General features: G+C 40.1%; 88 protein-coding genes and 2 pseudogenes (1 of these 90 running past the window's edge). 49 read left to right on the top strand and 41 right to left on the bottom strand.

Annotation, left to right across the window (positions count from 1 at the left end; all coding sequences use genetic code 11):
• From AACU33_RS18100 to AACU33_RS18060, 9 genes and pseudogenes are all read right to left on the bottom strand, one after another.
• A protein-coding gene (locus AACU33_RS18100) for a DUF4347 domain-containing protein (RefSeq protein ID WP_096589986.1) crosses the window boundary here: on the bottom strand, nt 1-12,317 show its 5' portion. Its footprint begins 2,995 nt before the window's first position; 12,317 of the gene's 15,312 nt are visible here — the first part of the coding sequence; it begins with the start codon at nt 12,315-12,317; the stop codon falls past the left edge of the window.
• Between the two features lie 298 nt (nt 12,318-12,615).
• Entirely contained in the window at nt 12,616-14,895 is a 2,280-nt protein-coding gene (locus tag AACU33_RS18095) for a hybrid sensor histidine kinase/response regulator (RefSeq protein WP_096589985.1), read from the bottom strand.
• A gap of 5 nt (nt 14,896-14,900) precedes the next feature.
• A complete protein-coding gene (locus AACU33_RS18090; RefSeq protein WP_339376508.1) occupies nt 14,901-15,326 on the bottom strand; it encodes a response regulator in 426 nt (141 codons plus the stop codon).
• 17 nt (nt 15,327-15,343) lie between these two features.
• Nucleotides 15,344-18,283, bottom strand: coding sequence for a PAS domain-containing protein (locus AACU33_RS18085; RefSeq protein WP_339376116.1), 2,940 nt, complete (start codon nt 18,281-18,283; stop codon nt 15,344-15,346).
• Between the two features lie 217 nt (nt 18,284-18,500).
• Nucleotides 18,501-23,759, bottom strand: a complete 5,259-nt coding sequence (locus tag AACU33_RS18080; protein ID WP_096589982.1) for a translocation/assembly module TamB domain-containing protein — start codon at nt 23,757-23,759, stop codon at nt 18,501-18,503.
• Between the two features lie 156 nt (nt 23,760-23,915).
• Nucleotides 23,916-25,586: a phosphatidylglycerol lysyltransferase domain-containing protein gene (locus AACU33_RS18075; RefSeq protein WP_096589981.1), complete on the bottom strand. Its 1,671-nt coding sequence runs from the start codon at nt 25,584-25,586 to the stop codon at nt 23,916-23,918.
• A gap of 52 nt (nt 25,587-25,638) precedes the next feature.
• Nucleotides 25,639-26,547 (bottom strand): alpha/beta hydrolase, encoded by a 909-nt coding sequence (locus tag AACU33_RS18070; RefSeq protein WP_339376115.1) that lies wholly within the window; start codon nt 26,545-26,547, stop codon nt 25,639-25,641.
• A 122-nt stretch (nt 26,548-26,669) separates the two neighbouring features.
• Nucleotides 26,670-27,641 (bottom strand): alpha/beta hydrolase, encoded by a 972-nt coding sequence (locus tag AACU33_RS18065; RefSeq protein WP_096589979.1) that lies wholly within the window; start codon nt 27,639-27,641, stop codon nt 26,670-26,672.
• 301 nt (nt 27,642-27,942) lie between these two features.
• A pseudogene (locus AACU33_RS18060) lies at nt 27,943-28,824 on the bottom strand (YifB family Mg chelatase-like AAA ATPase); the annotation flags it as partial.
• A 124-nt stretch (nt 28,825-28,948) separates the two neighbouring features.
• Here AACU33_RS18060 and AACU33_RS18055 point away from each other — a divergent pair.
• The 6 genes from AACU33_RS18055 (at nt 28,949) to AACU33_RS18030 (ending at nt 35,465) form a co-directional block, all read left to right on the top strand.
• A complete protein-coding gene (locus tag AACU33_RS18055; RefSeq protein ID WP_096589978.1) occupies nt 28,949-30,076 on the top strand; it encodes a tyrosine-type recombinase/integrase in 1,128 nt (375 codons plus the stop codon).
• Nucleotides 30,039-31,634: a tyrosine-type recombinase/integrase gene (locus AACU33_RS18050; protein ID WP_096589977.1), complete on the top strand. Its 1,596-nt coding sequence runs from the start codon at nt 30,039-30,041 to the stop codon at nt 31,632-31,634. Before AACU33_RS18055 ends, AACU33_RS18050 begins: the two co-directional genes overlap by 38 nt.
• Nucleotides 31,624-32,544 (top strand): DUF6262 family protein, encoded by a 921-nt coding sequence (locus AACU33_RS18045; protein WP_096589976.1) that lies wholly within the window; start codon nt 31,624-31,626, stop codon nt 32,542-32,544. Before AACU33_RS18050 ends, AACU33_RS18045 begins: the two co-directional genes overlap by 11 nt.
• Nucleotides 32,545-32,911: 367 nt before the next feature.
• Nucleotides 32,912-33,709 (top strand): TIGR04255 family protein, encoded by a 798-nt coding sequence (locus tag AACU33_RS18040; protein ID WP_096589975.1) that lies wholly within the window; start codon nt 32,912-32,914, stop codon nt 33,707-33,709.
• Between the two features lie 71 nt (nt 33,710-33,780).
• Nucleotides 33,781-34,539, top strand: a complete 759-nt coding sequence (locus AACU33_RS18035) for a hypothetical protein (RefSeq protein WP_096589974.1) — start codon at nt 33,781-33,783, stop codon at nt 34,537-34,539.
• 8 nt (nt 34,540-34,547) lie between these two features.
• Complete coding sequence (locus tag AACU33_RS18030; protein ID WP_096589973.1) at nt 34,548-35,465, top strand: hypothetical protein; 918 nt, start codon at nt 34,548-34,550, stop codon at nt 35,463-35,465.
• A 243-nt stretch (nt 35,466-35,708) separates the two neighbouring features.
• Here the strand turns inward: AACU33_RS18030 and AACU33_RS18025 are convergent, their stop codons facing one another.
• Complete coding sequence (locus tag AACU33_RS18025; protein ID WP_339376114.1) at nt 35,709-36,071, bottom strand: hypothetical protein; 363 nt, start codon at nt 36,069-36,071, stop codon at nt 35,709-35,711.
• A gap of 143 nt (nt 36,072-36,214) precedes the next feature.
• Here AACU33_RS18025 and AACU33_RS18020 point away from each other — a divergent pair, with 143 nt between their 5' ends.
• On the top strand, nt 36,215-37,003 hold the full coding sequence (locus AACU33_RS18020; RefSeq protein ID WP_096589972.1) for a DUF559 domain-containing protein: 789 nt from the start codon (nt 36,215-36,217) through the stop codon (nt 37,001-37,003).
• Nucleotides 37,004-37,093: 90 nt separating this feature from the next.
• Here AACU33_RS18020 and AACU33_RS18015 read toward each other — a convergent pair whose 3' ends face one another.
• A complete protein-coding gene (locus tag AACU33_RS18015; RefSeq protein WP_096589971.1) occupies nt 37,094-37,471 on the bottom strand; it encodes a hypothetical protein in 378 nt (125 codons plus the stop codon).
• A gap of 684 nt (nt 37,472-38,155) precedes the next feature.
• On the opposite strand from AACU33_RS18015, the gene AACU33_RS18010 reads away from it, so the two are divergent.
• On the top strand, nt 38,156-38,767 hold the full coding sequence (locus AACU33_RS18010) for a DUF4760 domain-containing protein (protein WP_096589970.1): 612 nt from the start codon (nt 38,156-38,158) through the stop codon (nt 38,765-38,767).
• Nucleotides 38,768-39,086: 319 nt separating this feature from the next.
• On the opposite strand, the pseudogene AACU33_RS18005 reads toward AACU33_RS18010, so the two are convergent.
• A pseudogene (locus tag AACU33_RS18005) lies at nt 39,087-39,743 on the bottom strand (magnesium chelatase domain-containing protein); the annotation flags it as partial.
• Nucleotides 39,744-39,798: 55 nt separating this feature from the next.
• Here AACU33_RS18005 and AACU33_RS18000 point away from each other — a divergent pair.
• From AACU33_RS18000 to AACU33_RS17925, 16 genes are all read left to right on the top strand, one after another.
• Entirely contained in the window at nt 39,799-40,149 is a 351-nt protein-coding gene (locus AACU33_RS18000) for a histidine triad nucleotide-binding protein (protein ID WP_096589969.1), read from the top strand.
• A 261-nt stretch (nt 40,150-40,410) separates the two neighbouring features.
• On the top strand, nt 40,411-40,686 hold the full coding sequence (locus AACU33_RS17995; RefSeq protein ID WP_096589968.1) for a DUF6888 family protein: 276 nt from the start codon (nt 40,411-40,413) through the stop codon (nt 40,684-40,686).
• The gene (locus AACU33_RS17990) at nt 40,676-40,909 is read left to right on the top strand and encodes a DUF6887 family protein (protein ID WP_339376113.1); all 234 of its coding nucleotides are present in this window, start codon (nt 40,676-40,678) and stop codon (nt 40,907-40,909) included. The genes AACU33_RS17995 and AACU33_RS17990 overlap by 11 nt, the downstream gene beginning before the upstream one ends.
• Nucleotides 40,910-41,065: 156 nt before the next feature.
• The gene (locus AACU33_RS17985; RefSeq protein WP_096589967.1) at nt 41,066-44,281 is read left to right on the top strand and encodes an NACHT domain-containing protein; all 3,216 of its coding nucleotides are present in this window, start codon (nt 41,066-41,068) and stop codon (nt 44,279-44,281) included.
• Between the two features lie 45 nt (nt 44,282-44,326).
• Nucleotides 44,327-44,581 (top strand): hypothetical protein, encoded by a 255-nt coding sequence (locus AACU33_RS17980; protein WP_096589966.1) that lies wholly within the window; start codon nt 44,327-44,329, stop codon nt 44,579-44,581.
• A 9-nt stretch (nt 44,582-44,590) separates the two neighbouring features.
• On the top strand, nt 44,591-45,031 hold the full coding sequence (locus tag AACU33_RS17975; RefSeq protein WP_096589965.1) for an HNH endonuclease: 441 nt from the start codon (nt 44,591-44,593) through the stop codon (nt 45,029-45,031).
• A gap of 90 nt (nt 45,032-45,121) precedes the next feature.
• Nucleotides 45,122-45,598 (top strand): hypothetical protein, encoded by a 477-nt coding sequence (locus AACU33_RS17970; RefSeq protein WP_096589964.1) that lies wholly within the window; start codon nt 45,122-45,124, stop codon nt 45,596-45,598.
• A 934-nt stretch (nt 45,599-46,532) separates the two neighbouring features.
• Complete coding sequence (gene cysE / locus AACU33_RS17965; RefSeq protein ID WP_096589962.1) at nt 46,533-47,285, top strand: serine O-acetyltransferase; 753 nt, start codon at nt 46,533-46,535, stop codon at nt 47,283-47,285.
• Between the two features lie 30 nt (nt 47,286-47,315).
• The gene (locus tag AACU33_RS17960) at nt 47,316-47,573 is read left to right on the top strand and encodes an Asr1405/Asl0597 family protein (RefSeq protein ID WP_096589961.1); all 258 of its coding nucleotides are present in this window, start codon (nt 47,316-47,318) and stop codon (nt 47,571-47,573) included.
• A 442-nt stretch (nt 47,574-48,015) separates the two neighbouring features.
• Nucleotides 48,016-48,213 carry a DUF2949 domain-containing protein gene (locus AACU33_RS17955; protein ID WP_086757401.1) on the top strand — a complete coding sequence of 66 codons (198 nt, stop codon included), beginning with the start codon at nt 48,016-48,018 and terminating at the stop codon, nt 48,211-48,213.
• A 291-nt stretch (nt 48,214-48,504) separates the two neighbouring features.
• Nucleotides 48,505-49,638 (top strand): homocitrate synthase, encoded by a 1,134-nt coding sequence (nifV, locus tag AACU33_RS17950; RefSeq protein ID WP_096589960.1) that lies wholly within the window; start codon nt 48,505-48,507, stop codon nt 49,636-49,638.
• Nucleotides 49,625-49,912: a nitrogen fixation protein NifZ gene (locus AACU33_RS17945; protein ID WP_096589959.1), complete on the top strand. Its 288-nt coding sequence runs from the start codon at nt 49,625-49,627 to the stop codon at nt 49,910-49,912. The genes nifV and AACU33_RS17945 overlap by 14 nt, the downstream gene beginning before the upstream one ends.
• Nucleotides 49,887-50,090: a putative nitrogen fixation protein NifT gene (gene nifT, locus AACU33_RS17940; protein WP_096589958.1), complete on the top strand. Its 204-nt coding sequence runs from the start codon at nt 49,887-49,889 to the stop codon at nt 50,088-50,090. The genes AACU33_RS17945 and nifT overlap by 26 nt, the downstream gene beginning before the upstream one ends.
• Nucleotides 50,091-50,412: 322 nt before the next feature.
• A complete protein-coding gene (locus AACU33_RS17935; RefSeq protein WP_096589957.1) occupies nt 50,413-50,949 on the top strand; it encodes a (2Fe-2S) ferredoxin domain-containing protein in 537 nt (178 codons plus the stop codon).
• A 256-nt stretch (nt 50,950-51,205) separates the two neighbouring features.
• Entirely contained in the window at nt 51,206-51,454 is a 249-nt protein-coding gene (locus tag AACU33_RS17930; RefSeq protein WP_096589956.1) for a hypothetical protein, read from the top strand.
• A complete protein-coding gene (locus tag AACU33_RS17925; protein ID WP_339376112.1) occupies nt 51,451-51,648 on the top strand; it encodes a type II toxin-antitoxin system RelE family toxin in 198 nt (65 codons plus the stop codon). The genes AACU33_RS17930 and AACU33_RS17925 overlap by 4 nt, the downstream gene beginning before the upstream one ends.
• Nucleotides 51,649-51,892: 244 nt before the next feature.
• On the opposite strand, the gene AACU33_RS17920 is transcribed toward AACU33_RS17925, so the two are convergent.
• The 3 genes from AACU33_RS17920 to AACU33_RS17910 all read right to left on the bottom strand — a co-directional run bounded on the left by AACU33_RS17920 (nt 51,893) and on the right by AACU33_RS17910 (nt 55,358).
• Entirely contained in the window at nt 51,893-52,990 is a 1,098-nt protein-coding gene (locus tag AACU33_RS17920; RefSeq protein ID WP_096589955.1) for a HEAT repeat domain-containing protein, read from the bottom strand.
• Between the two features lie 115 nt (nt 52,991-53,105).
• Complete coding sequence (locus AACU33_RS17915) at nt 53,106-53,906, bottom strand: Rpn family recombination-promoting nuclease/putative transposase (protein WP_096589954.1); 801 nt, start codon at nt 53,904-53,906, stop codon at nt 53,106-53,108.
• A 45-nt stretch (nt 53,907-53,951) separates the two neighbouring features.
• Nucleotides 53,952-55,358, bottom strand: a complete 1,407-nt coding sequence (locus tag AACU33_RS17910) for a 1-acyl-sn-glycerol-3-phosphate acyltransferase (RefSeq protein ID WP_096589953.1) — start codon at nt 55,356-55,358, stop codon at nt 53,952-53,954.
• A gap of 162 nt (nt 55,359-55,520) precedes the next feature.
• Here AACU33_RS17910 and AACU33_RS17905 point away from each other — a divergent pair, with 162 nt between their 5' ends.
• Together AACU33_RS17905 and AACU33_RS17900 are read left to right on the top strand one after the other, a co-directional pair.
• Nucleotides 55,521-57,323, top strand: a complete 1,803-nt coding sequence (locus AACU33_RS17905; protein WP_096589952.1) for a proline--tRNA ligase — start codon at nt 55,521-55,523, stop codon at nt 57,321-57,323.
• 367 nt (nt 57,324-57,690) lie between these two features.
• Entirely contained in the window at nt 57,691-58,299 is a 609-nt protein-coding gene (locus tag AACU33_RS17900) for a GerMN domain-containing protein (protein ID WP_096589951.1), read from the top strand.
• 87 nt (nt 58,300-58,386) lie between these two features.
• Here AACU33_RS17900 and AACU33_RS17895 read toward each other — a convergent pair whose 3' ends face one another.
• The 3 genes from AACU33_RS17895 to efp form a co-directional block, all read right to left on the bottom strand.
• Nucleotides 58,387-58,734, bottom strand: coding sequence for an ArsR/SmtB family transcription factor (locus AACU33_RS17895; RefSeq protein ID WP_086683299.1), 348 nt, complete (start codon nt 58,732-58,734; stop codon nt 58,387-58,389).
• 61 nt (nt 58,735-58,795) lie between these two features.
• Nucleotides 58,796-59,335 carry an acetyl-CoA carboxylase biotin carboxyl carrier protein gene (accB, locus tag AACU33_RS17890; protein WP_096589950.1) on the bottom strand — a complete coding sequence of 180 codons (540 nt, stop codon included), beginning with the start codon at nt 59,333-59,335 and terminating at the stop codon, nt 58,796-58,798.
• Nucleotides 59,336-59,441: 106 nt separating this feature from the next.
• On the bottom strand, nt 59,442-59,999 hold the full coding sequence (gene efp / locus AACU33_RS17885) for an elongation factor P (RefSeq protein ID WP_096589949.1): 558 nt from the start codon (nt 59,997-59,999) through the stop codon (nt 59,442-59,444).
• Between the two features lie 270 nt (nt 60,000-60,269).
• Here efp and AACU33_RS17880 point away from each other — a divergent pair, with 270 nt between their 5' ends.
• Nucleotides 60,270-61,376, top strand: coding sequence for a peptidylprolyl isomerase (locus AACU33_RS17880; protein ID WP_096595290.1), 1,107 nt, complete (start codon nt 60,270-60,272; stop codon nt 61,374-61,376).
• 71 nt (nt 61,377-61,447) lie between these two features.
• On the opposite strand, the gene AACU33_RS17875 is transcribed toward AACU33_RS17880, so the two are convergent.
• Nucleotides 61,448-62,020, bottom strand: coding sequence for a Uma2 family endonuclease (locus tag AACU33_RS17875; protein ID WP_096589948.1), 573 nt, complete (start codon nt 62,018-62,020; stop codon nt 61,448-61,450).
• A 123-nt stretch (nt 62,021-62,143) separates the two neighbouring features.
• On the opposite strand from AACU33_RS17875, the gene thiL reads away from it, so the two are divergent.
• Nucleotides 62,144-63,148 (top strand): thiamine-phosphate kinase, encoded by a 1,005-nt coding sequence (gene thiL, locus AACU33_RS17870; RefSeq protein ID WP_096589947.1) that lies wholly within the window; start codon nt 62,144-62,146, stop codon nt 63,146-63,148.
• Between the two features lie 76 nt (nt 63,149-63,224).
• Here the strand turns inward: thiL and AACU33_RS17865 are convergent, their stop codons facing one another.
• Nucleotides 63,225-64,238 carry a type I glyceraldehyde-3-phosphate dehydrogenase gene (locus AACU33_RS17865; RefSeq protein WP_096589946.1) on the bottom strand — a complete coding sequence of 338 codons (1,014 nt, stop codon included), beginning with the start codon at nt 64,236-64,238 and terminating at the stop codon, nt 63,225-63,227.
• 127 nt (nt 64,239-64,365) lie between these two features.
• Nucleotides 64,366-64,983, bottom strand: coding sequence for a nicotinate (nicotinamide) nucleotide adenylyltransferase (nadD, locus tag AACU33_RS17860; RefSeq protein ID WP_096589945.1), 618 nt, complete (start codon nt 64,981-64,983; stop codon nt 64,366-64,368).
• Nucleotides 64,984-65,387: 404 nt separating this feature from the next.
• Here nadD and murC point away from each other — a divergent pair, with 404 nt between their 5' ends.
• The 4 genes from murC (at nt 65,388) to AACU33_RS17840 (ending at nt 69,056) form a co-directional block, all read left to right on the top strand.
• Nucleotides 65,388-66,848: a UDP-N-acetylmuramate--L-alanine ligase gene (murC, locus tag AACU33_RS17855; RefSeq protein ID WP_096589944.1), complete on the top strand. Its 1,461-nt coding sequence runs from the start codon at nt 65,388-65,390 to the stop codon at nt 66,846-66,848.
• A 109-nt stretch (nt 66,849-66,957) separates the two neighbouring features.
• On the top strand, nt 66,958-67,956 hold the full coding sequence (gene murB, locus AACU33_RS17850) for a UDP-N-acetylmuramate dehydrogenase (protein WP_096589943.1): 999 nt from the start codon (nt 66,958-66,960) through the stop codon (nt 67,954-67,956).
• A 139-nt stretch (nt 67,957-68,095) separates the two neighbouring features.
• Nucleotides 68,096-68,443: a YbaB/EbfC family nucleoid-associated protein gene (locus AACU33_RS17845; RefSeq protein WP_096589942.1), complete on the top strand. Its 348-nt coding sequence runs from the start codon at nt 68,096-68,098 to the stop codon at nt 68,441-68,443.
• Nucleotides 68,444-68,570: 127 nt separating this feature from the next.
• Nucleotides 68,571-69,056 (top strand): low molecular weight protein-tyrosine-phosphatase, encoded by a 486-nt coding sequence (locus AACU33_RS17840; RefSeq protein WP_096589941.1) that lies wholly within the window; start codon nt 68,571-68,573, stop codon nt 69,054-69,056.
• Nucleotides 69,057-69,117: 61 nt separating this feature from the next.
• Here AACU33_RS17840 and AACU33_RS17835 read toward each other — a convergent pair whose 3' ends face one another.
• On the bottom strand, nt 69,118-69,801 hold the full coding sequence (locus AACU33_RS17835; RefSeq protein WP_096595289.1) for a response regulator: 684 nt from the start codon (nt 69,799-69,801) through the stop codon (nt 69,118-69,120).
• 478 nt (nt 69,802-70,279) lie between these two features.
• On the opposite strand from AACU33_RS17835, the gene smpB reads away from it, so the two are divergent.
• Together smpB and AACU33_RS17825 are read left to right on the top strand one after the other, a co-directional pair.
• Nucleotides 70,280-70,747 (top strand): SsrA-binding protein SmpB, encoded by a 468-nt coding sequence (gene smpB / locus AACU33_RS17830; RefSeq protein ID WP_096589940.1) that lies wholly within the window; start codon nt 70,280-70,282, stop codon nt 70,745-70,747.
• Between the two features lie 243 nt (nt 70,748-70,990).
• Nucleotides 70,991-71,293, top strand: coding sequence for a WGxxGxxG family protein (locus AACU33_RS17825; RefSeq protein WP_096589939.1), 303 nt, complete (start codon nt 70,991-70,993; stop codon nt 71,291-71,293).
• Between the two features lie 61 nt (nt 71,294-71,354).
• Here the strand turns inward: AACU33_RS17825 and AACU33_RS17820 are convergent, their stop codons facing one another.
• Nucleotides 71,355-72,782, bottom strand: coding sequence for an IctB family putative bicarbonate transporter (locus tag AACU33_RS17820; protein WP_096589938.1), 1,428 nt, complete (start codon nt 72,780-72,782; stop codon nt 71,355-71,357).
• Nucleotides 72,783-73,340: 558 nt separating this feature from the next.
• Nucleotides 73,341-74,894 carry a GAF domain-containing sensor histidine kinase gene (locus tag AACU33_RS17815; RefSeq protein ID WP_096589937.1) on the bottom strand — a complete coding sequence of 518 codons (1,554 nt, stop codon included), beginning with the start codon at nt 74,892-74,894 and terminating at the stop codon, nt 73,341-73,343.
• Between the two features lie 1,022 nt (nt 74,895-75,916).
• Between AACU33_RS17815 and AACU33_RS17810 the strand changes: the two genes are divergently transcribed.
• The 7 genes from AACU33_RS17810 (at nt 75,917) to AACU33_RS17780 (ending at nt 83,691) form a co-directional block, all read left to right on the top strand.
• The gene (locus AACU33_RS17810) at nt 75,917-77,083 is read left to right on the top strand and encodes a DegT/DnrJ/EryC1/StrS family aminotransferase (RefSeq protein WP_096589936.1); all 1,167 of its coding nucleotides are present in this window, start codon (nt 75,917-75,919) and stop codon (nt 77,081-77,083) included.
• 58 nt (nt 77,084-77,141) lie between these two features.
• Complete coding sequence (gene crtB / locus AACU33_RS17805) at nt 77,142-78,044, top strand: cyanoexosortase B (protein WP_096589935.1); 903 nt, start codon at nt 77,142-77,144, stop codon at nt 78,042-78,044.
• Between the two features lie 79 nt (nt 78,045-78,123).
• Entirely contained in the window at nt 78,124-78,837 is a 714-nt protein-coding gene (locus AACU33_RS17800) for a cyanoexosortase B system-associated protein (protein WP_096589934.1), read from the top strand.
• Between the two features lie 255 nt (nt 78,838-79,092).
• Nucleotides 79,093-80,427, top strand: coding sequence for a polysaccharide biosynthesis/export family protein (locus AACU33_RS17795; protein WP_096595288.1), 1,335 nt, complete (start codon nt 79,093-79,095; stop codon nt 80,425-80,427).
• Nucleotides 80,428-80,521: 94 nt separating this feature from the next.
• Nucleotides 80,522-82,696, top strand: a complete 2,175-nt coding sequence (locus tag AACU33_RS17790) for a GumC family protein (RefSeq protein ID WP_096589933.1) — start codon at nt 80,522-80,524, stop codon at nt 82,694-82,696.
• A 126-nt stretch (nt 82,697-82,822) separates the two neighbouring features.
• Entirely contained in the window at nt 82,823-83,215 is a 393-nt protein-coding gene (locus AACU33_RS17785) for a hypothetical protein (protein ID WP_339376111.1), read from the top strand.
• A gap of 131 nt (nt 83,216-83,346) precedes the next feature.
• Nucleotides 83,347-83,691, top strand: a complete 345-nt coding sequence (locus AACU33_RS17780; RefSeq protein ID WP_096589931.1) for a hypothetical protein — start codon at nt 83,347-83,349, stop codon at nt 83,689-83,691.
• 108 nt (nt 83,692-83,799) lie between these two features.
• Here the strand turns inward: AACU33_RS17780 and AACU33_RS17775 are convergent, their stop codons facing one another.
• The gene (locus AACU33_RS17775) at nt 83,800-84,621 is read right to left on the bottom strand and encodes an alpha/beta fold hydrolase (protein WP_096589930.1); all 822 of its coding nucleotides are present in this window, start codon (nt 84,619-84,621) and stop codon (nt 83,800-83,802) included.
• 382 nt (nt 84,622-85,003) lie between these two features.
• Between AACU33_RS17775 and AACU33_RS17770 the strand changes: the two genes are divergently transcribed.
• Entirely contained in the window at nt 85,004-86,083 is a 1,080-nt protein-coding gene (locus AACU33_RS17770) for a hypothetical protein (RefSeq protein ID WP_096589929.1), read from the top strand.
• A gap of 190 nt (nt 86,084-86,273) precedes the next feature.
• Here AACU33_RS17770 and AACU33_RS17765 read toward each other — a convergent pair whose 3' ends face one another.
• Complete coding sequence (locus AACU33_RS17765) at nt 86,274-86,852, bottom strand: TetR/AcrR family transcriptional regulator (RefSeq protein ID WP_096589928.1); 579 nt, start codon at nt 86,850-86,852, stop codon at nt 86,274-86,276.
• Nucleotides 86,853-86,903: 51 nt separating this feature from the next.
• Here AACU33_RS17765 and AACU33_RS17760 point away from each other — a divergent pair, with 51 nt between their 5' ends.
• Nucleotides 86,904-87,410 (top strand): hypothetical protein, encoded by a 507-nt coding sequence (locus AACU33_RS17760; protein WP_096589927.1) that lies wholly within the window; start codon nt 86,904-86,906, stop codon nt 87,408-87,410.
• Between the two features lie 60 nt (nt 87,411-87,470).
• Here AACU33_RS17760 and AACU33_RS17755 read toward each other — a convergent pair whose 3' ends face one another.
• A complete protein-coding gene (locus AACU33_RS17755; protein ID WP_096589926.1) occupies nt 87,471-89,171 on the bottom strand; it encodes a sensor histidine kinase in 1,701 nt (566 codons plus the stop codon).
• Between the two features lie 234 nt (nt 89,172-89,405).
• On the opposite strand from AACU33_RS17755, the gene AACU33_RS17750 reads away from it, so the two are divergent.
• A complete protein-coding gene (locus AACU33_RS17750) occupies nt 89,406-90,959 on the top strand; it encodes a YcjF family protein (RefSeq protein ID WP_096589925.1) in 1,554 nt (517 codons plus the stop codon).
• A gap of 310 nt (nt 90,960-91,269) precedes the next feature.
• On the opposite strand, the gene AACU33_RS17745 is transcribed toward AACU33_RS17750, so the two are convergent.
• The 5 genes from AACU33_RS17745 to AACU33_RS17725 form a co-directional block, all read right to left on the bottom strand.
• Nucleotides 91,270-91,596 (bottom strand): SH3 domain-containing protein, encoded by a 327-nt coding sequence (locus tag AACU33_RS17745; protein WP_096589924.1) that lies wholly within the window; start codon nt 91,594-91,596, stop codon nt 91,270-91,272.
• Between the two features lie 185 nt (nt 91,597-91,781).
• On the bottom strand, nt 91,782-92,096 hold the full coding sequence (locus AACU33_RS17740) for an SH3 domain-containing protein (RefSeq protein ID WP_096589923.1): 315 nt from the start codon (nt 92,094-92,096) through the stop codon (nt 91,782-91,784).
• 81 nt (nt 92,097-92,177) lie between these two features.
• Nucleotides 92,178-92,489, bottom strand: a complete 312-nt coding sequence (locus tag AACU33_RS17735) for an SH3 domain-containing protein (protein WP_096589922.1) — start codon at nt 92,487-92,489, stop codon at nt 92,178-92,180.
• Nucleotides 92,490-92,533: 44 nt separating this feature from the next.
• Nucleotides 92,534-93,259 (bottom strand): L,D-transpeptidase, encoded by a 726-nt coding sequence (locus tag AACU33_RS17730; RefSeq protein WP_096589921.1) that lies wholly within the window; start codon nt 93,257-93,259, stop codon nt 92,534-92,536.
• A 394-nt stretch (nt 93,260-93,653) separates the two neighbouring features.
• Nucleotides 93,654-93,812 (bottom strand): hypothetical protein, encoded by a 159-nt coding sequence (locus AACU33_RS17725; protein WP_339376110.1) that lies wholly within the window; start codon nt 93,810-93,812, stop codon nt 93,654-93,656.
• Nucleotides 93,813-94,007: 195 nt separating this feature from the next.
• Between AACU33_RS17725 and AACU33_RS17720 the strand changes: the two genes are divergently transcribed.
• Nucleotides 94,008-95,795, top strand: a complete 1,788-nt coding sequence (locus AACU33_RS17720) for a serine/threonine-protein kinase (RefSeq protein WP_096589920.1) — start codon at nt 94,008-94,010, stop codon at nt 95,793-95,795.
• Between the two features lie 61 nt (nt 95,796-95,856).
• On the opposite strand, the gene AACU33_RS17715 is transcribed toward AACU33_RS17720, so the two are convergent.
• A complete protein-coding gene (locus AACU33_RS17715; RefSeq protein ID WP_096589919.1) occupies nt 95,857-97,986 on the bottom strand; it encodes a serine/threonine-protein kinase in 2,130 nt (709 codons plus the stop codon).
• A gap of 175 nt (nt 97,987-98,161) precedes the next feature.
• Here AACU33_RS17715 and AACU33_RS17710 point away from each other — a divergent pair, with 175 nt between their 5' ends.
• Nucleotides 98,162-98,857, top strand: a complete 696-nt coding sequence (locus AACU33_RS17710; protein WP_096589918.1) for a rhomboid family intramembrane serine protease — start codon at nt 98,162-98,164, stop codon at nt 98,855-98,857.
• Nucleotides 98,858-99,270: 413 nt separating this feature from the next.
• Here AACU33_RS17710 and murD read toward each other — a convergent pair whose 3' ends face one another.
• Both murD and glyS read right to left on the bottom strand, forming a co-directional pair.
• The gene (gene murD, locus AACU33_RS17705; protein WP_096589917.1) at nt 99,271-100,644 is read right to left on the bottom strand and encodes a UDP-N-acetylmuramoyl-L-alanine--D-glutamate ligase; all 1,374 of its coding nucleotides are present in this window, start codon (nt 100,642-100,644) and stop codon (nt 99,271-99,273) included.
• Nucleotides 100,645-100,733: 89 nt separating this feature from the next.
• Entirely contained in the window at nt 100,734-102,884 is a 2,151-nt protein-coding gene (gene glyS, locus AACU33_RS17700; RefSeq protein ID WP_096589916.1) for a glycine--tRNA ligase subunit beta, read from the bottom strand.
• Nucleotides 102,885-103,113: 229 nt separating this feature from the next.
• On the opposite strand from glyS, the gene AACU33_RS17695 reads away from it, so the two are divergent.
• Nucleotides 103,114-103,950, top strand: a complete 837-nt coding sequence (locus AACU33_RS17695; protein WP_096589915.1) for a Uma2 family endonuclease — start codon at nt 103,114-103,116, stop codon at nt 103,948-103,950.
• Here the strand turns inward: AACU33_RS17695 and AACU33_RS17690 are convergent.
• On the bottom strand, nt 103,947-104,846 hold the full coding sequence (locus tag AACU33_RS17690; protein WP_096589914.1) for an alpha/beta fold hydrolase: 900 nt from the start codon (nt 104,844-104,846) through the stop codon (nt 103,947-103,949). The two genes, AACU33_RS17695 and AACU33_RS17690, sit on opposite strands and share 4 nt — an antisense overlap.
• A 47-nt stretch (nt 104,847-104,893) precedes the next feature.
• Nucleotides 104,894-105,391 (bottom strand): HugZ family pyridoxamine 5'-phosphate oxidase, encoded by a 498-nt coding sequence (locus AACU33_RS17685; RefSeq protein ID WP_096589913.1) that lies wholly within the window; start codon nt 105,389-105,391, stop codon nt 104,894-104,896.
• A gap of 113 nt (nt 105,392-105,504) precedes the next feature.
• Here AACU33_RS17685 and AACU33_RS17680 point away from each other — a divergent pair, with 113 nt between their 5' ends.
• A complete protein-coding gene (locus AACU33_RS17680) occupies nt 105,505-106,989 on the top strand; it encodes a CIA30 family protein (RefSeq protein WP_096589912.1) in 1,485 nt (494 codons plus the stop codon).
• A 95-nt stretch (nt 106,990-107,084) separates the two neighbouring features.
• Nucleotides 107,085-107,423, top strand: coding sequence for a hypothetical protein (locus tag AACU33_RS17675; protein ID WP_096589911.1), 339 nt, complete (start codon nt 107,085-107,087; stop codon nt 107,421-107,423).
• 35 nt (nt 107,424-107,458) lie between these two features.
• Here AACU33_RS17675 and AACU33_RS17670 read toward each other — a convergent pair whose 3' ends face one another.
• The 4 genes from AACU33_RS17670 to AACU33_RS17655 form a co-directional block, all read right to left on the bottom strand.
• Nucleotides 107,459-108,511, bottom strand: a complete 1,053-nt coding sequence (locus tag AACU33_RS17670; RefSeq protein ID WP_096589910.1) for a CHAT domain-containing protein — start codon at nt 108,509-108,511, stop codon at nt 107,459-107,461.
• 47 nt (nt 108,512-108,558) lie between these two features.
• The gene (locus AACU33_RS17665) at nt 108,559-111,345 is read right to left on the bottom strand and encodes a GAF domain-containing protein (protein WP_339376109.1); all 2,787 of its coding nucleotides are present in this window, start codon (nt 111,343-111,345) and stop codon (nt 108,559-108,561) included.
• 390 nt (nt 111,346-111,735) lie between these two features.
• Nucleotides 111,736-114,477 (bottom strand): non-ribosomal peptide synthetase, encoded by a 2,742-nt coding sequence (locus AACU33_RS17660; protein ID WP_096589908.1) that lies wholly within the window; start codon nt 114,475-114,477, stop codon nt 111,736-111,738.
• 13 nt (nt 114,478-114,490) lie between these two features.
• A complete protein-coding gene (locus AACU33_RS17655) occupies nt 114,491-115,174 on the bottom strand; it encodes a DUF6875 domain-containing protein (protein ID WP_096589907.1) in 684 nt (227 codons plus the stop codon).
• Nucleotides 115,175-115,343 lie beyond the last annotated feature (169 nt).

Here is a 115,343-nt window from a genome sequence, read left to right as displayed (position 1 = left end):
TTAGTAAGGCTCAGGTTTTCTTTGTTCCAAATTGCCCCACCATTATCTGTGACTTTACCACCTGTCAGTCCAATACTAAATAACTCTACCTGACTCTGTTGATTGGCGTTACCATCATCTATGGTGAAAATTCGATGTTGCTGATTGCCACTGATAATCGTAGCAAACTCACCTTGACCGCTAAGAGTTAGGGATTTATTGATGAGTATTTCCCCTTGCGTTAGCTTAATTACTTGTTTGTTCAAGCTCGAAGCAAAGGCAATGGTATCACCATCTTGAGCTAAACGAATCGCTTCTCGTAAACTAACATCACCAGAGCTAACATCACCATCATCTTCATCAGTTGCATTATCAACTATCCAATTAGCAACTTCTAAAGTGAAAGTATCATCTAACTTATATCCCTGATTATCAGTAGCAGTGACTTTGATATACAGCAAGCCAACATCTTTAGCAGTAGGTGTACCACTAAAAGTTAGCGTTTGAGAATCGAACGTCAGCCAGCTAGGAAAAGGAGAACCATCATCGAGAGTTGCAGTGTAGGTAAAATCAGGATCAGATTCAAAATGGTAATTAAAGGGAGTATTGGGGCGAATTTGTCGATCGATAAAGAAATTATGGTCAATGCGTAAATAGAATTTACTACTTACACTTGCGCCACTTTCATCTGTAGCTGTCACCTGAATTTCTAGTAAATTCAAATCGCGATCGCTTGGTGTTCCCCAGAACACGCCTGCTTCTGAATCAAACTTCAACCAAGTTGGCAAAGGTGTACCATCAGACAGTTCAGCTTTGTAAGTTAGTTTGTCACCTACTTCCCAATCAGCATCATAAAAGGTGTCTCCCGGTAGAGCAAATTCAAACTCTTCATTTTCAATTGCAACTTGCTCTTTGATAGACACACTAAGTATTGGGGCAGTATTGTTGATATTAATATCAAAACGAGCCGGAGAGCCTTGGGTTTGATTTAATATTTCAAAGCTGTCTTGTTTATGACTACCGTTATGGATATAGACTAGCTCGCCGCGACGCAAATCTGCATTACTGATTAAGTCTGGATTAGGATCGCTTAAGCTGCGGGTAATTTTACGAGTTTCACCATCAATAATAAATTCAATTATGCCTTGACTGGGCAGCTGGTTAAAAGCGAAGATGTCCTCATAATTATCACTGGTAATACCAGAAATTTCCCAAATTTCTCCTCGCTCTAAAGAAATTTGTGCCACTGGTGCGATCAACACTTTTTCTATAGGTAGAGATTGAAGACTTAGCGGTTGTATTGATTCTGCGAGTACGGGTGTAGTTAATGTTGTTGTAGTTGGTGTTGCTGCTAAGGCTGCTGGTTGAACTGCTAGTAAGGTGGTCGGTGCTGCTAAGGCTTGAGTTGCATTATTCGCTCCAGGTTGATATTCTTGTGCACCAATATCAACTGTGCCATCATAAACACGTTGTTTACCGCGCTGATCTACAGGTATGGGTTCATTGGTATTGCCATCCCCATCCAGGTCAAAAGTGTCTTTTGGCACATAATTATTATTGCCTTTATTGACAGCCGGACTATAGGGATTATATATGATTGGCACATAAAAGCTGGCACCAAATTTTTCAACTCGAATGTTTTCCAAAGCAGGGTCGCCATATACCCAATTAGATTGGAATATATTTGGGCTGTAATCGATATTGAATCTATAGGGACTGTTAATTAGGTTATTTGTGATTACAGCATTTGCGTCTTCCGGTTTAAAAACTACTGAATTAATGTAGTTACGCAGGTAGAATATCTTATCATCGCTGTTGTTGCGGTTGCTTAAAATGATGTTGTTAGCAATGATAGTTGTATCTCTATCTTTTGGTTGCGTTTTTCCTGTATAGCTAATAAATAGCTGTATATCTTTAGCTCCCCCTTCATTGCCACCATTACCAACAATTGTGCTGTTTTGAATTGAGACACGGTAACTTGCAGAATTTTCCTCATCGGAGTTAATACCAGATATAAAATTAGCAAAATTAGAGGCAATTACACTATTGTTAATAAACAGATCGCGAATATTATTAATGCCACCGCCTATATCCGACGTGTTACCTGTTACTACGCTATTAATTAGATTGAGACTGCCATAATTAAAAATACCTCCTCCTTTACCTGTGGCCTTTCCACCTCGTAATACACTATTAATAATGTTAAGAGTACCTCTATTATAGATTAAACCACCATTATCCGCTTTTCCTTCTGTCAAAAATAGGTTTTTGAGAGTGAGGGTTTGGTAAGATTCAACGGTGAAAATGCGGTTTTGATTGCTGCCTTTAATTTCAACTTGCTGAGTTCCTCCATCAATGGTAACAGGTTGCCTAGTAGGCACGTAAGAAATTTCGCGCGTCAGTTGAATTTGCTGAATGGCATTAGCAAAGGTAATGAGATTAGAATTAATGCCAGAAGTTAAATTTATAGCTTCACGTAGAGTTAAATCTCCAGGCTCAAAGTTACCATTTTCTTCATCACCACTATTATCTACTACGAACCACCGAGTGTATTGTGTTTTTCCGGTTACATTTTCGGTATTGTTTTGGTTTCCCTTCTGGCTTTCTTGCCCGGATATTCCACCAGTTTTTGAATTTTTTTGATAGTTATTTGCACTACTATAGATACGAGCAAAATAACTAAAATCTCCAGATATGACTTTAACTTCTGAACCAAAATTGAGAGTTGCTTTAGTGAGTTGGTTGTTATCAGATATTGCTTCTAAAGTAGCCGATGAATCACCTTTAAGTTTCTTATCTATCCAACTGAAAATTGTGGTGTCTTCTGGTCTTGGCAATCCTTGACGATATGCATAAGCATCAGCCTTACTTCTAACATCTGATTGACGAGTTGTGATTGTCACTGCTTCTGGAGCTTTAAAAATGCTATTACTACCGATATTAGTGTTAGCATTTAAATTGGTTGCGATTTTAGCAGTGGCTCTGGTAGTCGCGGCAAGAGTTTTGCTTTCTGCATCTGCTTTAGCAAAGATGTTTGAAGAACTATCTTGGGCTTTTATGGAAATTTTCTTTCCTTCTACTTGAGCATTACTACTAATATCAGTTTTAGTCAAAGAATCTATAATGATTTCTGCCTGAGATTGGTTGGTAGAAACTCCGCCCGTCAAAATTTCTTGTCGTGATTTAACATTAAAATCACCAATATAATCTGCATCAATAACTATTGCACCAGCAGCAATCAGTCGGTTGTTTAATCCTAAAGAAGTATTTGTTCGATTGTACTCTCTTAGGATTACCTGTGTACCACCATCAGCTGCTACACCTGCTGCACCTCCTAAAGCAATGACAGTATTACTTTCATTACTGTCATTATCTTTGGTGCGGTTATTGCTCGTACTCCGCAGAGAAATATTGCCTGATGTAGAATTCAATTGCACATTGGTTAATGTTTCTACAGTCACATTATTTGTAATATCTACTTTTGCCTCTGCCGAACCTTTGGCTAAAAGTCCACTGCTACCGCCAGTTGCATTAGCATCAACGGGGTTGTAAGACTGAGCCAACAAATCAATATTGCGTCCTGCTTTAAATTGCACATTATCTTTAACTTGAGTCTTTTGAGTCACGTTAATAGTCGTTTTAGCACTTGCCCCAGTCAAAGTTCCCCCTAATGAACCATTCGAGGATGTAGCAGTAGCAGCTACCTTTGCTTGGTTATTAGCGTTGGCTGTACCAAAGTCGCTATTACTTAGATGGTTATTGAAAGATGCGATTTCAATATTACCGACTACGTCAAAAATACTACCTTGCCCGATTGTGACTTCAATTGTGGGTTTCCACTCAACGGTTGCTGTTGATTGACCTCCAGCAACTCCTAAACTGAGATTTGCTCCCCATGCTTCTCCTTGAATGCTGCCATTGGCAAATGCTCTGACTACAGCATCTTTATTTAGATAAATTCTGGCATTATCGCCAATCCAAGCTTTGACAGTGGGAGTTGCAGTAATATTAGTTAATGAACCACTACCATTGGCAACACCTGCGGTTGCTCCAGTCGTATTTCCTTCTAAGGTATTGTTAGCGATCGCTCTAACTACTAAATCTCTAGGACGTTGGTTACTATCGGTACTACTGCCAATTTTGATGCCATTATCTAAATAAGCTTCAGTAGATCCAGTTTCTTTCAGGTCAACTTGAACAATTCCCGCCGCTAAGACTCCTGCTGCACCTCCAATCGCAAAAGATTTAAGCGTAGAGTCACTCGTTGCATAGACATCAACATTGCCAGCTTTAGCAATTTCAACGTTAGAACCGATATAGGCAGTTGTCTTGTTATTAGAAGTAATATCGAGTTTTGCTCCTGCACCTCCTATTGCTCCTGCACCACCAACATAGGCTTCGACAGTGCCCGATTTTACAACACTGTTGGCATTGATAGATAAATTTGAACCCACTGTTAGATTAACTGTTCCGTTAGCATAGGCTTGAGTAGTTGTATTAATAATGTTGTTACAATAAACACCTCCTACGCCAGCAAATAGGCCACCCCCTAAACCACCGACTTTGTTGCTAAAATTGGTGGTCTGTTCAGCCTTGATATCTAAACTAGTTCCTGACTGGATCTTGGCGCTATCAGTAACGTAAGCCTCTACAGTACCATTCACGTCATTTTTGCTAACAGATCCACCTAAGCCAACAGCACCTAGACCAACTCCCACACCAATAGCCTTGGATTCTAAATTAGAAGTTCCTTGAGCAGCAATCTGGACATAAGTACCTGCTTTGAGAGAGCTAGTATTTTCTACAACTGCTTTGGTATTGCGATTAATGTTGTTAGTAGTCAAAGCAGCTCCAGCAGCCCCACCACCCGATACAGCTGCCCCTCCGGCTTTAGCGATAATAGTGGCATTATTTTCATCCCTAACTGTAATATCAGTACCAGCCTCAATCACAGCGTTACCACCAATGCGGACTGTGACGGGATTGCTAATTTCATTAAGAGATACAGAAGCACCAACCGAAGCTACAGTGTCTCCTGCGCCACCAAGAGTTAGGGCTTCAATCTTGGCAATAGATTGAGCAAAAACAATTACAAAGCTTGATTTACTGCTAACTGTTCCGCCGTCAATATATGCTTGTACACCATTACCACTAATTTTGTTGGTGGCTAAAGCTGCCCCTACTGCTCCAGTCCCTGAAAGAGCTACACCACCAGCAATAGCAGATATCTTACTGTTTTCAAGAGCATTAAGTCTCACTTGTTGGGTGGCAGTAACCTTGGCTTGATTGGTAATATAAGCTGCAACAGGTAAGTTAATTTCATTGAGAATAACAGACCCACCAGCTGCAAAAGTTCCGGCTCCTGCTCCCCCTATACCAATCGCGTTAATCTGCCCTGAAGATGTGGCCATTAATTCAACTTGGCTGGATTTTGACTCAACAGTGGCATTGTTAATATATGCCTGTACACCATCGCCACTAATTTTGTTGGTTGCCAAAGCAGCGCCTACTGCACTACCACCTGCTCCAGCTACACCACCAGAAAGAGCAGAAATATTACTATTTTGGGTTGCTGACAGGAGAATATTACTACTTGCAGTTACCTTAGCTTGATTACTAATAAAGGCCGCAACAGGTAAGTTAATTTCATTGAGAACAACAGAACCACCAAGTGCAAAAGTTCCTGCTCCTGAACCACCTACCCCAGCTGCCTTAATTTCTCCTGAAAATGTAGCAGTTAATTCTACTTTGCCTGATGTTGACTCAACAGTTGCTTGATTTATGTATGCCTGAATCCCGTTGCTCTTAATCTTATTAGTTGCAACGGCTGCTCCTACTGCACTATTACCAGCACCTGCTATACCACCAGACTTCACAGAAATATTGCTGTTTTGAGTAGCGATCAAACTAATATCTTTAGATCCAGTAACTTTAGCTTGGTTACTAATAAAGGCAACAACTGGCAGAGCAATTTCATTCAGTACGACAGAACCACCCAGGGCAAAATTACCTGCTCCTGCTCCGCCTATGCCAGTGGTTTCTATCTTGGCTGATGACTGGGCTTTGATGGCGATCGCGTCTTTATTGGATGTTACTGTGGCATTGTCGATGTTTGCTTGTATGCCTCGCGCCCCATCATTGCCAATTAAGTTTTTGACTACAGTTGCCCCAACTGCTGCCTGACTTGAGCCAGCAACCCCTCCACCCAAGGCTTGAATGGTGGATTTATCAGTTGCTTCTAAGGATAGGCTGCCTCCTGTAACAGTAACTTGAGATTGATTGCGAATACTGGCTAAAACTGGGTTATTAATGTTGTTAATAGCAACCGAACCACCTAAAGCAAAGTTATTCGCACCACTACCACCAAGAGCAATAGTTTCTATATTGCCTGTAAATTGGGCAGTGGTACTGCTGGTGTATGTTTTAATAACTGAGTTGTCAATATAAGCCTGAACCCCTTTATTGTTATCACCGATTTCATTAATGGCAACCGCAGCACCAATAGCAGCTGTTTGCGCTCCAGCAATACTACCTGCTAAAGAGTTAATGCTTGATTCGTCTTGAGCAGTTAGAGTCAACGTGATTGCATCAATTGGAGTGGGGTTAGTAGTCGTCGCCAACAGATCTTTAATATGTGCATCTACTCCATTTTTAATGACGTTAATGGAAGCAGAACCTGCTAATCCTGCTTCTTTACCTCCACCTACACCAACAGACTTGCTTTCAATCTTGCTTTTAGCGTTAGCCTTGATACTCAGGTCTTTGACAGTAAGTTGGGTTTGCGAGCCTTCTACTCTGGCAGTTGTAGTGCGATCGCTACTGTTATAAGCTGCTGCTGCGCCCAATCCATTGGCAGAACTCGCCCCAATTGCACCTGCGATAGACTGAATAAAAGCTGTATCAGTAGCATTAATTGTGATTTGGGGTAGACCTTGCGACCCGTTAGCCTTGGAATCTAAAAAGGCCGCATCAGTTTTACCTGTAATCAAATTAACTGCGAGCGTTCCAGCAGCACCCAGCCCTTGGTCTCCTGTGCTAATCCCCAGCGACCCAACATAACCACGAATCTCAGAGTTATTGGTTGCAGTTAGGTTGATGCTAGTTAGTCTTGTTCTTAAATCGGATCGATTAATGGTTGCAGTAACCGAGTTATCAACTTTATTGAAGGAAATCGCTGCCCCAAATCCTGCTTTACCACCTAATCCTAAAGAACCAGCGATCGCAATAACTTTCGACTCATCCTTAGCATTGACATTGATTTGAGAACCCTCAACTGTTCCACGGACGCGATCGATGAACGCAGTCGTTTGATAATTCATAAAGTTGAGGGAAACTGAACCTGCTACCGCTACTCCATTTTGATTAGGTGCGCCTGATCCACCAGCAGTAATGGAAATAATTCTAGCTCGGTTGTTAGCGTTGACCGCCAGTTGTCCTTGGATTGACTCTAATCTGTCTGCATTACCAAGCAGAAAGGAGAATTGAGGTGCGGAGAGATCGATCGCTTTTCCTGCCTTAGCGTCATCAAGAGAAGCAGCTAATTTAATAAATTGCCTTTCATTAGGATCAACAATTACATAATAGGTTTGTCCATCGCTTAAACCACCAATGGAGGAAAAACCTGTTTCATAGTAGACAACTGCATATCCAGTGGAAAACCTATGATTACCCAGGTTGATTGTATCGTTATTAAAATCTACTACTTTTTGAGGATCAAAAGTCTCATTAATAGGAATAATTTTATTATTACTATTCACGTAGGCGCGGGTTGCACCATTGAGTGAGTTACTGGCAAAAGAGCCAGCAATTCCGGCTGAGTTACCTTGTTGAGATGAAGCAAAAGCAACAGAGCCAGCTAGAGAGAAGAAATTGGTATCATTGTTGCTATTAACATCAATTTGTGAGGCAATAATGCTGTCTTGAGCATCATTAGCAGAAAAATCATTAATATAGGCAAAAACGTTATCTGTAATTGTGTGAATTGACACATCTCCAGACACACCTAAACCGAATTTTCCTTGATTGCCTTGGTCGTTACCGATCTTACCGTTGCTGTTAGAAGCTTGAGCCTGACTTGGCACAGATTGTCCTTCTAGAACATCATCACTAACACCAGACGCTTGTTTTTGAATATCACCAGCTTTTTCGGCATCTGTGCTACTCTGATAAACAATACTGGCAGCCAAAGAAATATCAAAATTATCCCCATCATTCTTAGCTTGAACCTTTAAAGCTCCTGCTAAATTCAGTACAGTTTGACCAGGAGTAACAGGTGTAGGGGTGCGATTAAATTTACTACTGTTAAGGATATTAGTTGTTTGCTCATCGGGTACTCCAATCAAAGCAAAGGTGTTGCGATCCATATCTGTAATCGCAACAGAAGCACCGATACCCACATTTTGACCTAGTAATGCCCCACCAACAATGTTCCAATAGTTGGTATCATCCAAAGCATTAACTGTTAGAAATCCTCCTGTAACTTTAGCACCAGAAGCGACTTGCGCCATTGTTACGCTATCGTATAAATTAACGGCAACTGTGCCATTAACAGCAAATGTCTTACCACGACTGCCAGAATAGACAAAGTTTACACTAGTGATTTTTGTAGTGGCATCAACCGTTAAACCACCATAAATTCCTGTATTAATCAATGCTCCACTATCAACTTTGGCAATAGTGATATTATTAAATAAAGAACCGTAAATTGACCCCCCTACACCACCATTATCGTTAGCACCACCCACAGGTTTAAAGGGATTACCTGTTACGTTAACAAATGTACCTGTTGTCAATGCCTTGACATTTACACTTTGGTTATCACTACTGTAGTTGCTGTCTTGGTTAATCTTGGCACCAGAATTAATCAAAGTTTCCGTTGTGTTGTCAAATTTGAAAAAGTTGATAGCGCCAGCGATTCCTAACTTGTCTGATTCAGAACTGGCTTTAGTCCAAGAGTTCCAGGGTTTTTTAGCACCAGGTGCAGAAAAATCAGTGGTTGGGAAAGATTTTGCTTCTACAAAAGCACCCATGTAATCTGGTAAAGCGTAACCTCGTTGTGATGCTTCTTGGAATCGTTGCTCCCGAAGTTTCTTTGAAACTTCATTAGGATAAGTGATATTTAAATTACTAAATTGGTCAAATATCAAGGGATAGTATGTTTTTGATTCAATGCTTATAGCTTGTTGTGCATCAAGTTGGGAATTTCCTTCTATAACAGTCTGAACATTGTTATTGTAAAGGCCTAAACTTATTGCTGTACTAACTGCTGTATCTTTATTTGCACCCTCTTTTTTCTCAATTCCTGAAGCAGCACCTATTGTTGGTACGTCAATTTGTTCTGCTTTAATGTCTATATTTTTTTCAGACTTCAAAATGGCTGTGCTGCCAATTGTCACCTGCACTTTATGGTCAGTACTGCCAACAGCAAAAGATCCTGCTAATGACCAGTCAGAATTGGAATTTGACGATCCTGCTTGTCCAGTGAATACTTTATCTGTAATCTTATTTATTCCTGGAGTTTTTTCTTGTAGAAACTTCTTGATTTTCTCGGAAGAACGCAGCGCAGGAACTAAAGTTTCTTGGAAGTTGATAATTTTATCTAGTAAACCTCCACCACCAATTCCAACTTCTGCTGTATTACTTTCTTCACTATTTAATTTGGCACGAATACCAATACCAGTAGTAACATTTTCCAGTTCTAGCTGATGTCCTTTCCCAAATTGACCAAATTCGATCGCTCTGAGATCGATAGCTTTTCCGGTTTTGGCATCTTCTAGAGTCTTAGCTAATTTAACCAAACTAGGTTGATTAGCATCAACAATAACGTAGTAAGTGTTACCATCTACTAAGTTACCAATGGAACGATTAGTGCTGTATATATCGTTGGGGTCATGATTGCGATAAATGGCGCGATCGCCTGTCCTCCACTGATGAGCCTCACCTAAAGAAATCGTATCTCGATCTACATCAACTGCATTATTTGGAGCAAATACATAGACGTTCTTTCCTGCTCCTTTGGCTTTGGCCGTAATTTGACCATTAACTTCAGCGCGAATATCCGAGTCAGCAACGCCTACACTCAGGGTTAAGCCAAATTGTCCATCTTCATAACTGCCTGTTTCGGCTGCGGTAGCATTATTATTAGTACCTAATGCTGTAATATTTACATTACCATTGGAGGTGATGATAGCGTTTTTGGCAACAATTGTGTTTGAAATTGCTTTTGTTTGAGCAGTAGCAATTGAGATTGCCTTAGTTTGATTATCTATTGGTGCTTGTCCTAGATTACGAGAGACACGAGCTTTAGAACTAGCAATTGTTGTTGCATTTGAGGTAAGTTGAACATTGCCAATAGAAGAAATGTATACTCCTTCACCAACTAAAGTTTTAGCTGTTGCTTCTGACAAAGCTAAAACTATACTGAACTGATTAGTTATTGTTGAGCCATCTTTGATAGTTACAGCAACAGTACTATCTGCTTGAGCAGTACTGGTAATTTTGACTTCCCCTGTACTATAAATACGAGAATAATTACCTAAATCAACAATTGCTGTTGAGTTTTGTGCCTTAATAGCTGCGGGAATATCTGCTAACAAGTCAGCAATCAAACGAACTGCTTTTCCTGCGTTCTTTTCTATAACAGAAACTTGCTCACCGGATAACCCTTTAGCTTGAGCATCAAGGATAATATTGTTACCATCTAAAACTGACTTAGTACCAATAGAAATTTTGGCATCATTGAATGTACCAAAACCACCAAAACCAGCTAAGAGATCAGTAAGATTGCGTTCATCTACCACCAAAAACTTTACATCACCACTTTTGTAGCTCGTATTTGTGGATGATGATGCTATAATTTCAGCATTTTGCTGGATATCAATGGTGACACCTGAAAATGTGATAGAACCAGAATCTCCAGAAGAACCAAATTCCTCAGAAACTTGTCGAGTTGAAATCGTCGCTCCTTCTTGAACGGTGATCTTTTCAGCTTGTATATCTAGATTCCCGCCTTGAGTTAATAGAGTGGTATTAGCATTAAAAATAACCGTATCTGTGCCTACACCTCCATTAATACTAAAGTTGACAGCTTTAGATAATTGCTTGAAACCATTAACGAAAGTGATTTTGTCATCAGCAACAGAGCTAAAAGCATTCAATCCTTGAAACAGTAAAGATTTGCTCTCATCTGTATTAATATCAATCTTAGATATTGAGCTTAGAGCAACTTTCACCGTATTAGCATCAATTCTTGTAATTGCACTATTGTAAGAATTGTTGGTTTCTTTTTGAAAGATAATTTGTGAGTTTTTATCCTGTATATAAAGTTTACCATCAGCACGAATTTCAAGATTTAAATCACTAGATGGATTTAAATTAACTGTATCAACGGCATAATCATAAGACAGGAAAACCTGACCCAAAGAAACAATTGTATTAGCAATACTATTAATATTAATTACATTGGGGATTAAATCTGGTGTTCTATCAGTGAACTTTAAAACTCCTTCCGCTGAGACAGAAACTTCTGCCAATCCCAAAACACTTTGATAATTTTGAATAGCAAAACTTTGGTGTTCAATTGCCCCAGTTTCATACTCTAAAGTCCAATTTCCACCTAATAAATTATTTCCAGTTAAATCTGTCGATGCAGCCACATCTGCACCTGTCAAATCACTCAACTGCTGTACAAATTGTTGCCCTATTTCTCCTTGAGCAATATCACAACCATAGAGCAGAATATCTGCATCAGAAGTTAGAGTAGTTTGCCAATTTTGGAAACTAGAAGCATAATTTGCTAAAGTGTCTGCGTTTAATAGCTGATTTCCAAGGAATATTTCTCCAGCCGCACCGTGAGTAACTAGGTGAATGGCTGAAATATCGTGATACTGAGCTAGGGTTTGATCGATTTGAGTCAGTTCATCATTTCCATTGAGGAAGATTACTTTAGTAGTTTGTGAAGCATTCTCTAACCAACGCTGAGAGTCTGCAATCGACGTATCAACAAATATTAGTTGCTCAATCGGTGCAGTTATTTTATTTTCCGGCTGCTGAGATTGCTCAAAATTTGCTAAATCCCAAGTCGGTTCAGATAACAATAAAGAACCAAACAAGGCTTGTCCAGTTAACGGATCTTGAGTTTGAGTGACAGCAGAATCAGTGTTCTTTGCCTCCGATTCCGAAAACACTGGTGAAATGAACGTATGAGCAGCAGGATTCAAAGACCACAACGTTTCACCTAAGTTATAAGGGTCTGGATTCGTGAAAAAAGCACCAAAATTATGAGAAAAATCAGGAAGTAAAGAGGAATTAATAGGATTAGCCGAACTGTCAATCGCCATTTATTATCCTTAAAAATTTTTATACCTATTTATAGCTAGTAGATTAGCTAGTTAAATTCAAACTTAGTAACTAGTTATAAAAAAAATAACGGTGTTATTACGTAATTTTTGCAATCAGTCAGCAGTTATTTCTATTTACTGTATTGTTTCTGCCACTTTATGAGATTAATTATGTCGGTATAAAATAACACGTATAAATGAAGCGTGTTTAATAGTATTTTTCTTAACTTAAATACTATAAGTAGAGGCGATCGCTATTCTCCCGCAACGCTGAAGATAAAATAGGGTGTTCGGAAAATTAAGACATTACTTTCTGCAAAGTCAGCAATAATTCATTGATAGTGTAGGGTTTAGGCAAAAATGTTGTGACACCACTACTAGCTAAAGCTTCCATCTTCTGACTAGAAATCAAGCCACTGGTGGCAATAATTTTCACATCTGGGTTGATTTTTTTTAAGGTGCGGATTGCGGTGACGCCATCAAGGGAAGGAAGCATCAAATCCATGAGTACGACGCTGACTCGATCCATGTGTTTAGCGTAAACTGCGATCGCTTCAATGCCATCACTAGCAACAATGGTTTTGTAGTTATGAGTTTCTAGAGATGTTCTCGTAATCTCCTGAATGGCAGGCTCATCATCTACAATCAAAATCATTTCCCCGCGTGCAGTCAGCACTTTTGATTCATCTATGCTATGTGTTTCTCTACCTTCTACTGCTGGTAAATATACTTGAAAGCGAGTACCAATATTTACGTCGCTATACACGTTCACAAAACCACTGTGGCTTTTGATAATCCCCAAGACAGTAGACAGTCCTAAACCCGTACCCTGTCCAATTTCTTTTGTGGTGAAGAACGGCTCAAAAATTCTATCCAAATTTTCCTCAGGAATTCCCACTCCCGTATCGCTAACGGTAATTACTATGTATGGCCCGACTTTTGCTTCTAGATTCATGCGGGCATAGTTCTCATCAATAAACAGATTTTTTGCAGAGATCGATAGCGTACCACCATTGGGCATAGCATCACGAGCATTAACGCAGAGGTTCATGAGCACCTGATGAATTTGGGTACTATCACCCGAAACTATCCATAAGTCTTGGGGCACATCAGTAGACACTTGAATTGATTTTGGCAATGTCTCTTTGAGAACCTTAGAAACTTCCACAATCAGATGTCTGATTTGGAGATTGATGCGTTTGCCTTCTACACCTCGTGCAAATGACAATACCTGCTTAACTAAATCAGCACCGCGTTTCGCATTAATTTCCAAAATTTCTAACAAATGTTGAGTTCGCTCATCTGCATTGGGAAATTTTAGCGGTAGCAGTTGTGCGCCTGCCAGAATTGGGGTCAGGATATTGTTGAGATCGTGAGCAATACCACTAGCTAAAGTACCGATACTTTCCAATCGTTGGGCACGAAATAATTGTGCTTCTAGGCGTTTTTTTTCAGTAATATCTGTGTCAACCGTGAGGATGGATTTGGGTTTACCCTGTTCATCACAAACCAAAGTCCAACGGCTAGAAACTAAAACTTCCTTACCTGTTTTGGTGAGTTTAGTAAAATCACCCTCCCACTTACCTGTGCTGATAACGGTTACAAGTGCTGCTGCAACTTGTGGTGGTTCCTCGTCATAAAACAACTCGCTAGCATTTTTAGCTTTAGCTTCTGCTGCTGACCAGCCATAAAGTTTTTCTGCACCTTTATTCCAAAATAGAATTTTGTTTTCCAAATCTCGCACCAGAATGGCATCAGTAGCAATGTCTAGTAATGCTGCTTGTTCGCGAATTGTTGCATCAGCTAACTTGCGTTCTTGAAGCGCGGCTTGCCGTTCGCTAATGTCGATGCAAGCACAAGTGATGCCGATAACTTGTTGTAACTCGTTGCGCAATGGTTCTATAGTCATGTCATAATAGCGAGTTCCTTGGGCGGTAGTTATAGATACTTCATCTCTCGTACCTACTCCAGTAACTAGTACCCCAAGTTTGAGCGCAGTTAGATGGTGTGCGCTTTCTAAAGGAATTAATTCTGAGTCGCGTTTACCCAACATTTCTTCGGCTGTAAACCCGAAAGCGGGATTATAAACCCAGGTATAGCGTAATTCCAGGTCTTGGTTAAAAACAAAAATTGGTGAGTTTTTTAAGGCAACGCGAAACCGTTCTTCGCTCTGTCGCAGTGCGTCTTCTATTCGTTGACGCTCAATAGCATAACGCATAGAGCGTACTAATAAGTCGCCTGTTACTTGTCCCTTGACTAAATAATCCTGCGCACCTTCTTGCATGGCTCTGAGTGCTAAGTTTTCATCATTAATCCCAGTTAGCACAATAATCGGAGTAGATTTTGCTTGATTGTGCGCTCTAATAAAAGTTTCTAATCCCTGACTGTCTGGAAGAGAAAGATCCAAAAGCATAACATCAAAGCTTTCGTGGGCGAGATAGCTAAGTGCTTCGTCGAGCTGTTCCACAGGTTTCAACTCCACCACAGTGGCGGTGACATCCTTTAAAAATTCTTCCAACAACAGGACATCACCGGGGTTATCTTCAACTAACAGGACTTTGATAATTTCACCTGCCATGTCCATTACTCCGGTGGCAGTTTGACGATCGCAAACCAAAAATTTTCTATAGATCTGATAATTTTAACGAATTGATCGAAGTCAACTGGCTTAGTTATATAACAGTTAGCAGCTAAATTATAGGCTTTAAGAATATCTTCTTCGGCTTGGGAAGTTGTCAGAACCACTACAGGAATTCTTTTGAGAGTGTCGTCACTTTTGATTTCTGCTAATACTTCCCGACCATCTTTTTTTGGCAGGTTTAAATCAAGTAGCACAATATCGGGGTGCGGAACTTTAGCATATTTATCTTGTTTTCGCAAGAACGCCATTGCCTCTACCCCATCCTCAACGACATTTAGGTGAACCGCGATTTTGCTATCTTCCAAGGCGATGCGCGTTAGTAAGGCATCGCCAGGATTGTCTTCTACTAACAAAACCTCGATAGGCATAACTCCCGATCGATTGTTCACGATTGCTTACCTGTTTTATCTGGAATCGTAAAGTAGAAAATCGAGCCTTGACCCGGTTTCGACTCCATCCAGATCCTACCGCCGTGGCGTTCTATAATCTTCTTACAAATTGCCAAACCAATACCAGTACCTGGATACTTACTTCGGCTGTGCAATCGTTGAAAAATTACAAAAATGCGTTCAGCATACTGGGATTCTAAACCAATTCCATTATCCTGTACTGAGAACAACCATTCGTTTTCCAATGAGGTGAGATTAGAATTTGTTTTGTCTGATTCTACGGTATTGCGGATGGCTGCGATATGAATTTGGGGCGGTTCCTCCCGACGAAACTTAATGGCGTTACCGATGAGATTTTGCAATACTTGTACCAATTGGGTAGTATCAGCTATTACTTCTGGGAGAGGATCGGCGGTAATGACTGCATGACTTTCGGCGATCGCAATTTCCAAGTTGGCGATCGCTCTGGCTAAGACAGTATTACAATCTACTAATCTAAAGGGTTGTCCTCTGGTACTAACACGGGAATAGTTCAACAAATCTTGGATCAGAGTTTGCATTCGCTGTGCCCCATCAACAGCATAACCGATGAACTCATCAGCACGGGCATCTAGTTGATTTTTATATCGCCTCTCTAGTAGCTGTAAATAACTAATCACCATCCGCAATGGCTCTTGTAAGTCATGGGAAGCTATATAAGCAAACTGTTCTAATTCACCATTGGAACGAGCAAGTTCCTGACTGTGATGAGTTGCTTGTTCTAATAGTTGAGCTTGGGATAGAGCAATACCAATTTGGTTTGCTAGCTGCTGCAACATCTCTAGTTCAAAACGGTTCCACTCGCGGGGACTATGGCATTGATGAGCAATCAATAAGCCCCAAATCCCATCTCTGATGAGTATTGGCACTACCAAGTTAGCTTGAACACTATGTTGCTGAAGAAATTTTCGGTGGCAATCTTGAATGTTAGCCCGTGCAACGTCTGTGATGGCACTGACTCTGCCTTGACGATATTTCTCTACGTAACCTTGCTGAAAGCAGGGGTCAAGAATATTTTGTCCTAGGACTACAGGCCAACTAGGTAACACAGCCTCTTGTACTACTGTTCCCGAACCATCTGGCCAAAGCCGAAAAACCAAAACTCGGTCGGCGTGGAGAAGTGTTTGAATCTCTTTGACTGTAGTTTGCAGGATATCATCTAATTGTAGAGATTCGCGAATTTTCAGAGTGATTTCTGAGAATAGTTGCGATCGCAAATTTTGCCGTTTTAATTCCTCTTCTATCTGTTTGCGATCGTTGATATCGGTATGAGAACCTACCATTCGCACTACATTACCCGTGCTATCCCACAGCGCTTGTCCCCGATCTAAAATCCATTTATAGCTGCCATCTTTGCATTGAACTCGATGCTCGGTTACATAATAAGGTGTTTTCTTGTCAAAGTGATCCCTAATTGCCTCTAAGACCCAATCTAAATCCTCAGGATGAACTCGCTCAGACCATTCATCTATATTATTAGTAATTTCGTGGTCTTGATAACCCAGCATTTCTTTCCAGCGAGGGGAAAAGAAGACTTCGTTAGTTTGAACGTTCCAATCCCATATGCCATCATTATTACCTTGTAAGGCTAACTGCCAACGTTGTTCGCTCTCTTGCAACGCCTGTTCTGCTTGCTTGCGCGCCGTGAGATCGAGGGTGACTCCAATCATCCGGGTGGGATTACCATCCTCATCGTATATCCCTACACCTCGTGCTAATATCCAGTGAATACTACCATCCGGCCAAATGTTGCGGTACTCTACCTCATAATCGCAGTGTTTTGCCAGAGCTTGGCGTACAGACTCTTGCATATCAGCGCGATCGTCAGGATGGATAGATTCGAGTAATGTATCGTAGGTAAACTCAGCCTCTTCTGGCAGACCAAAGTTAGCTTTGCACTGTTTAGATGTAGCTAATTCGCCTGTAGCTATAATCAACTCCCAAGAACCAAGTTTAGCAGCCTCTAATGCTACCTTGAGACGGCGATCGCTTTCCTTTAAAGCAGCTTCTACTTTTTTGCGTTCAGTAATATCTCGCGTAAAACACCGCGTATGGATAAAGTTACCGTCTTGCCAAAACACATTCGAGTTAATTAAAACATGGCGAATCGATCCATTTTTGCAGCGTAACCTTGCCTCATAATTGTCTAAAGTTTCGTTTCTGCTCAACCTTTGCAGAATATCCTCGATGACATCTCGGTCAACATGAAACTCAATAATAGAATGTCCGATATACTCAGAGCGCGTGTAGCCTAAAAGATCGAGTTCTGCCTGATTTGCCCAAGCAATAGTGCCATCTGCCTGTACCCAGTGCATCCCGACAGTAGCATTTTCTACAAAGTCTCGCAGTTCTTGCTGACTGTGTTGCAGTGCTGCTTCTACTCGCTTTTGTTCCTCAGCAAAACGGGATACCTCAGCTAGATTACGTCTTAGCTCTAGTTGATCGATTACCTGACGACCGAGTGCTTGCAGCGCTTCTACTTGTTTGTCATTCAGTTGTCGTGGCACATTATCAATTACGCAGAGAGTTCCTAGCATATCTCCCTGAGGAGTAATTAAAGGTACACCTGCATAAAACCGGGCAAAGGGATAGGAAGTCACTACTGGGTTTTTTGCCAACTGTTCGTCAGCTAATGTATCCGGCACTACTACGACATCTCGCCTGTCTTGACAAAGGTAGGATAAACCTATATTCCTGGGCATTTCCGGTACATCCAAACCTAATCTGGCTTTAAACCACTGTCGATTTTCATCAATGAAATTTACTAGAGCGATCGGAGCGCCACAAATAAATGCAGCTAGCTGGGCAATATCGTCGTAAGCTTTTTCCGGTTGAGTGTCCAGTATTTGATACTGACGGAGGGCTTCAAGTCTCGCTACTTCGCTATTAGAAAGCACAGGATTAATAAATGTTTATTAAAATATATAAATTATACAATTTTTAGTTTAGGCATCGAAAATTTATAATATTTTGTTTATCCAAATTTGGATTTAAATTTAGGGATGATCGAATAGTACCAATTTGAAAAAAGAATGCGACAAATGAATAGGGGCGGGTTCACAAATATACTTACCGATCTACAAAGATATCGATGAACCAGCCCCTACTACCGAATTAAAACCTAGTTTCATACTCAACAGTAGCGCGACCTTCATCTCCGAAATTAGTAGCACCACGCACGCGAACTTCATCATTTAAACGATAAATTACGTTGTAAAGTAAAGGTTCATTACTAGCAAAAACTCGCGATAAAGAGACAGAAAATTTATTAGATATATCGAATACACCTTCTGCTGCTAAACCTAGTACTGAAACATTAGTATTTCTATTAGTTATAAGGGTGGGAAATAGCCGCAATTCGCTCAAGCCGATAGTTTCACCAATTTGACTAATAGTACCTTGCAAGTTAGAAAAAATCGCCGAACCAGCTATGTTAATCAGCCCTAAACCTGTATCACCTTGCTGTAAAGTGTTAATAAATGAGCCTCCTAATAAAGCTATAATTTCTGCTCTACTACGGCGAGGTTCGCTAGTTAGTACAAGATTGCGAGATAATTCGCTGGCCGGCCCTTTTGCTATGGCTTCTATGCGCACAGTGTTTAAAGTGCCATAGTTGATTGCAGAAACATCTTGAACCTCGCTAGATATGCGTGAGGTTCGCCCCAAAGTGCGAGTTGCTTCTGGGACAATTGTTACTAGGCGGACATCTAAAGTTGGGTCAAATCCCCGACTGGGTGTAAATGTTGCGGTTTGGTCGTAACCACGAGCTAAGGTAAATTGAGAAGTAAATAAATTTATTTGACCTCGTCGCAGTTGAACCTGTCCTTGGGGACGAGGTTTAGCTAAAGTTCCGTTGAGAGTGATATCACCTTGGGCGACAAAGCTAAATAGCGGTTGACGCGTCACACGAACATTGTCTGCTAAAGCTAGTTCTAAATTCGCAAATTCTATAGGTATTTTGGCTGTATTGCTGGTTGTGGATGTTGTCGCCGAATTAGTAGCAGTAGCTGATTCTGGTGTTGTGACTGTAATTTCTGGTGAAGTTGATGTACTTTCAGTAGTGGGGGTTGTTCCAGAAGTCTTAGAGGTGGCTTGTCCTAATGATACTTCACCATTATTTAGCTTAATTCTACCGCCAAGTTTGGGAGTAAACGCTGTGCCTGTGATCGCGGCATTACCGCTAACTCCGCCTTGATACAATCCTTGAAGATTCACCCTCAAATTGTCTAAAGCCACGGTGAGGGGATTAGCAGCTGCTTGTTGTTGCGCATTTTGACTGGCAAAAATCGGCAGAATTCCCGCCGCAGTTAATTGGCCGCGACTGTACTGTCCTTGAAGATTATCGACAATTAAGCGATCGCCTGCAAACCGCGCTGTCCCTGTAACATTAGTTAACGGTTCCGAGAGGCTTTGGACAGCGATCGTGGCATTATTAATTGTGGCAGTACCAGTAGTTTCTGGTCGAGCTAATGTCCCCTGCACTTGTACGTTTACTTTTCCTTGTCCATCTACCCACTTAACTTGATTGTTCAATACATTTAATACTGCCAAGCCTTCATTTTGAACGTTAGCTTGAATGTTAATTTGATTACTATTGGGCTGTGCGGAAGCAAACGGCAATCTAGCAGGAACGCTACCACTAATTTGAATTGGTTGTGTACCAGTAACTAAAACATTACTACCAAAATTTAATCGGGCATTATTATAGGTAAAACTAACTTGGGCTGACTGTACAGATTGATTATTTAAGCTGCCATTTACTAAAGCTAAGTCTCCGACAGCTTGAGGATTATTTAAACTGCCGCTGAGGGTAGCATTAGCATCTACATTACCTTGGATATCTACAGGTAATTGAGGGAAGAAAGGTTTAATATCTGCGAGTGCTAAATTTTTAACTTGAGCCTGTCCTGATAATTCCTGTTGGCTCAATTGTCCGTTAAAAGCGATAAGAGAATTATTGAAATTAACTTGCAGTGGTAGCAGTGTTAAATTACCATTTTCATAATTACCGCTAGCTACGATTTGGTTAATATTATAATTGCCCCATACCCAATTATTACCTGTAAAATTAAAGCCAATATTAAAGCCCGATCGCAAACTGCCTGTGACCCCTAACCTACCACTGATAATGCCTTGCAATTCTTCTAAAGTGGGTATACGGCGAGAAGCCTGTTCTTGGTTTTTTTCTTGGGTAACTTGGTTTTGAATTTTGGATATATAAGCTATTTGCCCTAATAAATTGGTATCGGGTAAACTTATAGGCTGAGTTTGTAAAGCTTCAGCACCAGCTAATTTTGGAGGTTGCAAGCCAGTACGTACATCTTGAAAATTGTAAATATTTAGAGTTTGCAGCAAGTTTTGAACTCTAGCTTGGTCAAAGCTAACGTCAAATTGCAATGGTTTATTACCTGTTGTTGGTAAATTTCCACTAAGTGCATAACGAGTTGCACCTTGCAGCAATTCTCCATTAGTTAAACTGAAATTACCATTACCATAACTAATGTTGCCGCGAAACTCATCTGCTTGAATTCTAGCAATTCTTGGTTGAGCTACTGCGACATTGCCAACTAAACTATAATCATTTAAATTAACTGCTAAATTTCCTGATAATTGTCCGTTAATTGTGCCTAAATTGGCGTTAGCAGGAAGGAAACTCTTAGCTATAGATAGAGGAAAATCTTGAACGTTAACTGTTAAAGTATCCCCAACTGTGCTACCTGTAGCGATAGTGTTATCTCGTCTAATATTAAATGCAGTTGGACGATTATTTGCACCTAAAGAAACAGCAATTAAGTCTTGTCTACCAGCAACTTGAAATTGCGTTCCCTGTCTTTGTTGATAGCGGACACTACCAGTTAACACTGGGTCAAATGCTAAACCGTTAACAGCCAAATTTTCTAAGCGAATATTGCCATTAGCAATGGGGGTTGTAGGCGTACCTGCTACTTGTCCGTTAAAGTCTACCCTACCCGCCAAAGCAATATTACCTGGAAGCTTGACTGGCAGACTTTGCAGATTATAATTCTGTGCTTGGACATTCAGGTTTAACCCGGTGATTTGAGGAGTTGGTTCCAATGCCACAGCAATATTACCCGCCGCCCTTAAGCCTGGTGCGGTTGCTTGGACAATTTGTAAACCACTGCCATTCCATTGAAATTGGGCAGTTAGTGGTTGTGTGAGTGCCGCTAAACCTTGAGAAAATCTCACTGTACCAGCCGCTTGAATGTTTTGCGGTTGGAAGGAAGCAGTAGTTCCCGCTACACGCACAGCACCATTTAACCGCCCACGCAAATTTTGTGATAAATTATTGAGTTGAAGTTGGGAAATATTGGCTAAAGCTTGCCAGTTGCCATTATTTAAATTGATATTTCTTAAATTAACGCTTCCCCTAGCCAAACTCAACCTGGCATTTCCAGCAGCTTGAATGTTATTTAAGGCAAAGGAATTTGTATTACCTGAAATCTGGACGTTACTATTAACAATTTGTCCTTGAACGCTTTTGGCAAATTGATTGAGAGGAATACCGGAAGCATTCGCTACAGCTTGCCATAGACCGTTATTTAGGCGGATATTATTCAGGTTAACTCTACCGCCAGCAACATTTAATTTCGCTTGTCCTGAGGCTTGAATGTTAGGTAATTGGAATGATTTTGTAGTTCCTGATAAATTAAATTCACCGTTTAAAGTGCCTTGAAATTGCGGTGGTAAAGCGGGGTTAGGATTTTCTTGAGTGCGCGTAGCTTGGGCTAAACTATTAAGAGGAACGCGAGAAGCATCAACAAAAGCTTGCCAGCGATCGCCTATTAGTTGTCCTCTGGCTGCAACTGTACCGCTTGCTACTTGAAAAGCTGTATTTTGAATTTGGACAATTCCCTTATTAACTGCTAATTCGACTTTACCGGGATAAGTCGCTAGGGGTGCTTGGATTTGCACCAGAGTTTGTAAATTACTCAGAGTTCCCGAAACTTGGGTATTGGCTGAGACTGTACCAATACGAATATTATTTAAATTTGTATTGTAAGTCTGCGCGATCGCATCTCCCGGTAGCTTTGTCGCTTGCAAGTTTATCGCAACTTTCCCCTGCTTACCTAAGCCAATTCGACCCTTACCTGTAACTTGTCCCCCTAAGGTTGGGGTTGCTTGAATTTGAGAAATGATAATTTCTTGAGGCGTTCCGCGAAACTGAGTGCTAATTTGCTCAAAGCTAACGCGGTCAATTGTGGCAGGTTTAATTGTACTCACTGCACCTGTAAGCACTGGCTGTCTAATTGCACCTTGCAACTTGATATTTGCAGTGAAGTCTCCAGCAGTTGCGATCGGTAGTTTAACGTTAAAGCTTTGTAAAAGGTTTTGAGTGCTAACAGATTTCACATCAGCTGTGAAATTATAACCTGTTTGCGTATTTACAGAGCCGTTAATTTGCACGGGAATGTTACCCAAGCTGGTAGTAAAACCTTCCAGCGCCACCTGTTCGCCTTGGAATTGTAATTTACCTGTAGTGTTAGTGATTTTTGTAGGAAAATTATTAACTTGGGCTACTACTTGATTAACGCCTACTGTGCCAAAAACAGTTGTTTTCGGCTGATTTTGTTGGAACTTAACAGTTAAATCGCTATCTACAGTTCCAGCTTGCACGCTAACTGGTGTCTGTACCAATTGCGTCAGATTAGCTGCGAGTAAATTGGCGGTACGAACTTTGAGGGTTGTTTGTAATGTTTTCGTCAGCGTCTCGCCCGCAATCTGTAAATTTCCGCCAGTCAGACCTTGAGCGCTACCATCAAAATTAATGCGTTGATTTTGCTCTAAAAAACGGGCAATACCATTAAGTTGATTAAACCCAACTGTTATTTTCGGTTTCCCTTGGGGAATATATGGGGCTAAGACTAAACCACCATTTTGCAACCGCAGCGACTCTAGTTGAGTTTGAATAAAACCTTTACGTTCTTGAGAAGCAGTATTGAGTCTAGTCGAAACCCAGCGCCCTTGTCGATCCTGTTCGATATAAACAGCAGGCTGAATTAAGGTGACATTTAGCTTTAATGTTCGGTTAAAAACTAATTGCCAGGGATCGAATCCTACGTCTACGGCTTGTGCTACTAATCTATCGGGATCTGCGGTAGTTGGGGGAATTGATGTTGTCCCGAAACGCAAACTATTTGGTGAAAAACTTTGAACTGCGCCTAAATTTACAGGTCTTCCTAGCAAATCTAACAGATTGCTTTCAATTAACGGTACTAACCTTTGATGAATAAAAATATTTGCCCACCAAATACCCCCCAAAATCCCAGCGATTAAAATCACTCCTAAAGCAATGCTGGTACGAGTTAATAACAGCAGCCATAAACGCCGATTAGAATCTGGAGAGCGTGTCATCTCTCATCCTCTGGTAATAAGCCTCGCAAATAAATGCGCCTATGTATAGGGTCTACTTTATTAGACTGCCTTAAAATGCTGATTCTAAAATCATCTCTGCGATAGATTGCATTTTTTCTCCACCTTACTGAGGATATAGGATGCCCTGAAGAAAATTTATGCTCCGGGTTTGAAATAATCAAGCAGGCGATCGCCAGAATCAGCGCGAATTAATGCTACAACTACATCAGGTAAAGCTGTCAAACTAGGGTAAACCAAATAACGTGGTTCCCAACGAGGGCGAAACTTTTCTTTATAGGCGTGTAAGCCTTTGAAGTTGTAGAAGCGATTTAAATGTTCGTAAAGATACCCTAATATTCTCTCCAAACGGCGCGATTCTGGGGTTTCGCCAACTCCCGCCAGCGCAGAAAGGGCAAAATTAAAGCTATCGTAGTTTTTCTCTTTAAAGTACTGAAGCATGGAAGCAAATAAAAAATCCATTGTCCCATTTTCCATGATTGGACGATGCCGCATCATGTCGAGAGTTACTTCATTCAATTGATACTCTGGCACAATATTGGCAAAAGCCCGAATTTTTCTTTCCGGATCGTAAACGACAGCAATTACACACTCTCGCAGATAAGCTTCGTCAAACCAACCCAGAGAAAAATTTTTTTCTGAACCTTGCACCATTCTCAACCATTCATCACTCACAGGTTTCAACTGACGCAACAATTCATCGCTAATTGGGGGCTGGTAAAACTTGACTTCATATCCTAGTTTCGTCAATTTATTGATCGCAGTTCGGAAGTTTTGCCCGGCTTTGCCTTGTAAAGTAAAATTTTTGAGGTCAACGATCGCTTCTTCGCCAATCTTTAGTACCTTAAAACCCAGAGATATATAAATGTCCAGGTCGTCTGGCAAAGTTTGGTAAAAAGCCGGATACCAATCGTTACGCTGACAGAACTGCCCAAAGCCAATAATAACCTCTTTGCGGTCTTCTATCGGCCCAATCGGATCTCCTAAGGCGATCGCACATCGTCCTTTGGGCACATAAGCAATTATACTCCGACCAGAAGGACTAAAATAATAACTTTTATCATTTAACAAAGTATAAGCTGCTAAAGAAGACTTCCCATACTTTTCGACAATTTCCTTCGCTTTTTGTCGTTCCTTTGGGGTAGCTGGATTGCGTAAAAAAACTGGTTGCAACAGCATGACAAATGCATAGGTAAAAGTACAAGCAGCAATTACATAAATCGAATCAGCAAAAAAGTTTCCAAATCTAGTTTTTGGTTGCAGTCCAGCATTATCTTCTGTAAAGAACATTGCTAAAGTTTGAACTAAAGCTTCACCCCAATCAAAATTCACTGAAAATTTGCCATCTAATAAGTAGAAACCAATTGTTCCATAAGCCAAGGTAAACAGCAAAGCACCAATTAATATCCGCACTCCCTGCGCAATTGAAGGACGGTCTGACTGTGCTGTAAACAAATGACGCATCCAAATTAGTTGCAATAATAAGACACCTGAAAGTATACTTTCTTCATAGTCCCAACCTTTCAGTAAGTGACTAATAATCGAAATTAGTAATAAACCAACTGTTAATAACCAAGCAACTCTTTTTCGCCGCAATAAATTAGTTGCTAATGCTAATAAAGCGAACCCAGCTAAAGCCGCAAATATATGACCGCTAGCACGAATTTCAAAAGGTAAAAACTGCTTTAGCCAGTGATTGCGTTCGGGTAGAGTTGGAGTTACTGCTGAGATTAAATTCACCACTCCCACGAAAGCCGTCATCAAAGCTACACTTTTAAGTCCAATCTGAGTTTTTAATTTAGAATTCATCTGTTATTAACGATCGGTATTTAGTTACAAAATCTTATTAATGCTATTTAATTTAAATTTTTAATTTTGAATTACTAAACTGTTTTCCTACATAGGAAAGTGAATCTTTGAGGTGTTTATGAAAGTAGTTCCAACCCACATCAGCACCAGATAAACCATGCCCACCAGGAAACGCATAAAATACATGAGCAACACCTAATTTATTTAAGGTTTCATTAAAAGCTTTAGTAGAAGCAAGTAAATTAGTATCGTTAATTCCGGCATCAAGATACACGCGCAATCGCTTTCTGTCTTGAATTGATAACTGCTGCACAATCTGTTGGGGACTATTTTGCGGGCCGCTTTTATCGGTAAAGTAACCGCTATGACTAAAGAAAATATTGAAGTTGTTCAGATGGCGTAACCCGATATTCAATGCACCCCATCCTCCAGAAGATACACCTCCTATAGCCCAAAATTGTGGGTTATCCAAGGTGCGGTAGTGGGACCTGACTACGTTGACTAATTCCGAACCTATCCAAGTACCTACTTTACCATTAGGGCCATCAAAATAATCGGGATCGTACAAAGGGCTAGAACCTCGATTATCGTTGCCATCTGGTGTAATTAAAATTGATGGTGGCAATTGTTTACTTTGATAAAGTTCGTGCAATATATTCAATAGTGCATATTTGTCAACATAAGCACGAGCATCATCATGGCCTCCGTGCAATAAAAATATCACCGGATAACGCTTTTGAAGATTTTTATTATAGCCAGGCGGTAAAATTACCCCATAGTTACGGACTTTTCCCATTGCTTGAGAGTTAAAACTTTCTAACTGAAAATTTAGTCCTGTATTGGCTTCCTCTTGGGGTCGATCTAATTGCGGCGCACCTAAAATAAACACGTAGTAGTAACCAGCAGCAGTTAAGACAGCGATCGCTCCTGCCAAACTAATTACAACTTTAGAAATTTTCATCTTTATTTTAGATATTTATTAACAACATCTTACCATCTTTCACTATAATTAATAATTCTTCAATAATCAATATATAGAGTTGTAGGGTGGGCAATGCCCACCTTACGAAGATAATAAATATGTTAATTATTTAGGGAATTTTTAGCACGATCCAAGCTTAAATTATCGGCAGAGTGTGCTATTTGACCTATGCGAAATTGTTCGCCTACAAAAGTTAAAGAATCTGCTAGATGTTCGCGCCAGTATTCCCAAGTGTGGCTGCCAGGAAATTGATGAAATATATTATATATTTTCAGTTGATTGAGTACTTGAGTAAACCGTTTAGCTTCATCTAGTTCTTCTGTATCTGATGCACCCGAATCTAAATAAATCTTCAACCTTTTTTTAGCTTGGGGAGAAATATTTTTAATATAAATTATCGGGCTATTTTGCGGGCCGCTTTTATCTTTAAAGTAACCGCTATGACTAAATAAAATTGAGAAGCGAGGTAAGTTATGCAATCCGACATTGATTGCACCCCAACCACCCGATGATAGTCCACCCATAGCCCAAAAATCAGGATTGGGTAGTGTCCGATAGCGGCTTTTGACTACTGTTACCAGTTCATCACCAACGGCGGTAGATACGTTACCTTGAGGCCCATCGATATATTGAGGGTCCCAATAAGGACTAGTGCCGCGTTTGTCGTTACCATCAGGAGTAATGATAATACTAGGTGGTAACTTGTTAGTAGCATAAAGCTTTTCTAGAGTCTTTAGAGCCTGTCCTTTTTTGAGATCGAACCACGAATTAGGATCGCCGTGTCCGCCGTGAAGCAGAAAAATTACCGGATAGCGTTGTTGAGTATTTTGCTCGTAGCCAGGAGGTAAAGAAACGCCATAAGTGCGATTTCCTCCCATGACTCTGCTATTGTAGGTTTCTAATTTGTAAGTGAGTGGTTTAGCTAATTCATTAGCATTTGGCTGTGGCGGTAAAATTGAAATCCTTGGCTGTAATTGTTGGGGTGATTGTGCTGCTACATCTTGGGAGTAACGACAGCTAATCAGGCTAAGTAGAGAAACTAGTAGTAAAATTTGAGATGGTTTATACTTCATTTAATTATCAGTTATTAATCTACATTTTTATTACTCAATAGAGTAACTAATTTAGGGACAAATAAAAATGCATAGCTAAAGCAATTTACTTTAGCTATGATTTTAGTAGTTAACCGAAGGGACTTTATATAAAGACCTTATAGTAAAGATGTGGAGATTTTGTGTCAATTTAATGGAAATATTGCGACTACATTCATTTATATAATCGCAACATCAATGGGTAATTTTTTTAATGTAAATTAATAACCTTGAGTTAGTTCAAGATGCGATCGCGCTACCATCTTTTCGAGTTTATAGGACTCTACTGCATTCTATCGATGGTTCGATACTGGATAGCTTCGGCTACGTGATTGGCTTGTATTTTATCTTCTGCCGCTAAATCTGCAATTGTCCGTGCTACTTTGAGAATGCGATCGCTTGCCCTGGCCGATAAGCCTAATTTTTTAATTGCCGCTTCTAACAAATTACGGCTAGCATCATCTAGTTGGCACCATTTCTGAAGATGACGACTCTGCATTTGCGCATTGCAACGCAAGTTTGGTTCTTCTTGAAAGCGGGTAATGGCGCGATCGCGCGCTTCTTGCACTCGTTTGGCTACGCATATAGATGTTTCTCCTGTAGGTTGTTGAGTAATTTCTTCTGGTTTCAAGCGATTGACTGCAACTTGCAAATCAATTCGATCCATCAACGGCCCGGAAAGCTTCGCCCAATAAGTCTCGCGTTGTCTTGGCGAACAGCTACACTGTTGAATGGTGTCGCCATAGTAACCGCAAGGACAGGGATTAGTACTGGCTACTAAGGTAAATTGTGCTGGAAACATAATCGACTGTTTCGTGCGGGAAATGGTTACATAGCCATCTTCTAAAGGTTGACGGAGAAATTCCAAGACATCCCGTTTAAACTCCGTCAATTCATCCAAAAACAAAATACCTCTATGAGATAAAGAGATTTCCCCAGGACGGGGAAAGCTACCACCACCGACTAAAGAAGGGCCAGAAGCCGAATGGTGCGGACTGCGAAAAGGGCGATCGCGTACTAAAGAACCGCGATTTTTTAATAAACCTGCAACCGAGTGAATCCGAGTTACTTCTAAAGCTTCTGTAAAACTCAGTGGTGGCAGAATTCCCGGTAAGCGTCGTGCTAGCATGGTTTTTCCACTTCCCGGCGGCCCAACAAAAATTAATTATCTGTAGCTCTTAAAAACAATTCTACAAAGTAAACAACAACAATATTGACACATAAACCACCACGTTGTAGATTAATTATATAATGCTATTCTACAAAGTAGCAAACGTCCACAAAGTACCATGAAAGTTCAAAGGGTACGTATCCCTAATAGTGACCAAATTACTTGGACAGTATTAGGTACTGACTATTTGCCAATTACCCCAATTGAGCAGTTTTTAAGATACTTAGAAAGCATTGAGCGATCGCCAAACACAATTAGGTCTTATGCTCACCATCTAAAGCTTTACTGGGAATACCTCGAAGCCTATAACCTAGATTGGACAGAAATGGGTGTCATTGAGCTTGCTGATTTTATGTCATGGCTCAGAAATCCTAATCCTCACGGAATTTTATCAATTCAAGAACAAGAGGCAAAGCGTGCAGAATCAACTGTAAATTTGATTCTGGTTTCGGTTTGTATGCTTTACGATTTTCATGAAAAAACAGGTAAAGTACCCCACATTCCGCTTTATCGTTCACAGGTAATGCCTGGGCGCAAATACAAAAGCTTTTTGTACCATATTACTAAAGGTAAACCAGTAAGAACTCGTTTACTCAAGCTGAAAGAACCAAAACTTCAACCTAAAACACTTTCCCCTGAGCAAGTGGAGGAATTAATTAATTCTTGCAATCGACTGAGAGATAAATTTTTACTTTGTCTGTTGTATGAAAGTGGTATGCGAATTGGGCAAGCGCTAGGGCTAAGACATGAAGACATTCAATCTTGGGATAATCTTATCAAAGTTATCCCCAGAGATGATAATGCTAATGGCGCTCGTGCCAAAGGTAAGTCTCCCTATAATGTTGATGTCACAAAAGAACTGATGGGACTTTATAGCCAATATTTACAAGATGAATTCATGGAAATACTTGGTAATGATCTTAGTGACTATGTTTTTGTAAATCTTTGGGATGGAGAGATTGGTTCTGCAATGACATACAACAATGTCATGGATCTGTTCAATCGCCTTAAAAGGAAAACTGGGATTGCTGCACATCCGCATATGCTTAGACATTCGCACGCTACAGAGCTAGTTCGTGAGGGTGTAGGCATGGCATATGTGCAAAAGAGATTAAATCATGCCAATATTCAAACCACAATTGATATTTACGTTCATGTCAGCAATGAAGACATGAAAAAAGAATATAACCAATATTTGAAAAATAGATATGACACAGAATCAGCAAGCAATTCAGGGACAGAATAAGGTTTATCAATTTATCAATTGTCCAAGATGTAAAAGTACAGATTTTAGTAAAAACGGTCAAAACCCATCCGGTACTCAAATATATAAATGTAAGCAGTGTAATAAATCTTTCACTCCAGATACGCCAAATTTAATTCAAAAACATCATGAAATAAATATTGATCCTAAATCTGAGTATTCCAAAGATATTTGGGATTGTCGTGCATTAGGGATTGAAGGTGGTGTAGGAAAATCTAGTTATAAACTAAATTTTCTTCCTATAAAACAGAACTGGATAAAAGAAACAGCCAAAACTTATTTAAAAGTTTGCTTGAGTTCCATCACATTTGCTTCTGTACAAGAAAGACTTGGTTCAATCAGAAAATTATCAAAGTTCTTGTCAGAAAACTATCCAGATATCACTCCAGAAGAGATAGACCGCAATATTATCACTGAGTACACAATATATCTGGCAAGTCAAAAATTAGCATCAAGTACTCGGTATAAGTGTATTAGCGATGCAAAGCTGTTTTTTGACGCTGCTTATCAATATCAATGGCTAGATGTCCGAAGGTATTTGGTTCGTCCTGAAGATTTTCCTAAGAAAGAAAAAAGACTTCCTCGCTACATTCCAGAAGAGGTAATGCAGCAACTTAATCAATACTTAGATGACTTGGCAGAGCCAATCATGAGAATGGTATTAGTATTGCAAGAGTGCGGGATGCGAATTTCAGAACTGGTCAATCTCAGATTTGATTGCTTATTACAGGATAAAGCTGGAGATTGGTTTTTAAAATACTACCAATTCAAGATGAAAAAGGAAATTACTATACCTATCTCAAGAGAGGTTGTAAGAGTTATTCAAGAGCAACAGAGGTACATTCGTCAGCATTTTACTCAGGAAGAATTTAATTATCTGTTTTGTGCAAATATAGGGGCAGTTAGACCTAATTTTGTTCCGTCCCCTCATGTAATGCTACGTAAAACATTACCTAATCATCTTAATCGTTTAGCTAAAAGAAGAAATATCTACGACAACTCTGGTAATCTATGGCATTTTCAAACTCATCAGTTCCGTCATACAGTTGGAACACGGATGATAAATAATGGCGTTCCTCAGCACATTGTTCAGAGATATTTAGGTCATGAAAGTCCTAATATGACGGCAGTTTATGCCCATATTCATGACCAGACAATGAAAGAAGAAATTGCAAAGTTTCAAGGCAAGGTTGTGAATATTGCGGGGCAAGTTGTCGAACCCAATGATTTACAGGCAGATATAGTTGATTTGCAGTGGTTTAAGCGCAATATTCAAGCTCAGGCATTGCCCAATGGATCTTGTGCCTTGCCTACCATTTCTCAAGGATGCCCTCACGCCAATGCTTGTTTAACCTGCACTCACTTTCGCACTACTGCTGAGTATTTATCAGAGCATAAACAACAACTAGAGCAGACCAACAAAATTCTTCAAAAAGCTGAGACTAATGGATGGGTGCGCCAAGTAGAGATGAACCAGAAGGTGAAATCCAATCTAGAAAAAATCATTGCAGGATTGGAGGTAGACTCAAATGACAATTGAGCGTAATGTTGAGGGACTGCGTGGTAATGCTCAAAGGAAGCGCCAAGAGGCATTTGACAAAGTAGAGCAGGGAATTCGGCAACTACTGAAGGAAAAGCAAGTTATTAACTTTAACACAGTTGCCAAAGCTTCGGGGGTTAGCAAAGCGTGGCTTTATAAAGAGCCAGAAATTAAGGCTCGAATAGAGCATCTTAGGGAGAACCATTCAAAAGCAGAGAAAGTGCCACCCAAACAAAGAACTTCAGATGCTTCCAAAGATGCGATCATCAAAACCCTCAAAGAAAGAATCAAAAAGATTGAGGCGGAGAATAGAGGATTGCGCGAACAGCTTGAGGCAGTTTACGGTCGAATCCTTCAAGCTTCTCAAATAGAGCATCGACTGGAAAGACTAGAGGCAGAAAACGCAAGGTTAAAAAAAGAATTAGAAATATGTCAAGAACAGTCGCCTAAGGATTCAGTAACTCAAAAGTCTGACCATCTACCACTTTCAACACAAAAATTTCAAGGGGAGATTAGTGACAGAGTTAGAAACGAGTTAAGCGATCTGAATATTAGACTTACTAGTACCCTTGCTTACAAGATACGCAGTTCCACTGAAGAGATTGTGCTAACTGCAATTGAAGCATTAAAAGAGCAGATGCAACATCAAATCATTAAAAATCCCGGTGGTTGGTTATCTAGTGCAATTAATGATGCATGGCAGCCTAATCAGTCTATAGGCGAAAGCAATCCAGCCGAACTGTTTGCTCAATGGTATGACTTGGCACGAGAACAAGGAATCGTGATCGGAAGTCGAAAGGATGATGATGGCGTTATCTGGGTGCAAGAAAATACTGGTCAGTGGGTTTTGTTTGAGGAGTTTTCTTCAAGATGGACACTTCAGTATTTGCGCTCAAGAATTAAAAATTGACAGTTATTAAATTCAATTATAAATTCTTTTTAGAATTTATGTTGGCGAAAAGCAGTGCAGCTTATTACTACTTCTATGAGAAGTTAGATAGTACCGTAATTACCGTAGTTTTAAGTACATATAAAGATCGGATATCATTGACTAGCATATATAGTGGATATCTTGTGGACAAACTAAAAATTTCACTTATAATTAAGCGATTAGTAAACCCGCCGTAAGGAATATACCTATATATATCACAAGAAATATCTTAGTGATTTCCTTCTAAATGAAACAATTTAAAAAATAAAATATTATATCTTTATGCTTTTAACGTACAAATAAATAATATAATATTTAAGTGTAATATTTTATGTAAGATTGGACGATGAGTAAAACAGATGAACTACTTAGATTGGAGAATGCACCTCTAGTATACGTCCTTGCACAGGTCGTATTTAACCCTATTCTTCTAATGGAAGACTTCATTCCAACAATTCAGGAAAAGCTAAGACGCAAGGGTTATATCAAATATAAATATGCTCCTACCCAGGAAATAGTTCTTGGCAAAGATGTACAAGTCTCTGTTTTAAACAGATGGATATTTTCTAATAAGAATGAGCAAGAGTCCGTAGTAATTTCTCAAAATTTTATTGTTCTTGAAACTAGTAATTATGATGTATTTGATACATTTATAAAAACATTTCAAGATATTATTATTATTTTTGAAGACATTACAAAACCTGAGTTTATTGAAAGAATCGGGTTAAGATACGTAGACTTAATTAGAAAGAAAAAAGAGGAGACATTTTCTGATTACTTACAACCAGGGCTTCTTGGTGTATCAGCAGAACAATTTGGTTCTAGCAACAGTGTTTCCAGACTTGAACAAATTGCCAAAACGCCAGTAGGAGAAATAGCTATACGCCTCTCTCTGTCTAATAATGGCTCTTATCTACCACCAGATCTGCTTAATAGTAGTGTTATACACTCAATAAATATAGAATTAGGAGAAACCGTGGCAATTCTTGATATAGATCATTTTTCTATTCAACCAAGAGATTTTATTATAGATAGACTAATGGAGTCGATGCAAGAACTGCACCAATATATAAAAAAAGCGTTTATAGCATCTGTCACGAACTATGCTTTAAAGATTTGGAATGTAGAAGAGATTGCTACATAACTAAAGAATACTTAGACTAATCAAGGAAATTATTAATTTTCAATTACGCTAGGACTTACGCTTTACCTAATATGACAGTAGCTGAAGATAGGAATATTAACAATATATCAACAACAAATGCTTCGGTTTTTTATTTGGTTAATCAATTTCAAGCCAGTACCTCTGCCGTAGAATTATTGCTAAATAACACGAAAAACAGAGGTAATCCGAATGAAGTGATAGCCATACTAGATTACATGAAACACAATTTTATTGGTACAGGAGGCTATTTATCAATAAATAGTATTTGCTCTTCAGCAATAACTATAAATGCCTCATGGGTTTTTAATATTGAACATCAAAATAAAAAACCAACAAGTAAATTCGTAGAAACTAAAAATGAATCTATCTATGACATAGGAGAACTTCTATCTGTTATTCGCTCATCTCTGTCATTAAATATGAAAGAGATGTCCCAAGTTATTCAAGTAGAAAGACAAACTGTTTATTCATGGCTGGGAGGTACTTCTGAGCCTAATTCTTCTAATAGAAAGCGTATAAACCAGATATTTCAGATAGCACAACGTTGGAAGACATTATCTTCTAAACCTATAGGCGGACTTGTACGTCAATCATATAAGGATGGAAAAAATCTTGTCACTATGCTTTCTGAAGAGAATATAAGCAGAGAAGATGTGTTTGCGTTTCTTGAAGAAATTTCAAAAACAGCCTTGTTAGAAAGCTCTAATAAAACAAGTATTCGTGAATTAGCATCTATAAAAGGCTTAAAAATTCAGGAAAGCACTGAAACAATTGATTGGTTAACAGGTAAGCGCATTGATTTAGAATAACAAGTTCAATGAACCCTTTACTAGAAAAAATTTCACAGTTAAACCCATTCTCAAAAATTATATTTGGAGCTAAAAGCAAAAAAGAACAGATATCTAATTCTGTTATCACAGATGCTTCATCTATTTCTGGTCTAGGATGGCGACAAGGCTGTGTTTTACCAATAGAAATGGTAAGAAATTTGGGAAAAATTTTTGAAAAAGAATTTGATATATACCCGAATGATTCAGATTTAATATTTTCAGTTAGCCACGATTGCGATATAACCAATAGCTCGTTTGAAGCAGAGCCTAAAGTTGAGTTAATGCTTGCTCGTGCCATTTCTGGAGAAAACAAAGATGATTCTTTATTCTGGGGGAGAAATCCACGTAAATTTCAATTTATAAACTCATCAAACCAATTGTACGAAATTTCTATCCATGACAGGACTCGCATAGATCGTAAACACTTATTAGATATTTATCCTGACCAGGAAAGAATGTTGCCTGGAGATGTAATTAAACAAATATGCTTGTGGCTTTCAAAAAGATACTTTAGGGCAGCATTTCCAGATGAATTTAATTTGAGGATTAAAAAAATCCAAAATTCTATACGAGATAAAATTAAGAAAAAAAGCCAAAATATAACTGCTGTGTATATTCAGGTGAGTGATAATGAGTTGCCATCTGACCAAAAATATCAAATAATAATTACAGCTACCATGCACAGCACAACATATGAAAATACTGATTTACGTGAAGAAGCTCAAAAGACGATAGATTATTTAGCTAGCAGATTGGATAGTTGTGCAGGAATAGAAGTTTTAGATAGTTTAGTTGTATCTGAAGCAGGAATTTCAATTGATGATTTACGTATTCTTAAAAGATGGGATTATGATTATTTGAGTTTTGGTGCAGACACACCCGACGAAATATCACCTTTTTTATAATTTTATAATATTGAAAAAGCAGCTTAAAACCGATTTAATAATAACTGAATATTTTGTAATTAAACATAAAAAACTAATTAGATTGCTTATTCTAATTAGTCTTTGATATTGTTAATAGCTTCTTTATTATAATTCTTGTTTCACAAAACAATTATATGTTTAGATGAGGCTCCTATATACTATATCTGTCAAGCAACAGATATTCTTATCGATATTTACTAAAGCAATGACCTGCTACTATTATCAACCTTCCTCAACTTCTAACTGATAGATCCGCAGACACGGATGCTCTGCCATCAGTCGCCAGTAACAATGCTCTGGAGCTACCGAAAGTTTTTCACCACATTGATACAAAAATACTGGCTCATCTTTTAACAACCCCGTTTTTGCTACTTCTACCCAATCTTGCCCTGAATCCCAGATTAGATGAGATTGTCCAAAGTATTCGGCATTTAGCAAACTAGCAAACAGCCACTCTACAATTTGCTGAATCTGCATCGGATCTACATTGCAATCTGTCTGACCATAACTCTCAATCTTTGGCTGCCTAGATTTTGGCTTTAGAAAGCCTAACAGCAAAGATTGAATTTTAAGGAGTTGCTTCATTTATCTCAAACCTACTATAGGGGCTAACTATTTATTGGCAGTCATCCCATAGCTATCTCCTTTGAGCTATATAGCGAGTGTTGCTTTAAAGGAAATTCAGGGAATTATACAAATATAAACCAGTAAATAAAAAAATATAGATAATGGTTTTCCAAGGGGTAGAGCGTAAAGTCAAGGGTGGTTCTATTGTTTCCGTAGGCGGGAAACTCCCCTATTATTTAGAAGTTCAGACGAGCAAGTTGTTAGATTTGCTTGTTGCGCTCTCTCGCCAAAATAACGGTCAAGACAAAGCTTTGAGAGACAAAATTAATAGATATTTATACTCAAAAACTGCACCTGGATTTTACTTAGAGTTTAATGAATACTTGCATCTTGCTTATGCAGATCAGCGCAATGGGCATGATACTCAACATTGGTGGCGATTATTTTTTGACAGCCACTACAAGCAGAAAGTAGAAGAGATAACAAGGGGAACGTCTTTAGCTGTGCCTGGGAAAGATGTGCCACATTCTTCTGGAGATGCTGAATCAGGACATGAATATGTTGGTACTCATTCTCATCCACAATGGGAATGGGGTGGAATGTACTTTCGCTCAAAAGCTGAAATTAAGGTTGCAGAGGAATTAGATAGGCACGAGGTATTATTCTTTGCTAATTCTCGTGGGCGGATTGGTCGGCAAGGTTCTCCTGTATCTGACGCAAGTGGTTGGCTGACTGGTCGAGTTGAAACGGATTTCTTAGTGTTTTATAAACGTAAGTGCATGATACTGGAAGTAGATGGTCAGCACCATCAAGAATCTCTGCAAATCACTAGGGATTATGTAAGAGATAGGGTATTTCTGCGAGAAGGTATAGCTACAGTCAGGTTTGCTGCTAAAGAATGTTTTGAGCAGACAGCAAATGTTATAGTTGAGTTCTTAAATATGTTTTAAATAACATTTAATTACAACTAATTTTAGCTGAAGCTTAATCACTTCCATTATCAGTAGTTTTAACAGTTTCAATAATTACTGATAAAATTCTCATTCCCAAAATAAGCAACTTGCTCCATATTGATTTTTCAATTGAGTTTTTAGCTTGTCATGCCCACCATAATAATTTGCATGAGCAACTGTTGCTCTAACATACAAACATTCACTATTTTTATATTTTATAATAACTAATACTCCAACTGGAGTATCTAAATGCTCTGCTCTTTCAATAGTTCTTGTATCGGTTGAATTGGTTGCAGATGGGCTAGACTCATCTGTAGTTTTAGAGTCTGGTTTGGCAAATTTAACCTGTAACCAATCTTGCATATTTTGCCACCATACTGGTCGTGGCTCACGACTATCTATATACGCTGCTGCAACAGTAATAGCTAACAAAGTCAAAATAAAAACATTCTTAAATGCTGGCAAGGTTTTCTCCTCTCAAAATCTCGTGTAGATATACCTAAGAAATGGCTTGTAACCCTTAGTTATTAGTATTCCCAAAAAAGAAAATACAATATACACAGGAAGAGATGAGTTATTCTATCCAGGGAGGTAATCAATTACTGCTATCAATCCCTTAGAATAAAGTTTCCAAAATCTAGAAGATATTATCGAAGTTAAGCCTGCTTAAGTGATAGAATTTGGCTTAAATTTGGGTAAGGTGAATGCGAGCATTGTCACAGGATGAAGTGAGACAAGTGTTAAATATTAAATTTTGATACAAATTTTCAAGTCGTACAAAATCTAACCATTAGCTGATGTTATTAGATTATAGATTTATGAGGATAATAACATGAGGTAGTGAATTGTAGTATATGTAACATAAAGCGATTTTTAAATTATGTTACAATAAATTTACAAACTAAGTCTATCGAAACAAAGATGGGAGCAAAAAATTTCCTATCTTGACTGTTTGTTGTTGTATTTTTTTAAAGGAGTAGAAAATGCTAACATTCGCTGGTGATCCCGGTTTCTAAGTCTAGATTAGTTTAGTATTTATGAACCTGACTAAAACCAAGAAAAAAGTTGATTAAGCAACCAACTTGGATAGTCAGGTTTGTTTATTTTGAGTTAAGATGATTTTTTACTTTAAAATCTAATAAAAAATAAATGGCAAACCGAAAAAAGAAACCTGGCGAAATTTTAGGATTTGATCTGATTGTTTCCATAACGGTTGGTAGTGCAGCACTGTTTTTCTCTGCATTGACTATAATTTTATTCATTTTTAATAAAAATATTGACAGAGAAATTCTTAAGTTTATTGTTACTACAGTTGGGGTTAGTGGAGGTATTACTAGTGCCTTTTATGTAGGTGAAAGTTTTCGAGAAAATATTAAATACAAAAAAGAAGATAGGGCAATGATGTACATTTCGGCTTGGACTAGTCCTCAATTTGCCGAGATTAGAAAATCGCTTCGTAAAGTGAGAGATTTAATTAAAACAATACCTGAAGATAATCAATCAGGAGTGATTAATCAAGAGTTACAGAAAGACCCCGACTTGGGAGAAGATATAGTTACTATTCTTAATTTTCTAGAAGAAATAGCAGTTTGTGTAAAAAACGATTTAATTGATGAAGCTATTATATACGACTATTTTCAGATTATTGTTAAAAGAGTGTGCAGAGTTTTTAAAATATGGGTTGAAGAGCAACGTCTTCAAAGAGGAAATAAGTTATATATCTGTTTATTTGAATTAAATGATAGATGGGAACCTAAATAATATTGTGAGCGATACAATTATGCTTTTAGTATAAACAAGAGCTTATTAAAAATTTTATTACTTTAGAGTGAAAAATTTTATGCATCTCAAGAAAGACAATGAAATATACTTCCACAAACTTTCACAAAAAAGAATTCTCATTTATTTTTTCTAAAAATCTGTATTCTATAACATTCAGCAACTAGCTTGATTGCAAACATATAGTTAAGAAATCTTTAATCAACTCTCTATTTGCACAACTACAGCTTTGTTGATATATAAACAATGTAAAAGTATCTCAATGAGTAGACTTTAAGAGTTTAGCTATAGATAAAGTGGTATTGTGTCCGCCAGCCGCCGCAATTTCCAAAGCACGACGGGCATGAGCTTGTCCTTTAACATCCTTTAAATCTATACTGCGAGAATGGATAGAAGTACCATGATTAGCCTGTACAGTTTCATGTAGTTGCACTGGTTTGTGGCGTAAGGGATTATTTAATAAATCAACCACCTCAGGTAAATTTTTACAGCCGTAAACAGTTAACCCTTCTACCACTGCTGCTTCTTGAGCATTATCAAATGGGACAACCAAACCGGCAATGCCCATGTTTTTAGCTGTAGCAGCAATGGGTAGCACACCCGCCACCGGACGCAGACTCCCATCCAAGGAAACCTCACCCAAGAATAAATAATCGCCTAACAAATCGGCGTTAATTTGCTCAGAAGCCGCCAGAATACCGACGCTGATAGGCAAATCAAAACTAGGGCCTTCCTTGCGTAAATCAGCCGGAGTTAAGTTAATTACAATCTTGCGCATCGGAAAGGCAAAACCAGCGTTCTTTAACGTCGCTTTCACCCGTTCCTTTGATTCCTGAACTGCTGAATCTGGTAGTCCCAAGACAACAATTCCTGGCAAGCCTCCGGATACATCGACCTCCACACCTACTTTTATGGCATCGATGCCGACAATTGATGCACTCCAGACTCTAGCAAGCATTTCTTTTATCAGAGTAAACCTTTAAAATCTCTAGCAGATGAGTAATTAAATTGACATGAGTGAAACCACAGAGACAATTTTCAGCAAAATCATTAGTCGGAAAATTCCCGCCGACATTGTTTATGAGGACGATCTGGCTTTAGCTTTCAACGACATCCAACCCCAAGCCCCAGTTCACATTCTCGTGATTCCCAAAAAGCCGATTCCCAAACTAGCTGATGCGGAATCTCAAGATCATGCGCTGTTAGGACATATGATGTTAACTGCCAAGCGTGTTGCCGAACAAGCTGGACTAGAAAACGGTTATCGGCTGGTAATTAATACTGGCCCCGATGGCGGTCAAACTGTGTATCACTTACATATACATATTTTGGGAGGACGGCAGATGAAATGGCCTCCTGGTTGATTTAATCCTGCGTTGAAATCAATTCCCCGGCTAATAGTTTCGGTCTACTGAAGTAGACTCAACAAAGACTTAAGTCCACTCAAGTGGACTTAGACTATTAGCCGTCAGCACAATAAAATACCCCGACTTACTACAGCATATTTGCATTACGAGAAAGCGATAACTTCGTTAAACTTTGATAACGCGCAAAGAATCCAGCAAGATAGTAATCGTCAGGATAAATATTCCTGTGTTGTTGGTCAATATCTTAATTAATTATGTGTGCGATCGCAGCAATTATTCTGGGGTAAACCGAGATTGTTAAGCACTGTAAGGCTTAATATTATTTACGTCACAATTGAGGAAAAGACAATCAACTCAACAAACGAACAAGCCTTAGCTTGTGTGCGTGTCTGCCAGATGCTGTCTAATGGTTATCGCAACATCCAACTATTCCGTTTTAATGAACTCAAAGGATATATATTCATTTTGGCAGGCGATAATATCCAAATTATGGTATTTCCAAGTGGAGACTGGAGGTTTATCGATGAAACCTAATTTTGCCCAAATGTCCACAAAAGAACTTAGAGCTTATGTGCTTGCGCATCGGGAAGATTTAGAAGCTTTGGATATGTTAGTAAGTCGGCGTACTCCTGACTCAGAAGCAATTATCTATCCGTCAATGTTTACAGGAGATGGTCAACCAATAGAAGAGAATATTCGCATAACTCAGGAAGCGATCGCTCAAAGAATCCAGCAAGAGAATAATCATCAAGATTAACTGATTACCTGTGCGCTCGTTGTTACTAGTTGATGTGTAACTTGAACCGTAGATGAATACAGATAAAGGTTATTTCTGTAATTAATCTGAAGTTTGGAATCATCACTCCAGCTAGTGTATATACTCGTAATCAAAATATAAACAGATACGAGTATTATGATAGACTGGTTGGCTATTTGGGGTGTGACTCAGGCTACCGCATTTATTTTTAAGCCTATTTTGGAAGATTTAGCGAAGGATGCTGCTAAAGATTGGGCTAAGGATTTATTAAAAGGTATTCCTAAAAAGATTGTAGACAAACTCAAAAAAGAAGATATTGAAATTGCTGCTGGCAAGGCGTTAAAAGAATTTTTGCAACTGATGCAACAGCAGTTAAAAGTGCGGTGCAAACTTTCTGAGGAAGAAATCAAGGATTACACCAAAGATATCAAGAAGTTTATTAGCGATCAGTCTGTAAAGGAAATTCTTGGTCAGGCTTTTGATAGTAGCTGTGAGGATTTAAACTCTAAAATTTTAGAAGATAGTTGGAAAAGGCTGCAACTGAAAACTCTGCCACCTAAGTTTAACTGGCAATCAATTACAGATCAGTATTTTATAAAAGTCCAAGAACTGCTTGAAGAGTCCAAAGAATTACACCATATCTTAGAATTACAAAAATTATCTAGTATTAAAAGAAATACAGGAGAGATTGCTGGTGTAGTTCCAGATTTTAATTTAATAAAATATCAAGAAGGAATTCTAGAACGCTATGACAATGTGAAATTAGATAGTTTAGATACTAGCGGCTATGCCTATAACGAACTCAAATTATGGCGGATTTTTACTGCTCAAAATGTCCGGGAAGCTCATCAAGTCTTACCACAAGTTCACGAACTGCCGAAAGAACATCTACGCAGATTGAGAGAAAGCGACCAAGTAGAAGCAGAAATTGAATTAGCAGAATTAGAACGCCACAAACGAGTTTATTTTGAACAGCCGATACGTTCGGTGTTAGATGTTGTCAATAAAAAACAAGATTATAAATATATCGTGATTTTGGGCGATCCTGGTTCGGGGAAGTCTACATTGTTGCAATTTCTGGCTTTGAATTGGGCTAAATCACCACTGGATAATGTTATCTCATTACCAATTCCCTTGCTAATTGAGTTACGCACTTATATGCGACGACGGGAAGATAAAGAGTGCAAGAATTTTCTTGAATTTTTTCATCAATGTAGTGGTGCAATTGCTCATCTCAATCAACTGGAACTAGATAAACAGTTAAAAGCTGGTAACGCATTGGTGATGTTTGATGGTTTAGATGAAGTCTTTGACCCTGGTAAGCGAGAAGATGTAATTACTGATATTCATCGCTTTACTAATGACTATCCCAACGTGCAGGTAATTGTCACTTCTCGGATTATTGGCTATAAACCGCAACGATTGCTTAATGCTGAGTTTCGCCACTTTATATTACAAGATTTAGACTCAGAACAAATTCAGGATTTTATCAACCGTTGGCATGAGTTAACTTTTACCGATGCAGTAGATAAAGTCAGAAAACGGGAACGACTACAAAGAGGCATTGAAGCTTCAAAATCTATTGCAGAATTGGCGGGAAATCCTCTGCTGTTGACGATGATGGCAATTCTGAATCGAAATCAAGAGCTACCAAGAGATAGAGCTACACTTTACGATCAAGCTTCGCGGGTACTGCTACATCAATGGGATGTGGAACGCGCTTTGATAGAAGATAAGAGGTTAGATCCCAAGACGATTGATTATAAAGATAAACAAGCGATGCTGCGTCAGGTTGCTTATCACATGCAAACTGGCGATAAAGGTTTGGCTGGTAATTTGATTAATGAAAATAATTTAGTCAAAGTTCTAACTGATTATCTCAAAACCATAGAATTTGATAAACCCAGAGAAGTTGCGCGGGTGATGATTAATCAACTGCGGACTCGCAACTTTATGTTATGTTTCCTGGGTGCGGATTATTATGCTTTTGTGCATCGGACATTTTTAGAATATTTCTGTGCTTGGGAGTTTGTCTGGCAGTTTAAAGAAACGCAAACACTGAGTATTGAACAACTGAAGAATGAAGTTTTTGGCAAACACTGGCAGGATGAAAGTTGGCATGAAGTATTGCTGCTAATTGCGGGAATGATTGAGCCTAAATTTGTTGGGGAGCTTCTTGATTATTTAATGGCGCAAGATGGCGAAGAGAAAAAGTTTGTCAATCTCTTTTTAGGAGCTAAGTGTCTTGTGGAGGTTAGAAATCGCTCGGTGATTGCGTCAACAGCTAATAAATTACTTGGCAAGCTCAAAGACTTAACTAAATATGACCTCTGGTACTATTATGTCTCCCAGCGCAATAGTGAGCAAACTAAGCTAGTTCAGGAAATTCGCACTCAAGCAGTCACAGCAATTGCAACGACTTGGCAAGAATCTTCCGACACCAAAACCTGGCTCAAAGAACGCGCTACCGAGGATGATGACTACTATGTGCGAGGTGCAGCAGTCGAAGAATTAGCGAAGAACTTCAAAGATGACCCCGGCACCAAAACCTGGCTCAAAGAACGCGCTACCCAGGATGATGGCAACTTTGTGCGACGTGCAGTAGTCCAAGAATTAGCGAAGAACTTCAAAGATGACCCCGACACTAAATCCATCCTCAAAGAACGCGCTACCCAGGATGATGACTACTTTGTGCGATGTGCAGCAGTCGAAGAATTAGCGAAGAACTTCAAAGATGACCCCGACACTAAATCCATCCTCAAAGAACGCGCTACCCAGGATGATGACAACTTTGTCCGACGTGCAGCAGTCGAAGAATTAGCGAAGAACTTCAAAGATGACCCCGATACTAAATCCATCCTCAAAGAACGCGCTACCCAGGATGATGACAACTTTGTGCGACGTGCAGCAGTCCAAGAATTAGCGAAGAACTTCAAAGATGACCCCGACACCAAATCCATCCTCAAAGAACGCGCTACCCAGGATGATGACAACTTTGTGCGAGGTGCAGCAGTCGAAGAATTAGCGAAGAACTTCAAAGATGACCCCGACACCAAATCCATCCTCAAAGAACGCGCTACCCAGGATGATGACAACTTTGTGCGACGTGCAGCAGTCGAAGAATTAGCTAAACACTTTAAATATCAGCTTGAGTTGTTTGAAATTTACTACCAGTGCGCTGTTAATGACCCCTTTAAGGGTAGCCATGCTTCCTATAACCCCAATCCTCGGCGCATTGCACTGGAGATAATTATTAAGCAATTTCCTCAGCATGACCAGACTTTACCACTGTTGCGCGACAAAGCAGAGAATGACCCAGATGAGAAAGTGCGGGAGTTTGCTCAGAAAAAGTTGAAGCAGTGGAAAGTGTGAGGTAAGGAATAACTAAATTACAATTAAATCAAAATAGGTAAACTCATGACTACATCTGTAAATACAACCAAAGTCTACGACGAAATTATAGATTTTATTGCGGCTGGAACCACTCCCCAAAGTGTGGTTAACTTTCAACTTTCAGATTCAGCAAAAGCGCGTTTAGAGGAACTGGTTTACCGACACAAAACGGGAGAACTAACACCGCAGGACAAGAGAGAGTTAGATCATTTCCTGACATTAGAGCATATTATGAGGTTAGCAAAAGCAAAAGCTCATCAGTACCTCAGTGCGGAGTAAATCTTTAAAGTGTCTAGCCCTTACATTAGTGTAGAATTGCGGCGTTTAGTTATCGATCGCTCTGATTCTGTGTGTGAGTATTGCTTATTTCCAGAAACAGACGGCTTAATGTTTCAAGTTGACCATATAATCAGTGTGAAACATGGCGGTTCAACAACAGCAGATAATCTCTGCTATGCCTGTATTTTCTGTAATCTACAAAAAGGTAGCGATCTGGGTTCAATTAATTGGCAAACTGGAGAACTTGTAAGGTTTTTCAACCCACGTCGAGACTTTTGGGGTGAGCATTTTCAACTAAATGAAGCGGTGATTCAACCAATTACAGATATTGGCGAAGTAACAGCACGTATTCTAGATTTTAATAATGATGAAAGGATTATTGAACGTCAAGCGTTGATAGTAGCTGGTCAGTATCCTTCGCCGTCTGCATTAAAACGGATAAATAAGTAAAGTAATTTTGTGCGATCGCATCCTTTACCGGGCATTCTATACTTAGCATCTATCGCTACCTAAACTTAGAATTACCTCAGTAACAATACGATGGCTTATCAAAACATCACTGGCTCCCTTTCACCGCAAGATATCCAAGAAATTAAAGCGGCGCTACAGACTATCCAAAAAAAGCTACCCTTTTTAATCACTCTCAGCAACGAGGAACGACGTAGATTGTTAAAAATGGGTGATAAAAGCTTGGCATTTGTAAATAATAGCGTCACTGCTGCTCAGTCGAACCGGGAAATTCTCCCAGCCAGCTTTGATGTTGAGGAACTTGTTCGGGATTATCAATTAGCTTCCGCACTCACTGAACTTTTAACCTCAATGCGCCAAATTACCGAACAAGTGGATGATACTCTACTGGCAGTAGGTAGTGAAGCGATGAGCAGTAGTTTGACTGTTTATGACTACGTTAAGACAGCTGCGAAAAAGACTCCAGGTTTAAAAACTGTCGCTGAACAATTAGGCGAACGCTTCAAAGCTATCAAAGGTAGATCGACTAAAGTCACATCTAGTTCGTAATTAATCAAACCTCATTAATGAAGCTCAGAAGCTCGTTAATGAGGCTCAGAAGCTCGTTAATGAGGCTCAGAAGCTCGTTAATGAGGCTTAGAAGCTCGTTAATGAAGCTCAGAAGTTCATTAATGAGGCTTAGAAGCTCGTTAATGAGGCTCGGAAGCTCGTTAATGAAGCTCAGAAGTTCATTAATGAGGCTCGGAAGCTCGTTAATGAAGCTCGGAAGCTCGTTAATGAAGCTCGGAAGCTCGTTAATGAGGCTCAGAAGTTCATTAATGAGGCTCAGAAGCTCGTTAAGCAATCAAAGGGTGAGTTGATTGTGGCGATAAGTGCGATCGCGATCGCATTTTATTTAACCAGTGTCATTTTTTTAACGAACCGCCAAGAACGCTAAGTTCGCCAAGAATTATTCACTCAGAATCTCTAACTTTGTTCTCTGCGCTTCTACGTGAAACAAAACCCCTCTATTAACAACCAAATTGATTTGAAAAGTATATATATTTACAGACAGCAAATACTAAAAGAAAATGAAGAAATTAGGTTTTTTCCCTAGCAAAACAATAAAATGAGAAACGTAACTGCATATACAGATATGGCATTTGTCGCCTCATTTACCTCATATTTATAAGCAGTTGAGTACAGCTTAATATATCGCAAAATAAGTTAGATAAAGAGTTGCGAAGTGTTACAGATAGAGGGTTTGATGATGAGTGCAGAAAATCTTAACCCCCTACCTCATAAATACTAGTACCCCTAACATTAAAAACTAGCACCCTGACCCCAAAAGAAATTTTAAATCTCGCTGCAATCGGGGTTACAAAGGTTGAGTACAAGCTTAATCAATACAATAAATACAATAGACATCGGCTAGACTGTCATCTTTGAAGCTGCCTGATATAAGCATAAAAATAACACACGGCTCTTGAACCAGACAGTACCGATGCAACAGTCATTAAATAGTATCAGAAATCCTCAGACTACTATGAAGCCGGATTCTGCAAATACCTCCTTGCTGAAAAATCTACTCTCTGGCAATTTTTTTGAGCCATTATTGAGTGATTTTCGCATCATTTTTGAACGCGATCCGGCGGCGCGTAATTGGCTAGAAGTAGTATTTTGCTACCCAGGATTGCACGCTATATGTTTGCATCGTCTTGCTCATTGGTTGCATCGTCGCCGAGTAGTTTTCATTCCCCGCTTGATTTCTCACATCGGACGGTTTTTCACAGGAATTGAAATTCATCCTGGTGCAGAGATTGGCAAAGGTGTATTTATCGACCACGGTATGGGTGTCGTCATTGGCGAAACTGCGATCGTGGGAGACTACACGCTGATTTATCAAGGTGTTACCCTTGGCGGTACTGGCAAAGAAAGTGGTAAGCGCCATCCTACCTTAGGCAATAACGTTGTGGTAGGTGCAGGTGCAAAGATTTTAGGCAATATTCAAATAAGCGATCGCGTCAGAGTTGGCGCAGGTTCAGTTGTCTTGCGCGATGTTCCCGCCGATTCTACTGTTGTTGGGATTCCCGGTCGAATTATTTCTCGCAAACAAGGCGAACCTCTGGAACACGGTAAACTCCCCGATGTGGAAGCCAGCGTTATGCGTTCTTTGCTTTCTCGCATAGAACAACTCGAACAACAATTGCAAGAGTTAAAAGTCAAGAGTCCAGAGTCAATCACAAATAACAAATGACCAATGACAAGTGACAAAGGACAAACGCTTATGTTACCACCTAGTAGTTCTAACTTTTTAGGCGATCGCGTTTTGCAGATACCTTTAAGCGATCGCTGGCGAATCTATTACCGCTTGCAAGAGTTAATGATTCCCTGTTCCTGTCCGGCGGATGGTTCTTTACGAGTGCAAGTGAATAGTCTGCAAGCCGAGATGCTCGTTCGGAGTACTGTAATGCAATTTCTAGCTTCTCGCCAAGAATTAGTAGATTGGTTAGAACGCTGCTGGCATGATACTGCTGAGTCTTGACCGATTCCATTAATAGTATCTGTCATTGCGACCGGAACGCAGTCAACAGAAGCAGTCTCATTAATTTCCGGTTATGACAATAGACCGTAACTGAGGAGAAATCCCACATCTAAAAGTTGATATTGTCAGCATTTATTGAGAATTTTTGCACATATGCATAATCATCTCTGAAGTTTAGAAGTAGAAGCTACTGTTACCTCGCAAATTTTATTGCAGACTGAGATAACGCCAATTCCCTAAACTTTGGCAACAGATTCAATCTGAAGCCTCTTAATTACGAATTACGAATTGGTATAACGTCTCACTTTGGGTTGAATCCCATCTGCTAAATCTGGAATTTTTCTTGATATATTTTGGCAAATAAAAATGTGAAGTTACAAAAGAAGATCTGTGATTTCAAATTTTTTATTTCCGCCCCCATCCAAAAGTGTAAAAGTCCGATATGTTCATCCGTAACAGCAATATAGAATTACTCAACCTTTTGCATAATGAACTTGAACTTTCCAGCGCCGATATTGCTGTCGCGCTCAAACATCGTGAATTGGACAATGGGCCTTTACCAATGCTGCTTTGGCAGTATGGACTAGTTGATTTAGAGCAGCTTGAACGTATTTTAGATTGGCTAGATGAGCAAATTTAACTATAGGTAAAAAGGCAGAGAGCAGAAGACAGGAGGCACAAGTAAAGTAAAGTTTTCAAGGTAAAAAGAAATTGTAAATGATACCAAATTTTGGTTTTCTGTCATACAGATATCTTGGGTGGAAGTGGATCATAATGAAGAGTCATGAATCATGACTTCTAAGATTCTTAAGCATTTACCATCACCCTTGTAGAAATTATATAGGCATTTACCATTAGTGGCGATTGCAGATAACCAGTTATGCAATCGAGAAACAATATTAAGAATAATACCCATAGTGAGATATTTGAGATGAGTCAAATCCTAATTAATGACACTACATTACGTGATGGCGAACAAGCCGCCGGCGTTGCTTTTAACTTAGAAGAGAAAGTTGCGATCGCTAAGTTTCTAGACGCCATTGGTGTTCCCGAATTAGAAGTCGGTATTCCGGCGATGGGTGAGGAAGAAACACGCGCTATCTCAGCAATTTCTAACTTGGGTTTGCAAGCCAAATTACTCGGCTGGAATCGCGCTGTGATGTCAGATATTAAGGCTTCTATTGTTTGTGGTTTACAGCGAGTACATATCGCCATTCCGGTTTCTGGTATTCAAATCGCCGCCAAATTTCACGGACAGTGGCGGGTAAGTCTGCAAAAACTCAAAGACTGTGTTAGCTTCGCCGTTGATAACGGTCTTTGGGTAGCAGTAGGCGGAGAAGATTCCTCAAGAGCTGATGAAAACTTCCTCTTAGACGTAGCATTGTATGCTCAAGAATGGGGTGCATCGCGGTTTCGCTTTTGCGACACTGTTGGCGTTCTTGACCCTTTTACTACCTACAATAAAGTCAAGCGGCTGGCATCAGCTTTGATGATTCCGCTAGAAATTCACACCCACAATGATTTTGGCTTGGCTACTGCCAATGCTCTTGCTGGTATTAAAGCTGGAGCAACATCAGTTAATACCACAGTTAACGGCTTAGGCGAACGCGCCGGAAACGCAGCTTTAGAAGAAGTTGTCATGGCCATCAAACGCATTTACGGTCACGATTTAGGTATTGACACTCCCCGATTGCTAGAACTATCTCAACTAGTTGCTTCTGCATCAGGTTGCAGTGTTCCACCTTGGAAAGCAATTGTTGGCGAAAATACCTTCGCTCACGAATCTGGAATCCATGCTCACGGCGTGTTGCAAAACCCCGTTACCTACGAACCATTTGCACCGGAAGAAGTAGGTTGGGAACGTCGTTTAGTAGTTGGTAAACATTCTGGTCGTCACTTGGTATCTAGCGTTCTCGAACAATACGGTATCTTTCTCAACTCACAAGAAACCCAGACTGTTTTAGATGCAGTTCGCCAGCAATCAATCCAGAAAAAACGCAACCTGACTACAGAAGAACTTTTGAATTTAGCTAGGGAACAGAGGTATTCTCATGCGACCCGATGAAATGGAACTTGACTCACCACCCGCTTTTGAAATCGGCCAGAAAGTCAGATTGCGTAAGCTAATCAAAAACGATGGTACATTTCCCGGTCAAGACATCGGGGTAGTTTTAGCTAAAAAGGGACAAGTTGGCTACGTTGCGAGTATTGGCACATATTTGCAGAGATCTTATATCTATGCTGTGCATTTCTTAGATACAGGGTTCGTCATTGGTTGTCGCAAAAAAGAACTAGAATCTGTCGAGGAAATTAATGAAAGTAATGCTACGGATGAATGATGCTGGTCATTTGGTTGTCTACGTCGCTAAAAAAGATTTAGAAGAAGTCGTAGTCAAACAAACAGACGGCGCAGAGGGGAAGATTCTCACTTTAGCTAATGGCTGGGAATTAGAATTTCGGGAATTACCAGACCAAAACAGTTTACCTCTAACAGTAGAAGCTAGACGCCTCTCCTAAAATAATCGTGGGGGGAGATAGGGATTGGGGAAGCATCTATCTCTTATATCATGTCCTACTAATTACTCGATCGCTATAGTTATCTAATTTGGTTTGTCATTTGTCATTGGTAACAAGCCAAGAATTAGGTAATGCTATAGTAATTTAACTTTGAGAATCTCATGTATATTTAAATATACATAATTTAGACTAATGCGGCAACGTCAAAAGTTTATATTATTGTTAATTTATTAAACATGATATAGATATTCTCTTGGACATGATATCACCCGTTTAAATTCAGGTTGAACTAAGTTTAATTTTGAATTGTGAGTTGCCGAACATGGGTGAAAAATATCGGACATTATCGGAATTAAACCTTGAGGGTAAATTCCTCGGTTTCGTTGGCGATGAAGGTAAATTTAAATATTTGCGATTAGCAATTCCTGCGGGGAATTTGCAAGTAAAAGTCCCGAAAGAATTACGCGGTTCTTTAGGCTCAACCTTAGTACCAGGAGAACACATTCGCGTTGATGGTATTAGCCAACTCAACCCGCACACAGGTAAAATAAAATTCAAAGCTTTCCGGGTAAAAGCAACTGGAGTTTGCCCAATAGAAAATTTATCACCACAAACCAAAGCAAAAATCATGGTTTGTCAAAAATCTGGTTGCGTCAAGCGGGGTGGTAAAGGTTTATTATCAGAATTAGAAAAAACTTTGTGCGATCGCGGTTTAATCGACAAAGTAACTATTGAACATACAGGCTGTCAAAAACGCTGTAGCAGCGCGCCTAACTGCGTTGTGCGGATTGGTAAAAAGCAATACAAGAAAATGCATCCAGAAGCGATCGCATCTTTGTTGGAAAATCACTTAACTTAAGTCCAATCTTCTTTTTAAATGTATATATTTATTATAAAGGGTAAAACTTTTACCCTTTATTTTTTGTTGGTATTATCACTACTATTGATTGTTTATAGCGGGTATACCCGCTATAATCGAGAAGTATATAGCAGTCATAAATTATTCGGAAATCCTCTTCTATCTAAATTATCCATTGGTAGACACTCTATAAATTTGTCTCCATGCGATAAGATTGCTATAAGAAGATGAAAAATTATAAAAACATTTGAAAACAATGCCAGCTATTGTTAAATTACAACTATCCTTGGAAGTTTTAGCACAAGCGATATCTTCTCTTAATTTAGAAGAGAAACTTCAACTGCAAGAGATAATCGAACAACAAATTTTTGAAGCAGAAGAAGCGCTTTATGAAGACGATATAGAAACACAAGCAGAAATTCAAGCAGTTCGCGATGAGTATGCATTTGGTGAGTACATGGCTATGGATGAGTATATCAAGAATCGATCAGATCAAGCATCATGAGGCTTACTGTTGTTATTTCAAGGTCAGTACAAAAGCAGATTGATGATTTGCCCAATGATGTGAGAGAGCGCGTTGTTGAGAAAATACAAAATCTTGCAGATGAACCGCGTCCTGATGGAGTTGTGAAATTAAAAGGCTCTGATAACGAATATCGTATTCGGATTGGTGATTATAGAGTTCGCTATGAAAATTGATGATGAAAGTCAACTTGTGCGACTTTTGCAGTGCAAGCATCGGAAAGATGTTTATAGAAAATAGCTTGTAAATTTGCGATCGCATATTTGTTGGAAAATCACTTAACTTAATCAAGCAAACATATTTGGTAAGCAAATTGTACAGGTGAAAAGGGTATGTTCCCATTCTGCCTATTTTCCGTATAAAAGTGTAAGATGCAAATAACTCTGCATTCCTGTATTTTTTTAAATACATTTATCTTAATTATTCATAACTTTTCTTTTCCAGTTCTTTGATTGCCCATTTTGCTTCCTCTCGCGCTTCTTGAAGAGCAATTCGCTCAAGCCATGAAGGTGATGGTATAAACAGCGGAAGAATATGTTTATGTTTTTGCAAAAATAGCTGCAACGATTTAATAGCTCTGGGGTCTCCTAATTTTCTAAGTGCTTCTGCTGCTTTATTTGCAATAGAGTATCCACAGTCTTGTATCAGCCGAGATTCTAATGCTCTCATAAGAGGCTCGACTGCTCTCAAATCTCCAATTTCTCCAAGAATCATAGCTGCTCTTATACGAATTAAGCTGTTTTCTTCTTTATTATTTACTTCATATAAAGGTAGATGAAGAGCGTGAATCATTGGCTCTACAAATCTTGGGTCTTTAAAGCGATATAAAATCTCAAATATCTCGTTTTCCAGTAAAGATTTGGGTTGAGATAATGCTTTGAATACTGCCTCTAGTTGTTCAGAAAAATACTTACGTTCAATTTCAGCAACTTGTTTAACGTCTTCTTCTAAATATGAACTAAGATAATTATATTTTGACTGTTCAACAATATAATAAGCATTTGTTTCATAACATTCTGCTACTACCATCATGAAAATTGTAAGATTAGGATATTTAACTTGAGGTAAACTTCCACCTCCTAAATGACAGTGCATTATAGGTGAATCTTGACTAGTCACCGAATCGCCAAAAACAATTAGGTACTCTAAATCATCAGAACCGAAGATTGGAAACCACGGTTTATGGCAGTTCTCTTCCTCTGGTGAAGTATATTTATCTCTAAATTCCTCAATTTCTTTAGAAGATTCTATCGCTTCTTCCAAAGGTAGAAAGTCAAGTCTAGGAATAAAACTGATATCAAAATGTAAATTTTCAATTTTTGAAATATTTGAATAATCTATGCCATTACGCCACTGGTAAAGTTCATAAACTTCTTGTGGTAAGCAAAAAGATAAAGGTTTAATTTGAGATTGAATGTCTTCAATTGTTAATCCTGGTTGAAGAAGTGAAGCTATCTCTGCTCTATGTTGTTGCAGATGCTTAAAGATTCTTTCTAAAGTTTCTGTGAGGACTGACATCAAATTTATTTACTACTAAGTTTTTTGGCTCGTTTTTGTAGACGAGATTTCATGTCATCATCAAGGTGAGATATAGTAATTTTGTTCATAGATACAAAATGCTGCGATCGCTTTACTATTCATCTGCGGGTGTCTGCTGTGCTATTTGTTGCACTTGCGCAACATCTAAATCTAACGCCTGTGCTATTTGTTCAACAGTTAACCCTAATGCTAAAAGTCTAGGTACAGCTTCTAATTTGGCTTTTTGTTTACCTTCTTGTTCACCTTCTTCTCTGGCTTCTTGATAAACACGTGTTTGTTTCAACTCATTTAAGCCAAACATTGCTTCTATCTCCTCTCGACTCATTTGCGGAAATTTATAAATCAAAATTGTTTCTATCAATGCTAATAACTGCTGCTGCAATTGCAAGCTTACAGCTTGCTGAGTGCGGTTGATTAACTCTCTAGCAGTGGTAATTGCTGTATCTTCATTCTCAACGATCAATTTCATAGTAGCAATACCGATGGGTAGTGATGCTACTTCACCTAATTCATCTAAATAAATTCGTGTCACGCGCTGACTAGTAAAGAATTCGTGACAATCTTGGATGTCTCCTATATCCATACTTCTGCTTGCATAAATAATTACTCCTCGCCAAGTATGTTTAGGTTTATTTTGCCGCAAATATAAAAATATTTCAGAAACTACACGTGAGTAAATATCTGCGTTAGGTTGAAATTGGACTTCAACAAAATAAATGGGCTCGTTTGTATCTTGAGTGGGAAGAAAAACACCATCAATTCTAAAAGCTGTTTGCTTGATTTCAACTGAAGAAAATTGATAGATGTTAGCAGTTTCGGGTGGGTTGCCAATAAGTTCAAAGAAAATACTGGGAACTTCTTGAAATAGGCGATAAAAGATGCTGTCAGTTTTCACTCTTAGTTTATATAAACAATTTTTAGAATGTAATGGTGAATCTCCTTATCCTTCCTTGGCAATCAAATCCTCCATTGCGTGCTGTAAATCATTGGTCAATTCAGTTACGGCTTGCTTCGCACCTAAGCGATTAGCTTTATAAACTGGATAACATTCAGAAACAGATATCGGCTCACCAATGCTGATTTTTACCTGTTGTTTACCCAGTTGCGGACGGTGCAATAGGCTATTAGTGCCTTGAATTTTATTTACCATATCCCTCAAAAGTAGGGTAGTTTCAGCAAACCTTTCGGCTGTGGGTTTGGCTTTGATGTAGCTCCCAGAAACAGCGACGAAACTTTCTACTAAGCGCATGTGCCACATTCGGCGGTTTGCTTCTTCAGCAACGCGATCGCCTAAAGCGCGTTCTATCGGCGATAATGCTTTCATATCCTTAAACTCTTCTCTAAATATATAATTCCAGCCTGCTTGCTCTACCCGCCGACAACGATCATTCCAAGCTCCCTTAGGTGCTAAATCAAAATATTGTTCGGAAATTTGTAATGCTATGTGCATCAATGCTTGCAAGCGAGCTGATAACGCTTGATTGCGATCGCTTGTTTCTTCTGCTGTCAAAATAATTTCTGGCAGCTTTTGATGGTAAAACTTTGTGTAAAACTCTTCCATCAACGTCAATAACTTTTCTGCTAAAGTCAACAATCGCGGATAAAGGGACTCAATTGTTGCACTATTGCCATTTTCTGAAGGATTTACAGGTAAACCGCTAGCAGCTTCTAATTCACTTAACAGTTGTGCGATCGCACCCCAAGGAGCAGCAACGTAATTATATTTAATCCCAACTGGTACAATTAAAACCTGCTCGGAGCGTCCAGCTTTGTGCAAATCTTCAGCACACCAAAAGCCTAATTGGGCAATACCTGGTTCTAGGGGACTCATAATCTCCGATAAACCATTGGTGGCTCCCTCTGGCGCAGCAGCCATCGGGAATTTCCCATTGGCGAATAATTCACGCGCCGAACGCAAACCATTCCAGTCAGCTTTCCCCCGCTGGATGGGAGTACCGCCTAAATGCGAAGCCAGCCAGCCGATATGTTCACCTGCCCATAGAGGAATGCCGCGATCGTAGATAAAATGAGCATGAATTGGAGTTTCAATTTTGATGCCTTGTTCCCGTGCTACCTTAGGCACGAGTTGCGATAGTAAGTAGCCTAAACAAACCGGATCTTCTGTTTTCGGATGGCGAAATGCTAGCAAAAACCGAATCTTACCTTCCTGAAACTGGTGATAGAGATCCGCTAAAATCTCTACGTTGTCAGCTTCGATGTGGGTAATCGCCGTTTTCCAGTTAATCCAGCTTGGAAGTAACAGGTGCGCCAATTGAAGTAATAAAGGGTTAAACCTTGGAGGAATAAATTCTAAAGGTGGTTGTGCTTGGTAAATTCCGTTAGTCACGGTAGTTTTCTCCTATAAGTTGCAATGAAAAAGGCAGAAGGCAATAGCAGACGAAGCAGGGGGGACTAATGACAAATAACAATTTATACGTTGTACTTCATCCTTGATAATTCATACTTTAGTTGACATAGAAATTTAGTGTTTTGGGAAAGGGAATAAACGATGCGACTGTCACAAATGTTATTCGTTACACTGCGGGACGATCCAGCTGATGCGGAAATTCCCAGTCATAAATTATTACTACGTGCAGGTTATATTCGTCGCATCGGTAGCGGTGTTTATGCTTATTTGCCATTGATGTGGCGGGTATTGCAAAAAGTTTCCCAAATTGTCCGTGAAGAAATGAACGCCACAGGCGCACAAGAATGTTTGTTACCGCAATTACAACCTGCGGAGTTATGGAAAGAATCCGGACGCTGGGATACTTACACGAAAGCTGAGGGTATTATGTTTTCCCTCATCGACCGTCGCGAGCAACAATTAGGATTAGGGCCGACTCACGAGGAAGTCATCACGACGATCGCCCGTGATATGATTCGCTCTTACCGTCAGCTACCCCTAAATCTCTACCAAATTCAAACAAAATTCCGCGATGAAATTCGTCCCCGCTTTGGTTTGATGCGCGGACGAGAATTTATCATGAAGGACGCCTACTCCTTCCATGTCGATGAAGAAAGCCTTAAAGCCACTTACCAAGATATGTACAAGGCTTACAGCAATATGCTGCGGCGTGCTGGTTTGGCTTTCCGTGCAGTAGAAGCTGACTCTGGCGCTATTGGTGGTTCTGGTTCCACAGAATTCATGATATTGGCGGAAGCAGGTGAAGACGAAGTTCTCTACACCGAAGATGGCAAATACGCTGCTAATGTGGAAAAAGCTGTTTCTTTACCAGCAGATGCGGTAACTTCCGAGTTTACAACTCATGAAAAACGGGAGACACCAGGAACAGACACAATTGAAACAGTCTGTAAGTTTCTCAAATGTTCTCCTACCCAAGTAGTGAAGAATGTTCTTTATCAGACAGTTTATGACAATGGCACAACTGTTTTAGTTCTAGTAAGTATCCGAGGCGATCAGGAAGTTAACGAAGTCAAGTTGCAAAACGAATTGACCAAGTTAGCTGCTAATTACGGTGCCAAAACTATCATTGCCTTGAATGTACCTAGCTCTGAAACCCAAGCTACATGGGCAGCAAAATCTCTGCCTTTAGGCTATATTGCACCCGATCTCGCCGATGAGTATATTAAGGGCGACAAAAAGATACATTCCAAGTTTTTGCGACTTGTCGATAAAACAGCTGTTGATTTAAAGAACTTCGTCACTGGCGCAAACGAAACTGGATATCACGTAGTTGGAGCTAATTGGGGCGAGCAATTTAAATTACCTGAATTAGTAGTAGATATTCGCAAAGCCAGACTGGGCGATCGCGCACTCCACAATCCAGAAAAAACTCTACAAAGCGCTCGTGGGATCGAAGCTGGTCACATCTTCCAATTGGGAACAAAGTATTCTGTGGCGATGGGTGCAACTTATACCAATGAACAAGGGGAAGAAAAACCTTTAGTTATGGGTTGTTATGGCGTGGGCGTGTCACGTTTAGCACAAGCGGCTGTAGAGCAATCCTACGATAAAGATGGGATTATCTGGCCAGTAGCGATCGCGCCCTACCATGCGATCGTCACCATTCCTAACATTAAAGATGCCCAACAAGTAGAAATCGCTGAAAAACTCTACAAAGAACTGAATCAAGCCGGAATTGAAACTTTACTAGACGATCGGGATGAACGGGCAGGAGTAAAATTCAAAGATGCCGATTTGATTGGTATACCTTACAGAATAGTAACTGGTAGAGCGATCGCTAATGGCAAGGTAGAAGTTGTCCAAAGAGCAACTCGTCAATCTCAAGAAATTGACATCGATCTAGTGACAAGTACAATCAAACAATGGATTGCAGCCGCGATATAAATAAATAATTAAACACATAGGGGCACAGATAAAATTTATGACAAAATCTTTATTCCGCCCCTATGTATCTTGAGTTTGTGCGTCTACCTTAACCGTTAATTTATTAGTATTCTGTTCAATCGCTACCCTGTATCGAGTTGTAAATTATCTCAATAAACTATGAGATTTACATAATTGGACAGGTGACGGACTAGAAGTACGAATCTAAAATTAAAAGTAGTCCCTGCGGAAAGAGACATGGCAGCGTTGTTGTTATAAATAGCCATACTCTAAGTGTTTGGAAACTCCCCATTTATAAGTACCGTCTTTAATCAGGCTGCTCTTCCCACAAAGATCATCTCAGCCCCCAGTCAAGCAGGTTTTAAATATGAAAGACCAACAAGGAACTAATCGGAACTCTTCAGGTGTAATTGCAGCTGTCTCAGCAGCGGTGGTAGCGGTCAGTGGCGGCGTAGCTTGGCTTACTTTACACTCCAGCAATCCGCCTACACCACCAAATACCTCAAGAACATTAACCCAGCCTGGAAACAGAACAGCACAGCCAGGTCAAGAGCAAACTGCTAACATTTACTGGCTCAAAGACAATGGCAAAAAGTTGGAACTCGCTCCCCAACCAGTAAAAATAGCTGCTACTCAACCTAACCAAGTTTTAGAAACAGCCTTCCAAAATTTATTAGCAGGCCCAACAGAAGGCGCAGAATCTACTACCATCCCCAAAGGCACTAAATTGCTAGGTCTCACCGTCAATAATGATGAGATCCACGTGAATTTATCTGAAGAGTTTACCAGTGGCGGTGGTAGTAGCTCGATGACGGGTCGTGTCGGGCAAGTTGTCTACACCGCTACTACAATAAATCCCAATGCCAAAGTTTACATTGATGTCAATGGCAAGAAGTTGGATGTTTTAGGTGGTGAAGGCGTAGTCATAGATCAACCAATGACCCGTGAAAGCTTTCAGAAAGATTATCCACTTTAATCAAGAGTCAAGAGTCAAGAGTTAAAAGTCAAAAGTCAAAAATATGTAGAACTCTGGACTTTGGACATTGGACTCTGGACTCTTCATTTAAAGTTTACTATTCAATACGCGAAAGTTATGGGCTTGCTGTTCTAACCTAGTAGCTAGGCGATCGCAAACCCGATTACATAATTCAAAAATCATTTCATCTTCCACTCGGTAGTAGGCGCAGGTTCCTTCACTGCGGCGGCTAAGGATACCTGCTTGCCACATTACCTTGAGGTGTTTTGAGACATTTGCCTGCGAAGTCTGTGTTGCCTCTACCAACTCTTGTACGCATTTTTCTTCATCTCGTAGTAAGTGCAACAGCCTCAGGCGCATCGGTTCACTTAACAGACTGAAGTATTCAGCTACTTGTTGCACCACTTCTGGTGGTACAGGCAACACTTGTTTCATCAGGATTAACCCGCAGTACTGACAACTTTAACAACGACTCACGTCATATATAGATTAATACTTAATCAGGGTTAATTCGCATTAAAGGCTGACCATATTCTACAGGTTCTCCGTTTTGCACCAAAATTTCCATTACCTGTCCGGATACTTCAGCCTCAATTTCGTTCATCAGCTTCATCGCTTCAATGATACAAACTGTTTGACCGCTGCGGACGCGATCGCCTACTTCCACAAATGGAGCCTCACCCGGCGCAGGCGCACGATAAAACGTTCCTACCATCGGGGAAGGCACTTCGACTAATCTCTTATCAATGGCTGAGGGCGTTCCTGACATCTGTATACCAGATCCCGCAGCATTATTATCTAATATCCGACTTGGCGCTGTTTCCCCTACAACAGTTGATACTGTTTGAGGTGCAACAGGTGAAACTGATGTTAATCCCACACCAACCACACCGCCTGATGCTGCTTGACCTACCGCCAAACTCACAGCTTTACGTACCGTTAGCTCAAAGTCATCGCTTTTGAGCGTGACTTCGGCAATATCTGTTTGTGCAATAGTTGCAAGCAGTTGGCGAATTTCATTAAAGTCCAATGGCACAGTTTTTATTACCTCGACCTGTACGTATAGAAAAATTTTAAGTGTGGCAGGGATTTAATCCCTATAAAGGGATTGAAATCGGGATTGCTCTCAAAAGAGATAAGAATTATTCCCTGCCTAAGTATTTATCATCACGGGTATCAATCTTGATGCGTTCTCCTTGAGCAATAAACAAGGGAACCATCACAGTTGCACCGGTTTCGACAATGGCTGGTTTAGTACCACCAGTAGCCGTGTCCCCTTTAACACCCGGATCTGTTTGCACAATTTCTAAAACTACGGAATTGGGCAGTTCTACTTCTAGCACTTGGTCGCCCCAACGCACGACGTTAACTTCCATGCCTTCTTTGAGGTATTTTACGCGATCGCCAATTTGTGCCGCGCTCAATCTACCTTCTTCGTAGCTTTCCATATCCATAAAGACGAATTCATCACCTTCTTTATAGGTATGCTGCATCGTGCTTTTTTCGAGAGTGGCTTGCGGTACTGTTTCCCCAGCCCGGAAAGTTCTTTCTAAAACCTTTCCACTCTGGACATTTTTCAGTGTTGTCCGCACAAACGCCGAGCCTTTACCTGGCTTAACGTGGAGGAAATCAATTACTCGCCATACAGACCCATCTAAAACAATTGAGACACCGGGGCGAAAGTCGTTACTGGAGATCATGAAACTTTCAAGTTTTGGAAGACAATCGGCATTTATTGTACCCTTCAAGGGTAGTCATTGGTTATTAGTTATTTAGTCAAGAGTTAAGAGTCAAGAGGAGCCATTCACGTGCGGAGGTTCCCTCCGTTGAGTGAACTGGCGTTCAAGGGTCAAGAAATTGTAGACTTTGGACTTTTGACTTTTGACTCAAAACTCAGCACTCCTAACTGTGGGAAGATAAGTGATGGGTTACGCCCAGTCAACAATTTGATGCTGCATTTAAGCCATACCATGTTTAACTTAATAAAATCCTGGCTGAAGAACAGCCTCATGGCAATACTGCTGGTGACAATATTTTTAGGCATAAGTACAGCTGGGTGGACTCCCTCCAGTAGCGCCGCCCTACCAGCTGGAAATGCAATTACTGATGGCAGATCTCTGTTGCGGTATGCACTCCCGATAAACAATGAACCTGTACGGCAATTACAAGCCAGTTTAGAAGACATTTCCAACCAACTGCGGGCAAATCGACGGTGGGGTTCTATCTCTAAAGACCTCAGTAAAGCATCCAGAGTTCTCGATCAACCATCCAAAATCCTAGCAAGCGTTCCCGAAGAACGCCAACCCCAAGCGAAAGCTTGGATTGAAGAATTGAAATCTGGCGTTAATACACTGCAAGAATTAGTCAAAGTCAAAGATAAAGAAAAAATTCAGCAAGAACGCAATCAACTTCTAAATCTCGTGACTCGCTTGGAAGAGTCAATGGTGAAGGAATTTCCTTTTGAAGTACCTAAAGAGTACAGTAACCTACCTCAACTCAAAGGTCGGGCTACTGTGGACATTAAAACCAACAAAGGCGATCTAACTGTGGTAGTCGATGGTTATAGCGCCCCTGTCACCGCTGGTAACTTTGTTGATTTGGTGCAACGTGGGTTTTATAACGGTTTAGAATTTACCCGTGCTGAAGAATCATACTTTTTACAAACAGGAGATCCACCAGGCAAAGATGTCGGTTTTATCGAGCCAAAAACTGGGAAATACCGCGCCATTCCTTTAGAAATTCTAGTTGAAGGCGATAAAGCTCCTACTTACGGTATTACTCTCGAAGAAGCCGGACGTTACGTTGATATGCCCGTTCTGCCTTTCTCTTCTTTTGGGGCTGTAGTTATGGCGCGTCCTGAAAGCCAAGTAAATGGTGCTTCTTCTCAGTTTTTCTTCTTCTTGTTTGAACCAGAACTCACCCCCGCCGGACGCAACCTCTTAGATGGTCGCTACGCTGTTTTTGGTTATCTTACCGAAGGCGAAGAAGTTTTGGATAAACTCAAGGCTGGAGACAAAATTGAGTCTGCCACTGTCGTTCAGGGTATAGAAAACTTGGTTCAGCCAGAAGCGGCATGAATTAAGGATAAAGGATTAAGTATGAAGAATGAAGTGTTCCGTTTCAGCCTTCTGACTTCATACTTGAACCTTCAGCTGAGATTTCCCGAACTCAAAACTACATCGACTGCGATCGCTAATTCGGGAAAAGTCCGCGATACAATTTTCTCTTCAGCAGTAAACACTGTCTCTTCGTACAGTCCTTCTTCCAGTAACAGCAAGGAAATCTTTCTTTCTAACGGGTCTACAATCCAATATTCGGGTACATCAACCGCTGCATATTCAGAACGCTTGTAACGATAGTCTCGCTTGATTGAATCTGGGCTGACTACCTCTACGATTAGTAATGGTGGGGTCTCGAACACAGCTGAAACCTTCAGTAATTCTCTTGCTTGCTCCTGCGTCACCACACACAAGTCAGTCAACCTGGACTTATTCTTCCCTGTCCTCGTACCCGTTTCCCGAAATGTTAGCCAAGGTAAACTTAAACGATTAATTTCTGCTGTGAATGCGGTATCTAAAAAAGCAACAATCAAGAAATGTTCAATCGTCGGAGGATTCATTAATTCCAGCTTGCCATCCACCAGTTCATAGTGAAAACCACTGCCATCATCATAGTTTAAGTACTCTTCAAATGTTAGCTTTGTTACTGGTGTAGTGACCATCCCAATATCCCCCTAGACGATACCATTATCCTAACTTGAGGGTTTATGAAGTGCAGAAGTAGAGTGGCGCAGGGGACAAGGAGGATGAGGGAGTGTGAGAAGTGCGGGAGAGGGTGGGGAGAAATGACTAAAGTAAAAGATATTGGCGAACAAGGCCTGTTAGCTAGATTGCAGCGCTTTTGTCCTCAAGAAATTATTGGCGATGACGCAGCAGTACTTGTAACTACACCAGGACAATCTTTGGTAGTAACGACAGATGTATTAGTTGATGACGTGCATTTTAGTAATGTCACCACTTCACCAGAAGATGCTGGTTGGCGGGCTGCTGCTGCTAATTTATCGGATTTGGCGGCGATGGGTGCTTCACCTTTGGGGATCGCTGTGGGATTGGGACTTCCAGGGGATGTCAGCGTTAGTTGGGTTGAACGCTTATACCAGGGAATGACAGAATGCTTGCAAAGGTACAATACGCCAATTGTGGGTGGTGATATTGTGCGATCGCCTGTTACTACTTTATCGATTACCGCATTTGGTCAAGCCGATCCCAGTAGAATTATCCGTCGTTCTGCGGCCCAAGTCGGAGATGCGATCGTCATCACAGGTATTCATGGAGCCTCCCGTGCAGGCTTAGAATTGCTCTTACATCCCGAAATAGGACAAAACGTCAAAGATGCAGAAAAGACGGCTTTAATCACCGCACACCAGCGTCCTCAGCCACGATTAGATGTCTTACCCATACTCTGGAAAATTTTAGACTCCCAATCTAAAATTTCTGTGGCGGGAATGGACAGTAGCGATGGTTTGGCAGATGCTATTGTGCAAATCTGCCGTGCTAGTGGCGTGGGCGCTATTGTTGAAGCTAAGAAAATTTCGCTTCCCGTAGCGTTTGAGCATTGGCTAACCGAGGAGCAAGCCCTGAACTATACTTTATACGGCGGCGAAGACTTTGAATTAGTTCTGTGTTTGCCAACAGATGCAGCATCAGCTTTAGTAGAAAAACTCGGTCGAGGTGCGGCAATTATCGGCACAATCATATCAGGAACAAAAGTACTATTACATGATGAAAAAGCAGAAATCCCCGACCAAGTTTTAACTCTTAGTCAGGGATTTCAACATTTTGGTCAATAGTCCAGAGTCCATAGTCAAGAGTCAAAAGCTCAACATACATATTTTAACTTTGTGACCCTTGACCCTTGACTCTTTTTTATTGCCACTTCTGTGCTACTAGTTCTGCTAAATCTAGAACTCGTTGGCTGTAACCCCACTCGTTATCGTACCAAGCCATGACTTTTACTAAGTCATTGCCCATAACCAGAGTCAAGCTAGCATCAACAATCGAAGAAGCATCAGTACCTTGATAGTCGGATGACACTAGTTGTAATTCGCTATAATCCAAGATACCTTTAAGTGGGCCTTCGGAGGCATCTTTTAAGGCTTGATTAACTTCTTCCGTAATAGTACGCTTCTCAACCTGAACTACGAAATCTACCATTGAAACGTTTGGGGTAGGTACACGTAAGGCAACACCATTAAGCTTGCCTTTCAGTTCTGGGATCACTAATGCTACAGCTTTTGCTGCACCAGTAGAAGTGGGTACAATATTAATAGCTGCTGCTCTAGCCCGGCGTACATCACGGTGAGAAGCGTCTAATAAGCGCTGATCCCCTGTGTAGCTGTGAGTAGTGGTCATTGTACCTTTGATAATCCCGAATTTCTCATTCAACACCTTGGCAATTGGAGCCAAGCAGTTGGTGGTACAGCTGGCATTGCTGATGATGTGGTGTTTGTTGTGGTCATAGTCATGATGATTCACACCAACCACAAAAGTACCATCTTCGTTTTTACCAGGGGCGGTGATTAGAACCTTCTTGGCTCCAGCATTAACGTGCTTCAGTGCGCCTTCTTTGCTGGTAAATACACCTGTTGCTTCGATAATTAGGTCTATTCCCCAATCTTTCCAGGGCAAGTTTTCTGGATTGCGATCGGATACGCACTTAACTGTCTTACCGTTAATGATTATCGAGTTATCATCCGCTGTAATGTCAACATCCTTTAACTTCCCTAGCATGGAGTCATATTTCAGCAGGTGAGCGTTCGTTCTAGGGTCTGATGTGTCATTAATAGCGACAAGGTCGATGTTGCTGTTCTGTCTACCGACCCAGCAACGTGCAAAGTTACGCCCAATCCGCCCGAAACCGTTGATTGCGACTCTAATCACAGTGTCTTGCCCTCTGTATTTATGCCTATAAGTTTATCTTGTTGACCCCAATCATATCGCAAAGGGGGGGAGCATTAATAACCATAAAGTGTTAGATCCCGAAAAAAAACACATAATTTATTCAGATTTATTTTGAGTAAAGGTTGTGGGCAGCGATGTACAACCTCACCGCCTCAGGAACTAAATATCGGATAGACTGGCGTACACGGATTAATTGGCGAATTAGACTTGACGAAACTCCTACTAAAGGTATATGCAATAATTGCCAGCGAATGCTAACAGACTGATTTATCAATTCTTGCTCTACTTGCTTGCAGATTAACTCACTTTGAGCTATAGTCTCACCACCTAGGAGTCGGGGTGCAATTAACCAATCACACATCTGAGCTAGTTCGTGTCCGCGGTACCAATGAGGTAAGGTTTGGAATGCATCTAAACCAACAATCCAGTACCAGTGAGTCTTGGGATAAGCAGCAGATAAATCGATCAGTGTATTGATAGCATAGGACGTTCCAGAGCGATTTGTTTCAATTAGTGAAACAGTAAATCCCGGACGATCTTGTGTAGCTTGTTGTAGCATTGCTACTCGATGCTCAAACAAAGCTGCTTGTTTATGTGGAGGATTTAGCGATGGCACCCAAATTATCTGTTCTACAGGTACTTGATGCAAAGCTGTCTCGCCTATAAGTAGGTGTCCCCAATGAATTGGATCGAATGTGCCACCAAAAATTGCTAATTGCTGCATCCACTTAAAATTGGACTTCTATTCAATTTCAAAAAATTTCACTATCAATGTACTATTGTATTCAATTCAACCCTAGGTTTTATCTAATTTAAAAGCAGTTTCACTAGAAACAGACTATTGTAGCCAATTCCAGTAAGGACGCTAAAATATGTGTTTCTCATTACAAGAATTTCTTTCCCGATGTGGCAGAAATTTTCAGAATAATCATAAGATACAGTTCAGAAATAGTAAAAACCTCTAACAAAGGTAAAATCATTCTGAACCTAAAAAACAAGAGGAGAAAAATTTACGAACCTAAAAAAAATAAATATATACAGGAGCAGTTACGGGAAAAATCCAATTCCTGTTATGATACGCGTGTCATTTGTGATTATGGTGTGGTGTGGTGTAAGAGGAGTAATCGAATGAAGAATTCTGTAGATTTTAGCGGTAGACCATTTCATTTCATTGGTATTGGTGGCATAGGTATGTCTGCTTTGGCATATGTTCTTGCCAAACGTCAATTACCAGTATCAGGTTCAGATCTTCGTCCAAATCACATTACACGAAAGTTAGAATCTATCGGAACTCATATTTTTAGTAGACAAGAAGCCAGCAATCTGGAATTCTTTCGCCCAAAAGTAACCTCTGGAGTAGCATTAAACTCACTCTCAGAAGTACGTCCTACAGACAACTCAACGCTGCCTCAAGTAATTTGTTCAACAGCAATTAACACAACTAATTTAGAATATAAAGCAGCCCTAGAATTAGGCTGCCCAATTTTGCATCGTTCAGATGTACTAGCAGCTTTAATTGCTGATTACCATAGTATTGCAGTAGCAGGAACCCACGGTAAAACTACAACTAGTAGTATGATTGGCTACATGCTACTAAAAGCAGGTTTAGATCCAACTATTCTCGTGGGTGGCGAAGTAAATGCTTGGGAAGGTAATGCCAGATTAGGAGAAAGTCAGTATCTCGTAGCTGAAGCAGATGAATCAGATGGGTCTTTGGTAAAACACGCCCCAGCAATTGGCGTGATCACCAATATTGAACTCGATCATCCCGACCACTATGAAACATTAGAAGAAGTGGTTGATATCTTCCAAGAATTTGCGCAAGGTTGTCAGACTTTAGTAGGTAGCATTGATTGTGCAACAGTACGCGATCGCTTAAAACCAACAATCACTTATAGCCTGCACTCAGATAGTAACGCTGATTATACCGTTACTAATATTGACTATCGCTCTGATGGTACTACAGCTTTAGTTTGGGAAAGAGGTAAAGCTTTAGGCATGTTGAATTTGCGCCTACTTAGTCGGCACAACCTCAGCAATGCTCTAGCAGCTGTCGCCGTAGGTCGTGTATTGGGCTTAGAATTTGGGGAAATTGCCAAAGGTATCGCCACCTTTGAAGGCGCAAGACGGCGCTTTGAGTTTCGAGGTGAAGTTGATGGCATTACCTTCATTGATGATTATGCCCATCACCCTAGCGAAATTCGCGCTACCCTAGCGGCCGCACGTCTGCAAGCTAGACCCGGACAAAGAGTTGTGGCTATTTTTCAGCCCCATCGCTATAGTCGCACAATGACCTTTTTAGAAGAATTTGCTGAATCTTTTACCCATGCCGATCTGGTTGTGCTGACTGATATTTACAGTGCTGGAGAACCAAATTTAGGGCAAGTTAGTGGCGAACTATTAGCAGCAGCAATTGCTAAACAGCACCCACAGGTTGTTTATCAACCCACCTTGCCATCGATTAGCGAATTCTTACTCAAAACATTGCGTCCCGGAGATTTAGCACTGTTTCTCGGTGCTGGGAACTTGAATCAAACTATTCCCGAAATAATTGCCACACTTTGCGAACCGGCAAAAGCTACATCTTAAGTGATGACACTGTTAAAGTCTCATTTGTCACAGTTTCATAAAAATTTCATAGTACAGCCGTATTCAGACGGCACATAAATGTAAAAATTTCTCTAAACTCAGCCTAAAAATGACAACCTTCCAGGCAGATAGCAGCGTCTGCAAAGTTTCTACATTGACGTCAGAGAAACAGGAAACAGCTAATTCCGTTGAAAGTCCAGTAATTTATTTACCAGGTACTGATTGCGCTATTAAGTCTCAAGCTTCTTTGTCTGCGTATACTTCCTATCGGGTGGGTGGAGCTGCACAACTATACATTGCCCCCCGCAACATCGAAGCAATGCAAGCAGGATTAAAGTATGCAAAAGAACGTGATATCTCAGTAACAATACTGGGTGCAGGTTCTAACTTATTAGTAAGCGATCGCGGAATCACAGGCTTAGTAATAGCAACTCGTCATCTGAGATATAGTCACTTTGACCCCGAAACCGGTCAATTAACCGTTGCTGCTGGAGAATCGATTCCTAACTTGGCATGGCAAGCAGCCGATTTAGGCTGGGAAGGACTAGAATGGGCTGTCGGCATCCCCGGAACTGTTGGGGGTGCTGTCGTCATGAACGCGGGAGCCCACAATAGCTGCACCGCAGATATGTTAGTCAGCGCTCAGGTACTTTCACCCGATGGCACTCTAGAAACTCTTACTCCGGCAGAATTGGGTTATAGTTACCGGACTTCATTATTGCAAGGTAGCGATCGCATAGTTACTCAAGCCACCTTCCAACTGCGACCTGGTGCCGATCCAGCAAAAGTTATAGCAGCCACCAAAGAACACAAACAGCATCGGCTGACTACCCAACCCTACAACTTCCCTAGTTGTGGCAGCGTGTTCCGCAACCCCAAACCTTACTCTGCTGGCTGGTTAATTGAACAAACTGGATTAAAAGGCTTCCAAATTGGTGGCGCGCAAGTAGCACAACTCCATGCTAATTTTATCGTTAACCGTGGCGGAGCAAAAGCTAGCGATATCTTTTGTCTGATTCGTCATATTCAGCAGCAAGTGCAAGATCGTTGGTCAATTAGCTTAGAACCAGAAGTTAAAATGCTAGGAGAATTTCAACTAGCTTGTTGAGCTTGGGGAAATTCATCATCATAGCGTTCAGCAATCAATGCTCCTCAGCATTAATTATGAGTAAAAAAAGAGGCAATTTGCCTACCGCATCTATAATTGAATTTGATTTGTTATTTAACGCACACGCGGACTATCTATTATGACAGGTAAAGGACAGGGTTTTGGCTTTGGCTTGGGAAAAATGAAAGAACTAGCCGAAGCTTTCAAAAAAGCGCAACAAGTTCAAGAAGGCGCAAAGCGTCTCCAAGAAGAATTAGAGCAAATGGAGATTCAAGGAGAGTCTGGCGGTGGTCTGATCAAGGTAATTGTCAGTGGCAACCAAGAACCCAAACGAGTAGAAATTTCTCCAGATGCTTTAAAAGAAGGAGCAGAAGTACTGTCCGACTTAGTGACAGTGGCGATGAAAGACGCCTACAACAAGTCCACAGCTACAATGCGCGAACGCATGGAAGATTTGACCAGTGGGCTGGAATTGCCTGGATTTTAGTCAAAGGTCAAGAGTCAAGAGGAGCCACTGCGTTCTTGGGGTTTCCTCAAGTGGAGCAAGTGGCGTTCAAAATGAATTACTTTTGACTTTTAACTCTTGACTTTGGACTGAGCGAAGCGAAATACTTATGCCCTACAAACTACTTTTTGTCTGCCTGGGTAATATCTGTCGTTCGCCATCGGCAGAAAACATTATGAATCATCTGATTGAACAGGCTGGCTTAAGCAATAGTATTGTCTGTGACTCGGCGGGTACATCTAGTTATCACATTGGTAGCCCCCCCGATCGTCGCATGAGTGCCGCAGCTGAGAAAAAGTTGGGGATTAAACTGCGAGGTCAAGCCCGCCAGTTTCGTAAATCGGACTTTCAAGACTTTGACTTGATTTTGGCGATGGATCGGGACAATTATCAGGATATTCTTGTGCTCGACCCAACCCAGTACGATCGCGACAAAGTTCGATTAATGTGTGATTTTTGTTCTCGGTACACACTCGAAGAAGTTCCCGATCCTTACTATGGTGGTACGGAAGGATTTAATCAAGTAATCGATCTGCTAGTCGATGCTTGTGAGGGTCTGCTGCAAAATATTATTAGTCAGCAACTAAAAACGTAAGTGTTGATTCAGCCAATGCTGAGTATTTAGAGTGAAAACTCATTACTCAGCACTTGCTTTACTATTCCACTAGACCATGCTTAATCGCAAAACGCACCAGTTCAGCGCGGTTACTGGTGGCTGTTTTTCTCAACAAGCTACTAACGTACTTTTCTACGGTGCGCGCACTTAAGTGTAGCTGTTGACCCATATCGGCATTAGAAAGACCATGCGTTAAGAGTTCTAGCACTTCCTGCTCTCTGGAAGTCAAACTAGAGAGCATTTGAGATTCTTGAATTTGAGTAATTTCAGTAGAATGGGCTTCCATCGGTTTTTTTGGGTTGGAATTGCCCAAGTTTTCTTGATGAGAAAAGCGATACTCTGATTGAATAATTTGCGATCGCTCCAGTAGATTACGAATAGCTGCGGCTAACTCTTCTAATTCAAAGGGTTTGGGCAAATATAAATCGCAACCCGATTGGTAGCCCAGAATCCTCTCTTGAGTCTTAGTTCTTGCTGTTAATAAAATTACAGGTAATAAACGGAACTCCGCTTTTTGACGCACTCGGCGCACCAATTCATAGCCATTCATTCTTGGCATGACAATATCAGTGACAATCAAATCAGGATGGTACTCCTCCACCATCATCAACGCTTCTTGACCATCATTCGCCGTAATCACTGAGTAGCCAGACAGTTCAAGATAATCGCTAATTGACAGACGAGTGCCCAAATCGTCATCCACTACAAGGATCGTCAAGGGCATGGACAGTACACCCCTAGCATTTTTTTTACTAACAAATTGGCTTGTTTGAGCACTATTAGTGAACACAGGCAAGAATGATGTGCTCTTATTTTTCATACTATGACAGGATTACCAGCTAATGACTGCCTAAGGACTGATTTATAAAGAAAATCTTAATTCATGAGAATATTGTTAATAAATTTTAACGCAGCGTTCCATTTTACTGCTTGGCAAAGATAAATAATGTAGCAATTCATAACAACTAACCAGCAAGATAGAGTAATCTTTTTACCCTACTGTAAATTAAAATTTATGGATCGGCGCTCTGGTAGAAGCAAAATTTGCCGAAAAAATTCTCATTGAGAACTTGAAAAAGCTAAATTAAGAAGATGAGTCTCATACCTAGAGTAACCATTGATCTTGGTTTTATCTAGCCTAAAGCAATTTTTCTACCGACTCAAACTATTTTTTAGACACATTTTCAGTAAGCACGATTTCCATGAGTGACAAAAGTGAAGGTTACAAAGTAGTTAGCGACAATCGACAAGCCCGTTATTTATATGAAATCCTGGAAACATACGAAGCTGGAATTCAATTGACAGGAACAGAGGTGAAATCGATTCGTGCCGGGAAAGTGAATCTCCAAGATGGCTATGCGTTGATTCGCAATGGCGAAGCATGGTTAATCAACGCTCATATTTCACCTTACACGGCTAGCGGTCAATATTTTAATCACGAACCACGCCGGACGCGCAAGCTGTTACTGCATCGTCAGGAAATCCGCAAGCTAATCGGTAAAGTGGAACAGCAGGGTTTGACTTTAGTCCCCTTAAAGATGTACTTCAAACGCGGACGTGTAAAAGTGAGTATAGCCCTTGGTAAAGGTAAAAAGCTCCACGATAAGCGAGAAGATTTGAAAAAACGCCAAGATCGGCGTGATATGGAACGGGCAATGAAAAATTATTAGGCATTATTTTGACTAAATTACTACACCAGAGTCATACCATTTTGGATTTTAGATTGAAAATTACCTTCTGGGACTGGCTTGGTGTCATCCCTATGTTGCAATTATTTTATTGCAGTAAAAAGTTTGATTTATATCCTCAGTCAGAGTTAAGAAAAAGCCGATTTTATCGCCATAGATTGATTTTGTTATTTCTGGAACTCGGTAAAGTGGTAAACAATCTTGAAGGGATGAGGAACTTTCACTATGACTAGCAATTTAACTAAAGCGATTGGTACAGGCGTTGTTACCTTGAGTATGGCAATTTTGTCCTTAACTTTACCTGTACAAGCTCAAACTAATACTAATACTGACTCTGGAACCACTGGAACCACTGGAACCAGCACTACTACAAACACAACAACCTACGATCGCAATGATTTTGATTGGGGTTGGCTGGGATTACTTGGTTTATTAGGTCTTGCTGGCTTGACAGGTAGAAAGCGCGATGATGAACCTACCCGTTATCGCGATCCCAATGCTCCAAGCGCTACTAGCTACAGGGACTAAGTAATTGGTAATTGTTATATAGTTAGTTGTCAGGTGTGGTATGACTGACAACTAACTCATTTTAGTTTGCTGCTGGTTCTGAGCTAGCTGAAGTGAGTTCTGAATTTTTATGTTGATTTACAGGTATCCAGTAACTCGCTATCAAAGCCACTAACAGCCACCAGAGGCTATTAGCTTCAGGGCGAAACCAGACAGTATCAAAAGTCCCATGAGCAAGCATACCTACCATAGATGCGATCGCTCCAATTAACCAAAATCCCTCAATGCTTCTTAACTGCCGCAATCGTCGCAATTGCATATAACCTGTATTAAAGGTGACAATTAACAGCCACAGAAAACAGCTTAAACCAATAAATCCAGTTTCTACAGCAATTTCTAGCAAGATTGAATAGGCACTCAAAGCGCTATAACGGGGACGTTGGTAAAGGGGGTAGATTTTATTAAAAGCATTGTGACCAGGGCCAATACCGAGTATAGGGCGATCGCGAATCATCTCAAATACCGCATCCCAGACATTCCTGCGGAAATTATTACTGCTATCTTGGCGGTCAGCAAAAATACTCAACACTCGTAAGCGCACCGGCTCAATAAAGATGACCGCTAAGACTAATATCCCTATTAAACCTCCAAGAATAATTGGCAGCGACCAAGTACGCCAAAAAGGAGGCATTTGCACGCTCCACCAATAAATCAGCAATGCCATTACTGTTAATATTGCTGCCACTAAACCAATCCAACCGCCACGACTAAAGGTGAGAACTAAGCAAGAAGCATTGACAATTAACGCTGTTAATGCAAGTGCTTTTTTAAACCAGCTTTGCCAAGCAAAAATTGCCACCAAACTAAAAATTACCGCCGGTAGAAGATACCCTGCCAATAAATTGGGATTACCCAAATAACTGTAGACCCTAGTCGTTTTCGACAGCGGCGATTCTGGGTCAACCCAAGTGGCTAATGCATTTGCGCCAAAAAACCATTGCCGCAACCCATATACGCTAACAATTAGCGACACGTGTAGGTAGAGAATTATTAGCCAAGACCGCAGGCGAGATGACCTCAGCACCCTAGCACAAAGAGCAAACAGCATTAAATAGAGCGTGAAAGTGACTAAATCGCTCAATGCTGCTTTTTTTACTGGTGAGAATGCTGTAGCAACTACAGCAACTACCCAATAGAGCAATACCAGCAAGTGAATAGGAGTAAATGATGAGGCATTAGTTGATGTTGCTTCATCAGATAAGGTCAGTAATAGCCAAAATCCTACACAAGCTGCCAGCAACAACCCAATCAAAGTAGTTGAAACAAAGGGTGCCAAACCGTACACTAGACTAAGTAAGGCTACTGCAATTGTGTCTCCCCACTGGAGCAATATACTACCTTGCCGCCAGGAAGATAACAGCCCCACCAAAGAGTGGTGTAGGTAACTGGTAGCAAAATATTTTTGGACTCTTAAATCAGATAACGTGAACCTTTGCCAGACTAAATTCATAAAAAACGCTGTGACTGATTAGCACGCCCGCTTAGAACTTGGACTCGATCGTAATGCGGGTAGTTACAAAAAGGTAATAATGCAGATTGGGAATTTCATCAATAGTCAATCATCATTATTCAATATTGATGACTTTTGCATTCTTGCCCATCATCTGACAAATTTCCAGTCGTGCTAGTTCCAACAGCTAATTTTTAACGCTGTTGTGTCAAAAAGGTGAGTCGTTCATAGCTAATCCAAATTATTATTCATGCGTCCTGGTGAAGCAGCACTATAGATTCTTTCCCACTAAAGACAACTCTCGCGTACTCAGTTTGGCGGATTCTCAAAGAGAATGCTTTAGTCGGATTCACCAGGAGGATGTACGCACTTTATAACGCCATAGCGTTTCCTAATCTGCTCAGGTACAAATTTATTTGTATTTATTTGTATTTATCTTGTGTACCCTTCTTGGCGGGAACGACGAACGAGAAGCCAATTTGTGTCTACATCTGTGGTAATTAAATTTTTCTGTACCTCACTGAAGTGAGAAATGCTATATTGAGTAGTTTTTCCTCATCACACATCACTTACTGCTTCTGAAGAAGCCACAACTTGTAATGGCAAAGACAACACATAGCGGTATCCGGCTTCTGGAGAACCTTGAATCGTAATTTGTCCACCGTGTAATTCTGCTAGCTGACAGCTAAGTAATAAACCTAAGCTTTCGCGAGACAAACTATTATGTGATTGAGTAGCACCTATCCCAGAATTGACAGTTAAAACATCTGAGTGCGAATCAATCATGTTTTTTGACTTTTCCACTACTAGCGGCAAATTTCCTGCTAGTTCAAGGTTGTCTGCATGGATATTATAGGCGGCGGCTTCACCTGTCAGTTCCAGCAAAGACAAGGGACTAAGACGAAAATAGGGATCGACCTCAGTTATTCCGTCTCCTAGCCAAGGATGGGAAACCCAAACTGTAATGTTGAGTGTATTTTCTTTGTAAGAGACATGAATGCGCACCACACTACCTGTAGCAGAAAGTTGAATCACGCTAAAAATTAGGTGATACAACATTTGTCGCACCTTATCTTTATCTAAAGGACAAATGCGACTGTGACCGGGTTCGATAGATAAACGAATATCTTGTTCGCGACGATTTGCAGCTTCTTCTAAAGTATTGATAGCTTGTTGACATACCATCTCAATATCTACAGGAGCTATATTCAAATCGGTTGAGCCGTCGTCCATTGCTCCTAGTTCAGTAATTTCATTAACTAAGGATAGTAAATATCGACCGCTGTGTTGGATGATATCGAGATATTCTCTTTGCTTAGTCGTTAAAGGCCCGTAAATTTCACGTCCTAAAACACTAGCCATTCCGAGTACAGAGGTTAAGGGTGTACGTAACTCCTGAGTTAGTTGTCCTAATAGTTCTAGTTTGAGTTGCTTCGTAGAACGAGAGTCTTGTTCTAAAGCAGGTGGGGTAATTTTGATCTCACTACTATTGTCGTCGCTGAATGATAAGCTAATTGTGTTTTTGGGAATACTAATTTCTGACTTTGCTTTTAGCAGTCGATTGCGCTCAAACTCACTCATGCTCCAACGAGCGATGATTTGTAAAAATTCAATATCGCGAGTAGTAAAGTTACGTGGTACTAAATCCATTACCGCCAACGCACCCAAACAGTGGCCGGAAGCATCAATCAATGGCGCTCCTAAGTAAGCGCGAATACCGTAATCCTGTATCAACTTACTAGAAGCTAATACCGAATCAGTAATTTTATGTGTATCATTAATTACTAAAAATTGAAAGCTATCTACTACTTGGGTGCAAAAAGATTCCCGGCGTAATAATTGACGGCTTTGTGCTAAATGATTCATTAGTCCCAGCCTAGATAAACCTACTGCTGACTTGAACCAATGACGTTCTTGATCTACAAATCCCAAAATCGAAATGGGTGCTTCCAAAAAATGAGCAGCGGTTTGCGTGGCTTCTTCAAAGACAGGAATTGTTTCTGATTGCCGCAAACCTAACTCTGACAATGCTTCGAGGCGTTGTTTTTCTCTTGTTTCTTGGGAAGCCCAACCATCTTTTAGGGCAGATAATTTGTTTTCAGGCTCTACCATTGCCACCGTTACCTTGATAATTGCGCGATACTGTTGTTTATATAACCACTGTTTGTAGGTGATTATTTGCTATTTTTAAGCATTCCCCAATTTCACCTCCGATAAACAATCTGAGGACAAAATTTTTTTCTCCTGAGGATAAACTTATAATTTGATTGGTTCTTCGTTCATAGGAAATGTCAGTAAATATTCTAGTTAGCACTGGTGAAATCTGTATTGCTTTAGATTTGACTACTAGATGACGTTAGTTTTGTTTTCCAACTGGGTAATATAACACTAAGGAGGAAGATAAAGTCTCTTTCCTTTTTATATAGAACGGGTAAGCTTTTTTTGTGTATTTGCTTTATTCTCATTTAAGTAAAATAGTTATAGGTTGGAGTTTCCTAGTGCAATCTTTGGAAGCATGAATAATAGTTGCTACCAATTCGGAATAGTGGATTAACCGCAAATTTTTCTAAATCAAAAGCTATGAAATTTTACTGTAGATTTGCTAAAAAAAGAATTTTTTGCCATCTAAAGAAAAAATATAAATCGAAATTATTTGAATAATAAGAAAACCTTATTGTGGGCGAGCGCGATTGTGATGAAACATTCAAATAATCAACTATAAATAAACTAAATTTAAAAAAATTATTTATATAAAAGTTTTTTACGAAAATTACTTAAATCAAAAATATACTTAATATTTTTAAAAATACATATCTTTATAATTAAAAAGCCATATAAACATAACACCAATTAGCTGTATATACTAAATTTCTGCAACTTCCCCATTAAATAGTAATTTTAAATAAAATACTTTCTGTAATTAAAAATCTAACTATTTAAGATAATTTTCTGTGAGCTTTACATTGAAAAAAAACAGAATTTTTTTGAATGGCATATCCTATGTAAATATAAAATTACAAAATTTTTACCAATAATTTATATATATAATTTGCCTATTCTTAGCAGATAAGCCATAAAGGAATTAGCTATTTTTGAAATTGGTTTTCGCCATCTAAAATTGAGGCTATCTGACAATGAATAAAAATGCGATAAAAATTCCTTTTGTAGACTTGAATTTACAACATCAGCCTATTCAAATTCAATTGGAGCAGGCAATTCAGGCTGTATTAACAAAAGGAGATTTTATTTTAGGGCAAGCACTTTCTGATTTTGAGGCAGCTTTTGCAGCAGCATCTGGTACGCAATATGGTGTAGGAGTGGCATCCGGTACTGATGCGATCGCTCTCGGTTTACAAGCCTGTAATATTGGTAGTGGTGATGAGGTTTTATTACCTGCAAATACCTTTGTTGCCACCCTAATTGGAGTGCTACGTGTTGGGGCTAAACCGATTTTGGTAGATTGCGATCCCGAAACAGCTTTAATAGATTTAGCAGCAGCAGCCAAATTAGTTACACCTAGAACAAAAGCAATTATTCCCGTACATCTTTACGGCCAAATGGTGTCACCACGACAGCTATTAGATTTTGCTAAAACCTACAACCTGCTAATTTTTGAAGATGCAGCACAAGCACATTTAGCAGAACGAGATGGATATCGTGCTGGTTCAGTAGGAATTGCAGCAGCTTTTAGTTTCTATCCTAGTAAGAATTTGGGAGCATTTGGCGATGGCGGAATGCTATTAACGCGAGATCCAGATGTCGCTCAAAAAATGGTGCGGTTGCGAAATTATGGCGCATCGCAAAAGTATTTTCATGTTGAAGAAGGTACAAATAGCCGTCTAGATACCTTACAAGCAGCAGTATTACTGCAAAAACTACCATATTTACCCAAGTGGAATTGCGATCGCAATAGTATTGCTCAACAATACGACTTAGAACTATTACCCTTAGCATCTGCTGGTATTATTCCGCTACAAAATCACAGCGCTACTGGGCATGTTTATCATCTTTATGTAATTAAAATTAATGATTCTTGCCCTTTAACACGTCAGCAAATTCAAGACAAACTGACAGCAGAGGGGATTCAAACAGGAATTCATTACCCAATTCCTTGCCATCTTCAGCCAGCATTCACTTATTTAGGCTATCAACTTGGAGATTTCCCCCAAGCAGAAAAGTTGGCACAGCAAATTTTATCGTTACCTATGTATCCAGGTTTAAACAATAGTCAAATTACCAAAGTTGTAACAGCTATTAAATCTACTTTAAGTGGCGAACAACAACAGTTGTTGTGCATTTAATTTGTTTGGCTTGCTACGAAAGCATTAACTATCAATAAATTTTGCATTGCTGAAAATCATGGCAATCCCACAACAGATAAAAAATAGCAACACTTCTCAACTACTAATTTTAGCAATTTTAGGCGTTTTATTTCTGCTGTATGCGCCTCTATTACTACACTGGCTAGATGGCTGGTTACACAAAAATATTAGTACAGAACATGAATATTTTAGCCACGGTTTAATTGGTTTACCATTTGCCACTTACCTAGTTTGGCTGCAACGCAAACAATGGCAACGTCTACCAGATAGGATCCATCCGCTAGGCCCTTTTTTGCTATTAGTTGGGGGAGTTTTTTATTTAAGTGGTGTAGCTGAGTGGGTGAACCTTTCCTTCCCGGCAATTTTAGCCGGATTGTGCTTGTGGTTTAAAGGTATACCAGGTTTCAAATTGCAAGGATTTCCTCTATTGTTAATATTTTTCGCCACCCCAACAGCCGGGCCTTACCTGATTGCACCTTACACCTTACCTCTACAAAGTTTCATTGCTGGTACAGCTGGCTTCATCCTAAATCAGTTTGGTATGGAAGTAACTGTTGAAGGAATAAATCTGTATGTCGGCGGACGAATTGTGGAAGTTGCACCTTATTGTGCGGGGTTGAAAATGTTATTTACTACCATGTACGTCAGCTTAATGTTGCTTTATTGGACAGGGGCTTTGTCTTCACGTCGTACAACTAGTTGGTTTTTAGGAATTGCTGTTTTGATTAGCATTACGGCCAATATCTTTCGTAACACTGCACTAACATTCTTTCACGGCACAGGTCAAGAAGCAGCTTTTAAATGGCTTCATGATGATTGGGGTGGCGATCTATATTCTGGTTGTATGTTGCTAGTATTAGTGCCTTTACTAAATCGGATTAATAGCTATTTCTCAACAGTTACAGATATTGAACTAGAAGCAGATAGCGATCGCTCCTAAAAACAGACTGTTAGGATTACTGAACTCATTGCCTAATTTGGTCAAGTAAACTTTTGCCTAAATATTACAAATCTTGTTAATGATTTCCTTAACTAAATATTTCAAAGAAAGCCAATGGACTCAGGTAGTAGCACTTGTATTATTGCTGCTGCTATTTGCTATTGGAAGCGTTCCCGGATACCTGACAGGACACTGGCAATGGAAACAGCCACCACCAATAACCAGCCTGAAAGCATTGAAACATATACGCAATTCTGGATTAAGTCTTCCTGGTTGGCAAACTATTGAACAGGCGGAACAAGCAATTGGCGAACATAAATGGTCGCTACAGCTAATTAAGAAACAAGACTCGCAAACTCAAGCGATATTGCTGTTGCTACCTCAAAATGGCCCGATGGATCAACCTGAAGTGGAGTGGACAGAAGTTAACGGTTGGGGAAAGTCGCGTTGGGGAAGGTGGGACATAGCTCAATATCGTTCGGCTACATTTACTGTAAAACAGCCTAGACAAACTCAGGTAGAAGCTAGATTCTTTCGCGCTTCGACAAGGCAGGATACTTTTGGTGTGTTGCAGTGGTATGCTCTACCGAATGGGGGAAACCCATCACCTTTACACTGGTTTTTTGCCGATCAGTTGGCACAGTGGCGTAAGCAGCGAATTCCTTGGGTTGCTGTGAGTATTCTCGTTCCAATGGAACCTTTAGGTCAGGTGGAAAAAATTTGGCCTTTAGCTGAGTCTATTGGGCAGACGGTACAAACTGCATTAATGGCAGAGTCTCTACAGGGAAATTAACGAGTAGGTGATGCAGAGATGTTGAATTGTGCGATCGCGCTTTGCTAAGACAAGTATGAATTCAGCTTGACTCATATTTCAGTAATGCGGGCGATCGCTTTTTCTTGATGTAATATTTTCACATCTTTGGACATAGTAATTTCTCGGTGAAGTAAGAGACATTTTAAGTATTACCAGAGTAGAATAGCGACTCAAGCAAGACCCATTTTTGAGTCTAGCTTTCCTATGACAAATGTTTATATTTACAATTTTCATATGCGTGCATTCAGCGCTCTGTGTTTTGTGAGCCTCCAGCTTGGTGTTTTCTGGACAACAGCGTTTCAAGCAGTTGTTGCTCAACCTGTAACCTCTCCACAACCATCATCAGGGCAAGCCTCTCCTTTTCCCTCACCTCCTGAGGTTGCACCTACTGGTTTAAACAGCGAAATCTCTCCTCAACTTAACCGCTACGTTTTAGGGCCAGGAGATACTATTAGCGTTGTAGTTCAGCGCCCTCCTGGCCCTTATCGCTTAGGGCCAGGAGATAACATTAGCGTTATAGTTCAACGCTTTCCAGATTTGAGTTTCCAAGCATCAATTAATCCCGAAGGCAACATCATTGTCCCGCTAATCAAAACAGTATCGCTACAAGGTTTAACTTTACTAGAAGCACAAGAAAAAATACGCTCCTTACTCAACCGTTACGTAGTCGAGCCAGTAGTAGTTTTATCATTAACAGGGCAGCGTCCCGATTTAAGTTTTCAAGCCGTAATTAATCCGGAGGGGAATATTTTAGTACCGCAAGTAGGAACAGTATCCCTACAAGGCTTGAGTGTGGAGGAAGCACAAGAAAAAATTCGTTTAGCTTTAAGTCGCTTGTTAGTAGATCCAATTGTGGCAGTATCATTGGCAGCACCAAGACCCGTGCAAGTCACGATTAGCGGGGAAGTTTTTCGTCCGGGGATTTATGCAATGGCATCGCCTACACCCCGTGTTGGGGATGCTTTGCTGACATCTGGTGGGACGACAATCAATGCAGACCTACGACAAGTACAGGTGCGTAGGCGGTTGGTTGATGGGTCTGTGATTTCGCAAAATATTGACCTGTATACAGCATTGCAGAATGGTAGTTCAGTACCTAATTTCCGCCTCCAAGATGGCGATGCCATCATAGTTCCCCGGCGTGAAATTGGTACTGATGATGGCTACGATCGCAATCTGATTGCTCGTTCAACCTTAGCTGTACCACAGATTAGAGTCAGGGTTTTAAACTATGCCGCTGGAGGCATTGCCAATCAAGTTTTACCTAATGGCAGCACATTTGTAGATGCATTAGGCGGAATTAATCTTGATACCGCTAACCTCCGAGATATTGCTTTAGTACGTTTCGATCCCGAACGGGGTCAAGCTGTCACCCAAAGGCTAGATGCTAAAAAAGCTCTAGGTGGCGATATATCCCAAAACGTGCCGCTTCAAGATAATGATGTTATCGTGGTTGGTCGTAACCTGATTGGTAGAATTACTAACGCTCTCAGTACAATTACGCAACCATTCTTTAACGTTCAGAGCTTTATTCGCTTCTTTGACTTCTTTACAGGCGGAGCGAAGTAGTGGGGAGATGAGGAAGCAAGGAGGAAAAGGCAGAGGGGCAGGGAGCAGGGAGCAGGGGGAAAAGAAATAACTAATAACCAATGACAAATGACAAATGACTCCACCAATTGTTAAACGCTATATTATTGCTTTTGAAAAGTATAAATTAATTGGATTAGCCAGTTTTGTCTTAGTTGTAGCTGGTTCAACGGTGGTGGCTTTACAACCAGAGCCACCACCTAGCTATATAGCAAATGCGGCGCTAACCTACAATCGCCCGCCAGTTTCCTTCTCTGCAACTGGTAGTGAAATTCAACAACAAGGGCAAGAATTAAACGAACAAGTTTTACTATCAGATCAGTTGATCGAAGCTGTGTCAGCCAAAGTCAACGTTAAACCAAAAAAAATTGGTACAAGTATTGCCATTTCTATACCAAAGAAAAATCCTCGAACTGGACAATTAGATTCCACAATTATCGAGCTTAAATATAAAGATAGCGATCGCAAGCGAGCTGTAGAAGTATTGCAGGCATTGATGCAAGCAATGGTCAAGCTCAGTAGTGATATTAATACAGGGCGATTAAAAGCAATTATTCTCAAAATTAACGAACGCGTACCTCAGGCTAAGTTGGAACTGCAAGCAGCAGAGAGGAGGCTAGAACAATACGATCGCCGAGAGCGACCTGCAATATTAGCATCTGAGAATGGTAGTTTATTAACTGCGGTGACTAGCAGCCAAAATCAGCAACGTCAAATTAAACTTACTATTGCTGGTATTAATGCTCAAATTCGCAGTTTGCAAGACAAATTAGGTTTAAATGTTGGTCAAGCTTACGTTTCTTCAGCTTTAAGTGCCGATCCAATTCTTGCGAGTTTGCGATCGCAAATTTATCAAATTGAATCACAAATTGCCGTGCTGCGCAAAGATTTGCGACCAGAACACCCAACGATGATTCAGTTGCAGCGTCAGAAACAGGCGGCTGAAGAATTACTGCAACAACGGGCGGCGGAAGTGGTAGGTGGTGGAGGTACAGCAGCACCTCTAACTGGTAATGTCTCGAATATTCGTGCCCAAAGTAACTTAGATCCAGCACGCCAAGAACTTGCAAACCAGATGGTAGCATTGCAAACCCAAAGGGAAACGCTACAACAACAATTAGCTCAACAAGTTCAAGAAGAAGCGCGATTGCGACAGGTATATTCTTCAATACCTAACAAACAATTAGAGCGATCGCGTTTAGAACAAGAGGTAGCCTTGAAAAAAGCTGTCTATGACAAAATGCAGGCGAAGCTAGCCGATGCAAAAACCGCAGAAGCTGAAACTGTCACGAGTCTCAGTATTGCTAGACAACCCATTGCGATCGCTGATACCGTCAAACCTAAGAGCGTGCCTGTGACGTTGGCTGTTGGCGGTCTGATGGGATTGGTAGTAGGTGGCGGTATCATCTTCTTGTTAGGTTCGCTAGAAGGTACTTTCAAGACCAGAGAAGATATCCGCGAAAGCCTGAAGCAGCGGGAAGTTGCAAGGCTAGGAGAAATACCTCTTATACCTACTGATGATTTGGATGCAGAAGCCATACCAGTTATAGTTTCCCCATATTCTCCTTATTTAGAATTTTATGAAAAGTTCCGCAGTAATTTGCGGCGGATAGGTGGTAAAAACCTCAAAGTAGTTTTAGTTACTAGTGTCAGTAACTCCGAGGGTAAGACTACAAGCGCTTATAACTTAGGCATAGCTTCTGCCCGTGCTGGCAAAAGAACCTTGATTATTGAAACAGATTTGCGATCGCCTTCTGCTTGTTCATCCTTAAAAGTTAATCACGATCCCGATGCTAATATTGAACCTCTACGCTATTACGCCAGCCTTAGTGAATGTATCCGCTTAGTTCCTGATGTAGAAAATTTATACATACTTCCTAGCCCCGGCCCTTTGCGGCAATCGGCGGCAATTTTGGAATCAAGCGAAATGCGACGGCTAATGGAGGATGTGCGAGAGCGCTACGATCTAGTAATTTTAGATACTAGCCCCCTGAGCTTATCTAACGATCCTTTGTTAATCCAACCTTACAGCGATGGGATAATAATTGTGGCGCGACCAAACTATACCCAAGAAAACTTGCTAGGTGAAGCGATCGATCAATTAGTTGAATCGGAACTAGGACTTTTAGGGGCTGTGATTAATGGTGGTGATATCATTGTCTCTTTGCCTGAGTCAGTTGAAAAATCAGCAAATGTTTCATCTCAAAAAGAATCAGACGCAGAAGTTTCCGTAGCTGCCAACAACAGCTGATTAATATACTGAATTCTCTCAAGCATCAATATACAGTTGTTTTCAAACCAGCTGTATGCTTTCGGGATCTATTTTGCTTGTAGATTTAAACGCAGTAGATCCAACACCAATTTTATAGTTTTATTATTGAGAGCTTTAATTCCGTCCGCGATCGCTTTAACATTAATCGTGGTTTACAACAACGGTTTTCCCCATGTAACGGCTTCGCCTGAAGTTCGGCAGCAATGGGCAGACAAAGAATTTCGTGGTTATCCCATAGTTGTGAACTCAATCAAAATCTGTCAGCCAATTATTGAGCGTGTAGGTAGTGTAAAATTTGTTGCACCGAATCAGGGTAAAAACTATCTGATATATGAGGCAAATAGTTCGAGTAATGAAGTGGAATTATCCTTAGACGTATCCGGCAATAAAGGTGTAGCTTTTGCCAACATCCAATACAGTAGATTTACCCATGTAGCAGAGGTGCAATTGACTTATCAGGACAAAACAGAGAAACTAAACTGTCGAAGCCAGAAGTGAGCTATCTTGCAACAAGTTATTCAATGAATGCAATGATTTACTGTAGGATTAAGCAACAATGGCGAGTTAATGCTGTAGTGTCAGCACCTCAAAGTTCAACTCAATGCTGTTAAAGCAACCAAACCCAAACCATGCCTAACAAGTTTGACGAAGAGCGATCGCTGCCTGAAGAACCGGAAAAGTATTTTAAAACTCAGCACCTCAAAGTCTCTCAAACTAGCGACATGGGGCAACAATTGACTTGTGAATGTCGCAACTGCTTGACTGCGCTATCTATTGAAGTGGTTTTTCAGACACCGCAAAATTCCAAACCGCGACTCAAAGGTAAAACTGACGATCGGCAGGATGAAGGACTGAAATGTCCTAATTGTGGACGAATTCCCATCTTTCTAGAAAACTGTATTGTACAATCAGTTGTTCAACTACCTTCCTCGCCTTGGCAAGAACAACTAAATGCAGACGAAAGTACTGAATAAGGTCGAACGTTTCAATAATTCTTTCTTCTTCAGCCAGAATGTCAGAACTAAGTAACTCAACCGCAAATAGAACATTCGCCTGCAAAATTACGTAACTTTTTCGCAGCCTCAAGTCTTGAGGAATGCGAGCAGATCGCTATTAAATTGATCCCGATGGGTGCTGGCTAAACCGTGGTCTGCACCTGGATAAACCTTGAGAGTCGATCCTTTGACAATTTGCGACGAGAGAAGAGCTGAGCTACCAATCGGCACAATTTGGTCGTCATCGCCGTGAATTATTAATGTTGGTACGTCAAATTTCTTGAGGTCTTCGGTAAAGTCGGTTTCTGAGAACGCCTTGATACAGTCAAGCGCGCCTTTGAGACCAACTTGCATACTCCAAAGCCAAAACTGCTCCCGCAGACCTGACGAAACCTTAGCACCCGATCTGTTGGCACCATAGAAAGACTCGCTGAGATCCTTGTAGAATTGAGAGCGATCGCTAGCTACGCCTGCACGGATGTTATCAAAGACTTCGATCGGCAATCCGCCGGGATTAGCCTCTGTCTTCAGCATCAGCGGTGGTACTGCACCCAGCAACACAACTTTGGCGACGCGCTGTGTACCGTGGCGACCGATATAGCGAGTAACTTCACCGCCACCTGTTGAGTGACCGACCAGAACCAAATTAGTCAGATCCAAGGTTTCAATGAGTGTCGCCAGGTCGTCGGCGTAGGTATCCATCTCATTACCATTCCAGGTTTGGCTTGAGCGTCCGTGTCCGCGACGGTCGTGGGCAATAGCGCGATAGCCGTTAGATGCCAAGAACACCAGCTGCTCGTCCCAAGCATCAGCATTCAGCGGCCAACCATGACTGAAGACAACGGGTTGTCCTGTACCCCAGTCTTTGTAATAGATCTGCGTGCCGTCTTTTGTTGCGATCGTACTCATCTTACAACCTCCTTTGGGTATGCATTCCGAACCTAGGTTTACTTGATTACTGCCAAATTATTAATATTTAGGGATTTCTCTGAAATGCGATCGCCTGAATTTCGCTCAAAAATCACTGCTTGCCACTACAATACTGAATGCGATCGCCTACCAACCAATACCATAAAGAACCCAGTACAGCAGCGATAGATCGCAATTAATTTAGATTTGCTGGCGATAAAACTTGGCGATCTGCTACTCATAGCAGAGATATTTTCAATAATCGATTGTCATATTGTTGACATCAGGTGTGAGCGCTCGCTAGTGGGATTGCTAGCAAGAGATTGTGATGTACAAGGTGCTATACTCATCAAGTTTTAGTTAGCTATAGGTAGCATATCTAATGACATCCCCACGAGAAGCAATTATTTTTATTCATGGATTTTATCTTGGTAGAGATAGAAATTATTTTATTGATAGTTTATCTACTGGTTTTACCGAAGTATTAGGAAATTTAAGAGTTGAAGAAGCTGGTGAAGAAAAAATAGCTGGATATGCTAGCAAAAAGTTCAAAGTATATGTAGATATAGACAATATCAAAGAAGTTGATATCTATGATGCCTATTGGAACGATCTCATAAGTCAACCCTTAAGTAGTACTAACTTAAAAAATCAGGTGTTTCGGGGCATATATATGTTATTTCATTGGCTGTTTACAAAGGATATATTTGCTTTAAAAAACTCGCCACCTTTACTTATCGGTTTAGGTATATCTTTACTTCTATGGATTTTTTGGTTTTATGGAGTGATTGCACTTGCGCTTGTAGCTTTAGGACAGGAACCAAATTTATTAGGTTTTCCGATTTCTGAGGATTGGTCAAAACAAATCAGCGCTTTTGGAAAACAGATGACAAATTGGTCTGCTTGGTTGATTGTGAGTGGATTATTCAGCTTTGTACCGATTAATACGATCGCTGACATTGCAGACTTTTCCACACGATATTTAGAAGAAAATTCTGAAGGCAAGATCTTAAAGGCAAAAATTCGCAAAAAAGTTACAGAGACATTAAATGCTGTAGTAGAATCTGGCCTTTATGACAAGATAACTGTATTAGGTCATAGTTTTGGAAATGTTATAGCTACTGATGTGCTTGCAGATTATCAGCAAAAATTTCAAGTTCGCTACATTTCTCTGGGAAGTTCTTTAAAAGTATTTTCCTCTAAATCTAAACAGATTGAGGAGGAAATTAAAAAATGCTTCAACAATCAACAAATAGAAACATGCATTGACTTTTATTCCAATCAAGATTGGCTATGTACACAAACACCTATTCCTGAAGGCTGTGATTATAAAAAAATCATACACAAAAAAATTAAAATTCCCTTTTCACTATTAGATCAGCTTACTGGTAAATCTCACGATCACTATTTCATGAATGAAGAAGTATTGAAAACCTGTCTAAACTATGAAAATAAAATTTAATGCTACTATAAGTGGAGTTTGCAAGGACACAGAAGATAATGTCTATATCTTTGGTGAAAGTTTTAATTACTCAAACATCTATGTTACTTAAATTGAGCTAATTAAGAACAACTTTTTAGCAAAATATGTATTGATGATTAGCGCATAATGAATTTCTCAAATCAGGTAAAACCCCTCTGGATTGAGGATTTTAACTCATACAAAAGCGTAAGGCGCGACGAACGTATTCTTCCCATGATTCGGGTGTAGGTTGAAATATCAGAGCATAAAGCATAATTGCACTCATCGTATCAAAGACTAGCCCAGGATCTAAATCTGCTTGAATCTCATTTCTTGCTTTGGCGCGTTCAAGTACAACCGCGAAGGCTTGTCTGCGCGGTTGTAGATACTTTGTCCAGTAGATTTGCGCAAATTGAGAATTATTTGATGCGCTGCTGATAATCATCGCTACAGTTTTTCGCCCCAAAGGACTGAGGGTGATTTGTGCAGCATTCTTAATCAATTCATCCATATCATCCCAAAGATTACCTGTGTCAGGAATTACCACATCTTGCCTGACACTCTCGATCGCATCAGCAACTAGTTCTTCTTTAGAAGAATAGCGTCGGTAAATAGTTGGTTTACCAACTCCAGCACGAGTTGCGATCGCATCCATACTCATGGCGTCAAAACCTACTTCTGCTAACAATTCTAAGGCTGCTTGCAATATTGCTTGATGCGCTTGGGTACTTCGGGGTCTTCCTTGCGATTTTTTATTGCTATGTGTCATCAGTGTTATTATAATTTACGAAACGGTTTCGTAAAGAAATTAGCTCGTCCTATGAGCAAGTATCCTCGACCGCGCTATCAAGATAAACACAGTACTCAGACTCTTCAGCAAGGACTCGATGAATATTATGCATTGAATCCGAATGTCACTAATCCTCAGGAACTACCGCTAGAATTTGCCAGAATTTTGCTGGCGCATGATGTCAGTCATGTCATCTACGGCTGTGACACGGGGATGTATGATGAACTAAAGTTGTTGCCTCTAACTTGGTGGACAAGCGACTACAAATTTCGCAACCATTTACAAACGCTAAAAGACCCAACTATCAGTCCGGCAATTCGTATTATGTATGATGACTTGATCGAGCAGCATGGAATTTTGTGGTTATATAGTTCAATTTTTTTAACTTTGCCTCAATTACTACCAAAATTAACGCAGATTTGGTTCAGAAATCGCCAAAGAAAGTCTTATGTTCCCTTTTTAAATTTTGAACCACTGCTAGAGCGATCGCTTTTAGATATTCGCCAAGAGTTTAACCTTTTGCCTTTGATTGAATAATTGTTTCTAGAGTCGTTTGATGCTGAAAAAATCTGATCTATGGCATCTTGAAAAACTTGATTAAAGATGAGAAATTGGCAGAGTGATCGCAAACTCTGTGCCTCGATCTAATTCAGAATGGCAAGTGATTTTACCTTGATGTTTTTCTACTACAATCTGATGGCTAATTGCTAAACCTAAGCCTGTACCAATACCTCTGGGTTTAGTTGTGAAAAATGTTTCAAATATTTTTTGTTGTGTATCTGATGTCATTCCAGGGCCGTTGTCTACAATTCGCACAACGACAAAATTATTTTCCTGGCATTCAGTCATGATAGTGATTTCGGGTTTAAATATTGAATTTTCAGCCCATCTTTCCTCTAAAGCATCGATCGCATTGCTCAGGATATTCATAAATACCTGATAAAGTAAAGTTGTATAACCTGGGATAGCTGGAATCTCTCCATAATTGCGAACAACACTAATACCTTTTTTCAAGCGATTGTTCAAAATTAACAATGTACTATCAATACAGGGATGTATGTCTACCAACTGCGATTCTCCTTCATTTAAACGGGAGAAATCTTTCAAGCTTCGGACAATTTCGCGGGTGCGGTCAGCACCAACTGTCATGGACTTGAAGAGTTTTGGTAAATCATCTTCCAAAAATTCTAAATCTATTTCTTCTACTAAATCTTGTACTACATTAGGAGGATTGGGAACTTCATCTTTATAGGTTTGTACTAAAGTTAATAGGTCATCAACATAAGTTTTTGCGTGTGCAAGATTACCAGAGATGAAATTTACAGGATTATTAATTTCATGGGCAACACCAGCAAGCATTCGTCCTAAACTGGACATTTTTTCACTTTGAATGAGTTTTGCTTGAGCTTCAGCTTGTTGCACTTCTAAAAGGTGCTTTACTTGTTGGATGAGTTGGTTAAGAGAAGTAGCTAATGCACCTACTTCATCTGTTGTAGTTACAGGTGCTTGTAAGTTGAAATTGGCTTCTTGAGTAACTTTTTGAGCAACATTTGTGACTGCATTAATTGGACGAGCAATAATTCTACTGATATACAAAGCGAGGATAGCAGCGATCGCCACTGAAAATAGAATACTACCAATAATAATTTGAGATTGGATGACCGCAGCCTGATTTTGGGCGGTATCCGCCTCTTCTTGACGTTCTCGTACTGTTTTGGCAAATTCGGTTAGATCGTGAGCAAATTCATAAAATTGCTGTGCAGTTTCACTGGTAGTAAATTTTCTGACTAATTGCTCTGCTTGTGCCACTCCCTCTGGCTGGGAAGTGAGTGATGAAATTTGCTGCATCAGTGTTTTGATCTGTGAGAAATACACTTTTACAGTGGTATTGTGCTTCTTGAGTAAAGCTTGCAGATCGGCTTGCGGACTCGTTTGGCTAAATTCCTGCAATTGCGGAACTAAAGTTTCGGCTTCTGTCAAATCGCTTATGAAATCAGAAATTTGTGCTGGCAAAGCTTGTGGCTGCTGTAAAAAAGACAATATTTGATGTTGGTGAATCTGTATTTCTAATATTCTTCCTTGTAAACTACTTAACAGACTCCCTTCTTCATCTGCCACCATCATTTGATACCTAGCTTTTTGAAAGTAGCGATCGCCAATTACCAATCCTGCGGTTATGCCTATAACCCCAATTCCCAAAGCTAAACCATACCCAAAGACGATTTTTTGGCGAATACTTAATCGATAAAATAATTGTTTCAGCCAGTTAGAGGATTTTTGTCTAGATATTTCTGTCATAGTCGCCTTTTCCAAAAGTCAGACACAATTCTTTTGCTGTTGATAGACTTGAAACCCAACCCTGAAAGCTTTTTGGTAAATATTTACTTTTTGCCACGACAGTAACTTCCCTGTCTTTCTTTGTAAATTTGATACCAAATGCGGTTTCAGTTTATCAAAACTAGCTTTTTTTTACCCTGGTGATAAACACTGAAACTATTAAGATTAGAAGCATCCGCCTACTGAATATCCACCATGCCTCTGTCACGCATAGTCACGCTGATTGTTGGTCTGATAGTTATTTTGGGGTTAAGCCTGTGGCTGATTGATTCCCTCTCACGTCTCTACTGGCAATTGTCCTATTCGCCGTTGCTGGGCAATTTGCTGTTGCTGCTGTTGATTGTGCTAATCGCCTGCTTGGTTGCAGCCTTTGTTTATTATGTGCTGGTGCTGCAAGCAGGCGAGCAACGTTCCCGGCGCAAGCGTCCGCGTGTTACTCCAGCAGAAATTCCGGCTGCCAAATCTGATGCGGCTTCTTCCACGTTACAAGCTGTGCGGCAGCAAGTGGCACAGATTCAAGATGAAGTAGCCAGACAAGCTTTACTGAGTAGATCGCGAGAGATTGAAGTCAATTTAGCCAGGGGTGAAATTCAAGTTGTGGTGTTTGGTACGGGGAGTGCTGGCAAAACTTCCTTAGTAAATGCTGTGATGGGGCGCATGGTGGGACAAGTTGACGCACCGATGGGTACAACCCAGGTAGGAGAAACCTATTGTTTGCGGTTGAAAGGATTAGAACGCAAAATTTTAATTACCGATACACCAGGAATTTTAGAAGCAGGGGTGGCGGGAACAGAACGAGAACAACTCGCACGCGCTTTAGCAACGGAAGCAGATTTACTGTTATTTGTGGTAGATAATGATTTACGACGTTCCGAATACGAGCCACTGCGAGGTTTGGCAGAAATTGGCAAGCGATCGCTCTTAATTCTCAACAAAACAGATTTATACACAGATGAAGATCGGGAATCGATTCTGGCAAGGTTGCGTCAGCGAGTCCGGGGATTTATCGCGCCTAACGATGTCGTGGCGATCGCGGCTAACCCCCAAACTGCCCAACTAGAAACAGGCGAAATCTACCAGCCAGAACCAGATATTGTCCCCTTGTTGCGGCGGATGGCTGCAATTCTAAGGGCTGAGGGTGAAGATTTAGTAGCAGATAATATTCTCTTACAATCTCTGCGTTTGGGAGAAGAAGCGCGGAAACTCATCGATGCACAACGCCGCCGCCAAGCAGATAAAATCGTCGAGCGATTTCAATGGATTGGTGCTGGTGTGGTATCAGTCACGCCGTTACCAGTCGTAGATTTACTAGCAACTGCTGCTGTCAATGCGCAAATGGTTGTGGAAATCGGGAGAATTTACGGCTGTGAATTGAACATGGAACGGGGGCGAGAGTTAGCTTTATCTTTAGCCAAAACTCTTGCTAGTTTGGGAATTGTTAAGGGAGCAATTCAATTACTTTCTACTGCCTTGCAAACCAACCCAGCTACTTTTATTATTGGTCGGGCAATTCAAGGCGTAACAGCAGCTTATTTAACGCGGATTGCCGGGAAAAGTTTTATTGAATATTTTCGCCACGACCAAGATTGGGGCGATGGTGGGATGACAGAGGTGGTACAGCGACAGTTTCAAATTAATCGCCGGGATGAATTTATTAAGGCTTTTGTCCAAGAAGCGATCGCGCGAGTGGTCAAGCCTTTGCAAGCCAATTCTGAGGTAGTTAAAGATGATACTGAAGCGAATGGTTAGGATATTTTTGAATAGCGATTGATGCAATTATTATCATCATAAAAAAGACGTTACATCATAACGTCTCTTCAATATTTATTTAATGGTTGATCGCATAAGTAATATCATGTCCGCTAAATTAGTTGCGATATGTCATTGCGAGTGGAACGAAGCAATCACAAGGTCTCTGCGATTGCTTCCCTACGGTCGCAATGACAAGTGTTAAAACGGACATTATATAAGTCTATAATTGCTCCCAAAAATTTTATGAAATTAAATAAGGCTTAAAACACTCACTAATGACAAACTGTGAATTTAAGATCGGCCTGCATTATTCGCTGTATTGAGCATTGCAAACGTAGTCAGAACGTACCCATCCACGGCTATTTTTGTAGGAAATTTTGAACCAGTCACCATCTTGGCTTCTTCTACTAGTTAATACCCTGATATTTCTTCCTGAGGGAATTTGTCGAATCTCGTCGCGATCTTGTCCTGGCCCATTACGTAAAGCCAACGTACCGCTAGGATCGTTAGTACATACATAAGCAGAATAACCTTCTGATCGAGTTAGGCGACTTCCTTCGGGGACTACTTCTTTGGCAGTTACGGGTAATGTTGCTGTCAAGATTAATGCACTCACTATGAGTAATTTAGACATAGTTGATAACTCCGTTTTGAGTTAACTATTCTGAAGGAAATAAATTTAGTTAAGCTAGTTGCAATATATCCAACTGTAGAGAGTTAAAACGATAAAACCAAGCTGGGATTGAGCCATGACAAAGCTAATAATTATTATTTTTATTTATTAACTTTTATAGCTCAATCCCATTAGTTAGCTACTTATCAATCTGGAGGACAAGTGTATCTAGCATCAATCCATCCACGGCTATTTCCATAATTAACTAGAAACCAGACTATACCATTACTATTTTGGATAGTTCTTATGACCCTAACATCATTTCCGTTAGGAATTTGGCGAATAACTCTGTAGTTTGTACCCGGACCAGTACGTAAATTTAGAGTACCACCAACATCATTAGTACATATAGTAGCACTATATATTTGAGATATCAGAACACCTTTAGAGCCTATTTCTTGTGCGCCTACGGGTAATGCTGCTGAAAAAATTAATGCACCAGCCATGAATAGTTTAAACATGATTTGAAACACCTTATTTGAATTTTGAATTAACTATTTTGTAATTGTGAAATCTATTGAAGTGCTTAACTAATCAGCAACTTAGTAATGGCAAACGTAGTCAGAACGAACCCATCCCTGCCTATTTCTATAGACAACTTTTAACCACTCAAAACCATCACTACTGGTGGTAGAGTCTATAACTGTAAGATTTCTTCCGGCGGGAATTTGGCGAATACTTCTGTAGTCTGTACCCGGGCCGGTGCGCAAAGTCAGAGTCCCACCAACATCGTTAGTACATACATAAGCAGCATAATTTTGAGATATCAGAACACCTTTAGAGCCTATTTCTTGTGCGCCTATGGGTAATGCTGCTGCAAAGATTAATGCACTGGCTATGAATAGTTTAAACATGATTTGAAACTCCGTTTTGAATTAACAGTTTTGAGATTGAAAATTTACCGAATAGTTACATTGAGGAATTGAGGCTTGTAAGTACGGACGTATTCCAAAACCTCGGTCAAATCCTCTCGATTAGTTAATGCAATACACCCTGATGTTCCATCTTCACCGTTGTTTTTCTCAAAAGATGGATCGTAATGGATACCTAGATCTGTACGACCTGTATGGAATTGGGGTTGTATGGCCAGAAATCTATCGCCTGCTTCGGGGATTGAGCCGCGAGTCACTCTTTTTGCCACTCGATATCTTCCATCTGGTAGCGGTGCTTCTGTTCCAGAGCGATCGCGATCTCTAGTTTGGGTATAAGCTCGTCCAGAGACGGTCATGTATGAACCGATTTGTTGTCCGTTAGCAAAAAGACGCAGTTCGTACAAAGGGTTCCCCAGATGATTAACCTGGTTCGTTGGCACCAACTGCATGTAATTACTCCCTATTGCTGCTGAGTATTGATGGGGTTTTGCACGACCCTTACTCAAGCTCTGCTCATCTGAATGTCTAGATCTATTTGTTAAATTACCTACAGGTGTAGCAAAACTATCAATTTCATCTTGTTGTGGAGATTTAACAGTATTAGTACTGCTTATTTTCTCTTTATTAGCTGAGATTAATTTACTAGGAGATTGTTCATTGTTTAAAGTTTGTGGAACTTTAATTTCTGCATTAGCACTGCAACTCGCAGTAGCTACACAACTTAAAGTTATGAGTAGTAATCGAAAAACCATTTAACTTCTTGGTTGTTTGTTTTTCGACTATAATCGTCATTTTTAAGCAAAAACCTGAGAAATAACGCGTAATTTTATATTATTGAAAACTGCGTAAAATCTAGTAATTTTAAATTAAAAATATATTAGACAAGAATAAATTCTGATTTATAAGAAAATTTTTTATGATTAATTATGATGATGATACGCATGAATTATATTTAATAACTTCACTAAATTTAAGCAACCAAATCGTGGGTATTGCTTTGCGCAACAAAGAGTTCAGTCTACATCTTCCAGAATTAAATTTGACAAATTTCTCGGGGTAATTACATATCCATATATGTATAATTAATTTCGCGATAGTCCGAAATAAGATACTGATAAACAATGCTATTTCTTCTATAGATTAAAGTTAGTGCAAACTAAATAGTACTAAAGAACTACTTTGCTTTTCATTACATACTTCAGTTGTTTGCGCTTCTGTAGTTATGGCAGTGAATGGCTTTGCCTTGATATCTGCATAAACTATAGGCTTTCGTGCAATAATACCAATATTGAGGCGTCTTGGCACTATTTAATACCTGATACGTCATTACTATATTTTGTATAAAAATCTTAATATACTATTTTTACTGGTAAAAAATACTTACATCATTAAGGTTGGCATTTCTAGAGACATCCCTCTGTAGAATTAATTCTAGGGCATTCCGGAAATTAGGGGGAAAGATCAGAAAACTTATATCAGGACTTACTCAGTAACCAGCTCATGACCCACCCCATGATCGGTAAAGTACTACAAGCACGTTACCAAATTGTCCAAAGCCTAGGTGCAGGGGTATTTGGACAAACATATATTGCCATAGACATAGAATACCCAGAAAACCCGAAATGCGTTGTTAAACAACTGAAGGTTAGCAGTTCTCACCCTAGTTACTTAGACAACTTAAGGCTGCGTTTTCTCACGGAAACCGAAACTCTCAAACGTCTAGGACGCCATGCGCAAATTCCCGAACTCATTGCTTGCTTTGAAGAAAATGAGCGATTCTACTTAGTGCAAGAGTTTATTGAAGGACATGCACTGACAGAGGAACTGCCAATAAATAAACAGTGTGGGGATATTTGGAGTGAGAACCAAGTTATCGCATTTCTGGAAGATGTCTTAGGCATTCTGGAATTTGTTCATGCTCAAGGTGTGATTCATTGCGATATCAAGCCGGAAAATCTAATCAGACGTGCTTATGATAGCAGGTTAGTATTAATTGACTTTGGCTCAATTCAGCCATTTGATTTTGGCGATGACGCAGAATTGCCTATCCATTCGGTTCCTGTTACTTCATTAGGATACATACCACCAGAGCAATTTATTGGTCAAACACAGCCTAATAGCGATATTTATTCTTTAGGAATAATTGCTATCCAAGCATTAACAGGATTGTCACCATTACAATTTAAATTAGATCCTTATACAAATGAGATTATTTGGCATTCTCCACAAATAGCAGTTAATGATTATTTAGCTGCGATTCTCAGTCAAATGATCCGCTACGATTTTCAAGATCGGTTTCAATCTGCGAGTGAAGTACTGCATATACTTCAGGAAATGATGTGGGAAAGTCATTTACCACCTGTAGCAGAACAAAATGACCTGTATATAGAGCCATCTGTAACCGTAAGCCATTTACCTAAAAGTTATACAACCAAAAAATCGGCTCCTTTACTAACAGGAATGAGATTAGGTATAGCAGCTAATTCTATGTTGCTAGGCTTGGGAATGTATTCATTATTTACTAATTCCCCAAGCTACTCAGAAAAGGATACTTTATATAAAGCAACAGAAGAATATCAAGCAGGAGATTTGCAAGAGGCGATCGCTCTAGTAAAATCGATTCCTCCAGACAGTAATATTTATCCAGAAGCTCAAGCTACAATTGACGAATGGCAACAGCAATGGCAAGTCGCTGCTGAACATTACCAGTTTGCTGAAACAGCTTTTAATGCTGGTAGATGGTCAGATGTATTGAGTGTTGCTGCTAAAGTACCAGATATTCTATATTGGCAGTCTAAAACAGATAAATTAGTTGAGCAAGCACGCACTCATCTAGAAGCACAAACACAAGACTTATTAGCAAAAGCTTATGCAAGTGCAAATAACAGAGATTTTGCTACTGCTATAGAATATCTGCGTCAAATTCCTCAAGAAAGTTCGGCGGGAGCTATAGTCCAAAAGAAATTGGCTGAGTACGATCAAAAGCAGCAAATTAGAGCTACATTTTTCTTGCAAAAAGCTTATAATAAAGCCTCTGCGGGTGAATTTGAAGACGCTGTTAAATTTTTGCTGAAGGTTCCGAAAAATACTCCAGTTTACGCACAAGCTCGCATCAAATTGAATGAGTATACTCAAAAGCAACGCTTGCGATTACAAGCTAATAGATTAGCTTTATTAAAGCAAAATTCTTCGGTGAAGAAGTCGAATTCAGATAATCGTTACTATTCAAATAGAAAAATTGAAAAGTTAAGACCGATTATTGATATTAATGATATGAGTATTCAATAGTAGGACGGTGGAATTCAAAGATAACTGTTCAGGGTTGTCATTAAAAAAATCTAAAATTGATTTACCGTGGTGGCTGATTGGGAGCAAGGGGATTAGGAAGTCGGATGAGGGGTACAACTACAGGCTGTGATTTTTCATTTTGTAGTTGATTTTGTGCTTGCTTGCTTGCTTCTATTGCTTGTTGGTAATCAGGCTTATATTTTATTGCTTGCGCATAAGATGCGATCGCATCTTGATAGCGCTTTAAATTTACTAGAGCATTACCTCTGCTATACCAGCTTTCATAGTGGTCTGGCTTGTAACGCACTGCTCTATTATAGGATGCGATCGCATCTTCATATTTCTGTAAATTGTATTGAGAATTACCCAAGTTATACCAAACTTGATAATCGTTACGCTTCAAAGGTATGGCTTTATTGTAAGATTCAATTGCTTCTTGATAGCGTTGGCTTTGATGTAGCGCCCAGCCTCGACTATACCATGCTTGGTAATTATTGGCATTGTATTTAATTACTTGCTCAAAAGATGTAACTGCTTCGGGATAACGGCGCAGAGTAATTAGCACATTCCCCCTAGATAACCAAGCTTGGTAATAATTTGGTTTATATTGTACCGCTTTATCATAATCTCTAAATGCATCTTCATAGCGGTTTAGGTTGACTAGAGAATTGCCGCGATTATACCAATAGTTTTGATTGTCGGGCTTTAATTCTATAGCTTTATCGTAGGCTATAATTGCATCTTCATAGCGTTTTAAACTATGCAGCGCTAAACCTTTATTATACCAAGCAGTATCATAGTTATTTTGCAATTCTATGGCTTGATTATAGGCTTTTATTGCATTTTCATATTGCTGTAAATTACTAAAAGCTTCACCTTTTGCATTCCAGATTTCTGGAGATTTACTTTCTAATTGTAGAGCTTTATCAAAAGAGGATATTGCTTCTTGATAGCGCTGTAAATTTTCCAAAACTAAGCCTCTACTAGTCCAAGATTCTAAGTAATCTGGCTGAAGTTGAATTGCTTTATCGTATGCCGCTAATGCTTCTTTATACTGTTTTAATGCAGATAAACTGTTACCTCGACCATACCATCCTTGAGCGTAATTAGGTCTAATATTCACGGCTTTATCGTAAACAGCAAGTGCATCTTGATAACGTTGTAGGTCATATAATGTATTACCTTGTTTATATAATTCTGTGGCGTTATTTGTATAGATACCGTCAAGAATAAATGTCAAAGCAGCCCCACTTACACCTAATATAAATATCCCTGCTAAAATTTTGTGAATTATTTCTTTTTTATATTTGTGATTTTTTAAATTCTTAAATGGCAATATCGGAGTTAATGCTATTGTTTGCGCGGCTGGCTTAATTAACTCTTTAATTGCTTGTAATGCTTCTGTTGCCGAAGCGTAGCGCTGACGAAAATCATAACATACCATTTTGTTTAATACTTGTGCGAATTCTGGCGTTACTTGAGTATATTTTTGCCAGATAATCTCATTACTATCGTCATCCTTTTCTAATTGTTCTGGTGGTAATCCTGTTAAAGCTTGAAGCGCAATTATTCCCACCGCATAAATATCACTGCTAAATTTAGGATTACCTTGTGCTTGTTCCCCAGGAAGATATCCTGGCGTACCAATAGCAACTGTAGATTTCGTTTGACCCTGTGGCGTAACAACTTGGGTAGTAATTTGTTTAACTGCACCAAAGTCAATTAATACTAACTTGTTATCTTGCTGTCTTCTGAGAAGATTGCACGGATTGACATCGCGGTGAATTACTTTCTGTTGATGAACAAACTCTAAAATTTCGAGTATTTCCATCAACAAGGAAATTACCTCATTTTGGCTAAAAGTTTTCCCTGGTATTAATTCTTGACTCAGGTTATGACCTTCGATAAATTCTTGTACCAAATAGAATTCCGCATTTTCTTCAAAGTATGCTAAAAGTTGGGGAATACAATCGTGAGTACCTAATTTGTAGAGAACTTGAGCTTCTGTATCAAATAAACGTCTAGCAGTCTCTAAAGTTACTGGATCGTTTGCCTGAGGCTTGAGTTTTTTCACAACACATTGAGGAGATCCCGGTAATTGAGTATCACAAGCGACAAAGGTTTCCCCAAATCCCCCACCACCCAAGTGGCTCATAATTTGGTATCTTCCAACAAGTGTGTTTCCCAGCATCAGGTTTGCCTAGTTGAGTGCGATATATCTGATTTCAATCTTGGCACAAGCAACCCGGATTCAGCGCAAGGAGGTGCGGGAGTGTGAGGAGTGTGGGGAGTGTGGGGAGTGTGGGGAGAAATAACTAATAACCATTAACCCTTGACTCTTGACTTTTGACTTTTAACTAATACCAATGATTCCTATTAGTGATAATATTCCCACTCGGCAGCGACCGATTATTAATTACTGGCTAATTGGCATTAATATTGCAATATTTTTAGGGGAAATTCAATTAGAATTAGCTGATAAATTAGCCGCATTTATTTATAGTTGGGGTATAATTCCAGCGCAGATTACTGGAGCAATTACTCATGCCTTTGTGAATCCAGCAGCTTGGATAGTTGTATGCTGGCGATTGATTTCTTTGCCTTTAGCAATGTTTCTCCACAGTAGTTTTAGCCAAATATTAGGAAACTTACTATTTTTATGGGTATTTGGCAAATCTGTAGAAAATATTCTCGGTCATAAACGCTATTTAGGATTTTACTTGAGTGCTGGCGTGGCGACAGACTTAATCCAAATACTAGCCCAACCGAATTTGACAGTACCATTGATTGGTGCGAATGGTGCGATCGCATCTATTTTAGGAGCATATATTATCAAATTCCCTAAAGCTAAAATTGATAGTATTTTACCCCTAATATTGATATATATTCCCGTGCAATTACCAGCTTTTGTTTATTTATTTTGGTGGTTTATCCAACAGTTTTTTTATAGTATAGGGAGTTTAAATATTCCCCCTGTGGGCGTGAATCATTTTAGCATTGCTTACTGGACACAAGCAGCAGGGTTAGTAATTGGTGCGCTGTTTATGCGATTTCAGCGATGACAAAAGTTAAGTAAATATAATTAGCGAAGACAATTGCAGCTAAAATTAATGTGGGGTAAGACCCCTCATTAAAAAACAATTTCGTAAATGCGATCGCTTGCCAAAATTCTCTATTAAAACTATTAAAAATGTTTGCGTTTATGAATCACTACTGCTAACATTCAGGAAAAAGGTTTGGTAAATAACCAAACCTTGTAAAATAGAAGTGAAAGACTCATGTAAATTAAATCATTACTGATAGCCATGAGTAAATCTACCCTGAGGATGTATGCATAGAGGGTAAAAGCTGGTATTCAATTTGCTTCAAAGTTGCGAAATGGGCGAACAGTAAATTAAGCAAGATCTTGAAACTAGGACATTGCTGGATTTACTTACAGGCACGCACGGCGCTACTCGATGCTCAAGACTTAGCACTAACTAATTCTCGCCCAATCTAAGCAAAGCTGACGGAAATGGTCGCCGCGTACTTCAAAATTGGGATACTGATCGAAACTGGCGCAAGCAGGAGATAGCAACACAACAGCAGCTTGGTGCTTTTTGGCTAATTCTGCCGATTTGGTGATTGCTTTCTCCATCGTTTCGACGATTTCATAATTAGAATAGCCCACCTCTTGCAGACGTTGAGCAAACGCAGGTGCAGCGCTACCAATTAGTAACACGGCGGCGGCTTGGGATTGAATTTTTGCTAGCCAGCCTGTGTCATCGCCAGCTTTGGCTTCACCACCGGCAATCAAAATGGCGGGACTTTTCACCGATGCTAACCCAACTTCCGCCGCATCGTAGTTAGTGGCTTTACTGTCGTTGATAAAATCAATGCCTTCCCAAGTGCAGATATGTTCTAAACGATGGGGTACGCCGGGAAATTCTCGAATTGCGCGGGAAATAGCATCGGGATGAATTTCTGCCAACCGCGCTGCTGCAACTGCCATTAAGAGATTTTGTTGATTATGTTCTCCTACCATCCGCAAAGCAGATACTTCCACAATCGCTTGTGGTGTGGAGGTTGCAGATAATTTTTCTATTACCCATCCATTTTCGATGTAAAAGCCTTTCTCGCCAATTAGGTAATCTTTACCTTTGGCACTTGTCCAATAAGCATCAGGCCAATCACTCAAACCAACTTTCCGCAAGTAAGCATCATCGCCATTGAATATTTGCAATTGAGATTTATGCAGTAGTTTGGCTTTGATATTGTAGTAATTATCTAAAGTTTTGTGCCGACTGAGGTGATCTGGTGTGAAAGTTGTCCATACACCAATTCGCGGGGCTAGAGTCACAGAAGATTCTATTTGATAACTGCTAATTTCGCCAATTACCCAATCTGGTAGTTTTTTGGCTAAGGCGACTTCACAGGCAGCATAGCCAATGTTCCCACAAGCAGGAGCATCAAAGCCAGCAGCTTGAAAGATTGCCGCAATCAAAGCAGTAGTGGTAGTTTTTCCATTAGTACCAGTAATTCCTACCCAGGGTAGAGATTGCAAATATCGCCAAGCAAGCTCCATCTCCCCGATAGTTTCGATACCTAATTCCCGTGCTTTGACTAATACAGGAATATCCCAAGGCACACCAGGACTGACAACTATTAACTGCGGTAAATCAGCATCATTGAATTCTAGGGAGTACCCTAGTTTCACAGTTATGTTTTCTGTAGCAAGTTCTTGTTGTTGTTTCAGGAGGGTTTCGGAGGTGTTGCTGTCACATAGCTCCACCTCCCAGCCTTCCCTATGCAACAATCTCGCCGCAGCAATACCGGATTTTCCTAATCCAATGACAGCAGATTTAGGCATAGACTGTAAGTAGCAGAGTGACCCTGGTTAAGCACTACTGATCGTAGCGCCTATTGGCAAAAATTACACCCGATTTTTGTTGATTTAGGCTACAAATTTTTGACGATCGCACCAAAGTCCGCTAAAACACGGGCATGATTGCGTAGTAAGCCTAGTAAATTTAACCGATTGCGCTTAATTTCAGGATCGGAATCCATCACTAAGACACTCTCTGCACCGTCAAAAAAGCTACTAACAGTTGGGGCAATTTTACTCAATGATGTTACTAACAGGTGATAGTTTCTCGATTGCTGTGCTGCTTGCGTTTGCGGTACTAATTCGACTAGAGCATTATAGAAAGCGGCTTCAGAAGACTTTTGGAATAGTTCTTGACGAACTAGGGTAGTTGGATCTAACTGTTGTGTATCCAAATCTCCTTGGGCTGCTAAACGCGTCGAACGGTTAACAGTTTCATAGATGGTATCTAAAGTACCATCGCGGCGAATTTGTTGCAGGTATAAGGCGCGATCGCGTACATCTAATAAATCTTGGAGTGCCCGTTCTGTATATTCGGGGTCATTCTCTCCTAAAACTGCATTTACTAGGTCATAATCAATCTGTTTTTCTTCTTGTAGCAAGGTACGGATGCGTTGGAGGAAAAATTCTCGCAAGTTGGTAATTAATTGTGCTTTATCTTTGTGATATTTAGCCACGAAATCTGCTGTAATCTGCTCCAACAACTCAGCTAAATTGATAGCTAAATTAGCTGACCATGTAATGTTAATTACAGCATTTGCTGCGCGACGTAAGGCAAAAGGATCGGAGGAACCGCTAGGTATTAAACCAAGTCCAAAGATACTTACTAAAGTATCTAATCTATCTGCCAAACCGACAACTTGACCTGTGAGAGTTTCCGGTAAAATATCATCGGCTCCTCTAGGTAAATAATGCTCAAAAATTGCTCTTGCAACTTCTGCTGCTTCCCCACTAGCTGAAGCATAATTTTCTCCCATTACTCCTTGTAATTCGGGAAATTCGTAAACCATTTGGGTAACAAGGTCTGCTTTACAAAGCAATGCAGCTTTTTGGATATTTTGACGCTGATTTTCCGGCAGTTGCAGTTGATTGGTGATTTTTCCAGCAATATTAACGATGCGATCAACCTTAAGGCGCAAAGAACCCAAATCTTCTTGGAAGGTGACTTTTTCTAATTGTGGTAAAAAGCTTTCTAAAGGCTTGGCTAAATCAGTTTTGTAGAAAAACTGCCCATCTGCTAATCTAGCTCTGATGACTCTTTCATTACCAACAGCAATAATATCTGCTTTGCTGGGATCGCCGTTAGAAATGGTGATGAAGTTGGGCAGTAATTCTTTGCTATTTGCACCTTGGAAAACTGGAAAATAACGCTGGTGACTGACCATGACTGTGGTAATCACCTCAGTCGGTAAATTCAAAAATTCAGCTTCAAATTTACCCACGACAGTAGAAGGATACTCGACTAAATTAATGACTTCCTCTAATAAATCTGGGTAGATTTCCGCATGACCATTTAACTTTTCGGCGGAAGACTTGACTTGCTCTTGAATAGTTGTGGCGCGTTCCTGGGGATCAACTACAACGAAAGCAGAACGCAAAGTGGTAACATAATCTTTAGCTTGGGGAATTGTCACCGTTTCTGGATACAACACCCGATGACCACGAGAAATGCGATCGCTTTTCACAACCTTAGAAGCATTGACCAATTCAATCGGCAACACCTCTGCATCTAACAAAGCCACTAGCCAGCGAATTGGGCGAGAAAATCTTACATCTCCATCACCCCAGCGCATTAACCGCTTCCCTTCTAACCCCAAAATCCACTGGGGAACCAGTTCTGTTAAGATATCTGCCACTGGACGACCAGCAATGCTTTTATTGATAAATACAAAATCGCCCTTGTCAGTGGGTCGAATTTGTAGCGCCTCGATTTCCACACCTTGCTTTTTCGCAAAACCGACAGCAGCAGGTGTGGGTTTGCCATCTTTAAAAGCTGCTTGTGCGGGGGGGCCTTTAATTTCCTCTTCTCGGTCTGGTTGTTGAGATGGTAGACCTTTGATAAGTACCGCCAAACGCCGGGGAGTACCGTAAACTTCCACAGCGTCGCTAGTCAGGCTGTTTGTTAAAAGACTTTGAGGAATGAGCGATCGCCACTGTACTATGGCATCACGGAGAAAGCTTGCAGGTAATTCTTCTGTTCCAACTTCCAATAAAAATTCAGGCATAAGACATTTTTTGTAAAACAGCCAGTTTCAACAGTTTACCTTGCCCTTTGAGCAGGGAGTAGGGAAGACAAGGAAGACAAGGAGGACAAGAGAGACAAGTAACTGCTACGCACTATTTTAGAGAAGAGCGATCGCAAAAAATATTCGAGTCTGTTTATGGTGAAATGCCCATTCTCTAGTTCAAGTAAGATATAAATAACCGCAATGGCTACCCAAAACCTTAAAAGCCATGTCAGAAACTCTAGCTACGCCCGATGTCAAATTTCCGCCTACCCAAGCGGAACTACCTTATGATGACGGTATCCCGATGGAAAGCCAACGACATAAAATGCAAATGGAATTGTTAATTGATGTCGTAGAAACTTGGCTAGAACAACGGGAAGATGGATATACAAGTGGCAATATGTTCGTCTACTTCAGCTTGGCACAGCTGAAAAACCAAGATTTTCGCGGCCCAGACTTTTTTGCTGTCTTGGGAGTCCCTAAGGGAGAACGTCGCAGTTGGGTTGTGTGGGAAGAAGGAAAAGGCCCGGACGTAGTGATTGAATTGCTTTCCCCAGCTACCGCAGCCACAGATAAAGGTGAGAAAAAGCTAATTTATCAAAATCAGATGCGCGTCCCGGAATATTTCTGGTTCGATCCATTCAACCCTGATGACTGGGCTGGTTTTTCTCTGGGTAGTGGAGTTTATCAACCAATAACACCTAATGCAGAAAATCAATTGGTGAGTCAAGCATTAGGATTAGCTTTGCTACGTTGGCAAGGTACTTACAAAGGCGTAAATATAACTTGGTTGCGTTGGGCAACTTTGGATGGAGAATTATTACCAACAGCAGAAGAAAAAGCACTCCAATGGGCGGAACAGGAACGCCAACGGGCTGAACAGGAAACTCAACGGGCTGAACAAGAAACTCAACGGGCCGAACAAGAACGCCAACGGGCTGAACGGGCAGAATTGCAGTTGCAGCAAACAGCACGAAATTTACTGCTATCAGGAATGACAGCAGCACAGGTAGCTAACATCACAGGTTTATCTGAATCGGAAATTGAGGAACTGAATATTTAGGAATTTGGAGATTTTAAATACTTTTGTAATAGACCAATAACTACCTCCGGCATTTCTAGATGAGGTAAGATTCCTGTATCAGCGATCGCATAAAAATCTCGAATCGCAGATGGATTTAAATTGGCTAACCTTCTTCCTAATTTAATACTGGTAAATTGTGCTTTTTCGCCCCATAAAAACACAGTCGGAATTTTGAGTTGCTGAATATATAAACTCAAATCAAAGTAAAGGTCGCCGCGTAGAAATGCTAAAGCTGCAAACTTAGCATTCGGCTGTTGTGCAGAAGTTAAATAAGCTTGCACCATTTCTCTTGTAACTCTTTGTGGTTTGGCAAATAGAAAACTTTCAAGAAAGTTACGCACCGCAAATTCATTTTCGGCACCCAGGGCATAAATTATATTATCCAAAAATGGTGTATTGATTACTGGTAGTGGTAATCTGCGTCCCGAACCTTGCCCAAAATCATCAAAACCAGAGGGAGAAACTAAAAACAATGACTCAAATAACTCTGGTTGAGTAATAGCCAAGCGAATAGTAAAAGCTGCTGTCAAGGATGAAGCAACAACTGTCACAGGTTGGCAACAAGTCTTAGTAATAAATTCTGCGATCGCACTCAGATAATCTCTAATTTGATAATCCCATATTGGATGCGCAGATTCTCCCCAACCAATTAAGTCTGGGGCTAAGATGCGGTAACTAGGAGCAAATGCTGGATAAACTTTAGACCATTCGTATGCAGACGCGCCGCCACCAAAGTTATGCAGGAATAGTAAAGGGGGTAAATCTTCAGTGTCAGCAATCGACCAAGGGGCAGTAGTTTGAGTATAGTAAACCATTGCACCCAATGAAGTATGAATGACTTTGTGCCCAAAGCCAGGTGGTTGAAACTGAAGCATAAAATTATGTGTGAGGTATAAAGTTATGAATTATTAAGGATTAAATTTTAGCCTTTGTCTCCTGTAATTTGCACAAGTTGTTTGAGGTTATCACCACTGATGTGATAAGCTGCCCCAAACCCAACTACAAAACGACCTTCATTAGGAATTAACTGAAAAATCCGAAAGTCCGATAAGCCACGCAACACTTCAATAATTTCACCAAAACGTTCTTGAAATTGCTCAACAATTTTATTCCACTGGTCAGTTTCTCGTTCTATTAAAGTTGCCGTACAATCAAAACTTAAACGGCGACGAGCAAAAATTTGATTAGTCTGAGCTTCATCCTCAATAAATAAGACGCAAACATGAGGATTGTCATAAATATTTTTGGTGTGCGTAGACAGACCGCTAACGTAGATATAAATATTTTGGGCATTATCCATCACAAAGGGAGCATAACTAGCGTTAGGTATTCCCTGGGCATTAACGGTGCTAATGATGACACTTTGAAATTGTTCAGTAAACTTTTCGTAATCAGCTTGAACTTTTTCCAGTTGGCTCATAAGGAAATTACCTTTGGATAAGTAACAATTATTCAGTATCCTAACGTTATTCACCGGGAGGATGAAAGCTATTAAGAGTGCTATAGACTGAAGAAAGTTATGAGGACGCGATCGTGGCTGACAAAAATCGTTCTCAATGGGACTTAGGCAGGTTCATTGAAACTTTGACATATTTCGAGGTCATTCCTTTATTGAACTGGGTACAACAGTTAATCCAAGGTCGTCCCAATGATGATAAAGATCAACCCAATGGAGGAAGAACTGTGGGTGCAATATTAGTAGTAGGTGCAACAGGTGGTTTAGGAAAACGCGTCGTGCGGCGATTATTAGAACGCGGTTATCAAGTGCGATCGCTTGTACGCGATCTTGATAAAGCTAGGTCAATTATTGGTAATGATGTTGACTTAGTAGTTGCAGATATTACTAAACCGGAAACTTTAACTCCTGTTGTTCTGGCTAATATTCAAGCTGTAATCTGTTGTACTGCGGTGCGAGTACAACCCGTAGAAGGAGACACGGAAGATAGAGCTAAATATTATCAAGGTATCAAATTTTATCAACCAGAAATTGTTGGCGATACACCAGAAAATGTAGAATATCAGGGTGTAAAGAATTTAGTAGAAGCCGCAAAAAAATATCTCAATAAATCAAATGAAAAAATTATATTTGATTTTACCAAGCCATCAGATGAATTGCGGAATATCTGGGGAGCTTTAGATGATGTAGTCATGGGTGGCGTGAGTGCAAGTAATATGCAATTTGTAGAAAATACAGCTTTATTCGCTGGTAATGTTTCTACCGCCAACTCTGGAGGATTTGCTTCTGTCAGAACTAAAAATTTCGATCCACCCTTCAATTTATCTGGTTACGACGGTGTAGAACTGCGCGTTAGAGGCGACGGTAAACGCTATAAATTATTTCTGCGGGCAGATGGTAAATGGGATGGAATTGGTTACAGCTATTCTTTTGATACCGTAGCTAATACCTGGATAGATATTCAGATTCCTTTTGCCGAGTTAATTCCCGTATTTCGCGCCAAAATTGTTAATGATGCACCAGCAATTGACCCCAGCAAAGTTTGCTCATTCCAACTGATGTTAAGCAAATTTGAATATGACGGTGCATTAAATCCTAGTTTTTCACCTGGTGGTTTTAGTTTACAAGTCGAATCAATTAAAGCTTATGGTGGAGCGACTTTACCAAAGTTTGTATTAGTGAGTTCCGCAGGTGTAACTCGTCCCGGACGCCCAGGTATTAATTTAGATGAAGAACCTCCAGCAGTTAGATTAAATGACCAATTAGGAGGAATTTTAACTTGGAAATTAAAGGGTGAAGATAGTTTACGAGAAAGCGAAATTCCTTACACAATTATTCGACCTTGTGCATTAACTGAGGAAGCAGGCGGTAAAGAATTAATTTTTGAGCAAGGCGATAATATTAGAGGCAAAATCAGCCGTGAGGATGTTGCGGAAATCTGCATCCAAGCACTAGAACAGCCAAAAGCTTGTAATGCCACATTTGAGGTAAAAGAGGGCGAAAATAGCAATAAATCTATCGATTGGCAGAGGCTATTTTCTAACTTAGAACGCGATAAATAAATTCCGAGCAAGGGGAAAATTAAGATAAGAAATAAAATGAAAGCTAGTAGATAGGGTTTTTTTATCTATCTACTTAGCTCAAGGAGTAAATGATAATGTTGAAGAGATTATTATTTGCAGGAATTTTTGCCCTTGTTTTGTGGTTGGGACTATTATCGAATAGTGCTTCATCCCAACAAATAGAATCTCGGATTAATAATCTGGAAGCAGACTTGCGTCGTGTTGAGTCGCAGTTAAACCAGATGCAGTCTCAACTAGGACAATTGCGGGTATCTCCATCTCAGCCAAGAACTACACTTACTCCCCGACAGCCAAGAAACTTATCGCAAACAGAACGCGATCAAATGTTCGATCGCCTCGCAACTTTATTTGTGGAACTCAAGCAACAAGTCAACAAATTAGAGACACGAGTCTCCAAGCTAGAGTCACGTTAAAGATTTTTTTGTTACAGGAAGTTACATTGGTTAACTTAAATTATTTTTTTATAAATAACGGGAGTTAAATTCTCGGCTATACCATGTAATTGAATTTCGGCACAGCCAGACTTGTAAGCTTTCTCTATGGGATAATTAGCACCTAGCCCTTTGTAAAAACCAACAGAAAATGCGATCGCGGCTCGATCGCCAATTAAATGATTCATTCCAATCACAAATGGAATGTATTTAGCAATAGCCTCCGCTTGAGTCTTGGAATAACAAGCATTCAGGATTACACAATTTACTTGGTCTTCTACAAGTTCAAATAATGAAGCTAAAGCATCAGGCTTTATCGGTTGAATTTGGCCTAACTCATTTTCTACATACAATTCACCAGTATTCATCCCATGTCCAGAAAAATGGACAATATGAGGCTCAATATCCAGTAAAGCCTGGCTGATATCACCAGGACGTACTGATAGGCGTTGTTCTAGGAAAAATTTGTCTCTTTGTTTAGCTAATTGCAATTTTTGTTGAATCTCTCGCAACTCTTCTCCTAAGCGTAACCTAGCTGCGTTAGTAGGGTCAGATGCTAAAAACAAGATTTTTAACGGATTAGCTGCGATCGCTTCTTGTTGCTCGTCAACACTGGAACTATTTAAAAGTTCGTTATGATTTGATGATTTTTCGAGTTGATTATGTAAAATATCCTGAACTTTATGAATAAACTTTTTGCTATCAAAATCGCGTTTGCTAAAGAAATCAGATGCTTTATATTCCATTAATAAATCGCGAACATCCTGAGTATTTACTACAGGTGTTCCACTAACAGCAATAGCTGGTATTTGCCGAGCATAAGCAAGTTCAACTAAATGTATTCCTAACTTTTGACGACGAGAAAGAGATGAATCGCCCAAACCAATGTCGGTAATCAACAAATGCCAATCACTATCTCTAAAAGCTTTTGATGCTTCATCAAAAGTCCTGACAATCTGAATAATATCTTGAGGATGACCAATATTGCGTAAAGCTGTACGGATCTTACCTTCAAGGATATCTTGCCAATCTGAATCATCCTCAACCAGAAGAACTTTGAAAAATATCATCGGTTCCTCCTTGCTACTATTTATGGTAATTAATACCTAGCTTCTGCTTAAGTTTCTGGTTTATAGACTGGCAAGATCATAATAAAATTAGTCCCTTGATTCAGTACGCTATTCACACTTAAATAACCTCCTAAACGCTCCACGTATAATTTTGTCCACCACAATCCGAAACCCATACCTCTCCTCGCTGTTTTGGTAGTGTAATCAGGCTGAAAAATCTTTTCTAGATTTTCGGCAGCGATACCTACGCCAGTATCACATATTTGCACTTCTACCCAACACTGTATTTCTCTTTGGACGCTAGTGCCAACAATCGATACCCTACCACCTTGGGGCATTGCTTCCACAGCATTTTGAATTAGGTTATCAAAAACATATATTAATTGCTGTTCCCCGCCTAAAACTTTTGGTAAGTCAGACGATACCTCAATATTTGAAATGATGTTTGCAGGTATAGACATTCTCGCTAGTGCATGTACCGCTATGTCAGATAAATCGATGGCATGAGGCTTTTCTTGAATCCAAATTCTCATGCGTTCGGCACTTTGCAAAACCCTATCTGCTCTTGATACAATTCGCTGCGCTTTATTTTGACTATTCTCATCACCTCCATCCAAAATATCTTGCGCCCAGACTCGGATCGCGCCCACATCATTATTCATCCGATGCACTAACGGGCCAGCTAAATCACCCAAAGTGACCATTGTTTCCATATTCACCAGTTGTCTTTTGTTTTCTAAATTCTGGATACCAATCACTGCTTGGTCGGCTAAGGCTTCTAACATTCGCTGGTGTCTCTGGTTAAAAGCTGAAAGATGCTGGCTTTCTACATTAAGTACGCCTAGTAAGCGCTTATCATCTACAAGTGGCACACATAACTCAGAATGGATATTGGGAAAGTCAGCTTGGTAACGCGAGTCAGTTAAGACGTTATTTACCAATGCTGACTGGCCAGTTCTTGCCACCCAACCAGTGATTCCTTCGTTGATGCTATTGCGTCTTTCGATGAGGTCAATAGTTTCATTGACAGCATACTTGGCTTTAGTAACTAGTTCCTGCTGACTGGGATCTAGTAACCGGAGATTACCGACATCAGCCCCACAAATCTGCACTGCTCGCTGTACAATCAGGTTCAGGAGTTCTTTTTGGTCTAGAGTAGTGATAATCTTGCGATCGATGTCGCTGAGAGTTGCTAGCCAGCGTTGATTTTTAATGGCGATCGCAGCTGAAGAAGCCAAAGTTTCAATCATCTTTTTCTCATCTTCAGAAAAACTGTGAGGTCGGCGGTAGTTAATAAACATTACTCCGACTATATCTTTATCAACTTCTAGCAAAACACCAGCAGCAGAATGGATTTTTTCTCTACGAGTAAAAGCTGAATTCTGAAAGATTGGTTCTGTTTCTAGTTGTCGAGTATAAACGTTTTCTCCCCGCTGAATCAGCAAAAATGGTACATCGTGTTCAATAATCTCATCTTGCATTTTCTGCTCTTGTCTTAATCTTCCTGCTGTCTTAGGAGGAGTCGTAAATTGCCTTTCAGTCTGGATATATTCGTAGATATTCACTACATCTGCGCCCAGAACATTCAAAGTATCCCAAGCGACACGATGTAAAAGATTATCTTCGGGTATGCGACCGAGGGATTGGGTGACAGAGTAGAGTGCTGCTAACTGGCGTGCTTCATCACGCATTTGTTGGATTCTGATCGTGTGCCAAATGGCATCAACAGCCCACTGTCGGACAAATAGTTCTACTAAGCGCAGCTTACGTGAAGATAATATATAGGTGCGCCGAAAGAGAACATAAAGTATTCCTTCTTTGTTCTCAACCTGCAACGGAAAAGCTGCCATTGCTTTAATCCCAGCCGAAAAAGCTTGGGGGTTAAGCTTTGCCATTTCCAGTTTTTCATGACCTTGAGATACATCTGGGATAAACTTGTACTTTTTTTCGAGAATCGCTTGTCGCCCCAGTCCATTATGACGCGGCGGACAAGCTTTCAAAAATTGCTTCCCAATGCCGTGAGAAAAGACTTCATAAACGTAACGACCCTGTTCTAAATTTGGCTCGTATAAAAAATGCAGCGTAGCTGCATCAGCATCGAGAATTTGTTTGGCTTTTTCTGCGATCGTTTCTAAAACTCGCGGTAGTTGTGCTTGCCAAATATCCAAAGATTGTCGAGCAATATATTGTAGTAATCGCGATAATATTGGCTCCTCAATTCGCCTTTCTGGAGAACTATAACCCGCTTCTACTGTACCAATAACTATTACTTCTGGATTGCGCCCCTCAGGTTGCAGATCTGGTGGTAGGCGCAATTTGTAAACCTCATGCTGTCTTTCGCTACTCTCTTCAAATTGAGGGTTGATTTTCTGCCATTTACAGTGCTCATACCAATTTTTAATGACTCTGCCGTTATAATCTTGAACCAGAACTATTGGTATAAATACACGAACTAACTTCTCATGACCATACTCTTGATAAATCCAGCGATCGAAGCGTTTGTCCCATCCAGAAATAATCTCCGTTTGTTGAGTGAGAACTATATCTGCTTGAATATCTCTAAGTTCTGGGTCTGGTTCCAAGTAATGTTTGGCCAGATTAGCCCAAACTACTCCCGTACCACTTCCATGTACGCCTTCAATAATATTTTTTTCTAGGGAAATTAAAGATATGTTGGCAAAATCAAAACCCAGTGCCAGGATGTTTTGACAGACTGCTTCTAAAATATCTTCCAGCTTAAACAGTTTTGAGGTAGCTCGTTCTACCTGGTCTAAAGCCTCCAAAATAGACGTCTCAAAAGCTTTTAACTGTGATTTTCTCCGAGCAGCCACCATAGCACCTCTCTTTCTTTGCCTCATGAGTATAATGCTAGACAATAGCTCGCTTAAGCATCAAAGTTGCTGTATGTAATCTTCTAAATCTACAAGCTGAGACTTTGAGAAAATAGAGATTCGAGGAATTTTAAACTCACAAAGATTTAAGCAAGATGTTTGGCGATCGCTAAGGCTGACAAATATATTTGTAATTTAATTACATACTCTAGCTAGAGAAAAAGAAGTAATAGCAATTGCGATAGTTAGTATTGTTTGAGATTTCTGCAACTATCGGATGGCATGGAACGATCGTCCAAAATCCAGAATTGGTATAAGCAACAAAGACTTATCATTAAGAGCGCAGGGAGTATGAGGAGTTGTCTTTCCTCTCTCCTCTTTGCCCCGTATCCTTTATGCTTCCGTACTCTTGGCTAAACAATTTCGCAATTTTTCTGCAAGAACTTGTACAGAGGGTTCTTTGAGCAGGCTTTCGTGAGAACCAGGAATATGATAAATATCTATCGTGCCAGCTACTAACTCACCCCAACCAAATTGGGGATCGTACTGTACACCTACTGCGACAGTTCGTGTTCGATCGTCAGTGCGAAACAGAACAATTTTTTCCGGATAAACTTTAAAATTATATTTGTGGACAGCTTCTAAGCTAGTTTCCATCATTTCTAGATGCCGATCGGTCTCTAATAGGTATTGAGCAACATCAAATAAATAATAAGGGCGTTGATTGTTGCTATGCTTGTATCTTTTTTGCAGCAAATACCTGCCTTTCCTAAAATTTTCCCAAGCCCAATTGCGCCACACTTCAGCTCTATCCCAAAGATAAGCGGGCCCAAGCTGTAAAAGATTATTGAAATGCTCAACAATTCGCTTGACAAATGGCAATCTTTGCTCAGTACCAGGAATGCTACTATCTAACATAGCGAGCAGAGCGACTTCCTGCCCTTGGTGTTGGAGTTGGTGTGCCATCTCGAAGACAATTATCCCGCCAATAGAGTATCCTCCCAGAAAATAAGGCCCTTGGGGCTGAATGGTTTGGATTTCTCGAATGTAGTGGGCTGCCATATCTTCAATTCGAGTCAGGAAAGGCTGTTTATCATCTAGCCCTTGTGGTTGTAGCCCATAAAATGGTCGATCTGCTCCTAGATGCATTGCCAGTTCCCGAAAACACAGCACTTCGCCACCCAACCCATGTATACAAAAGAAAGGTGGTTTATTGCCTTGGGGTTGAATTGGCACCAAAGATGACCAAGCTGCTGGCGTACTTGCATTTAATGCTGTTTGTGGTTGGAGAATTTTCGCTAAAGATTCAATTGTTCCGGCTTGGAACAGCGTTGCCAATGGCAAATTTTTACCGAAAGCCTGCTCAATTTCCCAAAACAGCTTAATTGCTAACAGTGAATGTCCGCCCAATTCAAAGAAATTATCTCTTACACCTATGGGCTGTACGCCTAAAACTTGTTGCCAAATTTCTAGTAGCTGCTGTTCGACTTGATTGCGGGGTAGTACGATACTGACAGCCGAATTCTCACTAGCTGGTGCTGGTAAGGCTTGCCTGTCTATTTTGCCATTCGGATTTAAAGGTAGAGCATCTAAAAATACAAATGCGGCAGGCAGCATATAATCGGGTAGCTTACCTTGCAAAAAGCTGCGCAATTCGCTCTTGGTAGGGACTTGTTGTGGTTGAGGGACTATATATGCTACTAGCTGCTTGTTTTTGGCAACATCTTCTCTATCTATAACTATGGCTTGTTTCACCGCTGGATGTTGCGCGATCGCAGCTTCAACTTCTGCCAATTCAATCCGAAAACCACGAATTTTGACTTGATGGTCAATTCTGCCTAAAAATTCTATGTTTCCATCTGGTAAGTAACGTGCTAAGTCTCCAGTTTTATATAAGCGCGTTCCGGCTTCGCTAGCAAAGGGGTTAGGTATAAACTTTTCTTTAGTTAGTTCTGGACGATTGAGATAACCTCGCGCTAAACCAACACCACCAATATACAATTCCCCTGCTTCTCCCACTGGTACGGGCTGCAAATCTTCATCTAGGATATAAATTTGTGTATTAGCAATCGGACGACCAATCGGTGCAAAAATGCGATCGCTTCCACCTTGGCAAATCCAGAAGGTAGCATCAATCGCCGCTTCTGTCGGCCCATAGCAATTCACGAGAATATTATTCAACTTCAAACAGGCCAAGAACCGTTCTACAAGGTCAATCGGTAACGCTTCACCGCCGCTAGTAATGTGTCTGAGACTTTGACAATTCTCGATTCCCTCTTCTTCCAGTAATACACGCATCATGGAGGGTACTAAAGCCATGACTGTGATTTGCTGCTCGATAATTGTCTCGATCAGGTAGGCTGGATCTTGATGACCGCCAGGACGAGCCATAACAAGCTGTGCCCCAAACGATAAAGGCCAAAATATCTGCCAAACAGATGGGTCAAAGCTAAAAGAAATCGTCTGTAAAACTTTGTCTTGCGGAGTTAATTTAAAAGTATTTTGTCGCCAGTATAGCGTATTACAAATACTACGATGAGCGATCGCTACACCTTTGGGCTTTCCTGTGGAACCGGATGTATAAATTACATAGCTTAAGTTATCAACCCTTACTTCAGTTACAGGATTTTCTTGACTATTTTGAGCAATAATTTCCCAATCTGAGTCTAAACAAACAACTTTTGTTTGACTTTTAGCTAGGTTGTTAGCTAATGAATTTACACTCAAAATTAAGGGTGTTTGACTATCTTCTAATATAAAATTTAAACGTTCTTGAGGATATGCTGGATCTAAAGGCACATAAGCTGCACCCGCCTTGAGAATACCTAACAAACCCACCACCATTTCCAAAGAGCGTTCTAAACAAATCCCAACTAGTACCTCCGGGCCAACACCTAATTTTTTGAGGTAATTTGCTAGTTGATTAGATTTATTATTTAATTCACGGTAAGTTAATTTTTGGTTTTCAAATATGACAGCTACCGCATTGGGTGTCTGCTCAACTTGTCTAGCAAATAATTCATGAAGACACAAAGCTTGAGCCTGAATTATTTCAGTTTTGTACCACTGTTGCAAAATTTGTGTATCTGATTGAATATTCTGTTCGCTTTCTAAATTTCTATTAACTATACTCATAATAAAAAATAATCTATCCACCTATATATAGGAGTAAAGTTTTTGTCTTCACTTCTAATTTTGCTAAAGCTAATGATTGACGAGCATTCTTGAAATTATTTTCATCTTTAAATTTGTTTTCAAAACGCTTTAAATAAGCTTCAAGATAACGAATCCGAAGATTTAAATCCTCTGCATTCTGAAGAAAGGGAAGATCCGATTCAACCATAAAGCGAATAGCTAGCATGGGAATAGGACTGCGAAGAGGGCGAAAATTCGGATTGTGCAGTCCAGGAGTGTGATTGCGCTTGTGAAATTCTCCTAGCATCAATCCTGATTCTACAAATAAAGGTTTAAGTTCTTTTTGAACGCTATCAATTAGCCTCGGTGCATCCTCATGACTAATATCGGGAAATAGCAGTAATATTGCTTTATTTAAGGAGTCATCTTGCTCTCTTGGTTCTAACTCTAAAAAAGTATTGAGATATGGTAAAACTATGTTTATAACTTGCTGCTGAACCAAATTATGAGAACGAATAACTCTCAGGCGAATACAATCTAACTTTATGGCTTTTGGGACAAACGGGCATACAGGCCCGGGTCTACCTAGATCGGGATGAGATCTCGATAAAAACGTTTTCAACCATTGAGAAATTTCTATTAAATATGGTAAATCTTGCTGTAGTTGTTCAATTTCACTAGGTGTATATAGTTCCATCTTACTTGAAGATATATAATTTACTCGATCGGGATATTATCAATTCAACTGATAGATTAATCTAATACTATTTCTTTAGCTACAAAATGAATAAATGCAAAACTAAAATAGTGTTTGAATATTTTTTGTCGCATTTAAACATATGACAAATTGCTAATATTAAATTTTA

Origin of the sequence: Calothrix sp. NIES-2098 (assembly GCF_963875125.1) — a bacterium.
Classification (GTDB): domain Bacteria; phylum Cyanobacteriota; class Cyanobacteriia; order Cyanobacteriales; family Nostocaceae; genus Aulosira.
The sequence above is the reverse complement of the archived record's forward strand: the minus strand, read 5'-3'. Positions and strand labels throughout refer to the sequence as shown.

Coding starts and splice junctions, on each gene's coding strand:
- AACU33_RS18095 (WP_096589985.1), bottom strand. CDS start 14,895: ATGGCAGGTGAAATTATCAAAGTCCTGTTAGTTGAAGATAACCCCGGT.
- AACU33_RS18090 (WP_339376508.1), bottom strand. CDS start 15,326: ATGCCTATCGAGGTTTTGTTAGTAGAAGACAATCCTGGCGATGCCTTA.
- AACU33_RS18080 (WP_096589982.1), bottom strand. CDS start 23,759: ATGACACGCTCTCCAGATTCTAATCGGCGTTTATGGCTGCTGTTATTA.
- AACU33_RS18075 (WP_096589981.1), bottom strand. CDS start 25,586: ATGAATTCTAAATTAAAAACTCAGATTGGACTTAAAAGTGTAGCTTTG.
- AACU33_RS18070 (WP_339376115.1), bottom strand. CDS start 26,547: ATGAAAATTTCTAAAGTTGTAATTAGTTTGGCAGGAGCGATCGCTGTC.
- AACU33_RS18065 (WP_096589979.1), bottom strand. CDS start 27,641: ATGAAGTATAAACCATCTCAAATTTTACTACTAGTTTCTCTACTTAGC.
- AACU33_RS18055 (WP_096589978.1), top strand. CDS start 28,949: ATGAAAGTTCAAAGGGTACGTATCCCTAATAGTGACCAAATTACTTGG.
- AACU33_RS18050 (WP_096589977.1), top strand. CDS start 30,039: ATGACACAGAATCAGCAAGCAATTCAGGGACAGAATAAGGTTTATCAA.
- AACU33_RS18045 (WP_096589976.1), top strand. CDS start 31,624: ATGACAATTGAGCGTAATGTTGAGGGACTGCGTGGTAATGCTCAAAGG.
- AACU33_RS18040 (WP_096589975.1), top strand. CDS start 32,912: ATGAGTAAAACAGATGAACTACTTAGATTGGAGAATGCACCTCTAGTA.
- AACU33_RS18035 (WP_096589974.1), top strand. CDS start 33,781: ATGACAGTAGCTGAAGATAGGAATATTAACAATATATCAACAACAAAT.
- AACU33_RS18030 (WP_096589973.1), top strand. CDS start 34,548: ATGAACCCTTTACTAGAAAAAATTTCACAGTTAAACCCATTCTCAAAA.
- AACU33_RS18025 (WP_339376114.1), bottom strand. CDS start 36,071: ATGAAGCAACTCCTTAAAATTCAATCTTTGCTGTTAGGCTTTCTAAAG.
- AACU33_RS18020 (WP_096589972.1), top strand. CDS start 36,215: ATGGTTTTCCAAGGGGTAGAGCGTAAAGTCAAGGGTGGTTCTATTGTT.
- AACU33_RS18010 (WP_096589970.1), top strand. CDS start 38,156: ATGGCAAACCGAAAAAAGAAACCTGGCGAAATTTTAGGATTTGATCTG.
- AACU33_RS18000 (WP_096589969.1), top strand. CDS start 39,799: ATGAGTGAAACCACAGAGACAATTTTCAGCAAAATCATTAGTCGGAAA.
- AACU33_RS17990 (WP_339376113.1), top strand. CDS start 40,676: ATGAAACCTAATTTTGCCCAAATGTCCACAAAAGAACTTAGAGCTTAT.
- AACU33_RS17985 (WP_096589967.1), top strand. CDS start 41,066: ATGATAGACTGGTTGGCTATTTGGGGTGTGACTCAGGCTACCGCATTT.
- AACU33_RS17980 (WP_096589966.1), top strand. CDS start 44,327: ATGACTACATCTGTAAATACAACCAAAGTCTACGACGAAATTATAGAT.
- AACU33_RS17970 (WP_096589964.1), top strand. CDS start 45,122: ATGGCTTATCAAAACATCACTGGCTCCCTTTCACCGCAAGATATCCAA.
- cysE (WP_096589962.1), top strand. CDS start 46,533: ATGCAACAGTCATTAAATAGTATCAGAAATCCTCAGACTACTATGAAG.
- AACU33_RS17960 (WP_096589961.1), top strand. CDS start 47,316: ATGTTACCACCTAGTAGTTCTAACTTTTTAGGCGATCGCGTTTTGCAG.
- AACU33_RS17955 (WP_086757401.1), top strand. CDS start 48,016: ATGTTCATCCGTAACAGCAATATAGAATTACTCAACCTTTTGCATAAT.
- nifV (WP_096589960.1), top strand. CDS start 48,505: ATGAGTCAAATCCTAATTAATGACACTACATTACGTGATGGCGAACAA.
- AACU33_RS17945 (WP_096589959.1), top strand. CDS start 49,625: ATGCGACCCGATGAAATGGAACTTGACTCACCACCCGCTTTTGAAATC.
- nifT (WP_096589958.1), top strand. CDS start 49,887: ATGAAAGTAATGCTACGGATGAATGATGCTGGTCATTTGGTTGTCTAC.
- AACU33_RS17935 (WP_096589957.1), top strand. CDS start 50,413: ATGGGTGAAAAATATCGGACATTATCGGAATTAAACCTTGAGGGTAAA.
- AACU33_RS17930 (WP_096589956.1), top strand. CDS start 51,206: ATGCCAGCTATTGTTAAATTACAACTATCCTTGGAAGTTTTAGCACAA.
- AACU33_RS17925 (WP_339376112.1), top strand. CDS start 51,451: ATGAGGCTTACTGTTGTTATTTCAAGGTCAGTACAAAAGCAGATTGAT.
- AACU33_RS17920 (WP_096589955.1), bottom strand. CDS start 52,990: ATGTCAGTCCTCACAGAAACTTTAGAAAGAATCTTTAAGCATCTGCAA.
- AACU33_RS17905 (WP_096589952.1), top strand. CDS start 55,521: ATGCGACTGTCACAAATGTTATTCGTTACACTGCGGGACGATCCAGCT.
- AACU33_RS17900 (WP_096589951.1), top strand. CDS start 57,691: ATGAAAGACCAACAAGGAACTAATCGGAACTCTTCAGGTGTAATTGCA.
- AACU33_RS17895 (WP_086683299.1), bottom strand. CDS start 58,734: ATGAAACAAGTGTTGCCTGTACCACCAGAAGTGGTGCAACAAGTAGCT.
- efp (WP_096589949.1), bottom strand. CDS start 59,999: ATGATCTCCAGTAACGACTTTCGCCCCGGTGTCTCAATTGTTTTAGAT.
- AACU33_RS17880 (WP_096595290.1), top strand. CDS start 60,270: ATGTTTAACTTAATAAAATCCTGGCTGAAGAACAGCCTCATGGCAATA.
- AACU33_RS17875 (WP_096589948.1), bottom strand. CDS start 62,020: ATGGTCACTACACCAGTAACAAAGCTAACATTTGAAGAGTACTTAAAC.
- thiL (WP_096589947.1), top strand. CDS start 62,144: ATGACTAAAGTAAAAGATATTGGCGAACAAGGCCTGTTAGCTAGATTG.
- nadD (WP_096589945.1), bottom strand. CDS start 64,983: ATGCAGCAATTAGCAATTTTTGGTGGCACATTCGATCCAATTCATTGG.
- murC (WP_096589944.1), top strand. CDS start 65,388: ATGAAGAATTCTGTAGATTTTAGCGGTAGACCATTTCATTTCATTGGT.
- murB (WP_096589943.1), top strand. CDS start 66,958: ATGACAACCTTCCAGGCAGATAGCAGCGTCTGCAAAGTTTCTACATTG.
- AACU33_RS17845 (WP_096589942.1), top strand. CDS start 68,096: ATGACAGGTAAAGGACAGGGTTTTGGCTTTGGCTTGGGAAAAATGAAA.
- AACU33_RS17840 (WP_096589941.1), top strand. CDS start 68,571: ATGCCCTACAAACTACTTTTTGTCTGCCTGGGTAATATCTGTCGTTCG.
- AACU33_RS17835 (WP_096595289.1), bottom strand. CDS start 69,801: ATGCCCTTGACGATCCTTGTAGTGGATGACGATTTGGGCACTCGTCTG.
- smpB (WP_096589940.1), top strand. CDS start 70,280: ATGAGTGACAAAAGTGAAGGTTACAAAGTAGTTAGCGACAATCGACAA.
- AACU33_RS17825 (WP_096589939.1), top strand. CDS start 70,991: ATGACTAGCAATTTAACTAAAGCGATTGGTACAGGCGTTGTTACCTTG.
- AACU33_RS17820 (WP_096589938.1), bottom strand. CDS start 72,782: ATGAATTTAGTCTGGCAAAGGTTCACGTTATCTGATTTAAGAGTCCAA.
- AACU33_RS17815 (WP_096589937.1), bottom strand. CDS start 74,894: ATGGTAGAGCCTGAAAACAAATTATCTGCCCTAAAAGATGGTTGGGCT.
- AACU33_RS17810 (WP_096589936.1), top strand. CDS start 75,917: ATGAATAAAAATGCGATAAAAATTCCTTTTGTAGACTTGAATTTACAA.
- crtB (WP_096589935.1), top strand. CDS start 77,142: ATGGCAATCCCACAACAGATAAAAAATAGCAACACTTCTCAACTACTA.
- AACU33_RS17800 (WP_096589934.1), top strand. CDS start 78,124: ATGATTTCCTTAACTAAATATTTCAAAGAAAGCCAATGGACTCAGGTA.
- AACU33_RS17795 (WP_096595288.1), top strand. CDS start 79,093: ATGCGTGCATTCAGCGCTCTGTGTTTTGTGAGCCTCCAGCTTGGTGTT.
- AACU33_RS17790 (WP_096589933.1), top strand. CDS start 80,522: ATGACTCCACCAATTGTTAAACGCTATATTATTGCTTTTGAAAAGTAT.
- AACU33_RS17780 (WP_096589931.1), top strand. CDS start 83,347: ATGCCTAACAAGTTTGACGAAGAGCGATCGCTGCCTGAAGAACCGGAA.
- AACU33_RS17775 (WP_096589930.1), bottom strand. CDS start 84,621: ATGAGTACGATCGCAACAAAAGACGGCACGCAGATCTATTACAAAGAC.
- AACU33_RS17770 (WP_096589929.1), top strand. CDS start 85,004: ATGACATCCCCACGAGAAGCAATTATTTTTATTCATGGATTTTATCTT.
- AACU33_RS17765 (WP_096589928.1), bottom strand. CDS start 86,852: ATGACACATAGCAATAAAAAATCGCAAGGAAGACCCCGAAGTACCCAA.
- AACU33_RS17760 (WP_096589927.1), top strand. CDS start 86,904: ATGAGCAAGTATCCTCGACCGCGCTATCAAGATAAACACAGTACTCAG.
- AACU33_RS17755 (WP_096589926.1), bottom strand. CDS start 89,171: ATGACAGAAATATCTAGACAAAAATCCTCTAACTGGCTGAAACAATTA.
- AACU33_RS17750 (WP_096589925.1), top strand. CDS start 89,406: ATGCCTCTGTCACGCATAGTCACGCTGATTGTTGGTCTGATAGTTATT.
- AACU33_RS17745 (WP_096589924.1), bottom strand. CDS start 91,596: ATGTCTAAATTACTCATAGTGAGTGCATTAATCTTGACAGCAACATTA.
- AACU33_RS17740 (WP_096589923.1), bottom strand. CDS start 92,096: ATGTTTAAACTATTCATGGCTGGTGCATTAATTTTTTCAGCAGCATTA.
- AACU33_RS17735 (WP_096589922.1), bottom strand. CDS start 92,489: ATGTTTAAACTATTCATAGCCAGTGCATTAATCTTTGCAGCAGCATTA.
- AACU33_RS17730 (WP_096589921.1), bottom strand. CDS start 93,259: ATGGTTTTTCGATTACTACTCATAACTTTAAGTTGTGTAGCTACTGCG.
- AACU33_RS17720 (WP_096589920.1), top strand. CDS start 94,008: ATGACCCACCCCATGATCGGTAAAGTACTACAAGCACGTTACCAAATT.
- AACU33_RS17715 (WP_096589919.1), bottom strand. CDS start 97,986: ATGCTGGGAAACACACTTGTTGGAAGATACCAAATTATGAGCCACTTG.
- AACU33_RS17710 (WP_096589918.1), top strand. CDS start 98,162: ATGATTCCTATTAGTGATAATATTCCCACTCGGCAGCGACCGATTATT.
- murD (WP_096589917.1), bottom strand. CDS start 100,644: ATGCCTAAATCTGCTGTCATTGGATTAGGAAAATCCGGTATTGCTGCG.
- glyS (WP_096589916.1), bottom strand. CDS start 102,884: ATGCCTGAATTTTTATTGGAAGTTGGAACAGAAGAATTACCTGCAAGC.
- AACU33_RS17695 (WP_096589915.1), top strand. CDS start 103,114: ATGTCAGAAACTCTAGCTACGCCCGATGTCAAATTTCCGCCTACCCAA.
- AACU33_RS17690 (WP_096589914.1), bottom strand. CDS start 104,846: ATGCTTCAGTTTCAACCACCTGGCTTTGGGCACAAAGTCATTCATACT.
- AACU33_RS17685 (WP_096589913.1), bottom strand. CDS start 105,391: ATGAGCCAACTGGAAAAAGTTCAAGCTGATTACGAAAAGTTTACTGAA.
- AACU33_RS17675 (WP_096589911.1), top strand. CDS start 107,085: ATGTTGAAGAGATTATTATTTGCAGGAATTTTTGCCCTTGTTTTGTGG.
- AACU33_RS17670 (WP_096589910.1), bottom strand. CDS start 108,511: ATGATATTTTTCAAAGTTCTTCTGGTTGAGGATGATTCAGATTGGCAA.
- AACU33_RS17665 (WP_339376109.1), bottom strand. CDS start 111,345: ATGGTGGCTGCTCGGAGAAAATCACAGTTAAAAGCTTTTGAGACGTCT.
- AACU33_RS17660 (WP_096589908.1), bottom strand. CDS start 114,477: ATGAGTATAGTTAATAGAAATTTAGAAAGCGAACAGAATATTCAATCA.
- AACU33_RS17655 (WP_096589907.1), bottom strand. CDS start 115,174: ATGGAACTATATACACCTAGTGAAATTGAACAACTACAGCAAGATTTA.